Source organism: Streptomyces sp. MCA2, assembly GCF_023544705.1.
Lineage (GTDB): Bacteria > Actinomycetota > Actinomycetes > Streptomycetales > Streptomycetaceae > Streptomyces > Streptomyces decoyicus.
The window spans coordinates 1-113501 of the sequence record NZ_JAMJFM010000027.1; the positions used below are offsets into that span (position 1 = coordinate 1).

Here is a 113501-nt window from a genome sequence, read left to right on the forward strand (position 1 = left end):
CAGCGGACCCGCCCGCCGCAGGCGCAACGGCGAACAACCACCACGGCGGGCCAGACAAAAACGTGGGCTCAAATCCTCTCAAGGCTGCGGCCCGTACTGCGTGGCCCCAACAGCGCCACGTCCAGGCACAGCAGCAGCATCAGCGCCGCCGAGCCGGTGAAGACCGCGGGCGCTCCGAGGTCGTTCAGCACGGTCAGTGCGACGAACGGCAGCAGGACCGAGGTGAGCCGGGACAGCGAGTAGGCGATGCCGATCGCGCTGCTGCGCAGGCCGGTCGGGAAGATCTCGGTCTGGTAGACGTGGAACGCGTTGGAGAAGACATTGCTGCACACCGTCAGCAGGAAGCCGAAGGTGACGACGGCCCAGGTGGCGTCGGCGAACCCGAAGGCCAGACCGCAGCCGGCGATACCGAGCGCCGAGGCGATGATCAGCGTCCGGCGCTCGATCCGGTCGATGAGCGGGACGGACAGCGCGGAGCCGATCGGATAGCCGCAGAAGCTCAGCGCCGCGTACAGCAGCGACTCGGTGACGGTGTGGCCCTTCGCGGTGAGCACCACCGGCGCCAGCGACCCGAAGCCGTAGTAGCCGACGGTCTGGAGCACCTGGAAGATCCACCACATGACGGTGCGCCGCCGCTGGTCGCCCCGGAACATGTCGGCCAGCGGCACCTTCCGCTCCGGGACGGTCTCCGCCTCCGGTACGGACGGCAGGCTGCCGCCGCTCTCCCGGGCCACCCGCTCCTCCAGCCCGGCCACGATCCGTTCGGCCTCCTCACCGCGCCCCCGTACCGTCAACCACCGTGGTGATTCCGGCAGTTGGCGGCGCATGAGCTGGATGAACGCGGCACCCAGCGCACCGGCCACCAGCAGCCAGCGCCAGCCCTCGATGCCCAGCAGCCGCTGCTCGGCCACCAGCCGGGCGCCGAGCAGCGCGGCGACCGGAACGCCGAGGAACCCGAAGGTGTAGGCATAGGCGATATAGCGACCGCGCACCGCCCGGGGCAGGAACTCCGCGAGATAGGTGTCCACCAGCACGAGTTCGGCGCCGAGCCCGAGGCCGGACAGAAAGCGCAGTACCAGGAGCCAGGACAGGTCCGGGGCGAACGCGCACAGCAGCGAGAAGAACGAGTACGCCGCCAGGTTGATCATGAACATCCGGCGCCGTCCGAAGCGGTCGGCGAGCACCGACAGCACATTCGCCCCGACGAACATCCCGAGGAACCCGGCGGCGATCACCCAGGATTTCGCGGTGTGCCCGAGGTGCCACTGCTCGGCGAGGACCGCAGCCAGCACCCCGCCGAGGAAGATCTCGTAGAGGTCGAAGAAGGCGCCGAGGCCGACGATGAGGGTGATCCGGCGGTGCCACCGGGACGGCGGCAGCCGGTCCAGCCGCGCGGCGGCCCGGTGGCCGATGGGGGGTCCCCCGCGCCGTTCAGGCGTGGAGGAGGTGGTGTCCGTCATGGCGGTCCTCCCCTGAGCAGGTCCCGGCGCACAGGGCGGAGCCAGGTCCGCACCGCGTGGTCGGGCGTACGGCCAGGACCGTACTCCTTCAAGATCAGCAAGCGGAAGACCGCCTGCCCGCCCGCCCCGGACGGTGGACGGAACCTGCGGATTCGGTACGGGTGCGGGGCCGGTGGATACCATGCCGGGGTCAACCGAACGGTCCGGGAGGGGCTCCGCGTGACGGCGAAGCAGGACGCGCCACGGCTGTCCGATCTCATGCCGTGGTCCGTGGCGCCGCTGCGGCTCGGCCGTTCCTGGGTACTGGCGCCCGATCCGGCCACGCTGCGCGCCCGCTGGGCGGCGCTGGTGGACGCCGAGGACGCGGCGGCCCGCGAGCGGCTGTTCCGGCCGTCCCGCGCCCGGACCCTGCACTCCGCCGTCGGCCAGCTGCCGGGCCAGGCCACCCCCACCGAGCGGCTCCACCGGGCGAGCGGGCCGTGCCCCGAGCCGGTGCGGGTGGCGCACGGCCCCTTCGACCAGCAGTGGCTGCTGCCCGACCACCGGCTGATCGACGGGGCGCGGCCGGAGCTGTGGCGGGTGGCGGACGCACGGCAGCTGTTCGTCGTCGAGTGGGGGCAGGTGCCGCAGGTGCCCGGCCCCGCGGTGGTGTGCTCCACGCTGCTGCCCGACGGGCGTTCGCCGGCCGGCCGCCCCGGACGGATCCATCCGCTCTACCGGCGGCCCGGCGGACAGGAACCGAATCTCGCCCCGGGCCTGCTCGATCTGCTCGCCCGGCGCCTGGACCGCCCGGCAGGCCCGACGGATCTGCTCGCCTGGCTCGCCGTGAGCGCCCAGCACTCCCCCGACGGCTGCACGGTGCCGCTCACCGCCGCCCCGGAGTTCTGGGACCGCGGCGTCGCGCTCGGCGAGCGGCTGCTGTGGCTCGGCACCCGTGGCGCCTGCGCGCACGGGGCGGCGGGCGCCGGCGGCGGCGAACGGCCCCGGATGCCGGGCGGCCGCCGCCCGTACGTACGTTCCGCGCTCCCCGCCCGCGGGCTGCCCCAGGACTTCGGTTACGACCCGGAGGAGGAGGCGCTGCTGCTCGGCGGCGGCCGGATCTCACCGGTGCCGCGGGGCGCCTGGGACTTCCACGCGGGCGGCGTACGCGTCCTGGAGGCCTGGCTGGCCGAGCGCACCGGCGCCGCCGCGGCGGGGACGGAGGCGCCCGAGGCCGGTTCGCTGGCGGCGCTGCGCCCCGCGAACTGGCCGCAGGAGTGGACGTCGGAGCTGCTGGAGCTGATCACCGTACTGGCGCTGCTGGACGAACTGCGGCCGGAGTGCGAGGAGTTGCGGGAGCGGACGACGGACGGTCCGCAGCTGACGGCGGGCGAACTGCGCGCGGCCGGCATCCTCCCGGCGCCGGTCTCCGCGCACCGCCCGGCCTCCGTGCTCGACCATCACGAGGAGGGCCCGGAGGGGCAGTTCGCGCTGTTGTGAGGGCCCCGGTCCGTGCCGCGGCCCGTGTCCGCCCGGCGTCGTGCTCTCCACCGCTCAGGGCCGGCGGCGCGGCATCACGGACAAAAAAACCCACCCGTCGCGGAGCAACGGGTGGTGGGGAGTGGTGCACCGGCCGGGCGGGGACGAGGCCGGGCGAAGAGCGGGCGCCGCACGGCACCTCAGGGGCGAGGAACTCCGCCCCGGCGAGCACACCGACGAGCTGCCGGCGCCCTGGGCCTGACGAGCGATCGGACCGCAGTGCCGCGCCGGGACGGTGTGATCGCCCGAGATGCCGCTTCAGAAGCGGCTCAGCCGTGACCCCCGAACAGCGAGCGCCGCAGCCTGCGCAGCGGCGCGAACAGCGACACCCTGGCGCCGCGGCCGTTCCTCGTACGCGAATGATCACGCTTGGTGAGCTCACGCATCAGCAATGTCGCCCCCTCCGCCTCACGCTGTGGGATGGCGGGGCCACCCAGCACCGCGAGATGGCGGTCGAGACGCGCACTGGACGCACTGCTCCCGCAGTTGATGGCAGGGACTCGCGCCCTGCTACGCACTGTTATCTGTTCCATGACTCTCCCCACCCTACGAGGGCACCCGGCCCGGGCAGGGTAACCCTATCTCTCTTGGAGGACACGCGTGCAGACCGGTCAACGGATTCACCTGCCTCGCCTTGACGTTGACGAACACCATACGGAATGTCACGTACACCGCATGGACCAGGGCGAGTTGAGCGTCATCGGGCTTCGATGGAAGCCCTGCGGGACGTCTGACGGGCCGCCAGAGCCGCCGGGAAGAGAGCGGGATCTCACCGTCTCTCCCCGGTGCCCGGCGGGCGGATGATTACGCAGCGGAGGCGAACACCGGCAGATAGCCGCCGGACTGCCCGGTGGCGGTGGGGTGGTAGGACTCCAGGACGGGGAAGGTCACGCTGTGCAGCCAGGCGCTGCCGGAGCACAGCTCATGGCCGGTAAAGGTGGCATTGACATCGGCGAAGCGGAAGCCGTGGTCGGCCGCCCGCTTGGCGGTGACGCCGTTGATGTCGTCGGCCGCGGCGTTGATCGCGGCGCGGGACTTCTCGGAGAGGCCGGCGATACAGCTGCCGCCGAGCTTGTAGAAGTGGGGGTAGCCGACGACCACCACATGCGCGGCCGGGGCCTTCTGGGAGATGGCGTTGTACACCCCGTCGAGCTGACCGGGCAGGGTGTTGTCGATGTAGCTCCTGGCCTGGGCCACCCGGGACAGACAGGCGCTCTCGCCCTGGAGCGCACAGGTCGTCATGGTGTCGGCGAATCCTGCGTCGTTGCCGCCGATGGTGATGCTGACCAGGCCGGTGGAGCTGTTGAGGGGGGCGAGCTGACCGCTCAGGACGTCACCCGTTCGGGCGCCGGAGCAGGCGGTGAACTGGAAGGAGGAGGGGGAGTGCGCGGCCGCCCAGAGGGCCGGGTAGGCCTTGGAGCTGCGCTTGCAGGAGCCGCTGGCGCTGTCGTAGCTGCCGGCTCCGACACCGGAGGAGTAGGAGTCGCCGAGGGCCACATAGCCCGTGGCGGTGGGGAGTTGGGCGGACGCGGCGGCGCTCGCGCCGGCGAGCGCGAGCGCCGTGGTGACGAAGAAGGCGGACGTCAAGGCCGCAAACCGGGACAGTCTCATGGAACCTCCCTTAGCAGGATCTCTGCCACTTTTGTCGTACCAAAACTCGTCGGTAGCCGGAAGTGTCCATGCCAAAAGTTATGGGCGAGCCACGGTAAATGTGCCGTTCCGGGGGGTTGCTCACCGCGCGTTCCTGCTCCGGTGTGCAGGGCGGCGACGGCTGTCACGGCCGAAGCGGGGCGGCCTGATCGGGCCCCTGCGGTGGGGCGCGATCTTGACACCTGCGGGCAGTCGGCCGACACGTCAGCCCTCGGTGGTGCGCCGGCGGCGGGCGAGGCCGGGCACGAGGAAGGCGGTGGCCGCGATGAACGCGGCCACCAGCAGGAGCACCAGTGCCGGACGGGTCCCCAGGCCGAGCAGCCCGGCACCGAGGAGACCGCCGGCGAACAGCCCGGCGACCGAGAACAGCCGGCGGCCCCCGGCGTGACTGCCGTACCCCAGTCTCTTGTCGCGCCCCAGTGGTGACCCGCTCACCAGGGCCGTCATCGCCCGGGTCTCCACCGTCGTCGTGAGGTCGGGCACGGCGGCCCGTATGGCGGTGACATTGCGCATGCCCATCGCCACCGCCATCAGCCCGATGGCGGCACAGCGCCGGCCCGGCGGCAGGCCGCGGGACGGCCCCGACTCCCAGGCGGCCGCCGCGGCGGCGACCAACAGCGCCGCCTCCGTGGTCAGCGCGACCGGGAACCACTGGTGGTGCCGTGCGGCCAGCGCCGATTCCAGCCGGGCCCCCAGCGCCGCGCCCACCGCAAAGGCGCCGAGCGACACCGCCGTCGCCAGGACCGGCCGCCCGCCCTGCCCGGCGATCCCGAAGCCGAGGAAGAGCAGATTGCCGGTCTGGTTGGCGGTGAAGACCTGACCGAGCGCCAGAAAGCTGACGGCGTCGAGCACTCCGGTGGCCACGGTCAGACCTACCATGATCACCGTCAGGGCAGTTCCGCTCGGCGGCTCCACGGACGCGGCTCCTTCCAGCGCTGTCACCCCGCCTCCCGGCACGTCCTCCCAGTCTCCGGACGGCCGGCCCGCACAGCCGCCATTGCGCCGTCCGAGGGCGGCCCGCCAGAGCCCCGCCCCGTGCCCGGTTGCGTAGGTTTCCGGTCTTCTTCGTGTCTTGACGGTGCTCCGAGCGTTGCGCGACATTGAGGCCCGGCATCCGGCGCTTATGGGGGGCAAAGCTGCCAATGCACACCAAGACCATCGCTCACGACGGCTCGTACGATCAGCCACCACCCGACGAACGGCCGACGAGCGCCACCGTGTCGCTGGTCGCGGGGGTGGCGGCCGGCATCGGTGCCATGGGAGCCGTCCTCGCGCTCGCCGGCATCGGCTCGCCGCTCCGTGCGCCGTTCACCCTCTTCTTCCTTCTGATGGCGCCGGCCGGTGCGCTCGCCGTGGTGCTCGGCCGGATGGATCCGCTCGGCCGCGCGGTCGCCGCCGGGGCCGGCGCGCTGGCCGTCGATCTGCTGGTGGCACAGACCATGCTCGCGCTGCATCTGTGGTCGCTGCGCGGCGGTGTTCTCGCCGTGGCGGCGCTCAGCGGCGCCCTGTTGCTGGTCGGTGCGGTGCGGCGGCGGGCCCGCCGGGCGCCGGGAAGCCGGGCGGACTGATATGGACGTGGCGGTGTACCGCCCCGGTGAACTGACCGGGGCCGACCGGAGCGCCTGGACCGCCCTCCAGTCCCGGGCACGCTCCCTGGGGGCGCCGCAGCTGGCGAACCCCTTCCTCTCCCCCGAGTTCACGCTGGCCGTCGGCCACTGCCGCGGCGGGGTACGCATCGCGGTGCTCCACCAGGACGGCGGTCCTGCCGCGTTTCTGCCCTTCCAGCGCTCGGCGCTCGGCACCGGCCGGGCGATCGGTCTGGGCGTCTCGGATGCCCAGGGGCTGGTGCACCGGCCCGGGTTCCGGTGGGACGCCCAGGATCTGCTGCGGGCCTGCGGGCTGTCGGTGCTGGAGTTCGACCACCTGGTGGCCGGCCAGAGCCCCTTCGAGGCGGCCTCGTTCAGCGGTCACGCCTCGCCCGTCATCGAGGTGGACCAGGGCTTCGAGGCCTATCTGACGGGGCTGCGGGCGCGGTCGCCGAAGTTCACCCGGTCCACCCTCGCCAAGGAACGCAAGCTCGGCCGGGACGTCGGGCCGCTGCGCTATGTCCATGACGAGCGCGATCCGGCGGCGCTGCGGGAGCTCATGCGGTGGAAGTCCGCGCAGTACCGCAGGACGGGTCGCAGCGACCGCTTTGCCCAGCCCTGGATCGTCCGGCTCGCACAGCGGCTCTTCCACACCCGTACCGATTCCTTCGCGGGGCTGCTGTCGGTGCTGTACGCGGGCGAGCGGCCGGTCGCGGCGCACTTCGGGCTGCGTTCACCGTCCGTCCTCGCCTGCTGGTTCCCGGCCTACGACCCGCAGTTCGCGAAGTTCTCCCCCGGGCTGGTGCTGCATCTGCGGATGGCGCAGGCGGCGGCCGCGGACTCCCTGGACTATCTCGACCTGGGGCGCGGTGCGAAGGACTACAAGGACTCCCTCAAGACCCGTGAGCTCGTGGTGTCCGAGGGGTGGGTGATGCGGCGGCATCCCGTGGCGCTGGGGCATCGCGCGCGGCGTGCGCCGGTCCGTGCGCTGCGCAACGCGGTGCTGGCCAGGCCGGAGCTGTTCGCGCCCGCCGACCGCCTGCTCAAGCGGGTGGGCCGGATCCGGTCGGGGGGATGACTCATAACCGTCGCAAGCCCCCGGCGCCCGGGTTTTCGCAGCCTTCAAGACGGCGCAACGGGGCGTGCGCCGGTGCATCAATACGGGCGTGCCCCCATGTGCACCTGTCGGTTGCCGCAAAGGGTATTTGACGCCGGATGTCGTGCCCTACAGTCCCAGTCATCAATACCGACGCACATCCACCCGCACCGGACGATCATCGCAAGACGGCTCTTGGGGAGAGCGCGAGCGACACGATGAAGCGACCGGTGCGGTGCGCGGTGGGGGGGTCCCGTGCGCTCGGTCGTCGCCTGCTGATCACAGCTTGCCGATGACCGGAGCACGAGCCGCGCAGCCGGAAACCCGCATGCCTGCTCGCCCTGTTCGGACGGTGATCCCTGCCGTGCCGACCGGGGTGTGAACCCCCCTTTCGACCCGGATAACCACACGGACCGCCCGGGGGTGGGCGGTCCACCGGACGAGAGGGCAAGAAACCCGATGAGCTCGTTCCTTCGCCAGGCCGATGCGGAAGAACCGCCGCTGACGCTGCCGCCGGACCACTCCGTCTACCGTCCCGTCTCCTCGCATCTGGCCATCGCTCCGCCGGTCAGTGTCGTCATCCCGGCGATGAACGAGGCGGAGAATCTCCCGTACGTCTTCAAGACCCTGCCGGACTGGATCCATGAAGTGATCCTGGTCGACGGGAACTCCACCGATGACACGGTCCGGGTCGCCCGTGACCTGTGGCCGGGCGTCACGGTCGTACCGCAGCGCGGCAAGGGCAAGGGCGACGCCCTGATCAGCGGATTCGCGGCCTGCACCGGCGAGATCATCGTGATGATCGACGCGGACGGGTCGGCCGACGGCGGCGAGATCGTCAGCTATGTCTCGGCACTGGTGTCCGGGGCCGACTTCGCCAAGGGCTCGCGGTTCGCCAACGGCGGTGGCACGGACGATATGACGCCCGTCCGCAAGCTCGGCAACCGCGTACTGACCGCCGTCGTGAACACCAAGTTCGGCGCCCGCTACACCGACCTGTGCTACGGATACAACGCCTTCTGGCGGCACTGCCTGGACGAAATAGCCCTGGACTGCGCCGGGTTCGAGGTCGAGACGCTGATGAACATCCGGGTGGTCAAGGCCGGGCTGCGGGTGCAGGAGATCCCCAGCCACGAGTACAACCGCATCCACGGCGTCAGCAATCTGCGGGCGGTCCGGGACGGGCTGCGGGTGCTGAAGGTGATCCTGCGCGAGCGCGGCTCCAGAAGGAACCGGGCGGCGCGGCCCGCGCTGATCACCGGGAACGCCCGGTGAGCGCGGCGGGACCGGCGGCCGGCCCGGCGCCGCGGATCTCCGTCGTCATCTGTGTCCACACCGAGGACCGGTGGGACGACATCCTCGCCGCGGTGGCGTCGGTGGGCGACCAGTCCCATCCGGCCCATGAGCTGCTGCTCGTGGTGGACCATCACCCCGCGCTGCTCACCCGGCTCAGGGAGCACTTCAGGGGCGCTCACGCGGGCGCATCCGCTCCCGGTGCTCCCACAACTCCCCTGCTGATCATGGCCAATTCAGGACCCCGCGGACTGTCCGCGGGCCGCAACACCGGTATCGCGAGGGCCGACGGCGAGATCATCGCCTTTCTCGACGACGACGCGGTGGCCGAGCGGGACTGGCTGCGGCACTTCGCCGCGGCGTACGCGGACCCGGCGGTGATGGCGGTCGGCGGGCGCACCGAGCCGGTCTGGGCGTCCGGCCGCCGTCCGGTGTGGTTCCCCGAGGAGTTCGACTGGGTGGTGGGCTGTACGTACCGCGGTCTGCCGGCGGGGACGGTGCGGGTGCGCAATGTCCTGGGCGGCAATGCCTCCTTCCGCAGGGTGGCGTTCGACCTCGTCGGCGGGTTCGCCGTCGGCATCGGCCGGGATGCCGGCCGGCGCCCGCTGGGCTGCGAGGAGACCGAGCTGTGCATCCGGATCAGCCGTTCCCTGCCGGAGGCGGTCCTGCTGATCGACGACCGGTCGGTCATCCATCACCGGGTCCCGTACGAGCGGCAGCGGTTCGGCTACTTCCGCAGCCGGGCGTATGCCGAAGGCCTGTCCAAGGCGCTGGTGGCCCGCAGCGTCGGCGCGCGGGACGGGCTGGCGACCGAGCGGCGTTACACGACCCGGGTGCTGCCCGTGGGGGTGCTGCGCGGGGTACGGGACGCGCTGCTGCGCAGGCCGGGCGGCGCGGGCCGGGCGGGCGCGATCGTCGCCGGGGTGGCGGCCGCGGCGGGCGGTTATGTGTGGGGAACGGTACGGGCCCGCGGGAAGCGCACCCCCTTCGAGCCCCCGGTGGGCGGGGACCGCGCGGAGAGCGGGGCCGTGGGGGCGGTCCCGGCGCGCGAGGGGGCGGCGGCATGAGCGAACACCCGCCCGTGGTGCCGATTTTGATGTACCACGCGGTGACCGTGGCCCCCACACCCGCCGTACGGGAGCTGTCCGTGCCGCCCGAGGCCTTCGCCGCGCAGCTCGCGGTGCTGGCCGACGGCGGCTTCACCCCGCTGACCACCGCCGCGCTCGCGGCGGCCTGGCGGGGCGGCCGTCCGCTGCCGGCCAAGCCGGTGCTGATCACCTTCGACGACGGCTATGAAGGCGTGTACCGGCATGCGCTGCCCGCGCTCGCCCGGCACGGCTTCCCCGCCACCCTCTTCGTGTCGACCGGGTGGCTGCGCGGCCCGTACGACACCGGGGGCGCCCTGGACACCATGCTCGACTGGGACCAGGTACGGAAACTGGCCGCGGCCGGTGTGGAGATCGGCGGGCACAGCCACAGCCATCCGCAGCTGGACGGCCTCGGTGACGCACGGCTGCGGCACGAGGTGCTGCGCTGCAAGGAGATCATCACCGAGCAGGTCGGGGCGCCGCCGGAGTCCTTCGCCTACCCCTACGGCTACTCCAGCCGGCGGGTGCGGCAGACGGTGCGCGGTCTGGGGTTCCGGCAGGCACTCGCGGTGGGCAACGCGCTCGCGGCCCGCTGTCAGGGGCCCTATGCCCTGGCGCGGCTGACGGTGCGGCGCCGTACGGACACCGAGGAGTTCGCCCGGATCGTCGAGGGCCGCAGTCTGGTCCGCGCCTTCGCCCGGGACCGGGTGCTCACCAAGGGATACGCCGTGGTCCGCAGAGCGCGGCAGGCGGTACGGCTGTGCACACCGGGCCGCTGAGCACACCGCGGCACGCCCGCGGCACAAGAAAGGGCAACCGAGCCGGTGTCTGACACCACCACCAGGACCGAGGAGCACACCGAACCGGAGCCACGGGGAGGCGGCGGCCCGGGACCGCGCCTCCCGGGGCGGGGCGGCGGAAGTCCGCTGTTCCGCAACGCCTATGCGCTGATGCTCAACACCGGCGTCTCCGGGCTGCTCGGCCTGGGGTTCTGGCTGGTCGCGGCCCGTTACTACACGGAGTCCGCGGTCGGCCAGGGCTCGGCGGCCATCGCCGCGATGAAGCTGCTGGCCGGACTGACCGCGGTGACCCTGACCGGTGCGCTGGCCCGCTTCATCCCGGTCGCCGGGCGGAACACCGGCCGGCTGGTGCTGCGGACCTACGCGGGCAGTTCGGTCGTGGTGGCCGTCGCCGCGGCCGTCTTTCTGCTCACCCTCGACCTCTGGGGGCCCTCCTACCGCTTTCTGCACGGCACGCTGAACGGCCTGGGCTTTCTGCTGGCCGTGGTCGCCTGGTCGTTGCTCACCCTTCAGGACGGGGTGCTGACCGGGCTGCGCAGTGCGCTGTGGGTGCCGGTGGGCAACCTCGCCTTCTCCGCGGTGAAGCTGGGGCTGCTGGGGGTGTTCGCCGTCGCGGTCCCCACGGCCGGGGTCTTCGTCTCCTGGGCCGCGGCGATCGCGGTGTCGGTGATTCCGCTGGGCTGGCTGGTGTTCCGGCGGCTGGTCCCCCGGCACGTCCGGGCCACGCAGCGGGCCGCCCGGCCGCCGTCGCTCAAGGAGATGGGCCGGTTCCTGGCCGGGGACTACACCGGGTCGCTGTTCTCGCTGGCCGTGGTCTACCTCGTCCCCGTACTGGTCGCCTCGCAGGTCAGCGCGGCGGACAACGCGTACTTCTACATCACCACCACCATCGGCGGCACGGTCAATCTGCTCGCCCTCAACATGGGCGCCTCGCTGACCGTCGAGGGGGCGCACGATCCGGCCCAGCTGGCGCACCACACCCGGGCCGCGCTCCTGCGGATGGCCCGCATCATGCTCCCGGTCTGTCTCGTCCTGTTCCTCGGCGCGCCCTACCTCCTGGAGATCTTCGGCCCGGGGTACGCGGAGGCGGCGACGCCGCTGCTGCGCTGGTTCGCGGTGGGGGCCGTGCTGCGGGTCGTGATGGAGGTCCACTTCGCGGTGCTGCGCGCCCAGAGCCGTACGTCCGGACTGGCCGCCCTCCAGGGCCTGTTGTGTGTGCTGGTGCTCGGGCTGACACTGGTGCTGCTGCCGCGGATGGGGCTGACCGGAGCCGGCGTCGCCGAGATCTCCAGCCTGGCGGTGATCGTCGCGATCGCGGGCGTCCGGCTGAGCCGGGTGCTGCGCGGGGCGGTGTCCGGGCCGCGCCCGCGGACACCGGCGGGCGGGAGCGCGCCCGACGGGGATCTGGCGGATCTGGCCGTCCACGGTGACCTGGGGGATGCGGTGCGGGTGTACGCGACGGAGCGTGAGCCGGCCACCGCGGCGGAGCCCCGTTCCCTGCTCCGGCGCGGATCGCCGCTCCTCACGCGGCTGCGGAGCCGCCCCGACCTCGCCGTCTGGGCGCTGCTGGCCACCGCGCTCGCCCTGTTCTGGCTGCCGCTGCGCGGCATGGGCGACACCGCCCTGGACCGGATGAGCGGGCTCGGGCTGATCTCGGTGCTGCCCGCGGCGACGCTCGTCGGGGTCGTCCTGCTGGTGGCGGCGTTCGGCGCGGCGCTGTGGCTCTCCCGGCCGCGGCGGGTGCTGCTCACCGCCGTGCTGCTGCTGACAGTCGTGGCGCTGCATGCGCTGCCGGCCGTACTGGAGACCGAGCCGCGCTTCCCGACGGCCTGGCAGCATCTGGGTTTCCTGGAGTACCTCGGCAGAACCGGCACCGCGGTACCGGACCTGGACGCCCGCTGGAGCTGGCCGGGCTTCTTCGCCGGGGTGCAGTTCGTGGCCGGGGCCTGCGGGGTCACCGACCTCACCGAGGTGCTCCGCTGGTGGCCGACGGCCGTACAACTCCTCGCTCTGGCACCGCTCTTCCTGCTGCTGAAGGCGGTGCGGGCGAGCTGGCGGGCGAAGTGGTGCGCGGCCTGGCTGTTCGCGCTGTGCGGCTGGGTCGGCCAGGACTACTTCTCCCCGCAGGGGTTCACCTACCTCCTCTACCTCGCGTTCGTGGCGATCCTGCTGGTGTGGTTCCGCGACCCCCGGCCGACGTGGGGTCTTCGCAGGCCCGGCGAGGCGGAGGTACGGCCGGCCGGCCGCGGCCAGCTGGTGACGCTGCTCGGCGTGCTGATCGCACTGTTCGTGGCGTCGGTGGCGGGCCATCAGCTCACCCCGTTCGTGATGCTCGGGGTGCTGACCGTTCTGGTGCTCGCCCGCCGCACCAGCCTCTACGGCCTGCCGCTGCTGTGCGGCGTGCTGGTCGCGGCCTGGGTGGGGTTCCTGGCCGAGCCGTACTGGTCCGGCCACTTCGACGAGCTCTTCGGCGGGCTCGGCGGCATCGGCGGCAATGTCTCCTCGTCCGTCACGGACCGGATCGGCGGCGACCCCACGCACCGGCTGGTGCTCTACACCCGGGTCGCGCTGGCGGGCGGGGTGCTGGCGCTGGCCTGCTGGGGCGTGCTGCGGCGGCGGGCGGCGGGCTTCACGGAACGCGCCCTGCCGGTGCTGGCCTTCGTCCCCTTCCTGGCGTTCGGTATGCAGTCCTACGGCGGCGAAATGGGGCTGCGGGTCTTTCTGTTCGCGCTGCCGGGTGCCGGTGTGCTGGCGGCGCTGGCCTTGTTCCCGCGCGATACGGGAGCCCGGCGCGGTCTCGGCCCGCTCGCCGCGCTGCTGACCGGTCTGATCCTGGCCGTCGGGTTCCTGGTGGCCCGCTGGGGCAACGAGCCGTTCGAGCGGATCAGACCGGGCGAGGTCGCGGCGATGGAGTACGTCTACGCGCACGACCGGCCGACGGTGCGGCTGCTGTGGCTGAGCAGCGACCCCGTCAACAACGTCACCCCGGCGATGCCCTGGGGCGCGAAGGACATGGAGCGGGTGCAGTACGAACCGGCCCTGGCGCCGCGCGATCCGGACCGGGTCGGCCCGGTCGTCACCGCCCTGCGGGACGCGGGGCCGCAGTCGTACCTCATCGTCAACCACGACCAGTCGGAGTCGCTGCGGCTGGACTCCGGATACCGCAAGGACTGGGAAGCGCGGCTGCGCACCGCCCTGGACGGGCGCCCCGAGCTGCGGCGGGTGCTGTCCAACCGGCATGCGGCGGTCTACGAGCTGACGCGGCGCCCGGCGGGCGAGGTCCCGCAGCCCCGGCCCGGCCGGCCCGGTCCGCAGGTGACCTGGACCCCGTGGTCGGTGCTCGGTGCGCTGGCCGCGCTCGCGCTGGTCGTGGTGCTGGCGGCGCGCGAGGTGCTCCGGGTCGCGGTCGCACCGAGCGTGCGCCAACTGCACTGGATCCAAGGGCTGTTCTGGTTCTCACTGCCGCTGCTGCTGGTGTTCCTGGCGGCGCTGGTGCAGCGGTTCATGACGATGTCGTGAGGGACGGCCGGCGGGACGGGGCGTCCTCGGGGAGCGTTCCGGCCTTCAGAAGCGGCGCCGAAGCGCCACCGAACCGGTGCACAACGACTCAGAGGTGGTTCCCGCACGCCTCACCTGCGGTCGATCCACCGCACCGCGTACCCGTCGAGCGTGACCTCCTTCCCGTCCACCGTCACCACGGCCCGACGGTCCCTGGTGTTGACCAGCAGCGCGGTCCGGTCGTCGGCCAGCCCCCGGACCTTCGTCCCGCCGGTGTCGAGGTCATGCGGCCGGTCCCCGGGCGGAAAGGCACCGGAGAACCGGGACAGCAGGTCCATCATCGGCAGCTGCCGTCCGCCGTCGTCGAGTTCGGTGCTGGTCCACAGGCATCCGGGGCAGTCGGCCCCCTCGTTCTCCGGGTTCCAGTAGAACCCGCTGGTGGCGCCGCCGGCCGCCATCTCGATCAGGGCGGTGGCCTGCGCGGCGGTGCGCCGGCGCTCGCTCCAGCCGGCCCGGTCGTCGTTCCCGTCCGCGATCTCGACGTACCACTCCGCCCACCACAGCGGCAGCCCGGTCTCCTTGCGCAGCCACCGCCCCACATCGGCGAACTTCCGGGCGGCGGCGAACGGGTCGGGAGCGTAGCGGTCGTCCTTGCTGTAGCTGGAGCCGTCGACGACCAGGAAATCCGCGCCCGTCTTGTGCCGGTTCCAGTACGTGAGGGCGTCGAGGGTGCGCCGGTCGATGCTCCCCCAGGGGCCCTTGAGGTCGGAGGCGTAGGTGTCGTCGCCCGGGACGTAACTGTCCATCACCAGATAGGGCCCGCCCACCTGATTGGCGCTGTTCACCTTCTTCAGCGCACGGCGGACGAGGTTGTACAGGCGGGTGTATCCCTCGTAATTCCAGCGGCCTTTGGCATCGTCGAAGAATCCCTTGAATTCATTCCAGACGACGAAGTGCCGGACGTCCGGATAGCGCTCGGCGACCTTTGCGGCGAGGGCGGCGAAGTCCGCGTAATGCGCCGGGTCGGGCGCCTTTTCCAGTGTGCTCCAGTCGGTGTGGCCGGCCTTGCCGCCCTTCATCCAGTCCGGTGCGCCGCACAGGGTCAGGACGGGCGTGCCGCCGGTCCGCCGGATCAGTGCGAGGCGGCGGTCCAGGTCGGCGAAGTCATAGCGGCCCGGACTCGGTTCGGGGTTGTCCGCGCCCCAGCCCATCAGATGCTGGTTCTGCGGCATCGGGTGGGCGGCCAGCAGCCGGGCGGCCCGTGCGGTGGACGTGTCGGTGCCGCGGTCCGCGCTGAACTGGGTGTGGGTGAACCCCCAGCCGACGGCCGGACCCGCGGTACGCGGCCGCGCCGGCCGCTTCGCGTCCCCGCCCTCGTCGCCCGGAAGGGAGCACAGCGCCAGCACTATCGCCAGCACCGCCACCCCGGCCGCAATCGCAAGGACCCGGCCCTGACGTTCCCCACCATGACGTCGCACATTGGGCAGATTAGCGAGCGAAGGAACCGTTACGCCCGGCTTTCTGGGTAACAGTTCTGTTCTGGTACAGGGAAAACGCCGGGATAATCCGTGTACGCGACGGGCCACTGTGACAGATCATGGCGGCATGTGTGCCGATCACGTCCAGCCGACCGCCGCCGAGGAGTCCCTTCCGCTCCGGCTGACCATGGACGACAGCGATTCGCCCTCCGATGTCGTCGATGCGCTCTTCCTGGGGCGGTTCGCCAAGGGCGAGCAGCCGTACGCCCGCAGCCGGTCCCTGGACCGGGTGAAGTCGGGTCTGACGCTGCTGCCGGCGGGCGCACGGATCCTGCGCTCGGCGAAGGACGAGGACCGCAGCGCCACGCTCGCCGAGGGCGACGGTTTCACCGTGCTGGTCTCGCGCTGGAACCGCGGCGCCGATGTGACGGTCACCGCCGTCACCGACGCCCTCGCCGAGAAGGTGCTGGCACAGGCCGCGGACGGGGCGCAGGACGAACCGGAGCCGCAGCCGGAGAACGTCCCGATGGGCTTTTGGTACTTCTCCCCGCGCCGCGGACCGCACCGTACGTCCCGCCAGATCTCGGCCGGCACCTGGGAGGAGATCCGGCCCAACTACACCGCTCCGGTGGCCGATGCGATGGACCGGCTGATGAAGGTGGCGCCCGAGGAGATCGCCGGCCGGCTGCTGTTGCTGCACGGCCCGCCCGGTACGGGCAAGACCTCCGCGCTGCGCACGCTCGCCCGCTCCTGGCGCGACTGGTGCCAGGTGGACTGTGTGCTGGACCCGGAGCGGCTGTTCAACGACGTCGGCTATCTGATGGACATCGCGATCGGCGAGGACGACAGCACCGGCAAGGGCCGCTGGCGGCTGCTGCTCCTGGAGGACTGCGACGAACTGATCCGCGGCGAGGCCAAGCACGCCGCGGGCCAGGCGCTGTCACGGCTGCTCAATCTGACGGACGGGCTGCTGGGCCAGGGCCGTAACGTCCTGGTCGGCGTGACCACCAACGAGGATCTGGAGCGGATGCATCCGGCGGTGATCCGCCCCGGGCGCTGTCTGGCCCGTATCGAGGTCGGCCCGCTGAGCCGCGCGGAGGCCGTGCGGTGGCTCGGCACGGAAGCGGGCATCGGACGCGAGGGCGCCTCGCTCGCCGAACTGTATGCGCTGCGCCGCGGTATCCGGCCCACGTCGGTCCCGGCCCAGGACGCGGGAGCCGATGCCGGGCTGTACCTCTGACCGCGCCCCCGTGCCCCCGTGCCTCCGTGCCTCCGTGCCTCCGTGCCTCCGGCGATCCTGCGATCCTGCGAAGGGTGACCGCGCCATTGCCGCGTACCGCTGCCGCACCGCCGCACCGCGGTGCGGCGGCGGCTGCCCTCCGGCCGCGACGGGCGGCATGGCGTATCCCCCCGCGATCCGCGATCGTATGCGGCATGGAGTCCGATGAAACCGAGATGCGCGAAACGGTCCGCGAGCTGGCCGAGGCACTGGAGACGATGCTCAACCTGATCAGAGCCGATGCGCTTCCCACCACTCCCGAGGCGCACCGCCTCATGCGGAAGGCGATGACCTTCCTCGAGGAGTCGTCCCCCCGGATCACCGCCCCGAGCGGGCCCGGCGAGATCCTCCCCCTGGCCGCCGCCCTCAACAGGCTGATCATCTCGGGGCGGGAGCAGATCCTCGACGACGCCGTCGCCGCCTCCCCCGTACCCGACCATCCGGACCTGTGAACGGTCCGCGCAGCTCAACGGTCCGCACCGGCCCCGGAACGAACGGATGCCGCCCTGGATCCCCGGGGTCACCGGGGTCACCGGGGTCACCGGGTCACCGGTCTCTCCGCAGGTCAGCGCGCCCTTCCCCGCGCCTTCAGCGGCACCGGAGGCAGTTCCGGAGCGGGCAGCGGTCCCCCGTCGTACCCCTTCACCTGGCCGAAGCGCTCCCCCGCCGTCCAGTCCGCACGCGCCTCCTCGATCTCCTCCTGTGACCGCCCCACGAAGTTCCACCACATGACGATCTTCTCCTCGAAGGGCTCGCCGCCGAGCAGCATCAGGCTGCTGTCGGAATCGGCGCGCAGGGGCAGTTCGCTGCGTCCGCAGCCGAGGTAGAGGAGAGCGCCGGGGGCCAGGCGCACCCCGTCGACCTCGCTCTCGCCGGAGATGGTCAGCGCCGCGTACTCGAAGTCGGGGTCGACCGGCAGACGGGCGTCCGTACCGGCGGCGAGGGTGAGGTCGGCGCCGGCCAGCGGGGAGTAGGTGGTGCCGGGCGAGGTGGCACCGTCCAGTTCGCCGAGGATGACGGTGGCGGAGAGTCCGCCGCCGCCGGTGATCACCGGCAGGTCGGTGTGGTGCTCGAAGGCCGGGGCGGTGTCGCGGTGTTCTCCCGGGAGCGCCACCCACAGCTGGGCACCGTGCAGGAGCGGGCCATGGCCGGGCGGCGACTCCTCGGAGTGCGCGATCGCCCGGCCCGAGGTCATCAGGCCCAGCTCCCGCGGCCGTACGGACTGGAGGCTGCCGAGGCTGTCGCGGTGCAGCACCTCGCCCTCGCGCAGCCAGCTGACGGTCTGAAGGCCCATGTGCGGATGCGGCGGCACCTGCATCCCGGGCTCACTGGCGATGTCGTCGGGGCCGTAGTGGTCGACGAAACACCAGGCGCCGACCATCCGCCGGCCGAGGTTCGGCAGCAGTCTGCGGACGACGGTGCTCTCGCCGAGCGGTACCTGTTTGCCGGGCTGTACATCGCGGACCGGGCCCGTACGGCCGTTACCGCCGCACGGATGGGGCGCGGGTCTGAGTTCGAGGTTGCTCATGGCGCCACGATAGGCACGGCCGGGGTACGGTCCGGGCAGGCACACGAGGTGCCCGGGGATGATGCCCCGTCATGCATACAGCTCACGCAGCCGTACGGACAGGCAGGTCACACAGCCCTCCAGCTTCTCGAACTCGCTGATGTCCACGCCGACCGGCTGATATCCCAGGTCGGCGAAGAGCTCGGCGCTCCGGGGCGCGGAGGCGGCCATCAGCAGCTTGCCGCCGCCGAGCAGCACGACATGGGAGCCGGACTCCTCGGCGACCGGCAGGAAGCGGGGGAACGCGGCCGGGTCGTCGACCAGGGGCGGGTGGCCGATGACGGTGCCGTCCGGGAGTGCGGTCACCGCGGACTTCAGATGCAGCACCCGGCTCACCGGTACGGCGACCACACGGGCGCCCAACGGCTCGAAGACGGCGCGGAGTTGGCGTACCCCGTCGGCATTGGTGCGGCCGCCGCGGCCGACGTAGAGGGTGTCGCCGACCTTCAGGACGTCGCCGCCGTCCAGGGTGCCGGGCGCCCGGATCTCGTTGACGGAGCAGCCGAGCGCCTCCACGGCCGCGCGGGCGGCGGGCACCTCGGCGCGTCGGGGGCCGGCGCCGGGGCGGGCGAGCAGTGCGACATTGCGGAACACCACCATGGAGTCCTCGACGAAGACCGCGTCGGGGCAGTCGTCGGCGGGGTCGACCTCGGTGGTGTGCCAGCCGTGGTCGCGCAGCACCTGGACGTAGGCCTCCCACTGGCGCAGGGCGAGCACGGGGTCGACCGGGCGCCGTTCGATATGGGTGACCAGGCCCTCGGCGAGGCGGGGGCCGGGACGGCGGACGAGCGCCTGCTTGCTGGGCATGCGGCTCCTTTCGGGCGTGGGCGCGGTGGCTGCGCTCAGGCGTCGGTGCGGTAGGTGGCGCGCAGGGCGTCCTCGACGGCGGCGAGGGCGGCACGGTGGTCCAGGCCGAGGCGCCGGGCGCGGCGGGCGTAGCTCTCGGCGGCTGCGGCGGCTTCCTTGTCCGCGGCCTCGCCGGCCGCGGCGATGAAACTGCCGTTGCGGCCGCGGGTCTCGATCACGCCGTCGGTCTCCAGGGCGCGGTAGGCCTTGGCGACGGTGTTGGCGGCCAGGCCGAGGTCTTCGGCCAGACCGCGGACGGTGGGGAGTTTGTAGCCGACCGGCAGACCGCCGTCCCTGGCCTGGTCCGCGATCTGGGTGCGTACCTGCTCGAACGGCGCGGCGTCCGCGGCCGGATCGATGGTGATGGTCAAGGTCTGCGGGGACACGGTGGCGCTCCTGGTGCTGGTGGTGGTGCGGGCGGATGCACGACGACCCGCTCCCGGGGAATCGTCCCCGGGGATGCGTGGCGTACTCGTACCCGTCGGTGCGCGGTTTTGTCGCACCCATTGTGCGTCAGGAGCACCTGCGCTGCCGGGAGGTCTCACTCTTCGGCGGCTCACCCCTCGGGGCCCACCGTGGCGTTGCCGACGGCGAACCGTCGGCAGACACCGCGCTACTCTCCCCCTCCCCTCCCCTCCGCTCACCCGCTCCTCCTCTCCCCCGCTCACGCGAAAAGGAGCGGCACAACGGCCTACCGGCGCGTACCGTCCGCCGTCATGACGCTTACCGTGCGCGACTTCCGCCCCGCCGATGCCAAGGCCGTCGCCGACCTGAGACGGGCCGTGATGCCGTACCGGCTCGCCACCCCGCAGGGCATCGCCTGGGAGGTCTCCACCGCCCCCGCGGCGCAGTGTCTGCGGCTGTTCGTCGCCGAGCTGGACGGCCGGGTCGTCGGCGCGGTCCAGGCCTCGGTGCTGCACGACGCGGACGTCCCCGGCCAGGCCGCGGCCACTCCTGAGGTCCGTCCCGGGCACCGCGGCCGGGGTGTCGGCCATGCCCTGCTGATGGCGGCCGAGGAGCACCTCGTCGCGGCCGGCGCCGAACGGCTCTTCGCCTGGGCGGTGGACGAGCCCGGCGTCCCGGCCTTCGCGGAACGCCACGGCTACCGCCGCACCCGCCGGGCCCGCTATCTGCGCCTCGATCTCACGGCCGCCGGCCTGCCGCCGCTCCCCTCCGTCCTCCCCTCCGGCGTCCGGCTGCACACCGGCGCGGACTTCGAGGCCGACCCGCACCTGCTGTACGCGGCGGACGCGGAGGTGACCGCGGACGAGCCGGGCGATGTCACCTGCGACGCCATGGCCTACGACGACTGGCTGCTGCACACCTGGGAACACCCCCACATCGACCTGGACCTGACCTCGGTGGTGACCGTCGACGGGGAGATCGCCGCCTTCGCCCTGGCCGCCACCGACGGCCGCGCCCGCTACTCCTCCGCCATGACCGGCACCCGCCGCGCCTTCCGCGGCCAGGGCCTGGCCCGGCTGGCCAAGACCGCCTCCCTCCGCCGTGCCCGCGACGCGGGCTGCACCGAGGCCTTCACCCACAACGACGCCGACAACGTCCCGATGCTCGCCGTCAACCACGCCTTCGGCTACCGGCCGTTCGCCGAGGCATGGCGGTATGTGCGGGAGGCGGCGCGGGACTGACACGCCGCCCGCGCCACCCGCGCCGGCCCGTTCACCCGCTCGGCCACGCCCCGTCCAGGGCGACCGCGCGCGAGGGGGCCGACGGGTCGTGGGCGACGGCGTCGCCGGGCCGGTGCCAGTGGAGCAGGAAGCGGTGTCCCGCCCGCAGTCCGTCCAGGCCGGCCCGGCAGTACGCGACCATGTCGTCCGGCAGCGCGTCCAGCCGGAACCACGCCAACTCGGCGCACTTGTCCGGCTCGCGGTTCCACGGCTCGCCGCCCGCCCCGTACGCCGCCTCGAAGAACCAGCCGATCCGGGGCTTCGCCGGGGGCGGGGCGCAGTGCTGCATGACGAGCGCGACCTTCAGGTCCTCGGGCGCCAGCCGCAGCCCGATCTCCTCCGCGGCCTCCCGGATCATGGCCTCCCTGACGTCCTCACCGTCCTCCGCATGGCCCGAAGGGGCGTGCAGCAGACCGTCCGCATAGCCCGTACCGGCCCGGCGGGCGAGCAGCACCTCCTCGCCGCGGCGCAGGACGAGGTGGACGTCGACCACTTCGGTGTGCCGGCGCGGGAGCTCGGCGATCAGGACATACCGCTCGTCGGTCACCTCCTTGCCCCACAGCGCCGGATCGCCGGAGAGGCTCTCCACGTACGTCCGCGCCGCCAACGGCTCGACCAGGCCGGTGAGTTCGGCGGCCGGGATGCCGACCGGCTCGGCCTCCCCCCAGCGGCCCTCGACCAGCACCAGCCGGCCGCCGGGCGTGAGCAGCCCGGCCCAGCGGCGCAGCGCGGCCACCGGGTCGGGCAGCGCCCACAGGACATGGCGCACCAGGACGACATCGAACCGCTGCTCCCCCACGGGCGGTTCGGCGGCGTCACCGACCGCGAACGCGGCGTCCCGGCCGGCGAGCTTGGCGCGGGCCCGCGCGATCATGCCCGGGGAACGGTCGACGCCCGTGACCCGATGGCCCAGCTCGGCGGCGAGCAGGGCCAGGCTTCCCGTGCCGCAGCCCAGGTCGAGGACGGTGGCGGGCCCGGCCGGGAGCCAGCCGCGCAGCCGGGCGGCCCAGGCGGAGCGGACCGCGGGGTCGCGCAGGCCGTGATCGGGCTCGTCGTCGAAGGAGGCGGCGGCCGCTTCCCAGTAGGCGGCGTCGGCGGTCGGCAGGGCCGATTCCCCTTGGGCGGCAGGGGGGTTGAAAGGTCCGGTGGAGGGCTGAGAGGCCGGGTCGGCGGGCGCATCGGTGCTCATGTGCCGATGGTGCCAGCGGCCACTGACAATGGCGGGTGGAGGCGTTGCGGACGCGTGCCGAGCGGTCCGCCACGGGCCGCCGCGAAGGGCGCCCGGACAGGGTGAGGGAGTACCGTTGTAGGGCCGGTCAGGAGCGATGGCGCCGCCGCGAGAAGAGCGCGTGCCCGCATGGTGGACCGGCACGGAACCGGTCAGATGAGTGCCTCACAGAGCAGCCGTTTCTCCGGAGACGGGGTCTTCGACCTCACACGGACGGCCGTGGTGATGGCCGATCGTGCGGGGGTGGCGCAGGGCTGGACCCGGGGCGCGGAGCGGCTCCTCGGCTATCCGGTCTCGGAGGCCGTCGGCAGGCCCCTGGCGGACCTTTTCGCCGGGGTGGGCGCCGGGTCCGAGCAGGACGGCAGGTGGCAGACCCGGCTGGCGTCGGCGGACGGCTGGAGCGGGCTGGAGGCCGTACGGCACAAGGACGGCCACCGCCTCGACCTGGAGTTCCGTGTCCTGCCCCTCCTGGATGCCCGGAAGGACTCCGTACGTCTCGTGCTCGCCGCGGAGATGGCGCAGACGCCCTGGTCGGGGGCGAGCCGCTCGTTCCTGGAGGGCATTCTCGGCATGTCGCCGATCGGTGTGGCCATGGTGAACGCCGATCTCCAGTTCGTGTGGCTGAACGACGCGCTGGAGGAGATGGGCGGTACCACCCGTGCGCAGCGCCTCGGGAAGCGCCTGGCGGACATCCAGCCGGGCCTGGACGGGGAGGCCATCGAGGCGGAGATGCGCCGGGTGCTGGGCACCGGCATCCCCTCGGTCGGCTACGAATACCTGGGGCGCCCGCAGTCCGATCCGCAACGGGAGCACGCCTACTCCACGTCGTTCTTCCGTCTGGAGGACGAGGCCGGTCAGGTGCTCGGCGTCTGCTACATGGTCCTCGACGTCACCGAAAGTTACCGGGCCCGGCAGCGGATGGCGCTGCTGAACAAGGCCGGCGAGCGCATCGGCAGCTCGCTGGACGTCTGGCGGACCGCGCAGGAGCTCGCCGACGCGGCGGTTCCGGACCTCGCCGACTTCGTCACCGTCGATCTGCTCGATGCGCTGCTCACCAGGGAGGACGCGGCGCCCGGGCCGCTCGATGCGGCGGACCTGCTCACCATGCGCCGGGCCGGAGCGCAGTCCGTGCGCGAGGGCTGCCCCGAGGCGGTGGTCGCCATCGGGGAGGCGGCCGCCTATCCCCCGTCGGCGCCCGTCGTGCGGAGCCTGACCGAGGGCGACTCCACGCTGCTCCAGACGCTGGATCTTGCCGACGGTGGCCGGTCGGCCGACGACCCGTTCCGGGCGGCGCATCTGCGGGGACTGGGCTTTCATTCGCTGATGGTGGTGCCGCTCCGGGCGCGGGGCGTCTTCCTGGGAGCGGCCGCGTTCGCCCGCCGGCAGCCCGTCGGACCGTTCCAGCCCGACGACCTGGTGCTCGCCGAGGAATTCGTCGCCCGCGCCGCGATCTCCATCGACAACGCCCGCCGGTACACCCGCGAGCACACCGCGGCCCTCACCCTCCAGCACAGCCTGCTGCCGCGCGATCTGCCCGAGCAGTGCGCGGTGGAAGCCGCCTACCGCTATCTGCCGGCCGACTCCCTCAGCGGGGTCGGCGGTGACTGGTTCGACGTGATCCCGCTGTCCGGAGCACGGGTCGCGCTGGTGGTCGGCGATGTGGTCGGCCACGGCGTGCATGCGGCGGCCACGATGGGGCGGCTGCGCGCCGCGGTACAGGCGCTCGCGGACCTGGACCTGTCCCCGGAGGAGGTGCTGGCGCATCTGGACGACATGCTCAACCGCGTCGCTAACGACACGAACACCGACGACGGATCCATCGGCGCCACCTGCCTCTACGCCGTCTACGACCCCGTCAGCTGCTCCTGCGCCCTGGCCCGCGCCGGTCACCCCGCTCCGCTGCTCGTCAGCCCCGAGGGCACCGGCCGGCTTCTGGAACTGCCGACCGGCCCACCGCTGGGGCTGGGCGGGATGCCCTTCGAATCCGTCGAACTGCCGTTGCCGGAAGGGAGTCTGCTGGCCCTGTACACCAACGGGCTGCTTCTGGGGAAGGCCCTCGATCTCGACGGGGGGATCAGCAGGCTGCGCGACGCGCTGGCCGATCCGCAGGCTCCGCTGGAGGACCTCTGCGAGACGGTGATCGGCGGTCTGCCGGGCGGGCGGCCGGTCGACGATGTGGCGCTGCTGCTGGCACGTACCCGGGCCCTGCCCCGGACCCGGCTGGCCACTTGGGAGATCCCCGCCGACCCGTCCGCGGTCGGCGAGGCCCGCCGGACCGCCGCCGGACAGCTGAGGGAGTGGGGCCTGGAGGAACTCGCCTTCTCCACCGAGCTGATCGTCAGCGAACTGGTCACCAACGCCCTCCGGCACGCCTCCGCACCGATCGGCCTGCGGATGATCCGGGCCCGCGAGCTGATCTGCGAGGTCTCGGACGCCAGCAGCACCACCCCGCACCTCCGCCACGCCCGGACCACCGACGAGGGAGGCCGCGGCCTGTTCCTCATCGCCCGCTACGCCCAGCGCTGGGGCACCCGCTACACCGCCGAGGGCAAAATCATCTGGGCCGAACTCCCCCTGGGCACCACCCCCGACCCCGAACCGGCCAACGACCTGGACACCCTCCTCGAACACCTGGAGGACCAGGGGGACTTCACGGGGGCCTAGGGGCGGTGAGGGCAGGGGCAGGGAAGGGCCCGGGAGTTGGCGGCTACGAGACCTGGCCCCACCCCGATGCCCCTTTCCTCCCCGCCTGCCTGTGCCCCCGCTTAGCCGTTCCTTAAGGCCGCCATAAAGATCCTCCGGAACGGCCTTCGAGCGTCAAATGCGCTGTTCAGCGGGGCTAGCGTGCTTCTCGTCAGGCGGCGCTGCGGGCCGTTGGCGCCGCTCACCGGGGGACGGCGCCGTGGTCTGCGTCCGACCCCCCACCACTGTGCTGCCTCGTGCCCTCGCTCGACGCAAATGATGAAGGAGACCCCCACGATGACCGTTCGTCGCAAAGTCACCGGGATCGCGCTGACCGGCATCGCGCCGCTCGCGCTCACCGTGCTCACCGCGAGCCCGGCCGCCGCGCACGGTTCGATGACGGACCCGGTCAGCCGGGTCTCGGCCTGCTTCGCCGAGGGGCCGGAGAGCCCGAAGTCCGCGGCGTGCAAGGCGGCCGTGCAGGCCGGCGGCACCCAGGCGCTCTACGACTGGAACGGCGTACGGGACGGCAATGCGGGCGGGCAGTCCCGGACGCGCATCCCGGACGGCAAGCTGTGCAGTGCCAACAGCGCGGAGTACAAGGGCCTGGACCTGCCCCGTGCCGACTGGCCCTCGTCCACGATGCGGGCGGGCAGCCACACCTTCCACTACAAGGCCACGGCGCCCCACAAGGGGTCCTTCGAGCTGTACCTCACCAAGAGCAGCTACAACCCGGCGAAGCCGCTGAAGTGGTCCGACCTGGAGTCGAAGCCGTTCGCGAAGGTCACCGACCCGAAGCTGACCAACGGGGAGTACGTCTTCGACGGGAAGGTACCGGCACGGTCCGGGCGCCATCTGATCTACAGCATCTGGCAGCGGTCGGACAGCCCGGAGGCGTTCTACACCTGCTCGGACGTCGTCTTCGGAAAGGGCAGCGGCGGGTCCGCGGCGAAGCCCGCGCCCACCGCCTCCGCGCCGAGCGCCACCCAGCTCTCGGCGGCCGCCGGCAAGTCGTCGATCGGTACGGGCCAACACGACCACAAGGGGGGCGGGACGGGCGCGCACACCGATGCGGTGACGCCGGCGGAGGCCGACGCCCCTGCACCGGGCGGCAGTTCGAAGGCCGAGGGCAACGCCGCCCAGGCCGAGGGCAACGCCGCGCAGGCCCAGGGCGGCGGCACGCCCGTCGGCGGTCAGCGGCTGGCGGAGACCGGTGGGGACAGCTCCACCGCCCCGCTGGCCATCGGCGGCGCCGCCGTCCTGGCCGTGGGTGCCGGGGTGCTGTTCGCCACCACCCGCCGCAAGGCCGCCCGGCACCACGGCTGAGTCCTGGTCCTGCGCCCCGGTCGTCCGGGAAGCGACGCCGCCCCCTTTCTTCATCTCGGGGGCGGCGTCGCCCTGTTACGGGCCGTTGTCACGGCCCGTTCGGCGGCAGTGGCTCGATGATGTCGTTGGCGACGTGCTGGTAGATGACCGAGCTGCGGCAGTCGACGACCTCGCGGCGCTTGAAGACCTGATCCATGAGGAGCGCATGCAGCCGGTCGACGTCCGGGACGGCGACATGGACCAGGAAGTCGTCGCCGCCCGCGACGACATAGACGTTGAGCACCTCGGGCAGCGAGGTCAAAAACGCCTTGAACCGCTCGATGACCTCGCGGTTCATCGGGCGGATCCGGATCGTGAGCAACGCCTGTACGGGGCGGTTGAGGGCGCGCAGATCGACCGTGGCCCGGAAGCCGGTGAGCACGCCGCGGGCGCGCAGCGCGCGGACCCGCTCCAGACAGGTGGAGGGCGCGATGTTGAGTCTGCCGGCCAGCTCGCGATTGGTCTGCCGTGCATCGCGCTGTAGTTCGCGGACAATCGCCGAATCAATGTCGTCCATGGACTCCATGGTGCCCCGCCCACCGAATTTTGTTCGGCCGGAGCCCCATTTGATCATTTGCACGATTACCTTCTGCGACTGTGACCGTACAAGAAACATCCCTTCCCGCTTCCGAACGTCCGGATGTACGGCGGCTGGGTATCGGCAGTGGTACCGCACTGTGCGCCGGCGCGGTGCTCGGCCCCGGTGTCCTGGCCCTGCCGTCCCTGGCCGCCGACGCGGCCGGGCCCGCCTCGCTCGTGGCCTGGGTGGTGCTGCTGGCCCTGTGCGTGCCGGTGGCCACCGCCTTCGCGGCGCTCGGTGCGCGGTTCCCCGACGGCGGGGGCGTGGCCACGTATGTGCACCGGGCGATCGGGCCGCGGGCAGCGGCCGTGGTGGGGTGGTGGTTCTACGGAGCGGTGCCGATCGGCGTGGTCTCGGCGGCCTGGATCGGCGGGAAGTACGCGGCCGATGCGGCCGGTTGGGGCGGCACGGGCGCGGCCGTGGTGGCCGGGGCGGTGGTGGCGGTGGCGCTGGTCTCCAACGCGGTGGGGCTGCGGCTGTCGGGCCGGGTGCAGCTGCTGCTCGGCGGGCTGCTGGCGGTGGTGCTGCTGGGCACGGTGCTGGCCGCCGCCCCACAGGTGTCCGCCCGCCACTTCACGCCGTTCCTGCCCGGCGGCTGGTCCTCGGTGGGGTCGGCGGCCTCGGTGCTGTTCTTCGCGTTCGCGGGCTGGGAGGCGGCCAGCCATCTGTCGGGCGAGTTCGCCGATCCCGGACGGGACCTGCCGCGGGTGACGCGCCGTACGCTCGCCGTCATCACCGTGCTCTACCTGGGGCTCGCGGTGGTCACGATCGGCGCCCTGGGGCCGGCCGCGGCCGCCACCGAGACGCCGCTGACCGAGCTGCTCGCCCGGAGCGTGGGCGCCGCGGCCCGCCCCGTGGCCGCCGCGGCGGCGCTCTTCCTCACCTTCGGCGCGGTCAACTCGTATCTGGCCGGGGCGTCCCGGCTCGGTGCGGCGCTCGGCCGGGACGGGGCGGCGCCGCGGCTGCTGGCCAAGGGCGGCGCGCCGGGCGAGGTGCCGCGGCGGTCGCTGGCGGTGCTGGGCGGGGCGGCCGTCCTCGTGGGCGCGGCGGCCGGCTTCGGCGGCGCCGATCTGGATGCCCTGATGAGGGCCACCGCCACCTGTCTGGCGGCGGTGACCCTCGCCGGTCTCGCCGCCGCACTGGTGCTGCTGCCGCGCCGCACTCCCCTGTGGTGCGGCGTGTGCGCAAGCACGCTGCTGACGGCGGCGGTGCTGGCCTTCTCCGGATGGCTACTGCTGATCCCCGCGGGTCTGGCGGGCGCCGCGTTCTGCTTTCTGACGCTGCGCCGGGTGATCCGCCGGGACCGCGTCAGCCGGTGAGGCGGTGCAACCACCCGGACGTACGGGACCGGGTCAGGCGGTGAGGCGGTGCGGCAGCCGGACGGAGTGGCTCCAGCGTGCGGGCCGGGCGATGGCGCCCGTACAGGAGAGCCGGTCGGTGTCGCCGGTCGGTGTCGCCGGGCAGGCCGTCGAGCAGCCGGCCCACCTCGGCCCGAGGCACCGGCAGCACCCTCTCGCGCACGCCACAGACACCCATCGCGCCCCTTTCCGCACCTGGTCCCACCTGGCCCTACCTGGTCCGCACCTCTTCCAGGAAGGTTCTAGAGGCGCTTCTCCAATATAGTGGAGAGTACCCTCTAGAACATGGCCAGGCCATCCCGTTTCGATACGCCGCAGCTCCTCGACGCCGCCGTCCGGCTGGCAGCCGAGTCCGGTCCCTCGGGCGTCACCATGTCCGCGGTCGCGGCGGCCGTCGGCGCCCCCAGCGGCTCGCTCTACCACCGCTTCACGGGCCGTTCGGCACTGCTCGCCGAGGTGTGGCTGCGGACCGTCGAGGGCTTCCAGGAGGGCTACTTCGAGGCCCTTGAGTCATCGGACGACCCTCGCGCCGGGGGCCGGGCGGCCGCCCGGCACATCGTGGCGTGGAGCCGCACCCACCCGGCGGAGGCCGCGCTGCTCCTGTACGGGGCGCAGGAGTTCGGGCGGGACGACTGGTCCGACGCGCATCTGCTCCGCGCGGAGGAGGGGAACATGCAGGTCCGGGCGGCCGTGGCGGCGCTCGCGGGGGCCCTGGGGATGCACGGCAGGCCGGGCCTGGACCGGGTGACACTCGCCGTCATCGATCTTCCGCTGTCCGTGGTGCGCCGCCATCTGCGCGGCGGAACACCGCTGCCCGCACACGCCGAGGACCTGGCGGAGCGGTGCACCGACGCACTGCTGGCCGGCGACTGACGGGGACGACGGAGACGACACCCGCGGACGGCGCGCGGCCAGGATCCGTACGGGAGGACCCGGCCCCGCACGGAGCGCGGCCCGACGTCCACGCAGGACCGGCCCCACACGGAGCGCGGCCCGGCCCCCGCACGGGTGGTGGGCCGGACCGGCTCCCGGTCAGCGCGACGCGCAGGTGGTCGGGGTGGCGTGGGCCGGGTCGAGGGCGTTGGCCGTCTCGTGGAAGGCGATGCGGTCGACGAGGCCGATGGCCACATGCTCGGAGAAGTCGGCGGAACACAGGTCCTGGAGCACGACGTTGCGCACATCGGGACCGTCGAGGAAGGTGGTCCGGTAGGGGGTGACGACCTCGTCGTACTTGGTCGCGATCACGGTGTAGTGCACCCCGGGGACGGTGTCGCCGCCCTCGTTGAGGCGGTTGAGGACCTCCGAGCCGGCGATCTGGTCGGACAGTCCCGGGGTCAGCTTGTCGAGGTACTGCTTGGCGCCGGGGAAGTAGGGCAGCAGACGGGTCAGACCGTTCAGATCGGTACCGTGATTGTCGGGGGCCAGCCCGACCAGCGCGTTCACCTTGCCCGCGCCGCCGTGGAACTTCATGTACACCCGCGGCATCATGCCGCCCTGCGAGTGGCCGACGAGATCGACCTTCGAGGTGCCGGTGGCGGCCAGCACCCGGTCGACGTAGGCGGCGAGCTGCTGGGCGGAGGCGTCGACCGGCCCCAGCCCGTGGAAGAACGGGACGCCGGGCAACTGCCCGTAGTCCAGGGAGAAGACGCAGTAGCCGCGGGCCACCAGGTAGGGCGCGAGGCCCAGCCAGTTGTCGATGGCGTTGCCCAGGGTGCCGTGCACCAGGACCACCGGCCGCGGGTGGTCGGCGGAGGGCTTGCAGGAGTAGTTGTTCCAGCCGCTGCGGACGGTGGAATGAGAGGGGAGGCGCGCAGCGTCTCCGGCCGGGGTGGTGGCGGGCGACGGGTGGGCGGCAGCGGCGGGCGCGGTGGTGGTGACACCGAGGGCCAGGGCGAGGGCGGGAAGCAGGGTGAGCGTTCTTGACCAGCGCAGCTTCATACGATGCTCCTTGCGGGGTGAGGGGGACTCCGAAGTGCTCGGTGAGCCGTTCACCTGCGATCCGGATCGCAAGGGCCAACGCAGTTGACTGGCAAGTAAGTTACGGCTGGGTAAGCAAGGTGTACCAGCGGTGTGACGGTGAAGGAAACCGCACATGACCCTCACCGGACGTCCGGGGTGCAGAGCGCCGCTTGTGTGCCTGCGGCCTGTTCCGGACGTCGTGACCGCCTCGGATGCCGGAGCGGTCCCGTATCGTCGATAACGCCTTGACCAGTGGCGTAAGACATCAGACATAACAGGAGGGGGACACCGATGGAGACGGCAGCGGCAGCGGATCCGGCCGGCATCGTGGAGGTCTCGTCGGAGGCGGAGCTGCGCGAGCTGATCGGCGAGCCCAGCTCCCATGCGGCGAACAAGACCCGCCACCGGCTGCACGACCTCGACCGGCAGTGGCTGGCCCACTCGCCGTTCTGCGTGATCGCCACCGCGGACGCACAGGGCCGGTGCGATGTCTCACCCAAGGGCGACCCCGCGGGCTTCACCCATGTCCTGGACGACACCACCCTCGTGATCCCGGACCGTCCCGGGAACAAGCGCCTGGACGGCATGGTGAACCTCCTCGGCAACCCCCATGTCGGGCTGAACTACTTCCTGCCGGGGCGCGGTGACACCCTGCGGATCAACGGCCGCGCCCGGCTGCTGCGTGATGCCCCGTTCTTCGACGAGCTGATCGTCAAGGGCAACCGCCCGCGGCTGGCGCTGCTGGTGGAGGTCGAGGAGGTCTTCTACCACTGCTCCAAGGCGTTCCTGCGTTCGCAGCTGTGGAATCCGGAGACCTGGCAGCCGGACGCACTGCCCTCGCGGGCCCGGATCGTCAAGGGCGTCGAGGCCCAGGAGATGCCGCTGGCGGAGCTGGAGCAGCACTACGGCCCGCGGTATGCGGAGAAGCTCTACGGCTGAGGCGCCACGGCCGGGCGCTACGGCCGCGCGGCCCCGGGGCCGGGCGGCTTGGCGCCCGGGGGCGGGGGCGGGCGCATACGGCCGGTGTGGCCGAGGGTCGCCGCGGGCCGTACGCTCCCGGACCCGAAGCGTGCCCTCGCCCGGTCGACGGCCGCCTCGATACGGTGCGCCTTGTCGTCGGACGGGTCGAAGGTCAGCTGGCGCACGGCGAGTTCGGCGCGGCACAGATCCTCCGCGCGCAGTGCCACGGACCGCACCCGCGCCCGCTGCAATCCGAGCGCGGCATGCAGCGCATAGGCCGTCTCGGTCAGTGCGGGCCCGTGCGCGGTCGGCCCGTCCAGCCGCCGGGTGCGGGTCGTGGTGGAGCGGTCGGCGTAGCGGACGGTGAGGGTGAGCGCACGGGCCACCTGCCCGCTCGCACGCATCCGGGCGCCGAGGCCGTCGGCGAGCGAGAGCAGCGCCCGGCGGCGCCTGGCCGGGTCCAGCTCGTCGTGGACGAAGCGGTGTTCCGCGCCCATCGAGCGGGCCGCGGCGTTGGGCGTCACCGGCGTCGGATCGATGCCGCGGGCCCGCTCGTACACGACGCGGCCGGTCTTCGCGCCGAGGATCCGTTGCAGGGTCGCGGGCGGTGCGGCGGCGATCCGGCCGACGCTGTCGAGCCCGTACGCACACAGGGCGCGCGCGGTCGCCGGGCCGACGCCGTGCAGCGCCGAGGCCGGCCGGCGGCCGAGGAACGCGGCGACGGCCTCGGCGCCCTCGGGAACGGACCGGATCTCCCCGGGCGCCGCTTCCTGGGCCGCCATCCGGGCGAGCAGCGGGTTGGCGCCGACCCCGATCGTGCACCGTACGCCGTGCCAGGCCAGCGCGCGCAGCCGTACGAGCTCGGCGATGCCCGCCGCGTCCCGGTCGAAGTAGCGCAGCGCACCGCGCACGTCCGCCAGCGCGGCGTCCGGCGGCAGCGCCTCGATCACCGGGGTGAACTGCGCCAGCAGCCGCAGCAGTTGCTCGAAGCCTCCGGCACTCACGGGGGTGTCGTCGGCGGCCCTGAAGCGTATGTGGAGCATGCCCGGCTGCCGCGGGGCACCGGGCGGCTCCGGCGGCGCGGCGGGCGGCCTCGGCGCGGGGGTCATCCCGCGCTCCCCGGGCTGGAGTGCCACAACTTGCGGCCGGTGGCGGCGCGTTCGCCCGGGGGCTGGAGGTCGGCCCACGGGTGCAGCTCGTAGCCGGTCTCCAGCCGGATGGTGCGGCCCGGCGCGGCGGCCGGCTCGGCTTCCCGGCCCGCCTCGGACCCCTCCCCCGGCAGCCCCTTGCCCGCCTTGTCCGTCCCGTCCGCTCCGTCGTCCGCCCCCTCTGCCCCCTTCGCTCCCTCCGTCCCGTCGTCCGGTGTGTCCGGTCCCGTCGCGAGCCGGGCGGCGACCGCCTCCAGCCCGCCCTCGCGCCGGAGTTCGGCCAGCTCGGCGAGGTTCCAGGCGGCGGCGCCGACCACGCTGAAGCTGCGCGGACCGCGCCGCTGGACCGTACCGCGCACCAGCAGCAGCCAGGAGTGGAAGACCGTGTGCGCACAGGCCGCGTGACTGTCGTCGAAGAAGGCGCAGTCGACCAGTCCCGTGCTGTCGTCCAGGGTGGTGAAGATGACCCGGCGGCCGGAGCGGATCGGCGGTGTCTGGGTGGCCGCCTTGGCTCCGGCGACCAGCACCGTCTCGCCGTGCCTGGCGCCGCGCAGCAGCCGGGCCGGCAGCGCGCCCAGCTCCGCGAGGAACTCCCGGTGATCGGCCATCAGATGGCGGGAGGCGTCCATGCCGAGGACGCCCAGCTCGGCGCTGAGCCGTTCGACATCGCTGAGGTCGGGCAGCCCCACCGGCTCGACCAGATCGGCCGGAGCCGTCCGTTCCGCGCCCGCACTGTCGAGGGCCCCGGCCGGCAGCGTCAGCTGACCACCGGACGTCTGCCGCCCGTGGTGGTGCAGCTCGGCGAGGTACAGCAGCAGATCCCGCCGGTTCGCGCCGAAGGCGTCCAACGCGCCCACCCGGGCGAGGCGTTCGGCCACCGGGCGGCTCGGCCTGGCCCGCTGCCACAGGTCCTGGAGCGAGCGGTAGGGCTGCCCGGCCTCGATCCGCCGCGCCTCGGCCTCGCTCATGCCGTGCACATCGCAGAGCGCGAGCCGCAGCCCCCAGACCGCGCCGGAGCGGGGCCCGCCACCCCCACCGGAACCGGACACCAGTTCGATCCGGTGAGCGACCGCCGACCGGTTCACATCCAGCGGCAGCACCGGCACCCCGCGCCGCCGCGCATCCGCGAGCAGCAGCCGCTTCGGGTACATCCCGGGGTCGTGGGTGAGCAGCCCGGCGTAGAAGGCCGCGGGGTGGTGCGCCTTGAGCCAGGCGGACTGGTAGGTGGGCACCGCGAAGGCCACCGCATGCGCCTTGCAGAAGCCGTACGAGCCGAAGGCCTCGACGATCTCCCAGGTGCGCGCGATCACTTCGGACGTATAGCCGCGCCGCTCGGCGCGCTGGGCGAACCAGGCGCGGAGCCTGCCCTGGAACTCCGGATGCGACAGCGCGCGCCGCTTCTCGTCCGCCTCGTCCCGTGCGCAGCCCGTCATGATCCGCAGCAGCTCGATGATCTGCTCGTGGAACACCACCACCCCGTAGGTCTCGCGCAGCGGTTCCTCCAGGTCGGGGTGCGGATAGCGGACCGGCTTCCGGCCGTGCCGGGCCTCGATGAAGGGCCGCACCATATCGGCGGCGACCGGCCCCGGCCGGAAGAGGGAGATGTCGACGACCAGATCGTGGAAGGTGGCGGGCTGAAGCCTGCCGACCAGGTCGCGCTGGCCCGGCGACTCGATCTGGAAGCAGCCGAGCGTCTCGGTCGAGCGGATCAGGCCGTAGGTCGCGTCGTCGCCGGGCGGCACCTGCGCGGGGTCGTCGAGGTCGATCCGGCGCCCGGTGGCCCGGCCGATCTCGGCGACCGCATGCGCCATCGCGGACTGCATCCGTACGCCCAGCACATCGAGCTTGAGCAGCCCCAGGTCCTCCACGTCCTCCTTGTCGAACTGGGACATCGCGATGGGGGCACCTCCCATGCCCTTAAGGCTATGGGGGACCTCACCGCTGGTCGGGACGACCGGCGTACGGTCCAGCAGGGTGGCGTCCGAGAGCAGCACCCCGCACGGGTGCATGGCGATCCCGCGCGGCAGCGCGTCCAGCGCCTCGACCAGCGGCCACAGCCGCTCGCCGCCGGCCTCCCGCACCCCGCGCAGCTCCGGCAGCTCGGCCAGCGCCGCCCGCGCGTCCCGGGCGCGGATGTGCGGGAAGGCCTTGGCGAGGCGGTCCACCTGCGCCGGGTCCATGCCCAGGGCGGCGCCCACGTCCCGTACGGCGTGCCGTACGCGGTAGGTCTCGGGCATCGAGACCGTGGCGACCCGCTCCGCGCCGAAGCGGTCGAAGATCGCGCGGTAGACCTCCAGCCGACGGGCGGACTCGACGTCGATGTCGATGTCCGGCAGTGCCGCCCGCCGCTCGGACAGGAAGCGCTCCATCAGCAGGCCGTGCTCGACCGGGTCGGCGTGCGCGATGCCGAGGAGGTGGTTGACCAGGGAGCCGGCGCCGGACCCGCGGGCCGCGACCCGGATACCCATCTCCCGTATGTCGTCCACTACTTGAGAGACCGTCAGGAAGTACGAGGGGTAGCCGAGCCGTTCGATCGTGCGCAGTTCGTCGTGCAGCCGGTCCCAGCGCGTGCGGTCGCGGTCGTAGCCGCGCAGCACCATCCCGGCGGCGCAGCGCGAGCGCAGCACCCGGGCGGCGGTGCGGTGGCCCGCGCCGACCAGCCGCGGTTCGGGGAAGTGGACATGGCCGAGCCCGATGTCGTCCTGCGGGTCGACCAGGCACGCGCCGGCGGTCTCCTCGGTCATGGCGAGCAGCCGGTGGGCCAGGTCGCGCCGGAATCCGGCCGCCTCGGCGATCCGCTCGGCGGTGTGGCTCATCGTGGCGGTGTCCTTGAGCCAGCGCTCGCCGCTGTCCCAGGCCTCGGGCCGGCGCCGGTCCACCGGCACCAGACGGCGGGCGGAATCCAGGACGTCGGCGACCGGGCCCTGGCCGGGGTCGGCATAGCGGACCGCGTTGGTCAGGACGGCGTGGACGCCCTGGTCGACGGCGAAGCCGAGGGTGCGGGCGGCCAGCCGCGGGGAGCCGGGGCCGCTGCCGGGCCGCCCGTGGTCGACGACCTCCAGGCGCAGCGCCTCGCCGTACAGCTCGCGCCAGGGGGCGAGGAGCCGGGCGGCGCGGTCCGGGCGGCCGGCGGCCAGCGCCCGGCCGACCTCGGAGTCCGGTCCGAGCAGCACGGTCAGTCCGTCCGTGACGGATTCCAGGGAGCTCCACGGGAGGACGGGCTGCTCGGCCCGGCCGGCGTGGGCGGCCGAGACCAGCCGGCACAGGGCGGCCCAGCCGGCCGCTCCGTCGCGGGCCAGGAAGACGGCGCGGGCGGCGGACTCGTCGAGGAAGGCGCCGCCGCGCACGGGGGTACGCCGCCGCGCGGTGGCCGTGCCGGCCACGGGTCCCGACGCGTGTTCCGCCACGGCGAGTTCGGTACCGAACAGCGGGCGGACACCGGCCTCGGCGGCGGCCTTGGCGAAGCGTACGGCTCCGGAGAGCCCGTCCCGGTCGGTCAGCGCGAGGGCGTCCATCCCGCGTTCGGCGGCGCGCTCGGCGAGCCGCTCCGGATGGGAGGCGCCGTAGCGCAGGGAGAACCCCGAAGCGGTGTGCAGATGCGTGAACCCGGGCATCCGCACCTCCTGCGCCTCATCCGCCCCCCAGCTGACCTTGTGTCTCTCGCTCCTCCCCTCCACCATAACCCGCCCATCGAACATTCGTACGAACACCTGTCGAGGGGTACCGCCCGCCCCTCCGCCGATCAGCCCCACCCGATCTGCGCACCCCCACCACCGACCGGAAGATGGCGGAACAAAAGCACCGACAGCACCGGACCGGCAGCCGGAAGTGCGGCGAGGAGCGACGCATGGCCACGACGGACGACGGCGCCCGCACCACCTTCCTCAAGGAGGTGAAGAGCGCGGTGACGCCCCGTGCCTCGCTGCTGGTGCTCGGCGTGCTGGGGCTGATGATCGCGTTCATCACCTCGTACACCGGCGCCTTCCACCACCCCAAACCGGCCGATGTGCCGTTCGGCGTCGTCGCCCCTGCCCAGGTCAGCGGGCAGCTGGTGGGCAAACTGGACCGGCTGTCCGGCTCCCCCCTGGACCCCCGTGCGGTGCCCTCCGAGCGGGCCGCGCGACAGCAGCTCGCGGACCGGACGATCGACGGCGCACTGATCGTCGGCCCGCGCGGCCGCCCCGACCGGCTGCTGGTGGCCGGCGGTGGCGGCGCCTCCCTGGCCCAGGCGGTCGAACTGGTCGTCCGCGCGGCGGAGAAGGCCGAGCACCGCACCGTCCGCACGGTGGATGTGACCCCGGCGGCCCGGGGCGACAGCCGCAGCCTGTCGTCCTTCTACCTGGTCGTCGGCTGGTGCGTCGGCGGCTATCTGTGCGCCGCGATCCTCGCGATCAGCGCCGGGGCGCGGCCCTCCAACGGACACCGGGCGGTCATCCGGCTGGCCGCGCTCGCCCTGTACGCGATCGTCGCCGGACTGGCCGGCGCGATCATCGTCGGCCCGGTCCTCGGCGCCCTGCCCGGCACCTTCTTCGGGCTCTGGGGGCTGGGCGCCCTGATCGTGTTCGCGGTGGGCGCCACCACCCTGGCCTGCCAGGCCCTGCTGGGCATCGTCGGCATCGGTCTGGCCATCCTGCTGATCGTCATCCTCGGCAACCCGAGCGCGGGCGGCGCCTACCCCTACCCGCTGCTGCCCCCGTTCTGGCGTGCCATCGGCCCCGCCCTCCCCCCGGGGGCGGGCACCTGGGCCGCACGCTCCCTCGCCTACTTCCACGGCCGCGCGGTCACCGGCCCGCTCCTGGTGCTGTCGGCCTGGGCGGTGGGCGGCACCCTGATCACCCTGGCACTGTCGATCTTCCGCAAGAAGGGCGAGACCCCCTCATGACCATCTCCGCCAACCGGCTGTCCGACCCCGCGGTACGTGCCCTGGTCACGGCCCTCAACAGCAACGACGAGCAGGCGTTCTTCGCCGCCCTCACCCCCGACGCCACCATGTCCGACGACGGGTCCGACCGGGACCTGCGCGAGTGGTGCGAGCGGGAAATCTTCACCACCCGCGGCCACATGGACGTGCAGTCCGAGTCCCACCAGGGCCTGTCCCTCGTAGCGGACTACCGCAACGACACCTGGGGCGAGATGCGCACACGCTGGCGGTTCACGGTGGCAGACGGCAAGGTAAGCCGCTTCGAAACGGGGCAGGCTTGAGGTCGGGGGGCGGGGGCCTCGGCGCCCTATAGGACGTGGGGACCTCGGTACGGGGAGGGCGCGGCGCCTCGCTTTAGGGGCACCGCTCCCCTGAAGCGGGTGTCGCGGGTTCGAATCCTGCTGGGGGCACCATGCGCCGCGTATGCAGCGGGCACGACGAAGGCCCAGGCAAACCGGCTTCACACCGGGAGCCTGGGCCTCAGTCTTTGCCGGGCGATGATCACGCGACGCAAGCCGCCCTGCCAGACCCGTGCCAGATCCATTGATCTCGCCGCAGGCAGGGGAGCCTGGCCGCATTGCAGCTTCTCGCACTTGCGAACTCCCCCGCAGTCCGGTACCCCATGCGGCTCAACTCACCAATCGCAGCCGCAGCATGCCGAGAAGGACTTCAAACTTTCTCTACGTCTTCAAAGCGGCTCGCTCCGCTCGCTGTGCGCGGCGCGGCCCCCGCCGGGCGTGCACTCCTGCCTCCGTCCCGCTCCAGCCCCGCCGACGCCCGTGCCGCGTAGACAGCAATCAGCCACCGGAAGCCGGAGGGGAACCTCGTGGCCGGGGCCGCTCCTCCCCTTAACGCGTCTCTATCCTGGCGGCTCCTGACTCCGCCCCGCACCCGAGCTAAGGGCATTTCGCGCATCTTGTAGCAGGCGGGGGGAATCGGATGTATCTTCACGGAAGCGTCGTGCTCGCACCGGCCATGGGGGGACCATGGGGTCGAATAGTTCCGAACATTTCACCACAGACCCAAAGAAGCAATTTGAGAGCTTCCTCTTGGCCGATCTAAGCGACGAACGGATAGTTAATTCAAAGCTTCTCCACGGAGCATGCTACGCGCTCACGGATGACCAGCATTTCGCCCTTAAAGAGGCCATTTCCGAGAAGTTCTCCATTGCACCACATCAAGACATTTTCCTTGTGGGGTCAGCAAGGCTTGGTTTCAGCATTGCCCCACATAAGAGGTATCGCCGCTTTGGAGACACATCAGATATCGATGTCGCAATTGTAAGTCATGCCTTATACGAAAAGGTCTGGCATGAAGCTCACGCATACGCGGACTCAGGGGCTGACTGGTCAAGGCGAAATCGCTTCGAGCAGTACATCTCGTGGGGGTGGATTCGTCCAGACATGCTACCAAGATCCCCCTCATTTAAATTCTCTGAGGAGTGGCGACAGTCCTTCAGGGAACTCCAGCAAAGTCGGAAGTTCGGCCCGTATAAGATCGCTGGAGCGCTGTATCACGACATGAACTTCCTGACTCAATACCAACGGCGAGCAGTTAAATCCTGTCGCGAGGCCATGGAGGATTCTTAATGCAGACTTCAGCGACGAACAAAAGGCTGCGAATGCTACTCACAGGAATCCGCGACGAGACACTCATCCCCAACCCTCACTTCCAGCGCCGTCTAGTCTGGTCGAACGACCACAAAGTCGCCTTCATCGCCACTGTGCTAGATGGGCTTCCGTTCCCTGAAATCTTCATTTCTGCCGGTGACGTAAATCCGGACACAGGCGACGGAACCGAACTGATCGTGGATGGGCAGCAAAGGATCACCACGCTTTATCAGTACTTCACAGCCTCGACTGAATTGCGCATCACAAACAATACGATCCCAGCATACAGGGGGCTCACAGACGAAAAGAAGCGAGAGTTTCTAGAATATGAAGTGGTGGTTAGGGACCTCGGCCCTCTCACCGAAGAAGAGACACGGCAGATCTTCCATCGAATCAATTCAACCAATTACTCACTCAATGCTATGGAGGTAAATAACTCCCGCTTCGATGGGGCCTTTAAAAGGTTTGCCGAGGAGATCGCAAATCACTCATTCTTCCAGAGAAGGAAGATCTTCACGTCGCTCGACGGTCGACGCATGAACGATATTAGGTTTGCACTCACTCTGACCATTACCGTCATGAGTGGTTACTTTAGGCGCGACGACGAGAACGAACGGTATCTTGATCAGTACAACGACGACTTCCCTATGGGCGGGGAAGTAAGGGACGGGTTCGAAGCCGTATTCACCTTCATCGACGAGTGTAAATTCCCAGCCAAGAGTCGAGTGTGGCAGAAAGCTGATCTATTTACGTTGATCGTTGAACTGTATCGCACGCTTGTGTACGATAAGAGAACACTTCCCCCTGCCGACACCGCAGCCAAACTAATCTCCTTCTATGAAGAAGTTGAGGGTGTCACGCACGCACCAATCCCCTCGCCTGGAGCAGCTGAGTACTATCGCCGTGTGAGGTCTGGAATCAACGATAGGAACAGCAGAATCAATCGGGGAGAAGTTATTCAAGGGCTTCTTACTGCAACCTCTTCCTGACTGCGCCTCGGGATCTGAGGCCCGCCGAACCACCACGCCCTGGCCGTCGCGGCTTGCTCTAGTCGACGAAACCGGCAACGTGGCTGAGACCGGGGGGAGTGCAGCGAGGCATACGCATGCGTGACCGGTCTGCGTCATCGGCATCGTGGCTAACTGTCGTCAGGCAGGGCGCATCGAAGGTGCCTACCGCTACCGAGCGAGGCCCTGCATGCGAGAAAGCTGCGCCGCCTCTGGGCCGTCCGAGGCCGCTTGACAGTGGCCAAATGCGACCAATGACGACCACCAGAGGCACGAACCCACTGGCCCTGAACAGGGAAAACGCAGGTCACCAAGATCCCAGACAAGACCCAAGGCAAGAAGTACTCCGACCGGTGAGCTGCAAGGCCCACGGGCTTTCCCAATAGTCTTCGGTTTCGTCGGGCTGCGGCGCTGAGGCGCCGGTCCCGGCCGGCCGGCCGCAGACCAGCATGCGGCATTACGCAACCAGCGCCTCGAGAGGAGGGGGCTGGCTGTGGCTATCGGCCTGGTCCGCCAACTCCATCGCCAAGCCCATGACGAGCAGGCGCGCCAGTACGCCCACTGCCTCCGGCTGTACGGGGCCCAGACACACCAAGCCGTCGCCGAAGACCGTCACATCGGCCCTGAGACTGAGGAAGTCCAGCCCCAGCCCCAGCCCCAGCCCCAGCCCCGCAGCTTGCAGTTGTTCGGCCAGCGCGTCAGCACCGCTTAGCCTCGGCCCAACCCCGCACGTACGGCAATGCCGGCGAAAGGTTCTCGGCCCGTTCGGCAACTACACGACGCGGGTCGGTCACATCCTCCACCTTCGCCTTGCTGTTGGTCAGTCCGTCCTGCGAGTGCACGAGTCATCTGCCTCTTCGGAACCACAGGAGCACAGCAACGCCCGCCGCAGCAGCTCCGCCAACCGCTCCGCCGTCTCCGGTGAGACTCGGCCGAGTTCGATGAGGCCGTGGCCGAAGGCGTTCAGGTCGGCATGGAGGTAGGGGAGGTCGCGTGCCATGCCGGCTGCGGTCAGTACTTCCCGCAGCGCGGTGGTGGCGTTGCGGGCCGCGTACCACTCGTCGGTCTCCAGCGGTGACCAGCGGGCGGCGTCCTCTGGATGTTCCTCACTGGGCACGGTCGCTCACCCGCTCAAGCTCCTCGGGCCCGGCCGCTTCGGGGCTCGGGTACTGATCGCCGTAGCGGTCTGCTCGTTCGATCAAGGCTGAGGCGGCCGCGAACATCACCGCTAACGACGCCGTGCGCAGCGGGGATGCCTCGGGGCGGCGAATGGGCGCGCGTAGCCACTGGTGGCGGTCATCGGCCATCGGCATCGGCCCGGGTACGACGACGAAGGAGCCGGCGTCGAGGTAGCGGTACTCGGGAGGGGTGGCCGTTTCCAGGGACAGGAGGCGCGTGAAGCGGCCGCGCGACTTGGATGACAGAAGAAAGCCGATCTGTTTTGCGCGACGGTCCATCATGACCGGGCCGAGCGGCATTTCGCGGCGTACCAACTGGTCGAAGGTCTCCATGCCCAACCGCTGGCTCATGACCACCACATCGAAGAGGCGCCCGGTCGGCAGCGCGTACGGGCGTCTGGGGTCATCCGCCCAATGAGCCCGGCACATCACTGGATCGTCAGCAACAGCGGACAGCCACTGAATGCCTCGCCTCGTCATCCTCTGCAAGTCATCCCACCTCGGTCGGCAACTGCGGCGGCTCGTCTGCCGCGGTGCAACCAGACTCCTGCGTGAGGCCCTGAGCTGGGCAGATGACGAGAGGTGACGGGGGATGACAAGCATTGCACGGTCGCGTCATCCCCCATCAGGGTCCGAACCGCGGGCAATCCGCCGGAGTCGACACGCGACGCGTGTCAGTTCCCTAGATTCAGGAGCAGGAACGGGCATCACCCACATCGTCCGGGGAGGCGATCACCACGGAATCGACGCCGATGATGTCGTTCGGGCCTCTCCTGCTGCACGCCCGGAAGAGTCGCGGTTGGAGTCAGGCCCGGCTGGTCCATGAAATACGCCAAGTCGCCACTCGTCATGGCCAGTCGCTCCCAGTCGATGCGAGCGTGAAACGGCGCATCGCCAGTTGGGAGAACGGCCACAGCGCTCCGGATGAGTTCTACGGCCCGGTGGTGTGCGAAACCCTGGGGATGTCCTCTGCTGAACTGGGGCTGGGCCACCTCACCGGCCAAGACTCCGCCCTCCTGGACGCCGGCTACCCCGCCAGCCCCGACGCTGCCATTGCGAACGTGGATCGCCTCTGGCGGGCAGACCTGAACGGCTATGACCCCCTGCTTCAGGCGCAGACATCCGAGCCCGCGTGGAGTGAAGCGTCGTTACGGTGGCTTGTTGCACCGGAGGCAGCATTCCCCAAGGCGATGGGTGATCGAGGGCCGCGTGTGGGCCTCGCCGACGTCGCGGTGATCAAGTCGACCTGCGACATGTTCGCCCAGCTCGATGACCGGTTCGGCGGAGACCATGCTCGACAGTCCGTGATCCAGTACCTCAGCCGGGACGTAGCGCCTCTACTCTCCGGCCGGTACACCGAGTTGGTGGGGCGCGTCCTGTTTTCAACCGTCGCCGAAGCCACCCTGCTGGCAGGTTGGATGACATACGACGCATGCCGCCACGGACTTGCGCAGCGGTACTTTCTCCAGGCGCTCAGGCTCGCTCAGGACGGCAATGACCGGCGCCTGGCCGGCAGCATCCTGTCCGCGATGAGCCACCAGGCCACGTTCCTGGGCCAGTTCACCCACGCTGCCACTCTCGCTCGCGCGGCCCTGATGGGTATCTCCGCTGTTGCCACTCCGACCCTGCGAGCGCAGTTCCACGCGATGGAGGCTCGGGCGCTGGCACGCACAGGTGACCGGCACGCGTGCGAAAGTGCGCTCGCCGCAGCCGCCGAGGCGCTGGAGAGCTGCAACACGGACGACGAACCCGAGTGGATCACCTACTTCGACGCTGCCGAACTGGCAGCGGAAGCCGCCCACTGTTTCCGTGACGTGCGCAGCGCTCGTCAGGCCGTCTCCCACGCGGAAAACGCCATGAGCGGCAGCCACGTCCGCAGCGACTTCTTCGCCACCATGGTCCTGGCCGACGCCCACCTCCACGCCGGCGACGCCGAGGAAGGTTGCAACGTCGCCCTGGACGCCCTTGATCTCGGAGAACAGCTCAGGTCCGCCCGATGCGTCTCCTACCTCGCCGAGTTCCGCCAACACCTCGCGGTGTCAGGGCCTACCACCGCCGTCCGCGAATTCCACGAGCAGGCCGCGGAGCACCGTTTGTGGATCGCAAGCGGGCAAGCGCTGACAACTTCGTAGCCGTCAAGTCAGAAGGGGCTCCAGTCCCGGCGGCTGCCCCCGGTACGGAGCGCATGCATCCGACGGCTGAACTCGGCGGCAGACTTCTCGCTGCTGCCGACCTGCTGGCCCATCCACAGCACCATCATCAGCTCACGGACATCGGCCAGCACCGAGTAGCCGGGCCAGTTCATGATGTCGAAGCCGTAGTGGTGGACGAAGCCCTCGTAATCACTCCGGCCATGCCAGCCGAAACGGTCGTAGTAGATCGCCGTGAGGATCAGATCCCACTCTCGCGGTGCTAAGCAGAAGCCGTCCAGGTCGATCACGATGGCCCGGCCGCTGCGGTCCCGCAGCACGTTGCCGATGTTGGCGTCGCCGTGAATCAGTCCGTACGGCAGCACGAAGTCCAGCCGGTCGTACTCCTTGCCCAGTCGCCGAGCCCGCTGCTCCAGGAACGCCGCGTCGTCTGCCGACACGCCATCGAGTGCCTCGAACGAGGACCACACCTTGGCGAATGGATCGAAGTACGGCAGACGCAACGACTCCGGCTCCTCAAGCCAATGCAGCCGCCGCAGCAGGTCTGCCAGCTCGGTCACCGTCGCGTACTCCTCGCGGTCCTGGGCGCTTTCCCAGAACGTGACGACTCTGCCGCTGGCCGACAGCGGCTGAGGCACGCCGGGCAGCACTCTCGTTGCCGGGTAGTCCTGCGACTCAAGCCAGCGGGCTACCTGGAGAGCCCGCTCCATCTCGGTTGCCGCATCGAGATCACGCGCGATGCGAACGATCACTGGAGCAGCCGACAGCCGGTACACCGCGTTCGAGCCGAGCCGCAGCAGTTCCGCCCCGGTCGCGTCGATCCGGGCCTCTTCGCACGCCTCGCGGAGCACGGCCTCCACGCCCTCTGCTGTGAACTCCCGGAGTGTGTCTGGACTCTTGCCGGGGTCCGAGATCATGCGATCGACTGTACCGGGCTGTGCCAGATCCGTGCCAGATGGCAGGGGCACGGGGGACAGCGGCGGACTTCGGCGGGCGGTCGGCGTGGTGACCCCGCAGGCTGGGCCCAGCCCAGGTCAGCACCGTGATCACCGGAGCACCCTCCTAAAGCGGATGCCGCAGGTTCGAATCCTGCCGGGGCACCAATTCAGAAGGGCATCACCTCCGGATTTTCGGAGGTGATGCCCTTCCAACATTCAGGTCTGACATCAACGGCGACGGTCACTTACGGCAGGAGCGTCTCTTGAGCAGCCTGTCATGTGGCCGATTCCGTGCTCCCGCACGTCACCGGAGTCGATCTGCGAGACTGGGAGAAACATGCCAGCGCAAGCAGCGGTTGACATCACCGTCAGGCTGGACGGTTAACCGGGCGAACCGGAGCGGCATGACGGCCGGATCTCACCATCACGTGGGAGGCATCCGATGCCCTTCATCGACATCAAGGTGATCGCAGGGGTATTCACCCCCGAAGAGAAGCAGAAGATGGTCGAAGATGTCTCCGAGGCGTTGATCGCCATCGAAGGTGAGGCGCTGCGACCGGTGACTCATGTCGTGGTCACCGAGACGCCCAGTGGCGAATGGGCAATCGGTGGTAAGGCCGTGACAGCCGAAGACGTTCAGGCCAAGAGGGCCGGCTAGGGCCTGTCGTTTGGATCAGGCTGGGTGACCAGGTCGGACAGGTAGAGCGTGAGGTCGTCGATGCGGTGACCGAGCTGTTCGACGGGGAGTGCGGCCGGCTCACATATGCGTTCCGCCGTCGATACGGATCTCCGTGCCGGTGATGAACGCACCGTCCTGCGAGGCGAGCATCGCGATGACCCCCGCGACCGTCTCCGGGCTCGCGAAGCCCTCACCGATCGCCGGGATGAGCTTGCTGAACAGGCTCATATCAGCGTCCTCGGGCAGCCCCGGCACGCCGCCGCTGGTCATGCCGCTGGCGATGGAGCCCGGCGCCACGCACACCGCGCGCAGCCCCTGCTTGCCGTACTCGCTCGCGATGGCATGCGTCATGGACTGGATGCCGCCCTTGCTCGCCGCGTACGCCGACATGTACGGGTGCGCGAACGAGGCGGAGGTGGAGCTGAAGTTGACCACGACCGGCGCCCGGCCCTCCAGGAGCGCGGGCAGCGACTCACGGATCATCAGGAACGTGCCGGTCAGGTTGATCGAGATGATCTCGTTGAAGTCGTCCAGGCCGGTCTCGTGGGTGTGCGAGGCGCGCAGGATCCCGGCCGCGTTGATCAGGACGTCCAGACCGCCGAGGCCGGCCACCGCGGTGGCGACGGCGGTGCGGACCGCCGTCTCGTCGGCTATGTCCAGCACCGTGGTCTCCAGCCGCCCGGCCGTACCGTCCGCCGCGGCACGGTCGGCGGTGACCCGCAGACCCGCCGCGTCGATGTCCGCCGCCACCACCCGGCCGCCCTCGGCGAGGATCCGGTGGACGGTGGCCTGGCCGATGCCCGAACCGGCTCCGGTGATCAGGGTGCGGCGGCCGTCAAAGCGGTTCATGGTCCAGCTCCGTTCTTGAGGTACCCGAGCACCGAGCACGGTACGTTGCGCATGGCACATCGTGCCAACTTTGCCATACATGCCACTTCGGCATGATGCTCCGTACACTGACGCCATGCCGACCCCGCCACCCCGCTCCGCCGCGCTCCCCCGCCCCTCGCTCACCGAGCGGCGCAAGGCCGAGACCCAGCTGGAGATCGCCCGTACCGCGGCGGCCCTGTTCGCGGAGCGCGGCACCGCCGTCACCGCCGACGACATCGCACGCGCCTCGGGGGTCGCGCTGCGCACCTTCTACCGCTACTTCCGCACCAAGGAGGACGCGGTGGCGCCGCTGCTCGCCGACGGGGTGCGGCAGTGGATCGACGAGCTGGGCGCCGCACCGGCGGGCCCGGACGCACCCCCCGTACGCGAGACCCTGGAGCGGACGGCCCGACGGTCACTGACCCCCGCCGACGGGCCGGCCGCGGAGGCGCTGAACTGGACCCGGGGGCTGCTGCGGGTGATGCCGGACGATCCCGCGCTGCGCGCGGTCTGGCATCGGGTGCACCACGACAGCGAGCAGGCTCTGATGCCGGTCCTGGCCCGGCTGACCGGCACGGGACCGCTGGAGACACGGCTGGCCGCGGCCGCCGCGAACACCGCGATGCGGGTCGCGGTGGAGGAGTGGGCGGCGGGAGACGGGCCGCCGGAGGGGCCGCAGGGCCCCGCCGGGCTGGTGACGCGGTACATGCGGGCGCTCACGGCCGGGCTGCCGCAGCTCGACGGGACGAAGGGGGCTGCGGGCAGGACGGCGGGCGGGGAGAACGCGGGCCGGGGCGGCACGCACCCGGGCCGGTAGCGCTGCACGGGGAGCACCTCAACGAGGGCCCAGGACCGGCAGAACGGCGGGGCACCGGGCCGGCGTAACCGCGGGCATCGCCCCGGCGAGCCAACGGACGCCAGGCCGGTAAGGCGACCCGCCGGTGGCCGGTTCTTACCTCGTCGGAGGCATCGGGCAGCACGGAGGGACCCTCCGGCCCCTCTCTTCAGCCAATCGCCGGAGATCGAAACCCGCCCGAACGGCCGGTCGGCGGCCGGATTTCTTCGTTCCGGGTCCGGATGTCCCTTGCCAGGAGCATGACCGGAGCGACATCCGCGCTGGCCGCACACCCCGCTTCACCCGGTCGCCGCGCACCGCCTCCGGCTCGTTCGCGCCATTACTCTCAGCTTTCGCGCAATGACTCAAAGCGATCGCCTTGTGCCCGCTCAGGATGCTTTCGGGATGCGGTTGGGCCAGACTCCCGACCGGTATCTGCACCTTCGAGCAAGGGAGTGTTCGTCATGCGGTACATCACTGGGGCGGTCGCGCTCGGCGCGGCACTGGTCCTGGGCACGCTGGCCACCACCGCACAGGCCGCCGCACCGGCGCAGCCGACGCGGACCGGCGGCCTGTACGCCCCGACGGAACTGGTGCTGACGGTGGGCCAGGGCGAAAGCCGTGCGACCGCCACGGTGCAGCGCGCCGTGACGCTCAGCTGTATGCCGGGGGCCAGGGGCAGCCACCCGTACGCGAAAGCCGCCTGCACCCAACTGCGTGCGGTGGCCGGTGACTTCAACGCGATAACCGGCGCCACCTCGGACCGGCTGTGCACCAAGGAGTGGAACCCCCTCGTGGTCACCGCCGACGGTGTGTGGCAGGGCAAGCGGGTCTCGTACAGCTACACCTTCGCCAACCCCTGCGCGATGAACAACGACAGCGACTCGGTCTTCAACTTCTGACCGGTCCGGCTTGAGATCCCCGGGCACCGGAGGGCGGTGCCCGGGGATCGTCGCGTGCGGCGGCCACCGGGCCGGTGCCGCCCCCGGACGCCGAGTACGTCCGGGAGCCGGCGCCGTACGCCGAGCGGTGCGGTCCGCCGCGCGGGTCAGCCGATCGCCGCGCGCGTCAGCCGATCTCCGCGCCGTAGGCCTTCAGGGCCTCCGGGACCGGCTGGAAGAAGGTTTCGCCGCCCTGGGAGCAGTCGCCGCTGCCGCCGGAGGTGAGACCGAGCGCGGTGTCGCCGTCGAAGAGCGCGCCGCCGCTGTCACCGGGCTCGGCGCAGACGTCGGTCTGGATCAGACCCTCGACCGTGCCCTCCTGGTAGTTGACGCTGGCGTTCAGCGCCTTGACGGTGCCGTCGTGCACCTGGGTGGTGCTGCCGCTGCGCTGCACCTTCTCACCGACGGTGGCCTCCGCGGCCTTGGTGATCTTCTGCGTGCTGCCGTTGTAGAGGTTCACCTCGCTCGGGTGCGCGGTGTCGCCCGTGTACTTGGCGAGGGAGAAGTCGTCGCCCGGGAACTTGGAGTCCTCGGTGGTCGCGATCGCCGAGCCGCCCTGCTTGTCGGACCAGCTCTTGATGTCGTTGCCGCAGTGGCCGGCCGTCAGGAAGTACGGCTGGCCGTCCTTGACGACGTTGAAGCCGAGCGAGCAACGGGCGCCGCTCCCCCAGATCGCGTCGCCGCCGCCGATGAAGGGTTTGAACTCACCCTTGCTGTGGCGCACCTCGACCTTGCTGCCGAGGCTCTTGGCGACCTTGGTGAGCCGGTCCAGCTTGGTGCCCTTGACCGTACGGTCGGCGGTGACCACGACCTTGTTGCTCTGCGGGTCGATGCCCCAGGACGTACCGGGGATGGTCGCCTTCGACTTCAGCGTCTGCCGGGCCGAGTCCAGCTGGGCAAAGGTATGGGCGACAAGTCTGGCTTCCGCCCCCTTTGCCCGTACGGCGCGGGCCGCCGCCTTGTTCACGACGTTGACCACCAGCTTCTTGGCCTTGGCGTCGTAGAAGGCACCGGCGGTGTCCGTCTTGAGGTGGGAGGCGAGGGTGGTCGCCGCGGCGGACGTCAGCTTGGCGAGCGCGGGGGTGGGCGCGGGGGCCTGGGACGCGTTGGCGTTGGCGAGGGTGACAGTGGCGGTGGCGGCGAGCGCAAGGGCTCCCGCACCTGCGACGATGACGCGCCGGTTGGGTATGCGACGGTGCTTCAAGCCGGAGCCTCCGTGGGGGGAAGAGCCCGGAAACTGTGGGGAGTTGCCCGGGCCCGGAGAGTGAGGAGTCAGGGCACGAACGGGTCCGCCCCGACGTCCCGGGGGAGGCGCGTCCATGCCAATGCGCGGAGCAGAGTATTCCCATCCGCCTCACTCGCGCACAAGACCGAGTTCCGGTCCCCCATGCGGGAGTTCACATTTTCGCCACACGACGGTCACACCCATGTCCGCACACCTCGGTCCCGGGCACGGACATCAGCAGGCACGCGAGGCGCTCGGCGGACGGCAACGTGTGAGGACTATAGCTGGCCGGAAAGCACCGGCCGGGAACCGGCCCCCGCACAGCAGAGATCGCCGTAAGTACCCACATCAACAGGCATTTACGGCGATCAGAGGGACATCACGGACTTATCAGCACTCCGGCTGCTACGGCAGCTCCTCCGCCTCCGGAAGGTCCTCCAGCTCGGGCGTCAGGGCGCCCTCCTCGACGGCCCCGTGCGAGGCCTCGGGCGCCGCGGCGGCCGGCCGCTGCGCGACGTCCCGCTCCGCTTCGGCCGCCGCGGTCTGCGCCTGGGCCTGGAGTCCGGAGCGCTCCAGGAACCGCAGCAGCTCCACGGGGAAGGGCAGGACGAGGGTGGAGTTCTTCTCGGCGGCCACCGCCACCACGGTCTGCAACAGTCGCAGTTGCAGCGCCGCGGGCTGGTCGGACATCGCCGCGGCCGCCTCGGCCAGCTTCTTCGAGGCCTGGAGCTCGGCATCGGCGTTGATCACCCGGGCCCGCCGGTCCCGGGTCGCCTCCGCCTGGCGGGCCATCGACCGCTTCATCGTCTCCGGCAGCGAGACGTCCTTGATCTCCACCCGGTCGACGGTCACCCCCCAGCCGATGGCCGGGCTGTCCATCATCAGCTCCAGGCCCTGGTTGAGTTTCTCCCGGTTCGACAGCAGATCGTCCAGTTCGCTCTTGCCGATGATCGACCGGAGCGAGGTCTGCGCCATCTGCGAGACCGCGAAGCGGTAGTCCTCGACCCGGATGACGGCGTCGGCGGCGTCCACGACCTTGAAATAGACGACCGCGTCGACCCGGACGGTCACGTTGTCCCGGGTGATGCCCTCCTGGGCGGGCACCGGCATCGTGACGATCTGCATATTGACCTTGCGCATCCGGTCGACGCCCGGAACGATCATGGTGAATCCCGGCCCGCGCACCTCGGAGGCCAGTCGGCCCAGCCGGAGCACCACACCGCGTTCGTACTGCTTGACCACGCGCGCCGCGGCCACGAGATACACGGCACCGACGGAGGCCAGCGCCACCCCGGCCGTCACCAGTTCTTCGACCATCACGGCTCCTGACATGTGCCGTACGCCGTCCGAATCACGTCATTTACCATGGTATGCCCGCCCCGGGAAGGCGGTCGAGGCTCACACCGGACGCGACCGGGCCCCCGTCCGCCGGCGGACGGGGGCCCTCGTGCTGCCGGAGCCGGGCCCGGCGGTCGGCGCGGATGTCCCTCCGTACGGGCCCCGGCGCGCGCGGGGACCGGTCCGCAGGGAAGTCAGCCGGCCGGCGTCAGTAGACGCTCACCCCATAGGCGCTCAGCGCCTCGGTGACGGGCTGGAAGAACGTGGTGCCGCCGGACGAGCAGTTGCCGCTGCCGCCCGAGGTGAGGCCGAGCGCCGTGCTCCCGGAGTAGAGCGGGCCGCCGCTGTCGCCGGGCTCGGCGCAGACGGTGGTCTGGATCAGTCCGGAGACGACGTCGCCGCCGCCGTAGTTGACGGTGGCGTTCAGCGCGGTGACCTTGCCGCTGTGGGTGCCGGTGGTGGAGCCGCGGCGGGTGACCGTCTGGCCGACGCTCGGGGTGGCGGCACTGGTGATGTCCTGGCCACCGACCGTGCCCTCATGGGAGACCGAGCCGGTGTACTTGATGATGCCGTAGTCGTTGCCGGGGAAGCTGGAGCCGGCGGTCGGGCCGATGCTCGCACCTGACCCGGTGGTCCACGGCGGGTTGCCGTCGGTGCAGTGACCGGCGGTCAGGGCGTAGTAGGTGCTGCCGCTACGGACGTTGAAGCCCAGTGAGCAGCGCCAGCTGGGGGCGTAGATGGCGTCGCCGCCGGAGATGAACTTGCGGAAGGTGCCCGCGATGCGGTCGATACGGACCGCGTCGGCATTGCTGCCGGCGGCCCGCTCGATCTTGGCTATCCCGGCCTGGGAGACCGTGCGGTCGGCGGTGACGACCAGGGTGTGGCTCTTGCTGTCGACCCGCCAGGCGGTGCCCGCGACATCCGCCGCGCGTACCGCGTTGCCGACGGCGGTGAGCTGGGTGGCGCTGAACGTCTGTGCGGGGGCGGGGTCCTGGGCGTTGGCGCTCGGGATGGCGATGGCTCCGACGGCCACCAGTCCGGACGCCACGGCGATCAGCCGGGTGCGTCTCGCAACGCCGCTGCGGGGGGTGGTGCGCTCGTTCCTCACTGATTCCTCCGAGGGGGATCGGGGGGCCGCCGGTGGGCAGCCCGTGAGGCGCAGCCGAAGGGCACGCGGGAATCCGCACGTTCATTTTCAGCGTGCCCCTGACAAGCGCTGAGCGGAGTTTCGGGCGCACCACCCCCGCAGCGCAAGAGGGCCACACGAATGTCTTGTGCCGGATACACGTTCTTCATGGCCCCACCACCCGCAGCACTCCGCCCCGGCAGCCGCGTTGACGGCTGCCGGGGCGGCGCTGACCCCCTCGGTCGGCCCTTGGACGGATCGGTGGACGATGCGGTTCCGTTCCCCGGCCGGCAGGGCGACGGGCAGTGGGTTGCCGGGCGGTGGGAAGGGACCGGGGAAGTGGTCGGCGAACGCACAGGGCGGCAGCAGGGTGCGGTGGAAGCCGGCCGTGACGGTGCCGTCCTCGGCGGCGCCGGTCAGTCGGCGCCGGTCAGTCGGCCGTCCTGGGCAGGCCGGGCGGGTTGATCCGCGAGGTCTTCAGCTGCTCGCCGGTCAGGCCCCAGCGTGCCAGCACCTTGCCGTAGCGGCCGTTGTCGATGACCTTCCGCAGTGCGGCGGCATAGGCCTTGACCAGGCCGCTGTCCTTCTTGGTGGTGGCGGCGATCTCGCCCCGGACCCGGTCGCCGCCACCGGAGAAGGTCCCGGTGATCTCCGTCTGTCCCGCCGTGTTCACGTGGTACGCGGCGGTCGGGTTCGGGCCGAAGAAGCCGTCGAGACGGCCCGATTGGAGCGCGAGATAGGTGTCGGAGGGCTTGTGGAAGTACTTGATGTCGACCGGTTTGCGGCCGGCCTTCTCGTTCTCCTTGCTCCAGTCGACCAGGATCTTCTCCTGGTTGGTGCCGGAGTCGACCGCGATGGTCCGGCCCGCCACGTCCTTGGGGCCGCGCACCTTCCATCCGCTGCCCTTCTTCGCCTCCATCGCCAGCTGGTCGAGCCGGTAGGTGGCGAAGTCGTACTTGTCCTTGCGCTCCTCGGTGACGGTGACGTTGGAGAACACCGCGTCGAGCTTGCCGCTGTCCAGGCCGACGAAGAGGTTCTCCCAGGACAGCGGCTCGAAGCGGGGCTCGAGGCCGAGGGTGTCGGCGACCAGGGTGGCGATGTCCTCCTCGACGCCGATGAGGGTCTTGTCGTCGGTGGCGTGGAAGGTCAGCGGCGGGCTGCCGTCGGCGCTCACGCCGATGCGCAGGGCGCCGGTCTCACGGACCCTGGCGGGCACCAGCGCGGCGCTCTCGGGGTCCTTGGTGCCGTGGATGCGGTGCTGGTCGGGACCGATATTGATCTTCGGTCCCCGGCCCCCGGCGGCGGCATTCACACTGTTCCCGCCCGACGCCGCGGTGCCGCCGCAGGCGGTGAGTGCTACGGAGCCGGCGGCGAGCACCAGGGCTGCGGTCAGGGTACGGCGGCGCTTCAACGGATGACTCCTCATGTTCAAAGGACCTTGGAGAGAAAGGACTTGGTGCGCTCATGGCGCGGACGGTCGAGGACCTCGCCGGGCGGGCCCTGTTCGACGATCCGTCCGTCGTCCATGAAGACGACGGTGTCGGCGACCTCACGGGCGAAGCCGATCTCATGGGTGACGACGATCATCGTGGTGCCCTGGTGCGCCAGGTCCTTGATGACGTCGAGAACCTCGCCGACCAGCTCCGGGTCGAGCGCCGAGGTCGGCTCGTCGAAGAGCAGCAGCTTGGGTTCCAGGGCGAGCGCACGGGCGATGGCGACGCGCTGCTGCTGGCCGCCGGAGAGCGTCCTGGGGTAGGCGTCCGCCTTGTCGGCGAGCCCGACCCGGGCGAGCAGCGCCCGCGCGGCCTTGCCGGCGTCCTTCTTCGGCCTGCGGAGCGCGGCGACGGGCGCCTCGGTGATGTTCTCCAGCACCGTCAGATGCGGGAAGAGGTGGAAGTTCTGGAACACGAAGCCGATCTCCGTGCGCTGCCGGAGGATCTCTCGTTCGCGCAGCTCGTAGAGCTTGTTGCCGGCCCTCCGGTAGCCGACCAGCGCACCGTCCACGCTCACCGAGCCGCTGTCGACCTTCTCCAGGTGGTTGATGGTGCGCAGCAGGGTGGACTTCCCGGAACCGGACGGGCCGAGGACGACGGTGACCTCACGGGTGCGGACCTGGAGGTCCACCCCGTTGAGCACCGCGAGCGAGCCGAAGCTCTTGTGGACCGAGCGGATTTCGACCATCGCGCCCTGCGCGCTCATCGGGTGGCTCCCTTGGAGAAGTGGCGTTCGACGTAGTACTGGAGGACGGAGAGCACGGTGGTCAGCAGGACGTACCAGGCGGTGGCGACCATCAGCAGGGGCACGACCCTGCCGTTCCGTCCGTAGATGACCTGGACCTGGTAGAAGAGTTCGCCGATCGCCATGACGGAGACGATCGAGGTGCCCTTGAAGAGGGAGATGACCTCGTTGGTGGCGTTCGGCAGGATCGAGCGTGCCGCCTGGGGCAGCACGATGCGGCGCAGCTGCCGCAGCCGGGGGATGCCGAGCGCGGCGGCCGCCTCCAGCTGTCCGCCGTCCACGGCCAGCACCCCGCCGCGCACGATCTCGGCGGCGTACGCGGCCTGGTGCAGCGCCAGCCCGAGCACCGCCGCGCCCATCGCACCGACCAGGCCCATGGTGTCGACGTGCACGAAGCCGGGGCCGAAGGGGATACCGAAGTCCAGGCGCTTGTAGAGATAGGCGAGGTTGAACCAGAACAGCAGCTGGACGATCAGCGGGATGGAGCGGAAGGCCCAGATGTAGCCGAAAGCGACCCAGCGCAGGAAGGGGCTCGCGGACAGCCGCATGAAGGCCAGCACGATGCCCAGCGCGAAGCCGAGGGCGGTGCCGTAGACGGTGAGCTGAAGGGTGACCCAGACCGCCCTGAGCACGGTCTCCGCGGTGAAGAACTGGGCGAACACCCCCCATTCCCAGGCGGGGTTGGTGACCAGACCGTGCACGAACTGCGCGATCAGCACCGCTGTCACCACGATCGCGGCCCAGCGCCAGGGGTGGCGTACGGGCACGACCTTCAGGGCCGCCGGGTCGTCCGCCGGCGACGGCCCGGCCTGCTGGGAAACGGCCTGTTCGGAAACGGCCTGTTCGACGGGTGGATCACTGGTCAGGGGCATGGGAGTCCTCGGGGATGGGAGCGGGGCGGGCGAGGGAGGCGGCGGGCCGGGGCGCGGGCGGGGCGGCCCGGTCCCGCAGGAAGGTGAGCAGCGCCCGCGCGGTGGCGTCGTTCTGCCGGAAGGCGGGTGCGTTGGTACGGGGCCGGGCGAAGGCGCCGCCGGAGCGGGCGTCGGTGTGCGGGCCGAGGGCGAAGAGGCGCGGGTGGTGGGGGCCGCTCCCTGTCCGGGCGGGGCCGAGAACCAGGGGGCGGCCGGCCCGGTCCAGGACCCGGCCGTCGGCGGGGCCCACCGCCAGGAGCCCGGTGGGGGTCGTGGCCGCGCCGTCGGCGTACAGGGCGCGCAGCAGGGCGTCGCGGGTGTGCTCGACGGTCGCCGCCGGCAGCCGCGCCTCCACCAGTGCCCGGGCCTCGACCGACTCCCCCGGCACACTGGCGCTCTCCGCGCGGAACACCCCGCGCCGCGCATCGGCGGTGACGGTGGTGCCGGCGCCGAGGAAGCGGACCACCCCGGCCCGGGAGAGCGCGAGCAGCTGCCGCAGCCGCGGTCCGGGCGGGCCGGAGGCGAGATAGCTGAAGAACCCGTGCCACCAGGGGCCGCGGTCGCCGATCCGTACCAGTTGGCCGTAGACCGACAGCAGCGCGAGGAACACCGCCAGGTCGGGGCTGTGTGCGGGGTCGTGACGGCGGGCCAGGTCGGCCTCGATATAACCGCGCAGCCCGTCTTGCAGCGCCTCGGCGTCGGGGTAGCGCAGCCCGTCCAGCGGATGGTCCAGCGCCTCCAGGTCGAGACGGTCGGCGGGGTCCGGGACCGCGGCGCCGACCAGGGCCTGGAGGGCGGCGCTGCCGGGGTCGGCGACGGCGTACTTCTCCTCGAAGTCCGGCCAGTTCATCCGGGTGCGACCGGGGTGGGCGGTGAACAGCCGGTGGTAGTGGGCGAAGCCCAGCTCCTTGTCGATCAGCGGCCAGACGTCGCGCCGGAAGTCGAACCCGTCGGGCCTGGCGAGCAGCGCATCGACCTGCTCGGGCCCGAAGAAGCGGGGCAGCGGCGGCCGTTCGCCGTCCGGTTCGTAGCCGATCTTGGAGTGGTAGGGCACTCCGCGCCGTGATCCGACGTGCAGGACGGGCTCGCGCCCCGAGGGCCGGTAGACCGGCTGCCCGTCGGCGCCGGTCGTGTAGGTGCCGCCGCGGCCCTCGGTCAGCAGCACCATGAGGTCGACGAAGGCCAGTCCGAAGCCGCGCACGAGCACCGGCTCACCGGGCCGCAGTGCGCTCAGCTCGCTGTCGGCGGTGAACGCCGGCGGCAGATACGTCAGTCCGTGCCGGGCCGCGAAGTCCGTCAACTCGCCTTCATCCGGCTTGAGTTCGGCCTCCAGATGTCCCAGCGTGAGCACCACGAGGTCGGCGGTGAGGGGTGCGGGGCGGCCCGCCAGATGCACCTGCTGCCGGCCGTCGCGCGAGCCCGAGACCCGTACCGCCCGCCGCCGGTGCTCATGGACGGTGACGGCCGGCGGCAGCGCGGCCACCGACCGCTCGTACACCCAGCTCAGATAGGCGCCCTGCAACCGCCGGCCGGCGAAGTCGCGGGGCCCGAGGGACCCGAGGGCCTCCGCCGGGCCGGGCGCGACGGGGATCTCGCCGTCGCGCACCGCGCGCGCCCACTCGGCGAGCGAGGGCCCCGGCCGCACCGGACCGTCCTGTTCGACGGTCTCGTCGGTGAACATGGTGACGTCCTCGGCGGTGGAGTTCATCCACAGCAGGGGCGACTGGCCGGCCCGCCAGATACGGCCGCCGCCGGGCGGGTGGGGATCGACGAGATGCAGGTCGAGGGGCGTGTCGCCGTACAGCTCGGGGGCGTTGGCGGCGATCCGCTCGATCAGCCCGGTGCCGCGCGGTCCGGCTCCCACGATCACGACGGACGGCCGGCCGGCCGGGCTCGTGGACCGGCTCATCGGGCACCGGCCGTACCGCGGGCGTAGTGCCGCTCCAGGTAGTACTGGCCGACGCCGAGCACGGAGGTGACCGCGATGTACCAGAGGGTGGCGACCAGCAGCAGCGGGATGACCTGGTAGGTGCGGTGGTAGACCAGCTGGACGGAGTAGAGCAGGTCCTGGACGGCGATGACGCTGACGATGGAGGTGCCCTTGAGGGTGCCGATCAGCATGTTGCCGGCCGGCGGCACGATGGAGCGCATCGCCTGGGGCAGCACGATGCGCCGCAGCCGCCGCCAGGCGCCGAGCCCCAGCGACTGGGCCGCCTCCAGCTGCCCCGTCTCGACGGAGAGGATGCCGCCGCGGACCACCTCGGCGGCGTAGGCGGCCTCGTGCAGGGTGAGGCCGATCAGGGCGATGGTGACCGGGCCGAGCAGATGGACGGTCTTGATCCCGAGGATCGTCGGGTAGAGCGCCCCGATGTTGAACCAGAACAGCAGCTGCACCAGGACCGGCATCGACCGGAAGAGCCAGACGTATCCCCAACTGACGCCGCGCAGGACCGGGTTGGCGGACAGCCGCATCGTCGCGAGCAGGGTGCCCAGCACGAAGCCCAGCGCCATGACGGCCGCGGTCAGCCAGAGGGTGAGTCCCAGGCCGCGCAGTACGGCGGTGGTCAGGAAGTAGTCGGCGACGACGTCCCACTGGAAGGCGTCGTTGCGTACGACGGAGCGGAGGGCCAGCGCCAGCAGGACCAGCACGGCGGCGGCCGCGGCCCACTGGCCGGTGCGGCGGCGCGGCACGATCCGGGGGGCGGTGCGGTCCGTGCCGTCGTCAGGCGGAACCGTGGCGGATGCGGCGCGGGCGGCGAGGGTGTCGGAAGGCATGCGAAGGCTCCGTGGGTGCCGAGAGCGAGCACGGGAGTAGAGCGCCTTCACACAGGCGGAACGGGCCGTGCCCCTCAGCACGACCGGTTCTTGAGGCTATGGGGTGAACACGCCTCGCTGTCAAGGCTGTCCGCACTGTGAGCGAGGGATCACTTCCTGGTTGACGCGGAAACGGATGCCTGTTCCACTTAGCCGCATGTATCTCTGGCAGCGGCTGGTCACCCGCGACCACATCGACTTCGGTCGTGTGTGGTCGTCGTCCTGTTGAGCTGACGCCCTGCCCTGAAGCCCGTCGCCGGTAAGGCCGGGCCGTTCCGCGGTTCCTTCTCTTCCGTCAACCGCGCGCCTTCACACCTCGCGCCGCCGTCCGGCGCACCCTCCCCTCGCCCCACCGCAATTCCCTTTCCCCGCAGCCCCTTTCACCCCGGCTGTCCCTGTCCTGTTGTTCCTTCGGCATGCTCGAAGAAGGGCGCAGTATGCGCTTCGGTGTCATGACTTTGATCGACAACGTCCCGGACGCGCTGTCCGGACGCCTCCTCACCCCGCACGACCGCCTCCAGGAGGTCGTCGAACTCGCCGTTCTGGCCGAGGAGCTGGGGTTTGACGCCTTCGGCGTCGGCGAGCGGCACGGTGCGCCGTTCCTGTCCAGCTCGCCGCCCGCGGTGCTGGGCGCGATCGCCGCCCGTACGCACCGCATCCGGCTCTTCACCACCGTCACCGTGCTGTCCGCCCTCGATCCGGTACGCGTCGCCGAGGACTACGCCACCGTCGACCAGCTCTCCGGCGGCCGGCTGGAGCTGACCATCGGCAAGGGCAACGCCCCCGAGCCCTGGCGGCTCTTCGGCCGGGACCCGGACGACCAGTACGCCTTGCAGGAGGAGAACTACGAGCTGCTGCGCCGGCTGTGGAGCGAGGAGCAGGTCACCTGGTCGGGCCGCTTCCGGCCCCCGCTCGACGGCGCGACCACGCTCCCCCGTCCGCACCAGCAGCCACCCACCGTCTGGCACGGCAGCGCCACCAGCGAACGCTCGGTGGAGCTGGCCGCCCTGTGGGGCGACCCGGTCTTCGCCGCCAATGTCATCCAGCCGGTGGCCAACTACGCCAAGCTGATCGACCATTACCGCGCCCGCTGGGCGGACTACGGTCACGATCCCTCGGCGGCGCTGGTCGCCTCGGGCGGCACGCTCTATGCCGCCGCCGATGACCGCACCGCCCGCCGGGAGTTCGCGCCGTACTACGAAGCGGCCGTCGCCGCCCGCGACGTACCGGGCAACAACACGCCCTTCCGCTCCCTGGACGACGCCGCCGACCACGGCCCGGCGCTGGTGGGCTCGCCGGAGCGGATCGCCGGCAAGATCCTCCAGCAGCATGCCGCCTACGGCCACGCGCTCCAGTTCTTCTCCGTGGACAGCGCCGGACTGCCGTTCCCCCGCAAGGCCGACGTCCTGCGGCTGACCGCCGCCGAGGTGCTGCCGCAGCTGCGCCATGAGCTGCCGGACACCCTCCCGTGGCCGTCCGCCGCCGCGGCCCCGGTGCCCCGGCCCGTCACGGAGGCGGTCCGGTGAGCGCGGCGCCCGGTCCACCGCCGACCACCCGCCTGACGATCCGGCACACCACCGTCCACGATCCGCTGGCCCGTCCCCTGCTGGAGGAACTGACCCACGAATACAGCACCCGGTACGAGAAGCCCGTCGATCTGAGCCAGGAGTACCCCGCCGAGGAGTTCGCCCCGCCCGGGGGCGCGTTCCTGCTGCTCCTGGAGGACGGCAGCCCGGTCGCCGGGGGCGCCTACCGCCGCTACGACGCACACACCGCCGAGTTCAAACGCATCTGGACGCACTCCGCGCACCGCAGGCGCGGGCTTGCCCGGCGGGTCCTGGACGCCCTGGAGCGGGAGGCCGCCGGCCGGGGCTGCACCCGCGTCTTCCTGACGACCGGCCCCCGCCAGCCGGAGGCCAAGGGCCTCTATCTCGCGGCGGGTTACCGCCCCCTGTTCGATCTGTCCGCCGCCCCGGAGTCGATCGGCCCGCTGCCGTTCGAAAAGCACCTGGAGATCCCGCAGCCATGAGCCTCACCACGCCCCGCACCACCGCCCTGCGCACCGCCGCGGTCCTGGCCGCCGCGGCCCTGGCGCTCACCGCCTGCGGCTCGGGCGGCCCGTCGGGCGCGGCCGGGGCCGCGGGCCCGTCGGCCGCCGACGACAAGATCCCCACGACGAACGTGGTCTCGGGCGTGCGCAAGGACCCGGCCGCGGCGAAACTGCTCCCCGCGGACGTCCGCGCACGCGGCAGCCTCTCCCTCGCCACCAGCGTCGGCACCCCGCCCGGCGCCACCTATCTGGCCGACGGCAAGACCCTGGCCGGCCAGGACATCGACTTCGCGGATGCCGTCGGCAAGGTCCTCGGCCTGAAGATCGACCGCGAGGTGGCGAGCTTCGAGGCGATCCTGCCGGCCCTCGGCAGCGGCAAATACGACGTGGGCACCGGCAACTTCGGCGTCACCGACGAGCGCCGCAAGGCCATCGACTTCGTGACGTACATCAACGACGGCCAGGGCTTCGCGGTCCGCAAGGACAGCCCGCTGAAGAAGGTCGGCTCGCTGCGGCAGCTGTGCGGGCTGACGGTGGCCACCGGTGCGGGCACCACCTTCGAGGCGACGCTGGAGGAGTACCGGCAGCGGTGCGCCGAGGCCGGCAAGAAGCCGTACGACGTCAAGACCTATGCCGAACAGGGCGCCCTGTGGATCTCGCTCCAGCAGGGCCGCACCGATGTGGTGATGAGCACCATCAACGGGCTGCGCTACGCCGTGCGGCAGCAGCCGGGCCTGCGGTTCCTCAATGAGTTCAAGCGGCTGGACGTCGGCTTCGCGTTCAAGAAGGGCACCCCGCTGGCGCCCGCCGTCCAGGCCGCGGTCAACCACCTGAAGAAGGACGGCACCTACGACCGGATCCTGAAGAAGTGGGGCACCGGCCCCTCGGCCCTCACGACCTCGCGGATCAGCCCGCCGGAGATCCGCTGACCGGGGGACCCGGGACAAGAGGCAAGTGCCCTGGTCCGCGCACGAACCGACCCCCGGGTTGGGTCCGCCTTCCGCTGACCGCTTGACGTCGACGCAGGGTCACGTACCGACCGTGATGTTATTCGTACTGTCAGTTTCCTTACGGGGCGCGTAAGCTGATGCCGCGCCACCCTCTTTGCACCAGATGTGTCACGAACCCCCCGTGCGGCGGCTATCCACTTGGCACACTGTCGGCCTGATGGACGACGATAGGGGTACACACACAGACACCGCGGGTGAGAGGAGGCGTCAATGGGATCGGTGCGCAAGGCGAGCGCCTGGCTTGGCCTCGTCGACGACAGTGATGACGAGCGCTACTACGACGACGACTACGCCGAGGGACCCGATGCCGGCGACTCGGGCAACAGCCCCTGGGTCACCGACCCCCGGGTCCTGGTGGCCGACGAGGCCGCCCAGGACCAGGGCACCCGCATCGCCACGGTCACTCCGGAGAGCTTCCGGGACGCCCGCGGCATCGGCGAGCTCTTCCGGGACGGCGTCCCGGTGATCGTCAACCTGACGTCCATGGAGTCCTCCGACGCCAAGCGGGTGGTGGACTTCGCGGCCGGTCTGACGTTCGGTCTGCGCGGTTCGATCGAGCGCGTCGCCACCCGGGTGTTCCTGCTGACCCCCGCCGACTACAAGGTCGTCAGCGGCGAGGCCCGCGCCCACCGCAACGGCGGCTTCTTCAACCAGAGTTGAGCGCGACCCGCGTGTTCCCGGCCGGGGGCCCCAGGGCCCGCACCGGCAGCCACCGGTGTGCGGGCCCCCGGACAGTGCGGCGACCGGCGTCAGCGGGCGAGGCCCCTCACCGGAAGGCGTCCAGACCGGTGAGCGCCTTGCCCAGCACCAGCTGGTGCATCTCGACGGTGCCCTCGTAGGTGAGCACCGATTCCAGGTTGGTCGCATGCCGCATGACGGGGTACTCCAGCGAGATCCCGTTGGCGCCGAGGATCGTCCGGGCCGTACGGCAGATCTCGATCGCCTCCCGTACGTTGTTCAGCTTGCCGAAGCTGATCTGCTCGGGGCGCAGCCGCCCCGCGTCCATCCGCCGCCCCAGATGATGGGCCAGCAGGATCCCCTTGTGCAGTTCGACGGCCATGTCGGCGAGCTTGGCCTGGGTGAGCTGGAAGCCGCCGATGGGCTTGCCGAACTGCTCCCGTGTCTTCGCGTAGTCCAGCGCCGCCTCGAAGCTGGCGCGGGCGGCCCCCATGGAGCCCCAGACGATGCCGTAGCGGGCGTGGCTGAGACAGCCGAGCGGGCCCCGCAGTCCGGTGACCTCCGGGAGCACCGCGTCGGCCGGCAGCCGTACCTCGTCCATGACGAGTTCGCTGGTCACCGAGGCCCGCAGGGACCACTTGTGCTTGATCTCGGGAGCCGAGAACCCGGGGGTGTCGGTGGGGACCACGAACCCGCGGATGCCGTCGTCGGTACGGGCCCAGACCACCGCGACCCCGGCCACCGAGCCGTTGGTGATCCACATCTTGCGCCCGTTGAGCACCCAGTCTCCCCCGCCGTCGCGCTTGGCGTAGGTCCGCATCGCGGCGGGGTCGGAGCCGATGTCCGGCTCGGTCAGACCGAAGCAGCCGATGATCTCGCCGGCCGCCATCCCCGGGAGCCACTGCTGCTTCTGCTCCTCGGAGCCGAAGCGCCAGATCGCGTACATGGCGAGCGAGCCCTGGACGGAGACCAGGGAGCGGATGCCGGAGTCGGCGGCCTCCAGCTCCAGACAGGCCAGCCCGTACTGGACGGCGGAGGCACCCGCGCAGCCGTAGCCGGTCAGGGACATCCCGAGCGCGCCGAGGGAGCCCAGCTCGCGGGCGAGCTCACGGATGCCGGGCAGTTCGCCGCGCTCGTACCAGTCGGCGATCTGCGGCAGGACACGGTCGGCGGCCCAGCTGCGGACCGTGTCACGGACCGCCCGGTCCTCGTCGGTCAGCAGGTCGTCGAGGCCCAGGGGGTCGCCGGGGTCGAAGGGCGGAACCTTCGACGGTGCTGCGGACTCTGGGGACGGCTTTGCGGACATGGCGGGGCCTCCGGCGGGTTCAGCGCGAAAAACTAGCAGTGGTAGTTATTTCGCTTCCGACGGTACGGCCCGCGGTGCCGCGCGGCAAGAGTCACCGCCGCGCGGCGGGCCGGGGACACACAAGAAGGAGAAACCCCGGGTCAGCGACCGGAGCTCGCCGGGGCGGGCTCGCCGTTGCCGCGGCCGGCGCCGGCCGGGTGGTCGCCCGGAGCAGGCTCCCCGTCGGCCTCCGCCCGCTCCGTGGAGTCCGCCGCCCGGCGCGGCAGCCGCAGCGCGATCCCCGCGCCGACCAGCAGCAGCACGGCGCTGGCGACGAGGGTGATGTGCAGCCCGCGGACGAAGGCCTCCCGGGCCGTCTCGCGCAGCGCGGCCTTGGCCCCCTCGCTCAGACCGGCGGCCACCTTGTAGGCCTCGCCTAGGGAGTGCGCGGCCGAGGCGGAGACCCGCTTGGGGACACCGTCGACATGCGTCAGGCCCGGGGCGTAGGCGGCGTTCATGACGCTGCCGAGCAGGGCGACACCGATACCGGCCCCGAGCTGGTAGGAGGTCTCCCCGATCGCGGCGGCGCCGCCCGACTGCTCGGCGGGCGCCTCGCTGAGCATCGACTCGTACGCCCCGAACAGCGTGGACTGGAAGCCGAAGCCGAGCAGCACGAAGCCCAACGACAGCAGCCAGGGGCGGTCCTGGCTGCTCATCGCCGTCAGACACAGCACCGCGACGGCGGTCAGCACGAAGCCGAGCGAGACCATCGCGCGCGGGCCGAGCGCCTGGAGCATCTTCGAGCCGGTCAGCCCGGCCGCCATCGCGGCGAAGACCAGCGGCAGCATCCGCAGCCCGGTCTCCAGCGGGCTCAGCCCGAGGACGAGCTGGAGGTACTGGACGGCGATCAGCTGGAGGCCCACCAGGGCGAGCATGGCCAGCACGATGCAGGTGACGGAGGTGCCGAAGGCGGGCCGGGCGAACAGCCGCACATCGATCAGCGGGTGCTCGCGCCGACGCTGCCGGCGTACGAAGAGGACCAGCAGCAGGATGCCGAGGACGATGGGCAGGAGCGTGGTCAGGCCCACCACGGGCTCGCCGCTGCCGATCCGCTTGACGCCGAGGACGATGCCCAGCACACCGAGCGCCGCGACGATCGCGCCGATCACGTCCCAGGGGCCGTTGCGCTCACCGCGCGACTCCGGCAGCAGCCACCGGCCTATCAGCAGCATCGCGGCCATCATCGGGATGTTGATGAGGAAGACCGACCCCCACCAGAAGTTCTCGACGAGGAAGCCGCCGAGGACCGGACCGACCGCGGCGCCGACCGCGGCCACCGCGCTCCACACACCGATGGCGACCGCGCGCTCGCGCCGGTCGGGGAAGACCTGCCGCAGGATCGACAGCGTCGCCGGCATGATCATGGCGCCGCCGATGCCGAGCAGGGCGCGGGCCACCATGAGGATCTGCGGGTTGGGCGCGAGCGCGGCGGCGGCCGAGGCCAGGCCGAAGAGGCCGTAGCCGAGAAGGAGGATGCGCCGGCGGCCGACACGGTCGCCGAGGGTGCCGAAGAGGATCAGCAGCGATGCCGCGATCAGCGGGTAGACGTCGACGATCCAGAGCAGCTCCACCGGGCCCGGCCGCAGATCTTCGGTGACGGAGGGCACGGCGACGTAGAGGATCGTGGTGTCCAGCGCGACGAAGAGCAGGCTGACGCAGAGCACGATCAGCACGGTCCAGCGATTCGCACCGCCGCCTGTGAGCCGGGGAACACCAGCCGTCCGTCCACTGCCGGACGCGGTCGTCCCGGACATGCAGCACCTCCAGTCATGCTCTCGCGGCCACGGATCAGGGCGCGAAAACGCCCCGGGAAGAACCGGCGGCACAAGCGAGTAGGGACGTCAGACTACGCGAGTCCCCCACGGTGCCGCGTGGCTCACCTCACGATGAGACGCGCATCGCAGCACTGTGCGTTCCCCACCGCCGTCACCGATCGTTCCTCGGCCACCTGGATAATCGTCCCGATGAACGATCTTGCCTCCGCCGGCGTTCCCGGCCGGCCGCTCTGCGACGCGCCCGCGGTACGGGCCGCGTTGCGCGCGGCCGCGCCCGCGCTGGCGGCCTTCGCGGCGATCCGGCTGCTGGGGCTCGTCGTCCTCGCGGTCTGGTCCACGGTCAACGGCAAGGACTGGCACACGCTGCTGACCGCCCGCTGGGACGCGCTCTGGTACACCCGGGTCGCCGAGCAGGGCTACGGCTACACCGTCCAGCTGCCCAACGGCGATGTGCACTCCAACCTGGCCTTCTTCCCGCTGCTGCCGTGGCTGGAGCGGGGACTGTCGGCCGTTTCGCCGCTGTCGCCGGCCGACGCGGGGATGGTGGTGGCCTGGCTGGCGTCGCTGGCCGCGGCCTGGGCGCTGTACGCGACCGGTGAGCGGCTGCACGGGCCGCGGGCCGGAATCGCCCTGGCCGCGCTGTGGGCCGCGCTGCCGGTCGGGATCGTGCAGTCGATGGCGTACTCGGAGTCGCTCTTCACCGCGCTCGCGGCCTGGGGCATGTACGCCGTACTGAGCGGGCGGTGGATATGGGCGGGGGTGCTGGCCTCGCTGGCCGGGCTGACCCGGCCGGTGGGTGCCGCGGTGGTCGCGGCCGTCTGGCTGACCGCGGCGGTGACGCTGTGGCGGCAGCGGGCCGGCGGCGTACGGCTGCGCGCGGCGCTGCGGGCCCACCCCGGCATGCTGCCCGGCGTGCTGCTGGCACCGCTCGGCTGGTGCGGCTTCTTCCTGTGGGTGGGGGCGCAACAGGGCTCGTTCACCGGCTATCTCGACGTCCAGGGGGGCTGGGGCAACGGCTTCGACGGGGGCATCGCCTTCGCCGTCTTCATCTGGCACCAGCTCTCGGGGCCCACGTTCGCGGCCGGACTCGGACTGCTCGTCGGCGTCGCGCTGGTGATCTGGCTGTACCTGCACGGCGTACGGCAGGGCCAGCCACTGCCGCTGGCGGTCTACGGCGGGACGGTGCTGCTGCTCGCACTGACCGCCAAGGGCTACTTCGGCTCCAAGCCGCGGCTGATACTGCCGGCCTACCCGCTGCTGCTGCCGCCGGCGGTCGCCCTCGCCCGAGCGCGGCCGGTACGGGCCTGGCTGGCCATCGGCCTGGTGACGGCGGGCTCCGCGGCGTACGGGGCGTTCTGGCTGAACGGGTCGGGGCCGCCGTGACGCGGCATGACCCGAAGCCCCGTGTGACCGAATGATCCCGTTCCGTCACCACCCCTCCCGGGAAACTTCGCGCCACCTCCGAGCAAAGGGCCGATAAACTCTGCCGGGGAAAAGCAGATAAGGCGCTCGGGGGCACGACACGCGGATCCCCGGGAGCTCATTGGGAATCGCCGGGAATTCGCTTCCAAATCCCCGCGCCGAAGCCCCGATTGAGACACATTCCACATCACATCGTCATTACAAAGCGCACAGTTTGACCAAGCACCTACATCACACGCGGTAACGTCGATTGAGTGCGTACCGATGACAAGCTCGACCAGATGGAGGATCAGCGCCCGACCGATCGCGTCCGACCGCCCCGTATGACCCGGACCCGCCTGTGGCTGTTCTGGGGAACCATGGCGGTGTACCTCGCGATCGTGGCCGGGGTGCTGGCCACTTCATGGCTGGTCACGTTCGACTGGCAAGTCATGTTCTTCAGGCCCTACAAGCAGTGGCCTGAGATCCATGCCTTCCTCGACTACTTCGTTGTACTGGGGCAGCGCGGACCGACCGCGGTGGCGGTGGCGGCGTGGCTGGGCTGGCGCTGCTGGCGCCAGCGCAACCTCCACCCGCTGCTGGTGCTCGGCGCCTCGCTGCTGCTGCTGAACATCACCGTGGGCGCCGCCAAGCTCGGCATGGGCCGGCTCGGCCCGCACTACGCGACCGTGGTCGGCGCCAACGAGATGGGACTCGGCGGCGACATATTCCCCTCGGGTCACACCGCGAACGCCGTGGTGACCTGGGGCGTGCTGGCCTACCTGGCGACCACCTCGCTGCGCCGCCGCTCGCTGTCGGTGATCGCCGCGCTGGGCGCGCTGGGCGTCGGCATGACCACGGTCTACCTCGGCACCCACTGGGTCAGCGATGTGCTGCTCGGCTGGGCCGCGGGGCTGCTGGTGCTGCTGGCGATGCCGTGGCTGGAGCCCGGGATCACCTGGTTCGAGGACCGCCTCATGGGCGTGCTGCTGCGTCTGTGGCTGCGCCTGCGCCCCGACTCGCTGCGCGGCCCGCTGCCGGTCGGCTCGCTGGCCCCGGGGGTGTCCCGGCAGCGCATCGCCTCCGACGGGGAGGTGCTCGTCCGCGAGACGATCTCCGCCGGCACGGGCGGCCGGTCCGCCCACGCCCCGGACGGCTGGCCGCACCACGCGCCACGCCCGTACACCATCCGCTCGGAGCGCGCTCCGGTCACCCCGGCGGGCAGCCGGCGACCGCCGCACGCGGACCGCGTCCCGCGCACCACGCCGCTGAGCCCGACGACCGGGCGCGGCCGCAACGGGAACGGCTGACCGTCCCACGAGCCGCGGGGCCGGTACGCACACCCCCACCCCGCAGCGAAGGCCCTGGCCGCTCCCCACGGAGCGGCCAGGGCCTTCGTCGTATGTGCGGCGCTCAGCCCTGCCAGGTGCGGTGCACCGTGCCGTCCTTGACCTCGAAGTTGAGCCGGCCGGCCAGGAACTCCATGGTGATGATCGCGCCCGGGGGCAGCGAGCGGACGGTGGTCCAGCCACGCGCCCTGGCCTGCTCTTCGGCGTCCTGCCGAGCGAGGCCGACATACGCCTCCATGTCGTCCTGAGGGTTGTCGGGAAGGTTCGGTACGTCAGCCATGACAGCCACCGTAGGCGCCCGCGACGGCCCATGGAAGGCCGGGCCGTCGCACGCCCCGGTGACTTTCCGGTCCGGCATTGGTCACACTTGTGTCACAGCGCACGTTCGTACGTTTGCCGGAACTTCCGTCACCCTTACGCGCCGTGTGATGGCGCAACCGGGTGGAAAATTAAACAGCCGAAATTCCACCTTGATCGAATGTGAAACGGGCGCGGTCACTCGGCACAGCGCAACACGACGTCCGAAAACAATCCCCCGGCGGCGTCGGATTCCCTTTACCCGACGCCCTTTATCGGCCGTCCCGAAATTGCCCGACGACACACACTCCGCACACATTTCCCGCACATCGCCCCGCTTGCCGGTCCCGTACCCTCCCGGCCCGTTCGCCGGCCCCTCCGTACGCCCGCCCAACGGCCCGCCCGATCCCACCGGAACGGACCGGAGCGCCCACTCGCTCTGCGCTCCCGGCGCGAGCATCATGTCCCGGGCCCAGTACACCTTCGACGAACGAGGTGCAGCGGATGGTTACGGACACCGACCGGGCGCGCGTCCGGCCTCCCGGGGCGCGGCGCCGCGGGGCGGTGCTGGTCGACTGGCTGACGACCACCGACCACAAGAAGATCGGGCATCTCTACCTGATCACGGCGTTCGGATTCTTCTTGGTGGGCGGTCTGCTGGCGCTGGTGATGCGCGCCGAACTGGCCCGCCCCGGGCTCCAGATCATCGACGCTGAGCAGTTCAACCAGGCGCTGACCATGCATGGCACGATCATGCTGCTGCTCTTCGCCACCCCCGCCTTCGCCGGCTTCGCGAACGAGATCATGCCGCTTCAGATCGGCTCGCCCGACGTGGCCTTCCCGCGGCTGAACATGTTCTCGTACTGGCTCTTCCTCTTCGGCGGCCTGATCGTGCTGGGCAGCTTCCTCACACCGTTCGGCGGCCCGGCCTTCGGGTGGACGGCCTACGCCCCGCTCAACTCGATGGTCCGCTCCCCCGGCATCGGCGCCGACATGTGGATCATGGGGCTGGCGCTGGCCGGCTTCGGCACGATCCTCGGCGCCGTCAACTTCATCACCACGATCATCACGCTCCGGGCGCCCGGCATGACGATGTTCCGGATGCCGGTGTTCACCTGGAACATCCTCTTCACCTCGATCCTGGTGCTGATGGCGTTCCCCGTGCTGGCGGCGGCGCTGCTGGTGCTGGAGTCGGACCGGCAGTTCGGATCGGTGGTGTTCGAGGCGCAGTGGGGCGGTGCGCTGCTGTGGCAGCACATGTTCTGGTTCTTCGGCCATCCCGAGGTCTACATCATCGCGCTGCCGTTCTTCGGCATCATCACGGAGATCATCCCGGTCTTCTCCCGGAAGCCGATCTTCGGCTACGTCATGCTGATCGGCGCGACGATGGCCATCACGGCCCTGTCGGTGATGGTCTGGGCGCACCACATGTTCGTGACGGGGGCGGTGCTGCTGCCGTTCTTCTCGATCATGTCGTTCCTGATCGCGGCGCCGACCGGGGTGAAGTTCTTCAACTGGATCGGCACCATGTGGCACGGCTCGGTGTCCTTCGAGACGCCGATGCTGTGGTCGATCGGGTTCCTGGTGAGCTTTCTGTTCGGCGGGCTGACCGGCGTCATCCTCGCCTCACCGCCGATGGACTTCCACGTCACCGACTCGTACTTCGTCGTCGGCCACTTCCACTACGTCGTCTTCGGGACGGTCGTCTTCGCCACGTACGCGGGCTTCTACTTCTGGTGGCCGAAATTCACCGGCAAGATGCTCGACGAACGACTGGGAAAGATCCACTTCTGGACACTGTTCATCGGCTTCCACACCACTTTCCTGGTCCAGCACTGGCTGGGCGTGGAAGGAATGCCGCGGCGCTATGCCGACTATCTGGCCGCCGACGGCTTCACCGCCCTGAACACCCTCTCCACCGTCGGCTCCTTCCTGCTCGGCCTGTCCACACTGCCCTTCCTCTACAACGTCTGGACGACCACCCGCCACGGCGCACGGATCACCATGGACGACCCCTGGGGCTTCGGCCGCTCCCTGGAGTGGGCGACCTCCTCGCCGCCGCCCCGGCACAACTTCACGACTCTTCCGAAGATCCGCTCCGAGTCCCCCGCGTTCGATCTGCACCATCCCGAGGTGGGGAAGCAGCCGACGGCGATGCCGCCAGTGCCCGGGACAGCCGGTCCCTGATCGCCTGAATGTGACCGATCAGCTCCGGCGGTTCACGGACCTCGAAGTCAAAACCCGTCATCACGATGTGGAACACCATCACTTCCAGGCTGTGCGCACCGGTCCGCAGCAGACAGCGCCGCTCGTCGACCGCTTCCAGCGTCCCGGCGGCGGGACCGATGCGTTCCGCCGCCTGCTCCAGCGAGGCGTGCAGCAGCACGGTGGCCTGCCGGGCGTAGGCGTGGGTGGAGATGCCCCGGGAGACATACCCGGCGAGATCCTCGGCCGGCGGCGGGCGGGGGGTGAAGCGCGGGCCGTGCGGCGGGGTGGGGGTGAGGCGGTCGGCCCGGTAGGTGCGCCAGTCGGCGCGGCCCGTGTCCCAGGCGACGAGGTACCAGCGGCGCCGGGCGAAGACCAGGCGGTGCGGTTCCACGGTGCGCCGGGAGACCGTGCCGTCGTGGGCGGTGTAGTCGAAGCGGAGCAGGTGGCAGTCCCGGCAGGCGTGCGCGAGCTCGGTGAGGAGGTTCGGGTCCACCCGGGGGCCGCCGCCGCCGAGCAGCGGGACGGTGAAGGCGTTCAGCGCACCGACCTGGCGCTGCAACCGGTGCGGCAGCACCTGCTCCAGCTTCGCCAGCGCCCGTACGGAGGCCTCCTCGATGCCCTCGACGCCGCCTGCCGCGGCGGTGCGCAGCCCGACCGCGACCGCCACCGCCTCCTCGTCCTCCAGCAGCAGCGGCGGGAGTTCGGCGCCGGCGCCGAGCCGGTAGCCGCCGGCCGTCCCGGGCGCGGAGTGGACGGGGTAGCCCAGCTCGCGCAGCCGGTCGATGTCCCGGCGCACCGTGCGCGGGGTGACATCGAGCCGGTCGGCGAGCTCCGCGCCGGACCACTCCCGGTGGGCCTGGAGCAGCGAGAGCAGGCGGAGCAGACGTGCCGAGGTCTCCAACATGGCCCGAGTCTCGCAGCCGTTGCGGACAGCTGCGGTCCTCGGTGCGCCGCCGGGACCGCAGCCGGCGTTCCGTCAGCTCTCGGCCGGTCCGGCGACCCGTACGGCCAGGTCGTTGTCGAGCGTGTAATACGGGCCGACCCTGAGCTCTCCCGCGTCCGTCCGCACCGGCAGCCCGGGGTAGCTGAAGACCTGCTTCTTGTCGGCGACATCGTCCAGGAGACGGGCGATGCGCACCGGCCGGGCCCCCTTTGCGGGGCGCAGCCACAGGTCCCAGGGCTCGTTGCCCTGCTCCCACCGTCCTGCCAGTTCCTCGTAGGGCAGCGTGAAGGTGAACTCCTGGCCCTCGACGGTCAGCGGGACGGTGACGGTGGCCGGTCCGGTGTCCGAGGAGGCCGGGGTGCGGCGGGCGCGGGCCTCGGCGCAGGCACCGGCGGCCGGGGCGGCACCGTAGAGCCGGCCGGCGACCGTCATGCCGTCGGGCGCCACGAGGATGTCACCGGCCTCGGCGTGCGGGCCGCGCAGCCAGCTGCGCAGCGCGAGATTGCCGAACTTCGTCGCGTACGGGATGCGCACACCGAGCCGGCCGATGCCCGCCAGCGGCCTGCGGTCCACCAGCGACCGCAGGTCGTTGACGCCCGGCAGCAGGCGCCGCGGGTCCCCGCCGTCACCGAAGTCGGCGTAGGCGTTCCAGCGGCCCTCGGCGAGGGCGACGGTGCTGGGCAGCACGGCGCGCAGCCGCCCGGCGCCGTTGGGCCCGAGCGGCAGCCGTACCTCGTCGTCGGCGCCGTCGCCGCCGCGCAGCCGCAGCACCAGCGCCGCGTTCCAGGCGGTGTGGGTGTCCTGAGGGGCGTTCAGGTCGAAGGTGAGGCCGCCGGCGGAGTCCGCGATGCAGTCGGCCCTCAGCTCCACCTCGTCGCTCCGCTCCTGGGGCCCCTCGGGGCCGTCGGTTCCCGCGCTCACCGGAACCATGGGTTCCTGGTCGATGGCAGAGGGCTCCTTCATATCGTCTCCGGTCACGGTCAGTTGGCTCGACGCCGTCATGCCGTCCGCACCCCTCTCAGCACGGCGCAGGCCGCATCCTTGGTGGCGTATGCGCCGCTGAGCAGGGCTCCACGGGCGCGATGCAGGCTGCCGCGCAGCTGGTTGCCGCGCCTGCGGGCGAGCAGCTCCCCGAAGAGCGCCTCATAGCGTCCGGCGACCTCGGCAGGGTCGAAGCGGGCCGACGAGGCCAGCGCGGCCTCGCCCATCCGCTTGCGGGCGGCGTCGTCGTTGATCAGTGTGAGCAGCGAGCCGGCCATGGCCTCCGGATCGCCGACGGGCACCAGCTTGCCGTCCACCCCGTCGTCGATGATCTCGCCGGGGCCGTGCGGGCAGTTCGTGGCGACGACCGGCAGGCCGCAGCGCATGGCCTCGACGATCGTCATCCCGAAGGACTCCAGGCTGGAGGAGACCGCCGCGATCGAGCCCTTGGCCCACTCGGGCTCCAGAGGGTTGGCCGGCCCCATCAGGAAGACGTGGTTGTACAGGCCGAGTTCGTCTATCAGGGCGCGCAGCGCGGCCTTCTCGGCGCCGCCGCCGTAGATCCGCAGCCGCCAGTCGGGGCGCTCGGCGACCACCCGGGCGAAGGCCTGGATGAGGACGTCGTAGCGCTTGACGCGGGCGAGCCGGCCGGCCGCGACGACCCACTTGCCGCTGCCGTCGGCGGGCCGGAGGGCGGGCTCCGGCACGCTGTTGGGCACCGCCTCGACGCGCACACCGGGCAGCCGCAGCGTCCGGCGGTAGGCGCGGGCGTCGGCCTCGGTGACGGTGGTGACCGCGTCGAGGCGCGGATAGGCGCCGCGCAGTGCCAGCTTGAGCGCCCGGTTGTGGGTGTCCAGGGTGAGATGCTCCTGGCCTATCCGGACCGGGCCGCGGCGTGCCTGCTTGGCGATGTGCACATTGAGTCCGGGACGGGTGCCGACCACCACGTCCGTCTCCGTCCGGCGCAGATGCTGGGCGATCCGGCGGTCGGTGAGCTCGCTGTACTGGCCGTAGCGCCCCTCGGCGGCGGGAAATACCCTGGCGGGGCGGGTGTGCTCGGGGTCCGCGCCCTCGTAGCCCGGGCTGTTCTCCCTGATGTCCACGAGATGCCGCAGTGCGACGCGCGGACCGAGGTCGAAGACCGGGTCGTCGCGGTGGCGCAGTACGGACACGATCTCGACGTCATGCCGCTCGGCCAGCGTACGCGCGAGGTTGAACGTCGTCCTGATCGTCCCCCCTATGCCGTAGGCATTGTGTATCAGGAATGAGATGTGCATCCGTCCCCGTGTCCCCTGGTCTTCGGTCGTTCCGGTCCCCGTGGGATGCGTCGCGCCCCCCTCCCGACGGCGCGACGCATCCCCTGCTGAACGGTAGGACCGCGAAATGGGGTTCCTGGTTGGGCCTTTCGCCAAGTTGTTCCGCAAAAGTTAGGTCATCGGTAGCCGTGGAACGGAACCCCAACGCCCCGAATCCCCTCCGCCGTTGCCCGCGTGACCAGGCCTTCCGCCGGAGCGCGCCGGGACGCCGGACACCGTCCGGGCGCCTGCGAACTCCGGCCGTCCGCCCGTCAGTCGTCGCGCGCCGACCGGGAGTGCGACTTCGCCGCCTGCGGGAGCCGCAGCCTGGTGCCGACCGACAGCCTGCTGGGGTCCGGTCCGATGGTCGAGCGGTTGGCGCTGTACAGCGCCCGCCAGCCGCCCTTCACGCGGTACTTCTCGGCGATCTCGCCGAGCGTCTCCCCGCGCCGTACGACATGGGTCCGGGCGCGCGGGATCAGCCCGTAGCGCTGGGCGCACTCGGGCCAGGCGCCCCATCCCTGGGCGGCCTGCACCCGCTTTGCGATCTTGATCTGCTCACCGCGGCTGGCGAGGTCGGCCCGCTCCGCGAAGTCGAGGCCGCCGAAGGCCTCCCAGGTGGGCTGCCAGAACTGGAGCCCGCCGTAGAAGGTGTTGCCGGTGTTGATGTGCCAGTCGCCGCTGCTCTCGCACTCGGCGAGGCAGCCCCATGGCCACTGGTCGGCGGAGCAGGCGTGCGCGCTCTTGCCGCCGTTACCGCCGCCGTCCGGCCCGTCGGCAGCAGCGGCGCCGGGCAGGCACAGCACCAGGGCAGCGGCCGCCGCGGTGAGCAGCCCGACGGATCCCACGAGGCGCCGGGGCGCCGAAGAGTTGTCCGACATAGCCGGTGACGGTAAGCAGCCGTCCACCGCTGACCAGGGCGCCACGCCCGCGGACCCGCACTCCCACCCGGTCCGGTGTACGGAACGCCGCCGACTGCACCAGGTTCTGCGCAAGAGTTGGCGTTATGTGACCGCTTCTGTGGCGGCTTTCCATGGATTTCCACTGTGCGGCGATTGGTTCGATTCCGTTCCCTTCCTCGCGTGACTCCTGCCGCAGGTCACCCGTTGTCCTTGTACGAGCCGGGAGACCACCCGGCAGACGCACAGAGATCGAGGAGCCACCCGTGCCGCGCATGCTCGACGTCAGCGACGACGTTCGCGCCGAGATCGGCGACGAAGAAGCCGACCGCCTGCTGGCCGGTGGCGACGCCCCCGGCAGCTATGACTGCACCTCCTGCCGGACCCCCGGAGACAGCGAGCAGGAGCGCACCAGCACCGTCCTGTTCGTGGGCGAGGAGACCGCGGTGCTCGCGTTCGCCCACGCCACCTGCATCCCCTCGCAGGTCGTCCCGGTGTCGGAGGAGCAGCTCCAGGGAGCCGTACGCTCCATCACCGGAGAGGACGCCGCCGCCCCCGCCCCCGGATCGCAGCCGTCCCCGGCCGCCCCGGCCCCCACCACCCCGCGCCAGGCGACCCTCGGGATCACCTGCGGTCTGGTGCTGATCGACGGCGACCTGCGCCCGGCCCTGGTGGTCGAGCCCGACGGCCCGATCGCCCGTCCCGGCTCGGTCGGCCCCGACGACGACTTCCTTCCGCTGCTCCTGGAGCAGGGGTTCCACCCCGTGACGGACATGAACCAGCTCCCGCGCCCGAACCCGGGCTGGTCCGCCCTGCTGGCCATGGGCAAGCTGCACGCCGTCCTCCAGCCGGGCAACACCGGCCAGCAGGCCGCCTGGTGGCAGGCCCATCAGCCGCTCGCCGTCTCCGACGGCTGGCGCACCGCGGCCAACAAGGCGCAGTCGGTGGTGATGTACGCGGCGCCCGCCGGCTCCATCGGCCACCAGCCCCGCGAGGACCTGATGCGGGAGGCGCTGGAGAACGCCGCGGCGAGGGGCGCCCTGGTCGCCGCGGAGATGCCGCTGGCCGGCACCTGACAGCCCCTCGGCACCCGATCGCGGGGGCAGGACCGCCATTCCGGACGGTCATGCCCTCGCGATCAGCCATTTCCGCACGAAAGCCGCATCCCGCGGGCATCGGGGTCGTTGGCACATACGTGCACGCATACGACCCCTCCTCCCGCGCCCCGTACACCCACCCGATCCCCGGCATGCGCCCGTCCTACGAACCCGCGACGACGCACCTCACGGACCATGGTTCGGCCACGCCGATCTACGACGCGCTGTACGCCGAGTACCGCCGCTCCTTCCGTGCCCTGCCCGGGGACCGTACGGACGAGCCGGAGATCTCGGAGGCGCTGCATGCCAGCGGGAACTGGAGCCGTACGACGGAGTCCGCGGCGCACTGGGAGGTCGTGAGCCGGCAGCCCTACCACCCGCGGGGCCATGCCCCGGCGGCGCTGCCACCGGCGCAGCGGGACTCCCGGCCGCACGGCCGCTGAGCGGTCCGTACGGCCCGGGAGCTGCCGCTACTTCTTCTTGCTGCGCTTCTCGCGCACCCGCACGGAGATGTGGATCGGCGTCCCGTCGAAGCTGAACTCCTCACGCAGCCGCCGCTCGACGAAGCGGCGGTAGCCCGCCTCCAGGAAGCCGGAGGCGAAGAGGACGAAGCGCGGCGGCTTGGTGCCCGCCTGGGTGCCGAACAGGATGCGGGGCTGCTTGCCGCCGCGGATCGGGTGCGGGTGGGAGGCGACGATCTCACCGAGGAAGGCGTTCAGCCGCCCGGTGGGGATACGGGTCTCCCAGCCGGCCAGCGCGGTCTCGATCGCCGGGACCAGCTTCTCCATGTGACGGCCGGTGCGCGCGGAGACGTTCACCCGCATCGCCCACGGGATCTGTACGAGGTCCCGCTCGATCTCCCGCTCCAGGTAGAAGCGGCGCTCCTCGTCGAGGGTGTCCCACTTGTTGTAGGCGATGACCAGGGCGCGCCCGGCCTCCACGGCCATCGTGATGATGCGCTGGTCCTGGACGCTGATGGATTCGGACGCGTCGATCAGGACGACGGCGACCTCGGCCTTCTCGACGGCCGCCGCGGTGCGCAGCGAGGCGTAGTAGTCGGCGCCTTCCTGGAGGTGCACCCGGCGGCGGATACCGGCGGTGTCCACGAACTTCCAGGTCTTGCCGCCCAGTTCGATCATCTCGTCGACCGGGTCGCGGGTGGTGCCGGCCACCTCGTTGACGACCACCCGCTCCTCGCCGGCGACCTTGTTCAGCAGCGACGACTTGCCGACGTTCGGGCGGCCGATCAGCGCGATCCGGCGGGGGCCGCCGAGGGCCGTGCCGAAGGTCTGCGCGGGGGCCTCGGGCAGCGCCTCCAGCGCGGCGTCGAGCATGTCGCCGGTGCCCCGGCCGTGCAGCGCGGAGATCGGGTGCGGCTCGCCGAGGCCCAGCGACCACAGCATCGCGGCGTCGGCCTCGCCCGACGGGCCGTCGACCTTGTTGGCGACCAGGACCACGGGCTTGCCGGCGCGGCGCAGCAGCTTGACGACGGCCTCGTCGGTATCGGTCGCGCCGACCTTGGCGTCGACGACGAAGACGACCGCGTCCGCGGCCTCGATGGCGAACTCGGCCTGGAGCGCCACGGAGGCGTCGATGCCGAGGACGTCCTGCTCCCAGCCGCCGGTGTCGACGACCTTGAAGCGGCGGCCGTTCCAGTCGGCCTCGTAGGTGACACGGTCGCGGGTGACGCCCGGCTTGTCCTCGACGACCGCCTCACGGCGGCCGATGATGCGGTTCACCAGCGTCGACTTGCCGACATTGGGGCGGCCGATGACGGCGAGGACGGGCAGCGGGCCGTGGCCGGCCGCGGCGATGTCGCCCCCGACCTCCTCGAGGTCGAAGCCCTCCTCCGCGGCGAGCTCCATGAACTCCGCGTACTCGGCGTCGCCAAGCGCACCGTGCTCGTCGCCGGTAGGGATCTGGTCGTTCATGAAGTCCGTTCCTCGTTCATCATCGTGATCGGTGGGCCACTCGTCCGCGGCCCACTACTCAAGTGTGGGGTCAGCGCCCGGTCAGGCGCCTGGCCTCCGCCAGGTGGGCGGTCAGCCGCTCCTGGATCCGTACGGTCGCCTCGTCGAGCGCCTTACGGGTGCGCCGCCCGCTGCTGTCGCCCGCCTCGAAGGCGTCACCGAAGACGACATCGACGCGGGACCGCAGCGGTGGCACGGCCGGTGTCAGCCGGCTGTGGCGCTCCTTGCTGCCGAGCACCGCCACCGGCACGACCGGGGCGCCGGAGCGCACCGCGAAGTAGGCCAGGCCCGCCCGCAGGGAGGCGAAGTCGCCCTCGCCGCGGGTGCCTTCCGGGAAGATCCCCAGCGCTCCGCCCTGCTCCAGTACCCCGAGGGCGTCGGTGATCGCCTTGCGGTCGACGGTGTGGCGGTCCACCTTCAGCTGCCCGATGCCCCGCAGGAACGGGTCCAACGGGCCGACGAAGGCTTCCTTCTTGATCAGAAAGTGCACGGGCCGCGGCGAGGTGCCCATCAGCATCGGGCCGTCGATGCCGTGTGAGTGGTTGACGGCGAGGATCACCGGGCCCGCCGACGGCACCCGCCAGGAGCCCAGCACCCGCGGTCGCCACAGCCCGTACATCAGGCCGATGCCGATCCGCCGGCCGACCGCGGCGCCCGCCGCGCTCGGGGCCCCGCCGCTGTCGGTCACCGGGCGGCCCGCCCTGCCTTTTCGGCGCCGGCGCCCTCGATGAGGGTGACCACACACTCGATGACCTGCTCCAGCGTCAGCTCGGTGGTGTCCACCTCGACGGCGTCGTCCGCCTTGGCCAGCGGGGAGGTCTTACGGCCGGAGTCGGCGGCGTCCCGCTTGATCAGCGCCTCGCGGGTGGCGGCCAGGTCGGAGGCCTCCTTGCCCTTGAGCTCGCCGCTGCGGCGGGCCGCCCGCGCCTCGGGGGAGGCGGTGAGGAAGACCTTGAGGTCGGCGTCGGGCAGGACGGTGATGCCGATGTCCCGGCCCTCGACGACGATGCCGTTCGGCGCCTCGGCGGCGATGCTGCGCTGGAGATCGGTGATCAGGGTCCGCACCTCGGGGACGGCGCTGACCGCGCTGACCGCGGAGGTGACCTCCTGGGTGCGGATCGGGCCCGCGGCGTCCAGGCCGTCGACCGTGATGGTCGGGGCGGACGGGTCGGTGCCGGAGACGATCACGGGCTTGACCGCGGCGTCGGCCACGGCCGTCGCGTCCTTGACGTCGATGCCGTTGGTCAGCATCCACCACGTGATCGCGCGGTACTGGGCGCCGGTGTCGAGGTAGCCGAGGCCCAGCTTGGCGGCGACGGCCTTGGACGTGCTGGACTTGCCCGTGCCTGCGGGGCCGTCGATGGCGACAATCACTGCTGCCGGGGCGGTCCGAGCGGCGGTTTCCACGGTGACGAACACCTTTCTTGTACACGGGGCGGGGGTCCAAGGCCATAAGGGCCTCGGACAAGGTTACTGGCTCACCCGCACGGTGCCGTCCACGCGGTCACTGCCGGATGGACCAGCCCCGCTCACGCAGCTCCGCGGTCAGCACCGGCACGGCCTGCGGCTCGACCATGAGCTGGATGAAACCGGCCTGCTGACCGGTGGCGTGCTCGATGCGGACGTCCTCGATATTGACCCCGGCCCGGCCTGCGTCGGCGAAGATCCGGGCCAGCTCACCGGGCTGGTCGCCGATGTGGACGGCGACGATCTCGTAGGCGGCCGGGGCGGCGCCGTGCTTGCCGGGCACCCGCTCACGGCCGGCATTGCCGCGGCGCAGCACGTCCTCGATACCGCCGGCGCCGCCGCCGCGCTTCTGCTCGTCGGCGGACTCCAGGGCGCGCAGGGACCGCACGGTCTCGTCCAGGTCGGCGGCGATCTCGCCCAGCACATCGGCGACCGGGCCGGGATTGGCCGAGAGGATGTCGATCCACATCGCGGGATCGGAGGCCGCGATCCGGGTCACATCCCGGATGCCCTGGCCGCAGAGGCGTACGGCGGTCTCGTCGGCGCCCCTGAGGCGGGCGGCGACGAGGCTGGAGACCAGCTGCGGGGTGTGCGAGACCAGGGCGACGGCGCGGTCGTGCGCGTCCGCGTCCATCACCACCGGGACGGCCCGGCACAGCGCGACCAGCTCCAGGGCGAGGTTGAGCACCTCGGTGTCGCCGTCGCGGGTCGGGGTGAGCACCCAGGGCCGGCCCTCGAAGAGGTCGGCGGTGGCGGCCAGCGGGCCGGAGCGCTCCTTGCCGGCCATCGGATGCGTGCCGAGGTAGCCGGACAGCTCGCAGCCCATCGCCTCCAGCTCACGGCGCGGGCCGCCCTTGACGCTGGCGACGTCGATGTAGCCGCGGGCCACCCGGCGGCGGATGGCATCGGCCAGGGCCGCCGCGACATGGGCCGGGGGCACGGCCACGATGGCCAGGTCGACCGGTCCCTCGGGCGCCTCGGCCGTGCCCGCGCCGAGCGCGGCGGCCGTCAGGGCCTGCGCCTGGTCGTGGTCCTCCAGGAAGACCCGGACGCCCCGCGATTGCAGCGCGAGCGCGGCCGACGTGCCGATCAGGCCCGTTCCGATGACGAGTGCGGTCCTCACTGCGCGATGTCCTTCCGCAGCTCTCCGGCCGCACCGAGGTAGACATGGGCGATCCCGGCCTTGGACAGCCCGGTCTCGACATGGGCGAGCACCCGCACCACGCGCTCCATGGCGCCGTCGATGTCCAGCTCCTGGGCACAGATCAGCGGGACGTCCGTGATGCCCAGGGCACGGGCGGCGGCGGCCGGGAAGTCGCTGTGCAGATCGGGGGTGGCGGTGAACCACACGCTGATCAGGTCGTCCGCGAGGAGGTCGTTGCGCTCGAGGATGGCGGTGAGCAGCTCGCCGACCTGCTCCTGCATGTGCTGCGCGTCGTCCCGCTCCAGCTGGACGGCCCCGCGGACCGCTCGTACCGCCACGTCACTGCTCCCCTGCGTTCTGTGCCGCGTCACGCACCTGTGCGCGCACTGATCAGCGTAACCAGCCGCACGGACAATCCGTACGCGGCGGCCGGACGCTGAGACGGCCGGAGGGGCAGGACGGCGGTCCGTGCGCGCCGCGACCGGCCGCCCACCGACAGTCAGCACGCTTCCGGAGGGCCGCATTCCGCCCTTGAAAACTGGTGACATCCGCCGTTCCACCAGCGACAATCGCCGCCATGTCCGAAGCCGCCGCAGGTCACACCCTGGTCGCCGAGCACACCGTCTACGCCTGCGTGATGGGCTCGCGCGCCTTCGGTCTGGCCACGGAGTCCAGCGACACCGACCGGCGCGGGGTGTACCTCGCACCCACCCCGCTCTTCTGGGGCTTCGAGAAGCCGCCGACCCATGTGGAGGGGCCGCGCGAGGAGGAGTTCTCCTGGGAGCTGGAGCGGTTCTGCCATCTGGCGCTGCGTGCCAACCCCACCATCCTGGAGTGCCTGCACTCCCCCTTGGTGGAGCGGATCGACGGCACCGGCCGGGAGCTGCTGGCGCTGCGCGACGCCTTCTTGTCCCGGCAGGTCCACCGCACCTTCGCGGGCTATGCCGGCGGGCAGCTCAAGCAGCTGCGGGCCGACGTACGGCAGCACGGTGCGCCCCGCTGGAAACACGCCATGCATCTGCTGCGGCTGCTGGCCTCCTCGCGCGATCTGCTCCGTACGGGCGCGCTCACGCTGGACGTCGGCGAGGACCGGGAGGAGCTGCTGGCGGTCCGGCGCGGCGAGGTGGACTGGGCGGCGGTGGAGCGCCGGATGGGGCGGCTGGCCGAGGAGGCCGAGGCCTCGGTGTCCGGCTCGCCGCTGCCGGCCGAGCCGGACCGGGGCCGGGTGGCGGACTTCCTGTTCCGGGCCCGGCGGGCCTCAGCGCTCGGCTGAGGCGCCGGCCGTCCTGGCCCGGACGATGAGGTCGTGCAGCGCCTCGCGGGCGCCGGGAGCGTCCGGCAGGGCCGTCGCGTCCTGGGCGGCGTCCAGCCGGGCGTGCAGCGCCTCGATGTCCCGGCGCAGCCGCGCCGGGTCCACCACCGCACCGGCCATGCCGTGCTCGGCCGCCTCCTTGGCCGCGATCAGCTCCGGTATGTAGGCGGGCGCGGCCGGCTCGCCCACCAGGGTGGGCAGATGGGGCTGCACCCGGCCGCTGTCCATGAGGTGGATGCCGGTGAGCAGCACCCGCAGCGTGTAAAGCAGCGGCTTCAGCTCGCCGGTCTTCTCGAAGAGCCGCCACTGGGTCGTGGCGAAGCCGCGGTAGTGGTGCGCGTGGTGGGCGGTGAGCAGGCCCGGGGCCAGCGCGATCAGCTCGTCGTGCACGGGAGTGGTGTGCACCACCAGGGGCGAGAGCAGCTGCTCCAGTACGTAGCCGTTGCGGCGCAGCAACAGCCGGGCGAATTTGCGCAGGTCGTGCGAGACGAGGTCCAGCTCGGTGCGCCCTTCGTCCCACATCCGGGTCCGGGTCTCGTCGGGCTCGTGCAGCCCGAGGAAGGCGGCGGCCGGCAGGAGGTGGGCGCCGCGCAGATCGACGTCGGAGTCCCGGGACGGGAAGCCGTACAGATGCGCGCCGGAGACCGTCGCGAAGACCAGCGGGTCGTCCTGTTCCGCGACCACAGCATTCAGGTCGACGGCAGGCAGCCCGGCCGCCCGGAGGACGGCCTCCCGTCCGGTGACCGTCTCGGTGACGGTCGGGTTCTCACGCATCCCAGGCCTCCCCCAGTGCCAGCAGCTCGTCGCGGTATTCGATACGGGCGGCCCACTCCTCGGGCCAGGCGCCGGCGCCGAGGCGGGCGCCCGCGAAGGCGCCGGTGAGGCAGGCGATCGAGTCGGAGTCGCCGGAGGTGCAGGCGGCCCGGCGCAGCGCGGTGAGCGGCTCGTCGGGGAAGAGCAGGAAGCACAGCAGGCCGGTGGCCAGCGCCTCCTCCGCGATCCAGCCGGCGCCGGTGGCCAGGCACGGGTCGGCCTCCCGGTCCGGTGCGCCGAGCGCCGCCTCCAGCCGGTCCAGCACACCGAGGCACTCGTCCCAGCCGCGGGCGGTGAAGTCCGCCGCGGAGGGGTCCTGACTCCGCCGCCACAGGTCGCCGAGCCAGTCCTCCCGGTAGACGGTGCGGTGGTCGTGGGCGTACGTGCGCAGCAGGGCGGGCAGCTCGGCGGGCGGTGTGCCGTCGGCGAGGGCGCGTACGGCGCAGGCGGTCAGATCGGCGGCGGCGAGCGCGGTGGGGTGCCCGTGGGTCAGCGCGGACTGGAGCTGTGCGGCACCGGAGCGCTGCTGCGGGCTCAGCCCCGGGACGAGCCCGATCGGCGCGACCCGCATATTGGCGCCGCAGCCCTTCGACCCCATCTGGGCGGCCTCGGCCCAGGGCCGGCCGCGGTCGCTGAGCAGTTGGCAGGCCCTGAGGCAAGTGCCGCCCGGCGCCCGGTTGTTGTCGGGCGAGCGCCACCAGGTGACGTACTCCTCGCGCACGGGTCCCACGAGGGCCTGCGCGGTGAGCGGACCGCGGCCCAGGGCCGTGCGCAGTCCGCGGCCCAGCGCCAGCGTCATCTGGGTGTCGTCGGTGACGAACGCGGGATCGGGCAGCGGCATCCGCCGCCACGGGCCGCACTTGGCCAGGATCGACGGCACATCGTTGAACTCGGTGGGAAAGCCGAGCGCATCGCCGAGAGCCAGCCCGATCAGCGAGCCGGTAGCGGCGGACCCCGTGGACACCATGAAAAAACCACCCCTTAATGTCACAGTGACATTAAGGGGTGGGGCTGCGGAGCCGCAAGGCATTTCCTGCCGTGCGGTCCCGCGGCGGTCCCTGCGGACCTAGAGCTCGACCTCACGCATCAGCATGCCGACCTCGGTGTTGGTCATCCGGCGCAGCCAGCCCGACTTCTGGTCGCCCAGCGGGATCGGGCCGAAGCTCGTGCGGACGAGCCGCTCGACGGGGAATCCGGCCTCCGCGAGCATCCGGCGCACGATGTGCTTACGGCCCTCGTGGAGCGTGACCTCGACGAGGTAGTTCTTGCCGGTGTTCTCCACCACCCGGAAGTGGTCGGCGCGGGCGTAGCCGTCCTCCAGCTGGATGCCGTCCTTGAGCTGCTTGCCCAGGTCGCGCGGGAGGGGGCCCTGGATCGCGGCCAGGTAGGTCTTCTTCACGCCGTAGCGCGGGTGCGTCAGGCGGTGCGCCAGCTCACCGTGGTTGGTGAGCAGGATGATGCCCTCGGTCTCGGTGTCCAGCCGGCCCACGTGGAACAGCCGCGTCTCGCGGTTGGTGACGTAGTCGCCCAGGCACTGGCGGCCGTCGGGGTCCTCCATCGTGGAGACCACACCGGCCGGCTTGTTCAGCGCGAAGAAGAGGTACGACTGGGTGGCGACCGTCAGGCCGTCGACCTTGATCTCGTCCTTCTCCGGGTCGACCCGGACGCCCTGCTCCATGACGACCTGGCCGTTGACCTCGACGCGCGCCTGGTCGATCAGCTCCTCGCAGGCCCGCCGCGAGCCCATACCGGCCCTGGCCAGCACCTTCTGAAGCCGCTCGCCCTCTTCGTCACCGAAGGTCTTGGGGGTCTTGACCTGCGGCTTGTTGTGCCGAGCGCGGTTGCGCTCCTCGATCTTGGCGTCCAGCTCCCGGGGCCGCGAAGGCGCCTGGCCCCGGCCGCGCTGCGGACCGCCCTTGGCACCGGGGCCGGACCCCTTGGAGGCAGCGCCCGTACGCGGGCCGCCCTTGGCGCCCCCACGGGCCGCCGCGCCCCGGCTGCCGCCGCTCTTGGGGCCGCCGCTCTTGGGGCCGCCGCTCTTGGAGCCACCGCCCTTGGAGCCGCCGCGCTCGTCCTTGCGGTCCGAGGAGCCCCCGGGACCGCCGGATCCGCCCACGTCGTAGCGGCGCTCCTCGGGACGGGGGCGGCCCGCGCGCTGCTTGTCGTCCCTCTTCCCCCCGGCCTTCGGCCGCGGGGTGCTCCCGCCGGCGCCGCGGTGGTCGGCCCGGCCGCTGTCCCTGTTGTTCCTGCCGCTGCTTCGCATCAATGATCCGTCTGAGAGTCGCCGCTGTCGTCTACGTCGAACGACGGGATACCTTCCGGTGAGTCGCCCTCGACCGCGTCCGCTTCCGGAAGGAACGGTGCGAGCTCAGGGAGCTCGTCCAGGCCTCGCAGGCCCATCCGCTCCAAAAAGTAATTCGTCGTCCTGTACAGGATCGCACCTGTTTCAGGTTCCGTCCCCGCCTCCTCCACCAGTCCGCGCTGGAGGAGCGTGCGCATCACACCGTCACAATTCACGCCGCGTACGGCCGAGACTCGGGAACGGCTGACCGGCTGACGGTACGCGACCACGGCCAGAGTCTCCAATGCGGCCTGGGTCAGCCGGGCCTGCTGCCCGTCCAGGACGAAGCTCTCCACTGCGTCCGCGTACGCGGCACGGGAGTAGAAGCGCCAGCCCCCGGCCACCAGCCGCAGGTCGAATCCGCGCCCCTGGCGGGTGTAGTCGTCGGACAGCTCGCGCAGCGCCAGCGCGACCGCGCGGCGGGGCCGCTCCAGCACCCTGGCCAGGTGTTCCTCGGTCGCGGGCTCGTCGACGACCATGAGGACCGCCTCCAGCGCGGGCTTCAGCTCCAGCCCGGCCACGCCCAGCGTCCCGGCCGGCGCACCGGACCGCTCCCCCAAGGCGCCCTCCGTACCGGTCTCCGTGACGTCGTACGCCTCGCCGTCGGCCACGCCGCTCATGCCCGCTCCTTCTCTGCGTGCTCTTTCTCTGCGTGCTCTTTCCGCTCCGCCTCGGCGGCGCGCTGCCCCGGCTCCTGGTCGAACTCGTCCGTGACCACCGGCTCGGCCCCCTCCGCGCCCGTCCAGCGGACGTTCAGCGCCCCCAGGGCCTCCTCCTGCTCCAGGACCACCACCCGCTCCCGGTAGAGCTCCAGCAGGGCCAGGAAGCGCGCCACGACGGTGAGGGTGTCCGGTGCGTCCGCGCACAGTTCCTGGAAGCTGCTCTCGCCCGCCTCCCGCAGCCGCGCCATCATCACCTCGGCCTGTTCCCGCACGCTCACCAGCGGCGCGTGAATGTGGTCGACATAGACCTGCGGCCGGGCCTTGGGCTGCATCGCCTTCACCGCGAGCTTGGCAAAACCCTCCGCTCCGGTGCTGATGACGACCTCGGGCAGCAGCTCGGCGAGGTGCGGCTCCAGCCCGACCGTACGGGGATGGCGCCGGGCCTCGTCCGCCAGCCGGCCGCTGAAGATGTCCGCGATCCGCTTGTAGGCGCGGTACTGGAGGAGCCGGGCGAAGAGCAGGTCACGAGCCTCCAGGAGCGCGAGATCCGCCTCGTCCTCCACTTCCGCCACGGGCAGCAGCCGGGCCGCCTTGAGGTCCAGCAGCGTCGCCGCGACGACCAGGAACTCCGTGGTCTGGTCCAGATCCCAGTCCGGCCCCATGGCCCGGATGTGCGCCATGAACTCGTCGGTCACCTTGGACAGGGCGACCTCGGTGACGTCCAGCTTGTGCTTGGAGATCAACTGGAGAAGGAGGTCGAAGGGTCCCTCGAAGTTGTCCAGCCGGAGGGTGAACTTGCCGTCGCCGGCCTCGGGGGGAGCCTCGGCGGGAGCGGCTTCTGGGACGGCATCGGGGACGGCCGCGGCAGGAGCGTCATCGGAAACGGCGACGGGCGCGTCCTCGGCGGCGGCGCCCCGCGGCACGTCCGGCTGCGGCCCGTCCGGCTGTGACGCGCCCAGCTGTGACGCGTCGGCATCCTCCGGCACCCCGGCCGCTCCGGACCCGTCCGGCACCGCGGCCTCGTCCGGCGTCACAGGGGCGTCCGGTGCCACCGGCCCCGCGTCCGCGCCCGCCCCCCGCCCAAGAGGTCTACGGGCGCGGGGCGCGGAGGCATCGTCGTTGGTCGTCGGCATCGCGGTCCATGGTGCTGCGGTCCCGCGCCGGGGGCGACGGGCTGGTCACGGGCGGGAGACCCCGCCGAGGAGGCAGGCTATCCCGCGGCGCCCGCGCCCTGTCCGACCCGACGCGTCAGGCTTCGCGCGGCGTGACGTTTCCGCACCGTGGCGGCCGCCGCAGGAAATCTCCGCCACCACGGCGAGCAGCCACGCCGCGGGCACCGGCGGCACCGGACCGGCCGCGCCCCCACACGGGCAGGGACGGGGCGTCAGCGCCCCCGCAGCCGCCGCACCAGGATGCTGGCGTCGCCGCGCGACTCCAGGTCGGCGAGGACCACGGCGACCGCCTCGCGGACGATCCGGCCGCGGTCGACGGCGAGGCCGTGTTCGCCGCGCAGCACCAGCCGCGCATGTTCGAGGTCCATGAGCTCCTCGGCGGAGACATAGACGGTGATCTTCTCGTCGTGCCGTTCCCGGCCGCTGGGGCGGCGGTTGGCACCGCGGGATCCCCCGCGCCGGCGGCCCTGGCCACCGGCCTGCGCGGCCGCCGCGGCCGCGTCCGAACCGGCCTGGCCACCCTGCCCCGCCTGGGCCCGGTGGCTCTTGCCGGTGTCGCCGTCCGCCTCACGGCCGCCGTGCTCGGCCGAGGGACCGACGGCGGGCACCCGCGGTGGCGTGGCCGGTCCGCCGTCACCGGCCGTCGCCGGGGTGTCCGAGCTGCCGGCCCCGGGCCGCCGCTGCCGTACCGCGGTGGCCGCCTCCGGCCCGTCCGCCGGATCGGGCTCGCCGGCCGGTGCGGGCACCCGGGGCGCCTCGCCGTTGGCCGGGGAGCCGTTCGCCGAACGGCGGGGGCTGGAGGGCTGAAGCCCCACGCCCCCGGTGGTACGGAACAGTTCGTCGGCGCCCGGCAGACTCACTCGGCGTGACACCGGGCGAGCACCTCCCTGGCGAGCTGACGATAGGCGGCGGCACCGACGGAGTTGGAGGCGTACGTGGTGATCGGCTCGCCCGCGACGGTGGTCTCCGGGAAGCGGACCGTACGGCCGATGACGGTGTGGTAGACGTGATCGTCGAAGGCCTCGACGACACGTGCCAGGACCTCACGGCTGTGCACGGTGCGGGAGTCGTACATCGTCGCCAGGATGCCGTCCAGCTCCAGTTCGGGGTTGAGCCGTTCCTGGACCTTCTCGATCGTCTCGGTGAGCAGCGCGACACCGCGCAGCGCGAAGAACTCGCACTCCAGCGGCACGATGACCTTGTGAGCCGCCGTCAGCGCGTTGACGGTGAGCAGACCGAGCGAGGGCTGGCAGTCGATGACGATGTAGTCGTAGTCGGCCAGCAGCGGCTTCAGGGCGCGCTGGAGGGTCGACTCGCGCGCGACCTCGCTGACCAACTGCACCTCTGCCGCTGACAAATCGATATTGCTGGGCAGCAGGTCCATGTTGGGGACCGCGGTCTTCAGGAGCACCTCGTCGGCCGCCATGCCCCGCTCCATGAGCAGGTTGTAGACCGTCAGGTCGAGCTCCATCGGGTTGACGCCGAGTCCGACCGACAGGGCGCCCTGGGGGTCGAAGTCGACGAGCAGCACCCGTCGTCCGTATTCGGCAAGTGCGGCACCCAGGTTGATGGTCGAGGTGGTCTTGCCGACCCCGCCCTTCTGGTTGCACATGGCGATGATTTTGGCGGGGCCGTGGTCGGACAGCGGTCCCGGGATGGGGAAATAAGGGAGCGGGCGTCCGGTCGGGCCGACGCGTTCTCGACGCTGGCGCGCGGCGTCCGGCGCGAGCGTCGCGGCGTATTCGGGGTCCGGCTCGTACTCCGCGTCCGGATCGTAGAAGTGCCCCTGGGGCAGGTCGTCGTAGTCGGCGAGACGGGCGGGTTCTCCACTGCCCCGGTCGCCGGCCATGGCGTTCACGTGATGGCCGTCCATGCTCTGGTGGGCTGTCGTGGAAATGCTCTGGTGGGCTGCGAAGGTGTGGACCGCTACGGAGCCGACAGCCTCGAGCCCCGAGGGACCCTGGCCCCGTGCAACCGCTCCTGGTTGACCACCCCCGGGAGTAAATGTCGACTCATTCACAAGTCGTCTTACCTCCTTGGATGTGACCAGGAAACTTTATCGATAGGTCAGCGTGGCACCATGCCGACGGTTGGCGACTCTATGGCGTGTCGGGCGTCCGCAGCAACACAATCCACCGGACCCGGCACGATGTGTCGGTAACCGGACCCCCGATGTCAAGGGCGCACATGGCATCGGACCGAAGTTTCAGGGGGGCGCGAATCGGCTAAAGGGTCACGTTCGCGGCGAGTTGGGACCCGGCGTTCCGGAATAGAGCGTTCCGCGGGCTGGACATGCGACCGGCCGGGCCTTGTCGACAAGGCCCGGCCGGTGATGCAGCGTTGACGCGCTTCGTTGACGCCTCAGCCGAGGAGGGTGCGCAGTTCGACGTGCTCGAGGCCGTGGGCCTCGGCGACGGGACCGTAGACCACCTTGCCGTCGTGCGTGTTCAGGCCCTTGGCCAGCGCCGGGTCACGGCGCAGCGCCTCGACCCAGCCACGGTTCGCCAGCTCCACGATGTAGGGCAGCGTGGCGTTGGTGAGCGCGTGGGTGGAGGTGTTCGGCACCGCGCCGGGCATGTTGGCGACGCAGTAGAAGACCGAGTTGTGGACCGGGAAGGTCGGCTCGGCGTGCGTGGTGGCACGCGAGTCCTCGAAGCAGCCGCCCTGGTCGATCGCGATGTCGACAAGAACACTTCCGGGCTTCATCTTGGCGACGAGCTCGTTGGTGACCAGCTTCGGCGCCTTGGCACCGGGGATCAGGACGGCACCGACGACGAGGTCGGCCTCGACGACGGCCTTCTCCAGCTCGTAGGCGTTGGAGACGATCGTCTGCACCTTGGTGCCGAAGATCTTGTCGGCCTCGCGGAGCTTGTTGATGTCCTTGTCGAGCAGGGTCACGTGGAAGCCGAGGCCCACGGCGATCTGGAGCGCGTTCCAGCCGGAGACGCCACCGCCGATGATGACGGCCTTGCCCGCGTGGACACCGGGGACGCCACCGGGCAGCACGCCGCGGCCGCCGGCCTGGCGCATGAGGTGGTAGGCGCCGACCTGCGGGGCGATACGGCCCGCGACCTCGGACATCGGGGCGAGCAGCGGCAGCTGGCGGCCGGCCGTCTCGACGGTCTCGTAGGCGATCGCGGTGGTGCCGGACTCCAGCAGCGCGTCCGTGCACTCCTTGGAGGCGGCCAGGTGCAGGTAGGTGAAGAGCGTCTGGTCCTTGCGGAGGCGGTGGTACTCCTCCGCGATCGGCTCCTTGACCTTCAGCAGCAGGTCAGCAGTGCCCCAGACCTCATCGGCGGTGTCCAGGATGGAGGCACCGGCGGAGACGTACTCCTCATTCGTGATGGACGAGCCGACACCGGCGTCCTTCTCGATGAAGACCTGGTGGCCGTGGCGGACGAGTTCGTTCACTCCGGCGGGCGTGATAGCCACGCGGAACTCGTTGTTCTTGACCTCGCGGGGGATGCCGACCTTCACGTCGATCACGGTCCTTGAAAGAGAGGGTGCAGGAGGAATTATCCCCTCATGCGCTGCATGACGGAACTGACCGCGCCGAACGCGGCCCAGCCAGTCTATTGAAGGAGCTCTCGTTGTCTAGCCTTGCAAAGCATTAATTCTTGCGAGAAGCACCACCGATTTCGCAGGTCACTTGGAGTGATCTTCGAGGAGTCGCTCCCCCACGGCCCGATGGAGCCGTGCGGCTGCTGGGTCGCCGAGCCTCTCGAGGGTGTCCGCGATCCGTAGTTGCAGTGCCGCCTCCAGTCGTCCGTCGCCCGCTTTCCGGGCGATGTCGAGGGCTTCGAGACAGGTCCGCAGCGCGTCCTCGGGCCGCCCCGCGTACTCCTGCACCCGGGCCACCTCACCGGTCGCCCGCGCCTGGCCGGCCACATCGCCGATCCTGCGGTACGTCCCGACGGCGGCCCGCCAGGCCTTGAGCGCCTCGCCCCACCGGCCCGCGTAGGTGTGCGCGCCACCGATCCGGCCGTGCAGCCGCGCCGCGTCACCGCCCTCGTCACGGGCCAGCCGCAGCTCCAGCGCCCGGCCGTACCAGTCGGCGGCCCGCTGCCAGTCGCCCAGCTCGGTGTACGTACCGCCCAGCGACTCCAGCGCCCGGCCGGTCGCCACCGGGTCCTGCACCGAGCGGGCCGCCTCCAGCGCACCCCGGTAACGGGTGAGCGCCTGAGCGGTACGTCCGGCCTGGCCGTCCAGGTCCGCGAGGTTCAGCAGGGCGGCGGCCTTCTCCCGCGGCAGCCCGCGCCGCTCGGCGACCTGGAGGACGAGTCCGTGCAGTGCGTAGAGGTCCGGCGCGGCGGCCTCGGGGCCCTGGTGCGCGAGCAGCGTCCGGGTCAGCGCGGCCATCAACCGCCGGTCCAGGGTGTCGAGTTCACCGTCGGCGACGGCGATCCGGGCGGCGTCGAGCAGCGCGCCGCGACGGCTGCGCAGCCAGTGCGCGGCGGCGCTCCGCGAGGAGAAGCGCAGCGAGCGCGGCAGCCCGGCGACCTTCTGCCGGGCGGGCGAATCGGCCGGCTCGCCCATCGCCCGGCAGGACTGGAGCAGCCGTACGGTCCGCTCCAGCATCCGGGCACGGGCCAGCTGGACGTCGGCCGGGCGCTCGTGTTCCCGGAGCAGTTCGCGCGCCAGCGGGTCGAGGCAGCCGGGCAGCCGGTACTGCGGGCGCAGGGCCGGATCGGGCGTACTCGCGACCGGAGCCCCGTCGTCCTCGGTGGCGACCGGCCGCAGCAGGCCGAGCGCGGCGAAGTCGCCCAGCGTCGTGGCGGCCGCGGCCACCGAGCAGCCGGCCAGCGCGGAGGCGATATGGGCGTCCACGAGGCCGGCCGGTGCCAGGGTGATCAGCCGCAGTATGCGGGCGGCGGGCGCCGGCAGCGCCTCATAGGCGAGCCGGAAGGCACGGAACAGCGGGCGGGCGCCGGTGGGCAGGTCCGGGGGCAGCGGGACGGCGTGCAGCGCCTGGAGCAGATCGGCGACCGAGGACTTGGGGCGGGCGGCGAGCCAGGCACCGGCCAGCACCAGCGCGGCGGGCTGGCCGCCGCACTCCTCGGCGACGCTGTCGGCGGTCCGCGGGTCGACGGTGATCCGGATCGGCCCGGCGTAGCGGCTGAGGATCTCGACACAGGCCACGCTGTCCAGGCCGCCCAGGGCACACGGCCGGACGTCCGGAATGCCGGTCAGCGGCCCCTGGGAGACCACCACGACCAGGCAGTCGGGGGCGTCGGGGAGCAGCGGTTCGACCTGTTCGGCGCCCCGCGCGTCGTCCAGGAACAGCAGGGCACGGCGCCCGGCGAGCGCACCGCGCAGCAGCTCGGTCAGCTCGTCCTCGGCGGCGCCCGGCGGGGCGTCGACGCCGAGCACGGCCAGCAGGTCGCGCGCGGCGCGGCCGAGGTCGGCCGGTTCGCCGCCCGGCCCGGTCAGTGTGGCCCTCAGCACACCGTCGGGATGGTGGTCGGCCAGCTCGCGCAGCAGCTCCTCGGCCAGGGCCGTACGTCCGGAGCCGGGGCGGCCGGCGATCAGCAGCACCCGGCTGCGGGCGCCCTTGCGGCCGGAGAGGGTGTCCAGGCCGGCCCGGGCGATATCGGCGTGCAGCGCCTTGAGCTCGCGGCGGCGGCCGGCGAACCCGGTGGCGGAGGGGGCGGTGACGGCCGCGGGGACCAGGGGACGGGCGGTTCCGCCGTCCTGGCGGAACCCCGCTGCCCGCTGTCCGGGTGCTGCCGTGGCAGGCCCGTCCGCCGTCTCCGGCGGGAGGTGCTCCCCGCCCACCGCCTGGTCCGTCACCGGTCACGCTCCCGTCCACCTGCGCGTACGCGTCCGCCGCCGGGACGGACGCTGCCGAGCGTAGTTCACGGGCCGTCACGTGCCCTGCCGAGCAGGGCGGTTGGGTCACCCGATCGGATCGGTGGATCATCCGACCGGCTCGTGCCGGAGCGGCGGCTCAGGCCTCGAAGGGGCGGGCCGGCCACGGCGCGTCGGCCGGGCGCAGCGCGTCCAGACCCTCGCCGAGCCGGGCCACGGCGAGTGCCAGCACGCCCACGACGAGGCAGTTGTTGTGCAGATCACCGGCGAGCGCTCCGCGGACCAGCTCGTCCTGCGACACCCGCGCCAGCTCCATGTCGGCCTCCTCCTCGGAGACCTCGAAGCGCTCCCCCTCGGCCTCGGACAGTCCCCGGGCGAGGAAGATCCTCACAGCCTCGTCACAACCGCCGGGCGTGGTGTACACATCGGTCAGCACCCGCCAGTCCTCGGCCTTGACGTGCGCCTCCTCGTACAGCTCGCGCTGCGCCGCGTGCAGCGGGTTCTCACCGGGGATGTCGAGCAGCCCGGCGGGGATCTCCCACAGCTTCTGGCGCACGGGGTGGCGGTACTGGCGCAGCACCAGCACCCGGCCCTCGTCGTCGAGGGCGACGACGGCCACGGAACCGGGGTGGACCTGGTAGTCGCGCGTCACGGTGGAGCCGTCCGGCATGACGACCTCGTCGGTGCGCACGCTGGTCTTGTTCCCGGTGAACGGCGTCGTGGTCGCGGTGACCGTCCACTCCTCGGGGGTGTCCTTGATCGCCATGGCGCGTCCTCCTGTGTGTTGCCGTGTACCCAACGCAGAAACCGGGGCACGACCTCGAAGAGGCCGTACCCCGGCAACCGTATCCGCCGTGCTTGCTCTTACTTCGCGGTGCCCGTCTTGCGCGCGACCGCGGCCTTCACCAGCCCGGCGAAGAGCGGGTGCGGGCGGGTCGGGCGGGAGCGCAGCTCCGGGTGCGCCTGGGTGGCGACCAGGTAGGGGTGCGTCTCGCGCGGGTACTCGACGTACTCGACGAGCTTGTTGTCCGGGGAGGTGCCGGAGAACTGGAGCCCGGCCTTCTTCTCCAGCTCGGCGCGGTAGGCGTTGTTGACCTCGTAGCGGTGGCGGTGGCGCTCCTCGACGTACGGCTGGTCGTCGTAGACCTCACGGACGATGGAGCCCTCGGCGAGCTTGGCGGGGTACATGCCCAGCCGCATCGTGCCACCCATGTCGCCCTCACCGGCGACGATGTCCATCTGCTCGGCCATCGTGGAGATGACCGGGTCGGCGGCGGCCGGGTCGAACTCGGTGGAGTTCGCGCCCGCGATACCGGCCAGGTTGCGGGCCGCCTCGATGACCACGCACTGGAGGCCCAGGCACAGGCCGAGCAGCGGGAGCTGCTTCTCCCGGGCGTAGGTGATCGCGCCGACCTTGCCGTCCACACCGCGGTCGCCGAAGCCGCCGGGGATGCAGACGGCGTCGCAGTCCGCGAGCTGCTCGGCGGCGCCGGCCGGGGTCTTGCAGTCGTCGGAGGTGACCCACTTCAGCTTCACGCGGGTCTTGTTCGCGAAGCCGCCGGCTCGCAGCGCCTCGGTGACCGAGAGGTAGGCGTCCGGCAGGTCGATGTACTTGCCGACCAGCGCGACCTTGACCTCGTGGTCGGGGTTGTGGACGCGGTCCAGCAGGTCCGCCCACTGGGTCCAGTCCACATCGCGGAACGGCAGGTCCAGCTTGCGCACGATGAAGGCGTCCAGGCCCTCGGCGTGCACGACCTTCGGGATGTCGTAGATCGACGGCGCGTCCGGGCAGGCGATGACCGCGGCCTCGTCGACGTCGCACATCAGCGAGATCTTGCGCTTGATGGCGGTCGGGACCTCGCGGTCGGCGCGCAGCACGATCGCGTCGGGCTGGATACCGATGTTGCGCAGCGCCGCGACCGAGTGCTGGGTCGGCTTGGTCTTCAGCTCACCGGACGGGCCGATGTAGGGGAGCAGCGAGATGTGCACGACGAAGACGTTGTCGCGGCCGACCTCATGGCGGACCTGGCGGACCGTCTCCAGGAACGGCAGCGACTCGATGTCGCCGACGGTGCCGCCGACCTCGGTGATGACGACGTCGACGTCCTCGGTCGCCATCCGCCGGATGCGGTGCTTGATCTCGTTGGTGATGTGCGGGATGACCTGCACGGTGTCACCGAGGTACTCGCCGCGGCGCTCCTTGGCGATCACGGTGTTGTAGACCTGGCCGGTGGTCACGTTCGCGGAGCCGTCGAGGTCGACGTCCAGGAATCGCTCGTAGTGGCCGATGTCCAGGTCGGTCTCGGCTCCGTCGTTGGTGACGAAGACCTCGCCGTGCTGGAACGGGTTCATCGTTCCCGGGTCGACGTTCAGGTACGGGTCGAGCTTCTGCATCGTGACCCGCAGGCCGCGCGCCTTGAGGAGAGCACCCAGGCTGGAGGCGGTGAGCCCCTTGCCCAGCGAGGAGGCGACGCCCCCGGTGACGAAGAGGTGCTTGGTCGTCGTGGATTTGGGCGGCATGGCCAAGAGGGAGCTCCCGTGGTCGCGAGGTGGAGAGGTGCGATGCGGCGTGGGGCCTGGTGATTCAGGGTGCCGTCGCTGCGGTTCGGGGGTGCCGTGACTTCTGCCGTGACATCTATCTGCGTCCCACCGGTCCACGGGGTACCAGGCTATCAGCGACCGGGCATGGTCGTGTCCGGCCACACATGCGAACCTGGCAGCAGCTGCCCGGGTGACGCTGTCACGTGACGGAGGCCACCCATTTGGACCGCCTCACTCGTCGCGAGGGTCGCGCGGATCACCGACGTGCGTCGTATCCTGCTCGGACACTCGCAACGAGCCGTCCGGGAAGGCACCACCCCCGCCCGATTTCCGGTCCCGCTGCTCGGCGACGTTTCATGGGCAGGACGGACAGATCACAACGTCCCATGGGGGGCGTGACTCCAGTTCGACGGGAGATGCACGTGGCCGGGCGCATCGAGGACTACGCACTTATCGGCGATATGCAAACCGCCGCTCTAGTGTGCAGGGACGGCACAGTGGACTGGCTGTGTCTGCCCCGCTTCGACTCCCCGGCGGTCTTTGCAGGGCTGCTGGGCACGGAGGAACACGGATTCTGGCGGATGGGGCCGGTCAACGGCCCCGGGGGCCGGCCCGCACCGGCCGACCGCCGGCGCTACCGGGGCGATTCGCTGGTCCTGGAATCGGAGTGGGACACCCCGCGCGGCACGGTCCGCGTGATCGACTTCATGCCGCCGCGTGATGGCGCGCCGCAGCTGATCCGCATCGTGGAAGGCGTCAGCGGCCGTGTGCCGATGCGCTCGCAGCTGCGGATGCGGTTCTCCTACGGCTGGGTCGTGCCCTGGGTGCACAAGATCGACGACCGTACGGTCGCGGTCGCGGGCCCCGATTCGGTGTGGCTGGACACCGCGGCGGAGACGTACGGCAAGGATCTGACGACGTTCTCCGACTTCACCGTCTCGCCGGGTGAGCGGATCGCGTTCACGATCAGCTGGGAGCCGTCGCACAAGCCGCCGCCGGCCGTCGCGGACCCGGAGGGCTCGCTGGAGGCCACCGAGGAGTTCTGGCGCGAGTGGGTCGAGCACTGCACGTATCACGGTCCCTACCGGGATGCGGTGGTGCGCTCGCTGATCACGCTCAAGGCGCTGACGTACGCGCCGACCGGCGGGATCGTGGCGGCGCCGACGACCTCGCTGCCGGAGTGCCTGGGCGGCGTACGCAACTGGGACTACCGCTTCACCTGGCTCCGGGACGCCGCGATCACGCTGTCCTCCCTGTTGCGCACCGGCTACCGCGAAGAGGCGCGGGCGTGGCGGGAGTGGCTGCTGCGGGCGGTGGCCGGTGATCCGGAGAACCTCCAGATCATGTACGGCATCGCCGGTGAGCGGGAACTGGGCGAGAACGAGCTCAACTGGCTCCCCGGATACGAGAATTCCCGTCCGGTGCGGGTCGGCAACGGCGCCGCCGGACAGCTCCAGCTCGATGTGTACGGCGAGGTCACCGAGGCGCTGCACCTGGCGCACATGACGGGCCTGGCCCGCAACGACTACGCCTCGCTGCTCCAGCTCAAGCTGATCCAGTGGGTGGAGAAGCACTGGGACGAGCCGGACGAGGGCATCTGGGAGGTCCGCGGCCCGCGCCGTCACTTCGTGCACTCCAAGGTCATGACCTGGGTCGCGGTCGACCGCACGGTCAAGCTGATCGAGTCCGGGGACGTCGACGGCCCGCTGGAGCGCTGGAAGGACCTGCGCGAGACGATCCACCGGGATGTCTGCGAGAACGGCTACGACAAGGAACGCAACACCTTCACCCAGTCCTACGGCTCGCAGGAGCTGGACGCCTCGCTGCTGCTGATCCCGCAGATGGGCTTTCTGCCGCCGGACGACAAGCGCGTCATCGGCACCATCGAGGCGATCCAGCGGGAGCTGTCCACCGAGGACGGCTTCGTGCTGCGCTACCCGACGTCCGGTGCGGACGATCTCGGGGTGGACGGTCTGGAGGGTGAGGAGGGCGCCTTCCTGGCGTGCTCCTTCTGGCTCGCCGACGACCTGGCGATGATCGGCCGGGTGGACGAGGCCCGCAAGCTCTTCGAGAAGCTGCTCTCGCTCCGCAACGACCTGGGGCTGCTCGCCGAGGAGTGGGACCCCAAGGCCCAGCGGCAGGTGGGCAACTTCCCGCAGGCCTTCAGCCATGTTCCGCTGATCGACACCGCGCTGCGGCTGACGGCCAGCGGGGCCTACGGAGGATAGCCCGCCCTTCGGCGGGCTATCCTCCCGGAGTTCTGTGGTGCCGCCCGTCTTTCGGGTGGCACCACATTTCTGTGTCAGAAGGGGGTCAGGGTGAGGGTGATCTCCTTCGGGGCGCCGTCCTCGATGTACGAGGCGAAGCCGGCGACGTCGTCGAAGGCGAAGCCGTACGCCTTGCCGTCCCGCGTCGCGGCGTGCATGGCCCGGGCGTAGTGGTTGGTCAGCCGCTGCTGGTAGAAGGCGGCCGGGTCGGTGGTGGGCTGGTGTGCCTGCGAGGTGAGGGTGGAGCGGTTGAGGGCGGCGCCCAGTATGGCGGCGACCGGGCCGAGGGTGCCGTCGTTGGGGGCCGCGAGGGTGCCGTCGCAGAAGAGGACATCGCGGGTGGACGGTTTGTCGAAGGAGATTGTCTTGGTGGGGGCACCTCCCTGGCCCTTAAGGCCTTGGGGGACCGTGAAGGAGAGTTTTCCGCCGCTGACCCGGCCGGTGAAGGTGCCCGCGTCGGTGGTGACGGTCAGGTCCTTGCCCGCGTAGGCGGACCAGGCCTCGTCGACGGCCGGGGCGAAGTAGTCCCTGTCGAACAGTCCGCTGTCCAGGCCGTGGCCGGGGGCGATGACCCGCTTGTCGTCGATGACCAGGCGGCCGAAGCCGTCGGCGGCCCTGACATCGGAGAAGATCTTGGCGCGGGCGCCGTCCTTGAGCGTGCCGGTGGTCTGTTCCTTGGCCCCGGTGAGCTTGATCGCGAGCGGGACGCTGAACATGTCGACCATGGTGGTGTTGCAGTACATCCCGCCGGAGTTGTACGTGAACTCGGCGCAGTCGTGCAGGACGTCGTAGTTGGGGTCGCCGGAGACCCAGCCCGCCGGGTAGGCGAGGGCGGCCTTGCCGTTGCCGTCCTGGACCGCCTTGAACTTGAGCTTGCCGCCCAGCGCGGTGTAGATCCGGCCGGACATGTACGGCAGCTGGAGGGTCGTGGTGCCGGCGGCGGCGAGCGGGATGGCGTAGTCGGTGAAACCGTCCGGGCCGTTGTCGGCCAGGGCGACGGGCTTGGGTTCGCCTTCCGGGGTGACGTGCACCTGCTGGGTGCCGTCATTGCCGACGATGTAGATCCAGACCGAGGAGTTGGCGTACGCGCCGGAGTTGTTGACGAGGTGCAGGGGCATCCCGGCGGCGGCCCGGCCGGTCCGGGCGGAGCCTGCGGCCGGGGCGGTGGCGCCGGTCGCGCGGCCGGCCAGGGCGATTCCGGAGGCGGTGGCGGCGCCGGCGGCGAGGCCGCCGAGCAGGCTGCGGCGAGTGATCATGAGGTGGCTCCTTGCGGGGCGGTGCGGTGGGAGGGCCGGGCGGTACGGGCCTGACCGGGCTGCTGGACGGAGACCGCGACATGGTCGACGAGGAGGGAGCCGCCGGGCCGGGTGGCGTCGGTGGGGGTGGCGAAGCCCGCGACCCCGTCCGGGAAGCCGCCGCCCATCGCGAGGTTGAGCAGCAGGAAGTGGCCGTGGTGGGTGGCCTTCGCCCAGGTGTCGGCGTCCGTCTCGGAGGAGTGCACGGTGTGGAACTGCTGTCCGTCGACGTACCAGTTCAGCGACTCCGCGGCGCCGTCGGTGCGGTCGAGCTCCAGCGCGTAGGTGTGGAATCCGGCCTGGCAGGCGCTGCCCGGGCACTCACGGGAACTGCCCTTGCCCTGGGTCTCGTTGCACGGCCCACCGGGGTTGACGCCGCAGTGCAGCGTGCCCCAGACCTTGTTGATGCCGTTGACGTTCTCCATGATGTCGAACTCGCCGATGCCCGGCCAGTTCCCGTAGTTGCCGCGGTACTCGGCACCCAGCGTCCAGAACGCCGGCCAGTAGCCGAGCGCGCCGTCACCGGAGACCTCGGGCATCCGGATGCTCGCCTCGATGCGGAGCCTGCCGCCGGCCGGGGCCGCGAAGTCGGTGCGCCGGGTCTCGATACGGCCCGAGGTCCAGGTGGCTCCGTCCTTCAAGGCCGTGATCTTCAGATGGCCCGCGCCGTCGAGCTGGAGGTTCTCGGGGCGGTCGGTGTAGGTCTCGCGCTCGCCGGTGCCCCAATTGGAGGGGCCTCCGGGGTAGCCGGTGCCGGTGTCGGTGATCCAGTCGTCGGCGGAGGGGCGTGATCCGGCGGCGCCGTCGAAGTCCGTACGCCAGACTTCCTGGAAGGCGGTGGGGGCGGCGTGCGGGGCGGGGGCGGCGTGCGGGGCGGGGTCCGCCTCTTCGGCCGACGCCGTCGGGAGGGTGAGCGCACAGGTGCTGACGAGTGCGGTGCTCGCGGCGAGGAGCAGGAGGCCCGCCCGCCTCTTCCGCCGTTCCTCCGGCCGTTTCGGCAGCCGCTCTTGTATCCGACTACCCGGCCGATTTCTCATGCTCATGACATTCTCTCCTCGATGCAGTGGGGGGAGTGAGGAGTTCCGTGGGGAGGTCCGTCGTGAGAGCGCTCTCATATCGTGCGCTGTGAACCCTGCCGACTCGACGGCACACCGTCAAGTCGCCGTATGGAAAAAGGAGTTGTGTGGTGTCTGAGCCGAACGGTCCACGACCGACGCTGGAGGCGGTGGCGGCGCTCGCCGGGGTCTCCCGCGCAACGGTGTCCCGCGTGGTCAACGGCGGTGCGGGCGTACGGGCCGCGGTCCAGGAACGGGTCCGCCAGGCGGTGGCCGAACTGGGCTACGTACCGAACAGTGCGGCCCGCTCCCTGGTCACCCGCCGCACGGGAGCGGTCGCCGTGGTCATCGCGGAGCCGGAGACCAGAGTCTTCAGCGATCCGTTCTTCGGACGCCAACTACGGGGCATCAGCCGCGAACTGGCCGCCGCCGACACCCAGCTCCTGCTGATGTTCGTCGAGCACCGCGACGACTACGACCGCATCGGCCGCTATCTGTCGGCCGGGCATGTCGACGGCGCGCTGATGTTCTCGCTGCACCGCGACGACCCGCTGCCCGCCATGGCCGAGCGCGCCGGACTGCCCACCGTCTACGGCGGCCGGCCCGACTGGGCGGGCGCCGGCCGGGCGCCGCGGCCGCTGTACGTCGACACCGACAACCGCGGCGGCGCCCGCCAGGCCGTACGCCATCTCCTCGGCCGCGGCCGCCGCCGGATCGCCGTGATCACCGGTCCGCTCGACCAGACCTCGGCGGTGGACCGGCTCGACGGCTACCGCGAGGCGCTGGGCACGGAGCCGGATCCGCGGCTGATCGCGGACGGCGGGTTCACCGCCGGGGGCGGCGAGCGGGCCATGGCCGAGCTTCTCGATGCCGCCCCGGACCTGGACGCCGTCTTCGCCTGCTCCGACCTGATGGCGAACGGCGCGCTGCGCACCCTGCGGGCCCGCGGGCGACGGGTGCCGGACGACGTGGCGGTGGTCGGCTACGACGATCTGGAGCCGGCGGCCTGGGCGGATCCCCCGCTGACCACGGTGCGGCAGGACGTGGAGGAGATGGGACGGCTGATGGCCCGGTTGCTGCTGCGGTTGCTGGATCCGCGCAAGGGCCCAGGGACAGAGGGATCGCCCGGGGCGGAGGAGGCTCGGGGCGCGGCGGGGCTTGCGCCGGTGATCACCCAGGCGCGGCTGGTGGTACGGGAGTCGGCGTAAGCGGCGGGCCGCTATCCGGACCAGACGGCTCCGGATAGCGGACTACGGGTACCGTTCCACGCCATGGGGCCGGAAGCGAAGATCGAAGCCGAGATCACGGTACGCAGGGCGCTGGAGCTGCCCGCGCTGCGACGCGGTCTGCCGGAGGTGCTGGCCGGCGGCGACCGGCTGGACCGCCCGGTGCGCTGGGTGCACGCGGGCGAGGTCCCGCATATCGCCTCGCTGCTCAAGGGCGGCGAGCTGCTGCTGACCACCGGTCTCGGGCTGGGTGCCCGGCCGTCCGAGCAGCGCGCCTTCATCCGTAAGCTCGCGGACCGCGAGATCGCAGCTCTCGTCGTGGAGCTCGGCTCCCGTTTCGAATCGCTGCCCGCCGCGTTGGTCGACGCCGCACGGGACAGCGGGCTCCCGCTGATCCAGCTGCACCGCGAGGTCCCGTACGTCACGGTCACCGAAGCGATCCACACCGAGATCATCAACAGCCACTACGCACTGCTGCGGCGCGCCGACGAGATCCTGCGGCGCTGCACCGACGTGCTGCTGCGCGGCGGCGGCGCCCCCGAGGTACTGCGGCTGCTGGCCGTTTTCACCGGCAACCCGCTCTGCCTGGAGGCCCCCGACGGCAGCCCGCTGTACGCGGCGGGGCCGGAGAGCGACGACGACGGCGGCCCCGCGGACGCCGATCCGCTGCTGGCCTGGGAGGGCCTGCGCGACACCGGCGTACGCATCGACGTCCCCGGCGGCGGCCACGGCCCCGACGCGGTCCGCGCCCGGCTCGTCCTGCTGCCCGTCAACGCCCCCCTGGCGCCGGTGCACCGGATCGCCGCCGAGCGCGCCGCCGACCTCCTCGCCGTGGTCATGCTCCAGTCCCGCCAGGAGGAGGTGCTCGCCGCCCGCGGCCGCGGCGACTTCCTCGCCGACCTGGCGGAGGGCCGGATCTCCGCGTCCGAGGCGCCCGCCCAGGCCCGCCTGCTGGGCTTCCGTCCCGGGGCGGAACCCGTGCTGCCGGTGGTGATGCGGCTGCCGGCCGGCCTCCCTTCCCCCGGCAGCTGGGCGCTGCTCGCCCAGGCCCTGCGCGAGGAACTCGCCGCCCCCGGGGTGCCCGTACTCCTCGGCGTACGCCCCGTGGAGAACCGGGTCCCGCTGCTCGTCTCGCTCCGCGCGGGCCAGGACCGCGAGGCGCTCGCCGACCGGATCGCCGAGGCGCTGCGCGCCGGAGTCGTCCGCGCGGGCCTGGACCGGCCGGCCGCGCACCGCCCGGTGGTCGTCGTCGGTACGCCGGGCGACTGGGCGGCGGCCGGGCCCGGTCTGCGGCATGCCGCGGAGGCCGCGGCCTCGGCCCAGGGACTGCCGGAACAGCTCTGGTACGACGCCCGCCGGCTGGACATCGAGCTGTTGCTGTGGCGGATGCGCGAACACGGCGACCAGGGCATGCTCACCGACTTCGTGGAACGCGCCATCGGGCCGCTGCTCGTCCACGACCGGGGCGCCCGTCAGCCGCTGCTGCCGACGCTGGAGGCCTACCTGGCCAGCGCGGGCCGCAAGGCCGAGACCGCCCGCGACCTGAACGTGAACCGGCAGACGCTGTACGACCGGCTGGCCCGCATCGCTCAGCTGCTGGGCACCGACCTGGACGATCCGCAGACGGTCCTGGGCCTGCGCCTGGCCCTGCGCGCGAGACGGCATACGGAGAAGCCTTAGCGGGGCAGGGACTGGGGGCATCTCCCAGTGTGAGCCGGGGGGAGCGTCGCAGGCCCACGGAGAGCAGGGTGAGATCCCCTAGACGGGCTGAATCGGCTGGGTCAACTCGTCGTAGACGCTGAGCACCTGGGTGACGGTGTCGTTCTCGCTGGGCCAGCCGGCCGCCTGGGCGCGGCCCGCCGCGGCGAGCGCGTCCCGTCGTGCGGGGTCGGCGAGGAGCGCACGGACTGTACGGGCCAGGGCGGCGGCGTCGCCGTAACGGACCAGTTCCGCGGCCCGGCCGACCAGTTCGCGGGTGCCTCCGGTGTCGGTGGCGACCAGCGGCACCCCGGCCCGCAGCGCCTCCTGGGCGATCAGCGAGCGCGCCTCCCACCTGCTGGGCAGTACCACCAGGTCGGCGGCGGCGAGGAGTTCGGGCACATCGTCGCGACGGCCGAGCAGCTGGACGGGCAGCTGCTCGACGTCGATCCGCCGCTGTAGCGCGGCCCGCTGCTCCCCCTCCCCCGCGATGGCGACCAGCGGCTGCGGGTCGAGCGCACACCAGGCGTGCGCGGCGTCCAGCAGCAGGTCGTGCCCCTGCGCCGGGTCGAGACGGCCGACCGCGAGCAACAACGGGCGGTCCATCGCGCCCAGTTCGGCCCGCTCCTTGTGACGCATCCGGTCATGGCTCTCCGGCTCGGCCGGTGCACCGCCCGACCGGGGGCGGGGAATCGCGACCGGCGCGAGCCGTGCGTCCCGCGCGCCCCGCTCGCGCGCCCGGTCCACGAGGTCGGAGCAGGCTCCCAGGACGACGGCGGCGGCCCGCGCCACCCGCCGCTCCGTCAGATGCACCAGCCCGGCCCGCGCGCCCTCGAGGTGTGCCTTGGTGTGCCAGGTGATGACCAGCGGAACCCGACGCCCGCCCCGGGGGCCGCGCAGTCCGCGCAATGCCATCGAGGCGCGCAGGCCGGCCCGCAGACCGTGCGCATGGACGAGGTCGGCATCCCAGCAGGCGCTGCGCAGCGAGGCCACGCTCGCCGGATCCGTCCGCGGAGGGACGGGCACGAACCGCGCGCCCGCGCCGGTGAAGTCGTAGGCCTCCTCGGTCTCCGGAGTGGCACAGACGGTCACCCGTACCCCGCGCGCGACCAGCCCCTCGGCCAGCGAGCGGACATGTGCCGCGCTGCCGGCGCTGCCGTGCCCCAGCACCTGGACCGTGCGCAGCGGCGACAACCCGTGCGCCGAGGTCGGGGTGCTGATCACGTGGTCGGGCTCCTGGGTCGGGGCGGGACGGGCCGTACCGGCGGGTCGGTCCGTTTACTACAGGGTGCTGAGACGCGCGACGGGGACCCGTCCGCTTCCCGGCGGAGGGGCGGGACGGGGCGAGCACGCCCGCGACTGCGCACCGCGCCCAGGATGCCAGCCCGGCGACGCCAATTCGGCACCGTCGGCCCGCCGTTCCGGTGGGAAGTCTCACCCCAGCGCCCGCCAGATCACCCACATGGGCGACAAACCGCCCGCGCGGGTTACCGGCTCTTTCGAGTGAGTCCGCTCCCTGGAGTGCGCCTGCGCCGCGACAGGGGGCGCGTGCGCTGCTGTCCGGAGCGCCCGGTGTTCACCCGAATCGATGGGCTATGGGGAAGGAGCGCTCGGAGGGCGTGGGAGGGGCGGCAGAGGGTGGGGAGTACGGGCATGACAGCAGAGGGCGGCGGGGCATGTGGGGAGTACGGGCATGACAGCAGAGGGCGGCGGGGCATGTGGGGAGTACGGGAGTGGCAGCAGAGGATGGCGGGCAGGTGGGGATGGAAGCGTAGGGCAGCGTGATGCGCAGGAAGGGGGGACAGCCCGCAGCCTCGGCCCCCGTTCGCGCCTCAGATCGCTGCGGCTGTCCGGCTGACGCGGTCCCCCGCTGCCGCGGCGGCGATCAGACCCGCGGCGTGCGCGGCCAGTCCGCGGCGGTCGTTTCCCGTGACGATGGCGAGGCCGAGCGCCGCGCCGAGGGCGTGCGCCCCGGCGTCCCCGATCATCGTGCGCTCCCCGAGGTCGTCGCCGAGGACGGCTGCCGCAGCCCCTATGGGTGCGGCGGACAGCGGTCCCGCCGGACCACGGCGCAGCAGGCCGGGAGCACCGAGGGCCAGTACGGCGCCTACCGCCCGGCCCGGCCGGACGTCCAGGAGGTTCACCAGATGGGCCGAGCCCGCGATCACCACACCGGCCAGCAGCTTGTCGGCCGGGCGCTCCTTGAGGAGGGCACCGGCCGCGAGCCCGGCGGCACCGATCCCGAACAGCTTCACGGCTCCGGTGGTGACTTCTCCGTCCTTGAGTGCCGAGAGGTGCGCCCGGAATCCGCGGCGGGGGTCGTCGGCCCCGAAGACGTCGTCGTACGCCCCGCAGCCCCCGGCGGCCAGCACCGCCAGCGCCGCGGCCGTACGGGTCCGGGCGGGCAGCCGTGGTGCGGTGGCGGCGGCGAGCGCGGTACCGGCGGCCGTCGCGAGTCCTGCGTGGAGGTGCACGGTCCGGCCGGCATAGTTCTTCCGCTCCCACCGGACGGCACCACCTGGCGGCCGCTTCCTCAGCGCCGTGTAGGTGGCCCTGGTCGCCCCTGCCGCCCCCAAGAGCGCCGAGATCCGCCCCAGCACCTTGTTGCCCGCCACCGCCACCATGTCGCTCCCCTCGCCCGGCGCCCTGCCGCGCTCAACTCCCGTCACCCTAGGGGCGAGAACCACCCGGTCACGCGGCGGCCCGGACACGGCCTCCGCCCGCGCGTACCCCATGGCCGGCCACCGGCCTCCCCCGCACGCCGTAGCCCCAGCCACAGCCCCCAGTCCCAGGCCCAGGCCCAGCCACAGCCGACTCACAGCACCTCACAGCACCTCACAGCACCTCACAGCACCTCACGGCACTTCCCGCCGAGCGCTCAGCTGCCCGTACGCGCCGTCTCCAGCAGCTCCTCGGCGTGCGCGCGGGCCGTTTCGGAGTCCTCCTGGCCGGCCAGCATCCGGGAGAGTTCGCGGACCCGCTCCTCGCCCTCCAGCACCTTGACACCGCTCCTGGTGACCGATCCGTCGTTCGTCTTCGCCACGAGGAGCTGACGGTCCGCGAACGCCGCGACCTGCGGGAGGTGCGTGACGACCACGACCTGCGCCGACTTCGCGAGCCTGGCCAGCCGCCTGCCGACCTCGACGGCCGCCTTGCCGCCCACCCCCGCGTCGACCTCGTCGAACAGGTAGGTCGGTACGGGGTCGGAACCGGCGAAGACCACCTCGACGGCGAGCATCACCCGGGAGAGCTCACCGCCGGACGCCCCCTTGGCGATCGGCCGGGGCGGCGCGCCCGGATGCGGGGCCAGCAGAAGCTCGACCTCGTCGGCACCGGCCGGTCCGTAGGCCACGGTGCGGCCGCCGACCTCGATGCCGTCGGCGTCCTCCGCGACCTCGGTCTGGCGGATCTCGACGGTCACACGGGCGTGCGGCATAGCCAGCTCGGCCAGTTCGGCGGTGACCGCATCGGCGAAACGCTTCGCGGACGCCGTGCGGGCATCGGTCAACGTTTGTGCCAGTTCGCCCAGTTCGGCACGGAGCGCGTCGCGCTCGGCGGCCAGTTCACCGATCCGGTCGTCGTCGCCGTCCAGTTCGGCGAGCCGGCCGGCGCTCTCCTCGGACCAGGCCAGCACCGCCGCGATGTCCTGTCCGTATTTGCGGGTCAGATGGTTCAGCGCGGCACGGCGCTCCTCGACCGCGGCGAGCCGCAACGGGTCGGCGTCCAGACCGTCCGCGTAGCTGGCCAGCTCACCTGCGACGTCCGCCATCAGGATGCCGATCTCGCCGAGCCGCTCGGCGAGCGCGGACAGCTCCTGATCGTGGCTGCGTACGGCCTCCAGCGCGCGGTGTGCGCCGGCGACCAGGGTGGTGGCCTCGATGCCCTCGGGGTCCTCTGGATTGCCGGCCAGCGCGGCATGCGCGGCGGTCGCCGCGGAGGCCAGTGCCTCGGCGTGACCGAGCCGCTCGGCTTCGGCGGCGAGTTCGGTGTCCTCGCCGGGCTGCGGCTCGGCCTCCGCGATCTCGTCGAGGCCAAAACGCAGCAGATCGGCCTCTTGTGAACGCTCGCGGGCCCGGGTCGTCAGCTCGTCCAGCTCGGTGGCGACGGCGCGCAGTCTGCGGTGGGCGGCGGTGTACTTGGCGAGCGGTACGGCGACCGTGTCCCCGGCGTAGCGGTCCAGGGCCTGGCGCTGCCGGGCCGGGCGCAGGAGGCCCTGCTGGTCGGTCTGTCCGTGTACGGCGACCAGGTCGTCGGCCAACTCCGCCAGCAGGCCGACCGGTACGGAGCGGCCGCCGACGTGGGCGCGCGAACGGCCCTCGGCGGAGAGCGTGCGACTGATCAGCAGCGCGCCGTCGTCCAGCTCCGCGCCGGCCTCCTCGGCCCGTACGGCAGCGGGGGTCTGGGGGCCGACGCTGATCCTGCCCTCCACGACCGCCGACTTGGCGCCGATCCGCACCAGGGCGGGGTCGGCGCGCCCGCCGAGCAGCAGGCCGAGGCTGGTGACGACCATGGTCTTGCCCGCGCCCGTCTCGCCGGTCACCGCCGTGAAGCCCGGGGAAAGCTCGACAACGGCGTCGTCAATGACACCCAGGGACCGGATCCGCATCTCCTCCAACACGGATACGACCTTACGAGGTCCGGGGGCCGCCCCGCGACGGCCTCCCTCACTCCTGCCCCCGACCCTGCGGAAAACCGCAGCGGAAAACGGGCGGATTGCCTCATGGCGCGCGATCACGCTCTGCCGTCCGGCCGATCACAGTCCGGGACGAGAGGTGAGCTCCCGTCGAGTGGACCGGCGCCTTCGGTACCGCGTGGCCGTCGTCCGGGCCGGAACCGGAACACCACTCGCATTTGCCCAGGCAGGGGCGGTGACGCGGGGTGCGGCGACCGCTGCCCGTGCTTCGATGGCGATGCTCCTTGCGACCGCGGCGGACGGCGTTCAGACGGCGTTCCCGGCCACCGCGCGGCGGGCCGGACCGGCAGGCCACAGCATCGGGGCACGGCCGCCGCCCCGCTCCCCGGCGCGATCTACTCGATCCATATGTCGATATGCAAAGTCGCCTCGACGAGGAGAACGGTCACGCCCCGCCCCCTGAAGGCCCCACCCAAACCCTGAAAGCCCCGCCCAGGAGGCACGTACAGGGGCAGGAGGCACATCCAGGGAACTGTCCGGCCATGACCTGCCGGGGCAGGTCCTAGTGCGGCGCCCCCCGCCACCCCGCTACCGGGAGGGCGAACTTGGCCACCAGGCGGTCCGTGAAGGAGGCATGGTGCAGACGGGCAAGGCGTACGGGGACGGCGCCGCGGCGGACCTCTACGCGGGCGCCCGCGGGGAGTTCCACGGTGCGGCGGCCGTCGCACCACAGGACACCGTGCGGGGTCTTGGGCTGGACCTCCACCGCCAGGACGGAACGCGGCGAGGTGATCAGCGGCTTGGCGAACAGGGCGTGGGCGCTGATCGGAACCATCAGCAGGGCCTCGACCTCGGGCCAGACCACGGGACCGCCGGCCGAGAACGCGTACGCGGTCGAGCCGGTCGGTGTCGCGCAGACCACCCCGTCGCCGCCGAAGCGCGAGACGGGCCGGCCGTCGACCTCGGTCACGACCTCCAGCATCCGCTCCCGCGCGGCCTTCTCCACCGACGCCTCGTTCAGGGCCCAGTCGGTGTGCACGACATTGCCGTTGTTGCGTACGAGGACGTCGATCGTCATCCGCTCCTCGACCTCGTAGGCGCGGGTGACGACCCGGTCGACGACCTTGTCGAGGTCGTCGCGTTCGGCCTCCGCGAGGAAGCCGACCCGGCCGAGGTTGACGCCGAGCATCGGGACGCCGGACGTCCTGGCGAAGTCCGCGCCGCGCAGCAGCGTGCCGTCCCCGCCCAGGACCACCAGCAGTTCGCAGCCCTCGGCCGCGCACTGTTCCGACTCGACGCGCTCGACCGACGGTGGCAGCGGCAGGTCCGCCGCCTCCTCCGCCAGCACCCGCACCCCGATGCCGCTGCGCAGCAGCCCCTGGACGACGCGTTCGGCGCTGCGGATGGCCGCGGGGCGGCCGGTGTGCGCGAGCAGGAACACCGTCCGCGCGGTTCCGGTGTTCTCGTGTGCTGCGTTGCCTTCAACTGCCTGGGTAGTGGTCAACGAGGCCCCTCCGCCACTGCACGGTCGACGTCCGCCGGGTCGAGTGCAGGCGCCCCGGCGCGCAGCCACAGAAAGTACTCGACATTCCCGGAAGGTCCAGGCAGTGGGCTCGCAGTTACGCCAAGTACGCCAAATTCCAGTTCTGCCGCCCGCCGCGCGACAGCGCGTACCGCCTCGGCCCGCAGCTCCGCGCTGCGCACCACCCCGCCGCTGCCCAGCCGCTCCTTGCCGACCTCGAACTGCGGCTTGACCATCAGCACCAGGTCCGCGTCGGGCGCCGCGCACCGCGCCAGCGCGGGCAGCACGAGCCCCAGCGGAATGAACGAGAGATCGCCGACGATGAGATCGACGGGCTGGGAGTCGATCTGTTCGAGGGTCAGCTCGCGCACGTTGGTGCGGTCCTTCACGGTGACCCGCTCATCGCTCTGCAACGACCAGGCGAGCTGTCCGTATCCGACGTCGACGGCGACGACATGATCCGCACCGGCGCGCAGCAGGACATCGGTGAAACCACCGGTCGAGGCGCCCGCGTCCAGCGCCCGCCGGCCCTCGGTCTTCAGACCGAGCGGCACGAAGGCGGCAAGGGCACCGGCGAGCTTGTGCCCGCCGCGCGAGACATAGTCGGGGTCGCCCTCGTCCTCGCGTACGACCACCGCCGCGCTGGTCTCCACCTGGGTGGCCGGTTTGGTCGCGGTCGCACCGCCGACGGTCACCCGGCCCGCGGCGATCAGCTGGCTCGCGTGCTCGCGCGAACGGGCCAGCTTGCGGCGCACCAGCTCCGCGTCGAGTCGGCGTCGTGCCACTCCTGCCACCTGTGGTTCAGCTCCTGTTGTCGTGCGGCGTCGAGAAAGTCGGGGAAGGTGCGGGCGGCCCGGGGTGCTGGTCGAGACCGGCCAGCACATCGCGCAGCCCACGATGCACATCCTCGTACACCCGCAGGTGTCCGCTCGCGGGGAGGTGGTCCGCATCGGCGAGACGGCGCAGCGCGGTGTCGACCGCGGCCTCACCGGTCGGTGTCGTCCCCACTCCGATCGGCTGCGGCCCGGCGGGTCCGCCCGGCTCCGCCGCGGCGTCCGGCCGGGTGTGACCGTCCGGCTCCGGCGCGGCTTCCGCGGGCGCCTCCGGCTCCGGGCCGGACATCGGCTGTTCCATGCCTCCGACGCTACCTTGGCGAAGGCTGACAAGGACGAACGAGCCGTCCCCGACCTGGCGTATCGTCGATCACGATGGCAACCCTCGACCAGTGCCGTGCCGCTCTCGACCGGCTGGCCCAGAATCTTTCCTCGGCGGACGGCAACGTCCGCAGCGCAGCCGCGTTCGACCGTTCGCTCAGCTGCCGCATCACGGACCTCGACGTGACCTTCCTCGGGCGGCTGTCCCACGGCGCCATCCAGGATGTGGCCAGCGTCCCCGGCCCGCCTCCGCACAAGGCCGAGATCCGCCTGTCCATGGCCGGTGACGACCTCGTCGACCTGGTCGACGGCAAGCTGAACTTCGCCAAGGCCTGGGGCAGCGGTCGCGTCAAGCTGGAGGCCGGCCTGCGCGACCTGCTGCGGCTCAGGACACTGCTGTAGTTGCAGCCTCGCCCTTCGCGGTGTCCCCGGCCCGCTCCGGCTTCTCCGCCGACGCCCGGCCGCTTCCGGTGCCGCCCTTACGGGGCTTGCGGGCGGCCGGGACGACCAGCGGGGTGCCGCTCTCCGGGTCCTCGATGATCTGGCAGCTGAGCCCGAAGACCCGTTCCACCAGCTCCGCCGTGACGATGTCGGAGGGCGCGCCCTCGGCGACGACGGCGCCGTCCTTCATGGCGATCAGATGGGTCGCGTAACGGGCCGCGTGGTTGAGGTCGTGCAGCACCGCGACCAGCGTCCGGCCCTGCTCCTCGTGCAGCTCGGCGCACAGGTCCAGCACCTCGATCTGGTGCTGGATGTCCAGATACGTCGTCGGCTCGTCGAGCAGGAACAGCGGTGTCTGCTGGGCGAGCGCCATCGCGATCCACACCCGCTGCCGCTGCCCGCCGGAGAGCTCGTCGACATAGCGGTCGGCCAGCTCGGCGATCCCGGTGGCCGCCATCGACTCCTGGACGATCCGCTCGTCATCGGCCGACCACTGCCGCAGCAGCCCCTGGTGCGGGTAGCGGCCGCGCGCCACCAGGTCGGCGACGGTGATGCCGTCCGGTGCGATCGAGGACTGCGGCAGCAGCCCGAGCGTCCTGGCGACCTTCTTGGCCGGCAGCGAGGAGATGGCGGAGCCGTCCAGCAGCACCGACCCCGTGGCCGGCTTGAGCATCCGCGAGAGCGCGCGCAGCAGCGTGGACTTGCCGCAGGCGTTCGGGCCGACGATGACCGTGAAGGACTGGTCGGGGATGGCGACCGAGAGGTTCTCGGCGATGACCCGCTGGTCGTAGGCGAGGGTGACATGCTCGGCCGTGAGACGGCTCACTTCGGAACTCCTGGGGTTGTCGTAACTCTGCTGTTGCGCGGCTGCCGGCCGTTGCGCGGCGTGCACCGCTGTGGCGTCGCCCGGCCCACGGGTCGCCCCCGGCCGCTCATATCCGTCCCGACTTGCGCTCCGTGGCCAGCAGCCACAGCAGATAGCCGCCGCCGAGGACACCGGTCAGCACGCCCACCGGCAGCTGGTCGGCGCCGAAGAGCCGTTGTGCGGTCCAGTCCGCGCCGACCAGCAGCACGGCACCCATGAGGGCGGACAGCAGCAGATTGGGGCCGGGCAGGGGCGCACCCCGGCCCGTGCCCTTGAGGAAGCGCGGGAGCGACAGCCGCCGGGCCAGCTGCGGTGCGGTGAGTGCCACGAAGGAGATCGGCCCGGCCGCGGCGGTGGCGGCGGCGACGAGCACGACCGCCGCCAGCAGAACGACGATGCGGACCCGGTCGACCCGTACGCCCAGCGCGCTCGCGGCGTCGTCGCCCATCTCCAGCATGCGCAGCGGACGCCCGTAGCACAGCAGCAGCGGGACGAGGACGACGCAGACGGCGGCGAGCGGCCGGAGCTGGTCCCAGTCACGGCCGTTGAGGGAACCGGTCATCCAGGTGGTGGCCCGGGTCGCCTCGACGATGTTCGCCTTGGTCAGCAGGAAGAGCACCATCGCGTAGAGCATCGCGCCGGCGCCGATGCCGACGAGGACGAAGCGGTAGCCGTGGATCCCGCGCTTCCATGCGAGCAGGAAGATCGCGATGCCGGTGAGCACGCCGCCGACGACCGCTCCGGCGGCGACCGCGAAGGTCCCCGCCTGGAAGTAGACGATGGCGACCAGCGCGCCGACGGACGAACCCTGCGCGAATCCGAGGACGTCCGGGCTGCCCAGCGGGTTGCGCGAGACGGTCTGGAAGACCGCCCCGGCGATCCCGAACGCGGCGCCGACCAGCAGCCCCACCAGCACGCGCGGCAGCCGCAGATCCTGCACGATGAACACCTGGCCGGCGTTGCCGCCGCCGGTCAGCGTGCTGATCACCTCGGCCGGGGTCATCGGGTAGTCACCGGAGCCGATCAGTGCGATACCGGCGGCCAGCGCGACGGCCAGCAGCACCGCTCCGACCACCACGGCGGGCACGTCCAGGCGCACGGACAGCCCGCCCCTGGTACGCAGCACCGTGACCCGCCGGGCCGTCCCCGCCCGCCGTCCGCGCCCGGCCTTCGCGGCCGCCCCGGTCTCCTCCTCGGTGCCCTTCCGGGACTTCACAGTCGCGCTCACAGCTGGGCCATCCTCCGACGCCGTACGAGATAGATGAAGACGGGGCCGCCGACGACGGCCGTGACGATGCCGACCTGTAGTTCGCCGGGCCGGGCCACCACCCGGCCGAGGACATCCGCGCCGAGCAGCAGGACCGGCGAGAGCACCGCGGAGTACGGCAGGATCCAGCGCATGTCGGGCCCGGTGATGGCCCGTACGGCATGCGGAACCATCAGGCCCACATAGACGATCGGGCCGCAGGCGGCGGTCGCCCCGCCGCACAGCAGGGTGACGGCGAGCATCGCCAGCACCCGGGTGCGGGTCAGCCGGGCACCCAGCGCCCGCGCCTGGTCGTCGCCGAGCGCGAGGGCGTTCAGCGGCCGGGCGATCAGCAGCGCGAGGAGGCCGCCCACCGCGAGAAATGGCGCGATATGGCTGACCGTCGGCATGGTGGCCGCGGCCAGCGAACCCACCGTCCAGAAGCGCATCTTGTCCAGCGCCGCGGTGTCCATCAGGTTGACGGCGTTGATGTAGCCGACGAGGACGGCGGTCAGCGCGGTACCGGCGAGGGCGAGCCGTACGGGGGTGGCGCTGCGGGTGCCGCCGAGGACGTACACCGCGACGGAGACCACCGCGGCGCCGGCGAACGCGAACCACACATAGCCGCTCAGCGAGGTGACGCCGAAGAAGCTGATGGCGGAGACGACCGCGGCCGAGGCGCCGGCGTTGATGCCGAGAACTCCGGGGTCCGCGAGGGGGTTTCGGGTCAGCGCCTGCATGACCGTGCCGGCCAGACCGAGCGCGGCGCCGACGATCAGGCCGAGCAGGGTGCGGGGAAAGCGGACATCGCGGATGACCACGTCGGTGTCGGAGCCGGAGTAGTGGAACACCCCGTGCCACACCTGGTCGAGGGGGATCTGTTTCGCGCCGACGGCGATACCGAGGACGGTGATCACGGCCAGTACGGCCACGGCGGCCACCAGCCCCGCGGAGCGCAGGAGATGCCGCCTCCGGGGGGTCACGGGGACCGGGGCCGTTGTTGCTTCGGGGGGACTGTCAACCAACACGATGGTTAGGTTAGCCTACCCTCACATTCGATTGACCCGCCCCTCCCAGAGAGAAGCACAACCATCATGAGCACCTCCCGTAGCGTCACCCCGTCCCGTCGCGGCATCCTGGCCGCGGGCGGTGCCCTCGGCATCGGCGCCCTGCTTGCCGCATGCGGCGGAGACAAGGGCTCGGGGGGCGCCAACAGCAACGCCAAGACGGGCCCGTGGTCGTTCACCGACGACCGTAAGCAGAAAGTGTCCCTCAAGAACACCCCGCAGCGCATCGTCGCCTTCACCGGCACCGCCGCCGCACTGCACGACTTCGGGATCGACGACCAGATCGTCGGCGTCTTCGGCCCCACCAAGCTCAAGAACGGCAAGCCCGACCCGCAGGCCGGTGACCTGGATGTCGACAAGGTCACCATCATCGGCAACGCCTACAACCAGTTCAACGTCGAGAAGTACGCGGCCCTGCGGCCCGACCTGCTGGTCACGAACATGTACGAGCCGGACGCGCTGTGGTTCGTACCGGACGACAGCAAGGACAAGATCACCCCGCTGGCGAAGACCGTCGCCATCACCTCGTCCCGGGTCCCGCTCGTCAAGATCATCGAGCGCTACGCCGACCTGGCGAAGTCGCTCGGCGCCGACCTGAACGCCAAGAAGGTCACCGACGCCAAGGCCCGCTTCGAGAAGGCCTCCGCGGCGCTGCGCAAGGCCGCCAAGTCCCACCCGGTCAAGGTGCTCGCCTGCTCCGGCAGCCCCGACCTCTTCTACGCCTCCAACCCCGGCATCAACGCCGACCTCATGTACTACAAGTCCCTCGGCGTCGACCTGATCGTCCCCGACCACCTGGACAAGGGCGGCTACTTCGAGAGCCTGAGCTGGGAGAACGCCGACAAGTACAAGGCCGATGTCCTGCTGCTGGACAACCGGACCGCCACCCTCCAGCCCAAGGAACTGGCTGCCAAGCCCTCCTGGGCGAAGCTGCCCGCCGTCAAGGCCGGCCAGATCACCCCCTGGTCGAGCGAGCCGCGCTTCTCCTACGCGGGCGCCGCACCGCTCATCGAGTCGCTCGCCAAGGCGATCGAGGGCGCCAAGAAGGCCAACTGACGTACGGCCGCGGCCGATCCGCCGCCCCCCGGCCGCAGCGGTCCGCCGCGGCCCCGCCCACCCCTGCCACCGTCCCGGGAGGTTCCCCGCATGACCACGACCGCCGCCCCCTCCACCGCACCGTTCCGCTTCTTCGATGTGCACGTCGTGCGGTCCCGGCGGCTGAGCCCCTCCATGGTGCGGATCACTTTCGGCGGCGAACGGCTCGCGGAGCTGGCCTCCGGCGGCCGGGACCAGCGCTTCAAGCTCTTCCTCCCGCAGCCCCACCAGGACTCGCCGGTCTTCCACGACACCGGCGACGGCTGGTACACCGCCTGGCGGGCGCAGGATCCGGCCGAGCGCGCGGTGATGCGCTCGTACACGATCCGCGAACAGCGCCCCGATTCAGGGGAGTTCGACGTCGACTTCGCGCTGCACGGCGCCGGGCCGGGGGCCGCTGCCACGGCGGGCGGACCCGCCTCCCGCTGGGCCGCCCACGCCCGGCCCGGCGACCGGCTGACCGTCCTCGGCCCG

97 protein-coding genes and 1 pseudogene (1 of these 98 running past the window's edge) are annotated in these 113501 nt (G+C 71.5%); 38 read left to right on the forward strand and 60 right to left on the reverse strand.

The window, feature by feature from the left end:
* Positions 1-68: 68 nt before the first annotated feature.
* Positions 69-1460 (reverse strand): MFS transporter, encoded by a 1392-nt coding sequence (locus M8I34_RS22270; RefSeq protein WP_250051653.1) that lies wholly within the window; start codon positions 1458-1460, stop codon positions 69-71.
* Between the two features lie 219 nt (positions 1461-1679).
* Here M8I34_RS22270 and M8I34_RS22275 point away from each other — a divergent pair, with 219 nt between their 5' ends.
* The gene (locus M8I34_RS22275) at positions 1680-2939 is read left to right on the forward strand and encodes a type ISP restriction/modification enzyme (protein ID WP_250051654.1); all 1260 of its coding nucleotides are present in this window, start codon (positions 1680-1682) and stop codon (positions 2937-2939) included.
* A 308-nt stretch (positions 2940-3247) separates the two neighbouring features.
* Here the strand turns inward: M8I34_RS22275 and M8I34_RS22280 are convergent, their stop codons facing one another.
* From M8I34_RS22280 to M8I34_RS22290, 3 genes are all read right to left on the reverse strand, one after another.
* Entirely contained in the window at positions 3248-3511 is a 264-nt protein-coding gene (locus M8I34_RS22280; RefSeq protein WP_244415760.1) for a hypothetical protein, read from the reverse strand.
* Between the two features lie 271 nt (positions 3512-3782).
* Positions 3783-4589: an SGNH/GDSL hydrolase family protein gene (locus M8I34_RS22285; RefSeq protein WP_250051656.1), complete on the reverse strand. Its 807-nt coding sequence runs from the start codon at positions 4587-4589 to the stop codon at positions 3783-3785.
* A gap of 243 nt (positions 4590-4832) precedes the next feature.
* Positions 4833-5543, reverse strand: coding sequence for a YoaK family protein (locus tag M8I34_RS22290; RefSeq protein WP_250051658.1), 711 nt, complete (start codon positions 5541-5543; stop codon positions 4833-4835).
* A gap of 227 nt (positions 5544-5770) precedes the next feature.
* On the opposite strand from M8I34_RS22290, the gene M8I34_RS22295 reads away from it, so the two are divergent.
* From M8I34_RS22295 to M8I34_RS22320, 6 genes are all read left to right on the forward strand, one after another.
* Positions 5771-6196 (forward strand): hypothetical protein, encoded by a 426-nt coding sequence (locus M8I34_RS22295; protein ID WP_250051660.1) that lies wholly within the window; start codon positions 5771-5773, stop codon positions 6194-6196.
* A 1-nt stretch (position 6197) separates the two neighbouring features.
* Positions 6198-7292 (forward strand): GNAT family N-acetyltransferase, encoded by a 1095-nt coding sequence (locus M8I34_RS22300; RefSeq protein ID WP_250051662.1) that lies wholly within the window; start codon positions 6198-6200, stop codon positions 7290-7292.
* 477 nt (positions 7293-7769) lie between these two features.
* Entirely contained in the window at positions 7770-8585 is an 816-nt protein-coding gene (locus M8I34_RS22305; RefSeq protein ID WP_250051664.1) for a glycosyltransferase family 2 protein, read from the forward strand.
* Positions 8582-9670: a glycosyltransferase family 2 protein gene (locus M8I34_RS22310; protein WP_250051666.1), complete on the forward strand. Its 1089-nt coding sequence runs from the start codon at positions 8582-8584 to the stop codon at positions 9668-9670. Before M8I34_RS22305 ends, M8I34_RS22310 begins: the two co-directional genes overlap by 4 nt.
* Positions 9667-10470, forward strand: coding sequence for a polysaccharide deacetylase family protein (locus tag M8I34_RS22315; protein WP_250051668.1), 804 nt, complete (start codon positions 9667-9669; stop codon positions 10468-10470). The genes M8I34_RS22310 and M8I34_RS22315 overlap by 4 nt, the downstream gene beginning before the upstream one ends.
* Before the next feature lie 45 nt (positions 10471-10515).
* Positions 10516-14010 (forward strand): lipopolysaccharide biosynthesis protein, encoded by a 3495-nt coding sequence (locus tag M8I34_RS22320; protein WP_374210969.1) that lies wholly within the window; start codon positions 10516-10518, stop codon positions 14008-14010.
* Between the two features lie 110 nt (positions 14011-14120).
* Here the strand turns inward: M8I34_RS22320 and M8I34_RS22325 are convergent, their stop codons facing one another.
* On the reverse strand, positions 14121-15467 hold the full coding sequence (locus M8I34_RS22325; RefSeq protein WP_250051670.1) for a xylan 1,4-beta-xylosidase: 1347 nt from the start codon (positions 15465-15467) through the stop codon (positions 14121-14123).
* A 127-nt stretch (positions 15468-15594) separates the two neighbouring features.
* Between M8I34_RS22325 and M8I34_RS22330 the strand changes: the two genes are divergently transcribed.
* Together M8I34_RS22330 and M8I34_RS22335 are read left to right on the forward strand one after the other, a co-directional pair.
* Positions 15595-16707, forward strand: a complete 1113-nt coding sequence (locus M8I34_RS22330; protein WP_250051672.1) for a DUF5925 domain-containing protein — start codon at positions 15595-15597, stop codon at positions 16705-16707.
* 194 nt (positions 16708-16901) lie between these two features.
* Positions 16902-17198, forward strand: coding sequence for a hypothetical protein (locus M8I34_RS22335; protein WP_244415750.1), 297 nt, complete (start codon positions 16902-16904; stop codon positions 17196-17198).
* Between the two features lie 113 nt (positions 17199-17311).
* Here the strand turns inward: M8I34_RS22335 and M8I34_RS22340 are convergent, their stop codons facing one another.
* The 3 genes from M8I34_RS22340 to M8I34_RS22350 all read right to left on the reverse strand — a co-directional run bounded on the left by M8I34_RS22340 (position 17312) and on the right by M8I34_RS22350 (position 19545).
* Positions 17312-18274 carry a pirin family protein gene (locus tag M8I34_RS22340; RefSeq protein ID WP_244415749.1) on the reverse strand — a complete coding sequence of 321 codons (963 nt, stop codon included), beginning with the start codon at positions 18272-18274 and terminating at the stop codon, positions 17312-17314.
* A gap of 69 nt (positions 18275-18343) precedes the next feature.
* Positions 18344-19120 carry a dimethylargininase gene (ddaH, locus tag M8I34_RS22345; protein ID WP_250051674.1) on the reverse strand — a complete coding sequence of 259 codons (777 nt, stop codon included), beginning with the start codon at positions 19118-19120 and terminating at the stop codon, positions 18344-18346.
* A gap of 35 nt (positions 19121-19155) precedes the next feature.
* Complete coding sequence (locus M8I34_RS22350; RefSeq protein WP_053208374.1) at positions 19156-19545, reverse strand: GntR family transcriptional regulator; 390 nt, start codon at positions 19543-19545, stop codon at positions 19156-19158.
* Positions 19546-19875: 330 nt separating this feature from the next.
* Here M8I34_RS22350 and M8I34_RS22355 point away from each other — a divergent pair, with 330 nt between their 5' ends.
* On the forward strand, positions 19876-20805 hold the full coding sequence (locus tag M8I34_RS22355; RefSeq protein ID WP_250051676.1) for a GNAT family N-acetyltransferase: 930 nt from the start codon (positions 19876-19878) through the stop codon (positions 20803-20805).
* 31 nt (positions 20806-20836) lie between these two features.
* On the opposite strand, the gene M8I34_RS22360 is transcribed toward M8I34_RS22355, so the two are convergent.
* Complete coding sequence (locus tag M8I34_RS22360) at positions 20837-22033, reverse strand: methyltransferase domain-containing protein (RefSeq protein WP_250051678.1); 1197 nt, start codon at positions 22031-22033, stop codon at positions 20837-20839.
* A 195-nt stretch (positions 22034-22228) separates the two neighbouring features.
* Between M8I34_RS22360 and M8I34_RS22365 the strand changes: the two genes are divergently transcribed.
* Complete coding sequence (locus tag M8I34_RS22365; RefSeq protein WP_250051680.1) at positions 22229-24736, forward strand: SpoIIE family protein phosphatase; 2508 nt, start codon at positions 22229-22231, stop codon at positions 24734-24736.
* Positions 24737-25051: 315 nt separating this feature from the next.
* Positions 25052-26080 (forward strand): lytic polysaccharide monooxygenase, encoded by a 1029-nt coding sequence (locus tag M8I34_RS22370; RefSeq protein WP_250051682.1) that lies wholly within the window; start codon positions 25052-25054, stop codon positions 26078-26080.
* Positions 26081-26168: 88 nt separating this feature from the next.
* On the opposite strand, the gene M8I34_RS22375 is transcribed toward M8I34_RS22370, so the two are convergent.
* Positions 26169-26636, reverse strand: a complete 468-nt coding sequence (locus M8I34_RS22375; RefSeq protein ID WP_030990187.1) for an Lrp/AsnC family transcriptional regulator — start codon at positions 26634-26636, stop codon at positions 26169-26171.
* Between the two features lie 80 nt (positions 26637-26716).
* On the opposite strand from M8I34_RS22375, the gene M8I34_RS22380 reads away from it, so the two are divergent.
* Positions 26717-28018 carry an amino acid permease gene (locus tag M8I34_RS22380; RefSeq protein ID WP_250051684.1) on the forward strand — a complete coding sequence of 434 codons (1302 nt, stop codon included), beginning with the start codon at positions 26717-26719 and terminating at the stop codon, positions 28016-28018.
* Between the two features lie 324 nt (positions 28019-28342).
* On the forward strand, positions 28343-28930 hold the full coding sequence (locus M8I34_RS22385) for a TetR/AcrR family transcriptional regulator (protein WP_250051686.1): 588 nt from the start codon (positions 28343-28345) through the stop codon (positions 28928-28930).
* Positions 28931-29089: 159 nt separating this feature from the next.
* On the opposite strand, the gene M8I34_RS22390 is transcribed toward M8I34_RS22385, so the two are convergent.
* The gene (locus M8I34_RS22390) at positions 29090-29995 is read right to left on the reverse strand and encodes a triacylglycerol lipase (protein WP_250051688.1); all 906 of its coding nucleotides are present in this window, start codon (positions 29993-29995) and stop codon (positions 29090-29092) included.
* Between the two features lie 312 nt (positions 29996-30307).
* Between M8I34_RS22390 and M8I34_RS22395 the strand changes: the two genes are divergently transcribed.
* Entirely contained in the window at positions 30308-30955 is a 648-nt protein-coding gene (locus M8I34_RS22395) for a pyridoxamine 5'-phosphate oxidase family protein (protein ID WP_250051690.1), read from the forward strand.
* 17 nt (positions 30956-30972) lie between these two features.
* On the opposite strand, the gene M8I34_RS22400 is transcribed toward M8I34_RS22395, so the two are convergent.
* Complete coding sequence (locus tag M8I34_RS22400; protein ID WP_250051699.1) at positions 30973-32085, reverse strand: helix-hairpin-helix domain-containing protein; 1113 nt, start codon at positions 32083-32085, stop codon at positions 30973-30975.
* The gene (locus tag M8I34_RS22405) at positions 32082-35738 is read right to left on the reverse strand and encodes a DNA polymerase III subunit alpha (RefSeq protein ID WP_250051701.1); all 3657 of its coding nucleotides are present in this window, start codon (positions 35736-35738) and stop codon (positions 32082-32084) included. The genes M8I34_RS22400 and M8I34_RS22405 overlap by 4 nt, the downstream gene beginning before the upstream one ends.
* Before the next feature lie 233 nt (positions 35739-35971).
* Here M8I34_RS22405 and M8I34_RS22410 point away from each other — a divergent pair, with 233 nt between their 5' ends.
* The 3 genes from M8I34_RS22410 to M8I34_RS22420 all read left to right on the forward strand — a co-directional run bounded on the left by M8I34_RS22410 (position 35972) and on the right by M8I34_RS22420 (position 39644).
* A complete protein-coding gene (locus tag M8I34_RS22410) occupies positions 35972-37006 on the forward strand; it encodes a DUF3533 domain-containing protein (RefSeq protein ID WP_250051703.1) in 1035 nt (344 codons plus the stop codon).
* Positions 37003-37326, forward strand: a complete 324-nt coding sequence (locus tag M8I34_RS22415) for a nuclear transport factor 2 family protein (protein ID WP_250051705.1) — start codon at positions 37003-37005, stop codon at positions 37324-37326. The genes M8I34_RS22410 and M8I34_RS22415 overlap by 4 nt, the downstream gene beginning before the upstream one ends.
* Before the next feature lie 1307 nt (positions 37327-38633).
* Positions 38634-39644 carry a DUF262 domain-containing protein gene (locus M8I34_RS22420; protein WP_250051707.1) on the forward strand — a complete coding sequence of 337 codons (1011 nt, stop codon included), beginning with the start codon at positions 38634-38636 and terminating at the stop codon, positions 39642-39644.
* 838 nt (positions 39645-40482) lie between these two features.
* On the opposite strand, the gene M8I34_RS22425 is transcribed toward M8I34_RS22420, so the two are convergent.
* Both M8I34_RS22425 and M8I34_RS22430 read right to left on the reverse strand, forming a co-directional pair.
* Entirely contained in the window at positions 40483-40779 is a 297-nt protein-coding gene (locus tag M8I34_RS22425) for a hypothetical protein (protein ID WP_250051709.1), read from the reverse strand.
* Positions 40769-41443, reverse strand: coding sequence for a bifunctional DNA primase/polymerase (locus tag M8I34_RS22430; RefSeq protein ID WP_308372555.1), 675 nt, complete (start codon positions 41441-41443; stop codon positions 40769-40771). The genes M8I34_RS22425 and M8I34_RS22430 overlap by 11 nt, the downstream gene beginning before the upstream one ends.
* Before the next feature lie 275 nt (positions 41444-41718).
* Here M8I34_RS22430 and M8I34_RS22435 point away from each other — a divergent pair, with 275 nt between their 5' ends.
* A complete protein-coding gene (locus M8I34_RS22435) occupies positions 41719-42972 on the forward strand; it encodes a hypothetical protein (protein ID WP_250051713.1) in 1254 nt (417 codons plus the stop codon).
* Positions 42973-42980: 8 nt separating this feature from the next.
* Here M8I34_RS22435 and M8I34_RS22440 read toward each other — a convergent pair whose 3' ends face one another.
* Positions 42981-43907, reverse strand: coding sequence for a phosphotransferase family protein (locus M8I34_RS22440; RefSeq protein WP_250051714.1), 927 nt, complete (start codon positions 43905-43907; stop codon positions 42981-42983).
* Positions 43908-44370: 463 nt separating this feature from the next.
* On the opposite strand from M8I34_RS22440, the gene M8I34_RS22445 reads away from it, so the two are divergent.
* Positions 44371-44586 (forward strand): tautomerase family protein, encoded by a 216-nt coding sequence (locus M8I34_RS22445; RefSeq protein WP_030990167.1) that lies wholly within the window; start codon positions 44371-44373, stop codon positions 44584-44586.
* A gap of 99 nt (positions 44587-44685) precedes the next feature.
* Here the strand turns inward: M8I34_RS22445 and M8I34_RS22450 are convergent, their stop codons facing one another.
* A complete protein-coding gene (locus tag M8I34_RS22450; protein WP_250051716.1) occupies positions 44686-45456 on the reverse strand; it encodes an SDR family NAD(P)-dependent oxidoreductase in 771 nt (256 codons plus the stop codon).
* Positions 45457-45571: 115 nt separating this feature from the next.
* On the opposite strand from M8I34_RS22450, the gene M8I34_RS22455 reads away from it, so the two are divergent.
* Both M8I34_RS22455 and M8I34_RS22460 read left to right on the forward strand, forming a co-directional pair.
* Positions 45572-46294 carry a TetR/AcrR family transcriptional regulator gene (locus M8I34_RS22455; protein WP_250051718.1) on the forward strand — a complete coding sequence of 241 codons (723 nt, stop codon included), beginning with the start codon at positions 45572-45574 and terminating at the stop codon, positions 46292-46294.
* A 482-nt stretch (positions 46295-46776) separates the two neighbouring features.
* A complete protein-coding gene (locus tag M8I34_RS22460) occupies positions 46777-47214 on the forward strand; it encodes a subtilase-type protease inhibitor (protein WP_250051720.1) in 438 nt (145 codons plus the stop codon).
* A gap of 166 nt (positions 47215-47380) precedes the next feature.
* On the opposite strand, the gene M8I34_RS22465 is transcribed toward M8I34_RS22460, so the two are convergent.
* The 9 genes and pseudogenes from M8I34_RS22465 to M8I34_RS22505 all read right to left on the reverse strand — a co-directional run bounded on the left by M8I34_RS22465 (position 47381) and on the right by M8I34_RS22505 (position 56866).
* Positions 47381-48457, reverse strand: coding sequence for a S1 family peptidase (locus tag M8I34_RS22465; RefSeq protein WP_250051722.1), 1077 nt, complete (start codon positions 48455-48457; stop codon positions 47381-47383).
* A gap of 426 nt (positions 48458-48883) precedes the next feature.
* Entirely contained in the window at positions 48884-49795 is a 912-nt protein-coding gene (locus M8I34_RS22470; RefSeq protein ID WP_250051724.1) for a slipin family protein, read from the reverse strand.
* Positions 49796-50024: 229 nt separating this feature from the next.
* The gene (locus tag M8I34_RS22475; protein WP_250051726.1) at positions 50025-50924 is read right to left on the reverse strand and encodes a S1 family peptidase; all 900 of its coding nucleotides are present in this window, start codon (positions 50922-50924) and stop codon (positions 50025-50027) included.
* Between the two features lie 285 nt (positions 50925-51209).
* Positions 51210-51350: pseudogene (locus M8I34_RS22480) on the reverse strand (DUF1684 domain-containing protein); the annotation flags it as partial.
* Between the two features lie 22 nt (positions 51351-51372).
* Positions 51373-52353: an ABC transporter substrate-binding protein gene (locus M8I34_RS22485; protein ID WP_250051728.1), complete on the reverse strand. Its 981-nt coding sequence runs from the start codon at positions 52351-52353 to the stop codon at positions 51373-51375.
* Between the two features lie 17 nt (positions 52354-52370).
* On the reverse strand, positions 52371-53141 hold the full coding sequence (locus M8I34_RS22490; protein ID WP_284050652.1) for an amino acid ABC transporter ATP-binding protein: 771 nt from the start codon (positions 53139-53141) through the stop codon (positions 52371-52373).
* Complete coding sequence (locus tag M8I34_RS22495) at positions 53138-54052, reverse strand: amino acid ABC transporter permease (protein WP_250051730.1); 915 nt, start codon at positions 54050-54052, stop codon at positions 53138-53140. The genes M8I34_RS22490 and M8I34_RS22495 overlap by 4 nt, the downstream gene beginning before the upstream one ends.
* Positions 54036-56000 carry an FAD/NAD(P)-binding domain-containing protein gene (locus tag M8I34_RS22500; protein WP_250051732.1) on the reverse strand — a complete coding sequence of 655 codons (1965 nt, stop codon included), beginning with the start codon at positions 55998-56000 and terminating at the stop codon, positions 54036-54038. Before M8I34_RS22500 ends, M8I34_RS22495 begins: the two co-directional genes overlap by 17 nt.
* On the reverse strand, positions 55997-56866 hold the full coding sequence (locus M8I34_RS22505; protein WP_250051734.1) for an amino acid ABC transporter permease: 870 nt from the start codon (positions 56864-56866) through the stop codon (positions 55997-55999). Before M8I34_RS22505 ends, M8I34_RS22500 begins: the two co-directional genes overlap by 4 nt.
* Positions 56867-57357: 491 nt before the next feature.
* On the opposite strand from M8I34_RS22505, the gene M8I34_RS22510 reads away from it, so the two are divergent.
* The 4 genes from M8I34_RS22510 to M8I34_RS22525 all read left to right on the forward strand — a co-directional run bounded on the left by M8I34_RS22510 (position 57358) and on the right by M8I34_RS22525 (position 60625).
* A complete protein-coding gene (locus M8I34_RS22510; RefSeq protein ID WP_308372557.1) occupies positions 57358-58431 on the forward strand; it encodes an LLM class flavin-dependent oxidoreductase in 1074 nt (357 codons plus the stop codon).
* Positions 58428-58934, forward strand: coding sequence for a GNAT family N-acetyltransferase (locus tag M8I34_RS22515; RefSeq protein ID WP_250051739.1), 507 nt, complete (start codon positions 58428-58430; stop codon positions 58932-58934). The genes M8I34_RS22510 and M8I34_RS22515 overlap by 4 nt, the downstream gene beginning before the upstream one ends.
* Positions 58931-59884, forward strand: a complete 954-nt coding sequence (locus tag M8I34_RS22520; protein ID WP_250051741.1) for an ABC transporter substrate-binding protein — start codon at positions 58931-58933, stop codon at positions 59882-59884. The genes M8I34_RS22515 and M8I34_RS22520 overlap by 4 nt, the downstream gene beginning before the upstream one ends.
* A 291-nt stretch (positions 59885-60175) precedes the next feature.
* Positions 60176-60625 carry a cell division protein SepF gene (locus M8I34_RS22525; RefSeq protein ID WP_250051744.1) on the forward strand — a complete coding sequence of 150 codons (450 nt, stop codon included), beginning with the start codon at positions 60176-60178 and terminating at the stop codon, positions 60623-60625.
* Positions 60626-60731: 106 nt separating this feature from the next.
* On the opposite strand, the gene M8I34_RS22530 is transcribed toward M8I34_RS22525, so the two are convergent.
* The gene (locus M8I34_RS22530; RefSeq protein ID WP_244415717.1) at positions 60732-61949 is read right to left on the reverse strand and encodes an acyl-CoA dehydrogenase family protein; all 1218 of its coding nucleotides are present in this window, start codon (positions 61947-61949) and stop codon (positions 60732-60734) included.
* Positions 61950-62089: 140 nt separating this feature from the next.
* Complete coding sequence (locus M8I34_RS22535; RefSeq protein ID WP_250051746.1) at positions 62090-63742, reverse strand: MFS transporter; 1653 nt, start codon at positions 63740-63742, stop codon at positions 62090-62092.
* Between the two features lie 210 nt (positions 63743-63952).
* Here M8I34_RS22535 and M8I34_RS22540 point away from each other — a divergent pair, with 210 nt between their 5' ends.
* Together M8I34_RS22540 and M8I34_RS22545 are read left to right on the forward strand one after the other, a co-directional pair.
* Positions 63953-65146: a hypothetical protein gene (locus M8I34_RS22540; RefSeq protein ID WP_250051748.1), complete on the forward strand. Its 1194-nt coding sequence runs from the start codon at positions 63953-63955 to the stop codon at positions 65144-65146.
* Between the two features lie 293 nt (positions 65147-65439).
* Positions 65440-66474, forward strand: a complete 1035-nt coding sequence (locus M8I34_RS22545; protein ID WP_250051750.1) for a phosphatase PAP2 family protein — start codon at positions 65440-65442, stop codon at positions 66472-66474.
* Between the two features lie 103 nt (positions 66475-66577).
* Here M8I34_RS22545 and M8I34_RS22550 read toward each other — a convergent pair whose 3' ends face one another.
* Positions 66578-66793, reverse strand: a complete 216-nt coding sequence (locus M8I34_RS22550; protein ID WP_030990139.1) for an I78 family peptidase inhibitor — start codon at positions 66791-66793, stop codon at positions 66578-66580.
* Positions 66794-67314: 521 nt separating this feature from the next.
* Between M8I34_RS22550 and ctaD the strand changes: the two genes are divergently transcribed.
* A complete protein-coding gene (ctaD, locus tag M8I34_RS22555) occupies positions 67315-68997 on the forward strand; it encodes a cytochrome c oxidase subunit I (RefSeq protein WP_250051751.1) in 1683 nt (560 codons plus the stop codon).
* Here ctaD and M8I34_RS22560 read toward each other — a convergent pair.
* From M8I34_RS22560 to M8I34_RS22575, 4 genes are all read right to left on the reverse strand, one after another.
* Complete coding sequence (locus M8I34_RS22560) at positions 68885-69922, reverse strand: YafY family protein (protein ID WP_250051753.1); 1038 nt, start codon at positions 69920-69922, stop codon at positions 68885-68887. The genes ctaD and M8I34_RS22560 overlap by 113 nt on opposite strands.
* Positions 69923-69994: 72 nt before the next feature.
* A complete protein-coding gene (locus tag M8I34_RS22565; protein ID WP_250051755.1) occupies positions 69995-70963 on the reverse strand; it encodes a hypothetical protein in 969 nt (322 codons plus the stop codon).
* Positions 70960-72219 (reverse strand): glycosyltransferase family 4 protein, encoded by a 1260-nt coding sequence (locus tag M8I34_RS22570; protein ID WP_250051757.1) that lies wholly within the window; start codon positions 72217-72219, stop codon positions 70960-70962. Before M8I34_RS22570 ends, M8I34_RS22565 begins: the two co-directional genes overlap by 4 nt.
* 290 nt (positions 72220-72509) lie before the next feature.
* Entirely contained in the window at positions 72510-73118 is a 609-nt protein-coding gene (locus tag M8I34_RS22575) for a transglycosylase family protein (RefSeq protein WP_250051759.1), read from the reverse strand.
* Positions 73119-73402: 284 nt separating this feature from the next.
* On the opposite strand from M8I34_RS22575, the gene M8I34_RS22580 reads away from it, so the two are divergent.
* Complete coding sequence (locus M8I34_RS22580; protein WP_244415707.1) at positions 73403-74212, forward strand: hypothetical protein; 810 nt, start codon at positions 73403-73405, stop codon at positions 74210-74212.
* Between the two features lie 119 nt (positions 74213-74331).
* Positions 74332-74676, forward strand: coding sequence for a hypothetical protein (locus M8I34_RS22585; RefSeq protein ID WP_250051761.1), 345 nt, complete (start codon positions 74332-74334; stop codon positions 74674-74676).
* 27 nt (positions 74677-74703) lie between these two features.
* On the opposite strand, the gene der is transcribed toward M8I34_RS22585, so the two are convergent.
* The 5 genes from der to aroH all read right to left on the reverse strand — a co-directional run bounded on the left by der (position 74704) and on the right by aroH (position 79152).
* On the reverse strand, positions 74704-76164 hold the full coding sequence (gene der, locus M8I34_RS22590; protein ID WP_250051762.1) for a ribosome biogenesis GTPase Der: 1461 nt from the start codon (positions 76162-76164) through the stop codon (positions 74704-74706).
* Between the two features lie 70 nt (positions 76165-76234).
* Positions 76235-76891: a 1-acyl-sn-glycerol-3-phosphate acyltransferase gene (locus M8I34_RS22595; RefSeq protein WP_030990123.1), complete on the reverse strand. Its 657-nt coding sequence runs from the start codon at positions 76889-76891 to the stop codon at positions 76235-76237.
* On the reverse strand, positions 76888-77622 hold the full coding sequence (cmk, locus tag M8I34_RS22600; RefSeq protein WP_244415705.1) for a (d)CMP kinase: 735 nt from the start codon (positions 77620-77622) through the stop codon (positions 76888-76890). Before cmk ends, M8I34_RS22595 begins: the two co-directional genes overlap by 4 nt.
* Before the next feature lie 85 nt (positions 77623-77707).
* On the reverse strand, positions 77708-78793 hold the full coding sequence (locus M8I34_RS22605; RefSeq protein WP_250051765.1) for a prephenate dehydrogenase: 1086 nt from the start codon (positions 78791-78793) through the stop codon (positions 77708-77710).
* On the reverse strand, positions 78790-79152 hold the full coding sequence (gene aroH, locus M8I34_RS22610; protein WP_250051767.1) for a chorismate mutase: 363 nt from the start codon (positions 79150-79152) through the stop codon (positions 78790-78792). The genes M8I34_RS22605 and aroH overlap by 4 nt, the downstream gene beginning before the upstream one ends.
* A gap of 239 nt (positions 79153-79391) precedes the next feature.
* On the opposite strand from aroH, the gene M8I34_RS22615 reads away from it, so the two are divergent.
* Complete coding sequence (locus tag M8I34_RS22615) at positions 79392-80087, forward strand: DNA polymerase beta superfamily protein (RefSeq protein WP_250051769.1); 696 nt, start codon at positions 79392-79394, stop codon at positions 80085-80087.
* On the opposite strand, the gene M8I34_RS22620 is transcribed toward M8I34_RS22615, so the two are convergent.
* The 11 genes from M8I34_RS22620 to M8I34_RS22670 all read right to left on the reverse strand — a co-directional run bounded on the left by M8I34_RS22620 (position 80073) and on the right by M8I34_RS22670 (position 93442).
* Positions 80073-80900, reverse strand: a complete 828-nt coding sequence (locus M8I34_RS22620) for a DNA polymerase beta superfamily protein (protein WP_250051771.1) — start codon at positions 80898-80900, stop codon at positions 80073-80075. The two genes, M8I34_RS22615 and M8I34_RS22620, sit on opposite strands and share 15 nt — an antisense overlap.
* Positions 80893-81906, reverse strand: coding sequence for an ADP-ribosylglycohydrolase family protein (locus M8I34_RS22625; RefSeq protein ID WP_250051773.1), 1014 nt, complete (start codon positions 81904-81906; stop codon positions 80893-80895). The genes M8I34_RS22620 and M8I34_RS22625 overlap by 8 nt, the downstream gene beginning before the upstream one ends.
* A gap of 99 nt (positions 81907-82005) precedes the next feature.
* Positions 82006-83202 (reverse strand): pseudouridine synthase, encoded by a 1197-nt coding sequence (locus M8I34_RS22630; RefSeq protein ID WP_250051775.1) that lies wholly within the window; start codon positions 83200-83202, stop codon positions 82006-82008.
* Complete coding sequence (gene scpB / locus M8I34_RS22635; protein ID WP_250051776.1) at positions 83202-83900, reverse strand: SMC-Scp complex subunit ScpB; 699 nt, start codon at positions 83898-83900, stop codon at positions 83202-83204. The genes M8I34_RS22630 and scpB overlap by 1 nt, the downstream gene beginning before the upstream one ends.
* Positions 83897-85075 (reverse strand): ScpA family protein, encoded by a 1179-nt coding sequence (locus M8I34_RS22640; protein WP_250051778.1) that lies wholly within the window; start codon positions 85073-85075, stop codon positions 83897-83899. The genes scpB and M8I34_RS22640 overlap by 4 nt, the downstream gene beginning before the upstream one ends.
* 251 nt (positions 85076-85326) lie before the next feature.
* Positions 85327-85974, reverse strand: coding sequence for a hypothetical protein (locus M8I34_RS22645; protein WP_250051836.1), 648 nt, complete (start codon positions 85972-85974; stop codon positions 85327-85329).
* The gene (locus M8I34_RS22650; protein ID WP_078889665.1) at positions 85971-87134 is read right to left on the reverse strand and encodes a ParA family protein; all 1164 of its coding nucleotides are present in this window, start codon (positions 87132-87134) and stop codon (positions 85971-85973) included. Before M8I34_RS22650 ends, M8I34_RS22645 begins: the two co-directional genes overlap by 4 nt.
* A 341-nt stretch (positions 87135-87475) precedes the next feature.
* The gene (gene ald / locus M8I34_RS22655; RefSeq protein WP_030990104.1) at positions 87476-88591 is read right to left on the reverse strand and encodes an alanine dehydrogenase; all 1116 of its coding nucleotides are present in this window, start codon (positions 88589-88591) and stop codon (positions 87476-87478) included.
* Positions 88592-88759: 168 nt separating this feature from the next.
* The gene (locus M8I34_RS22660) at positions 88760-90904 is read right to left on the reverse strand and encodes a tetratricopeptide repeat protein (RefSeq protein ID WP_250051780.1); all 2145 of its coding nucleotides are present in this window, start codon (positions 90902-90904) and stop codon (positions 88760-88762) included.
* Positions 90905-91061: 157 nt separating this feature from the next.
* Positions 91062-91688, reverse strand: a complete 627-nt coding sequence (locus tag M8I34_RS22665; RefSeq protein WP_250051782.1) for an NUDIX hydrolase — start codon at positions 91686-91688, stop codon at positions 91062-91064.
* Between the two features lie 98 nt (positions 91689-91786).
* Positions 91787-93442, reverse strand: coding sequence for a CTP synthase (locus M8I34_RS22670; protein ID WP_250051784.1), 1656 nt, complete (start codon positions 93440-93442; stop codon positions 91787-91789).
* Positions 93443-93879: 437 nt separating this feature from the next.
* Between M8I34_RS22670 and M8I34_RS22675 the strand changes: the two genes are divergently transcribed.
* A complete protein-coding gene (locus M8I34_RS22675; RefSeq protein WP_250051838.1) occupies positions 93880-95691 on the forward strand; it encodes a glycoside hydrolase family 15 protein in 1812 nt (603 codons plus the stop codon).
* 74 nt (positions 95692-95765) lie between these two features.
* On the opposite strand, the gene M8I34_RS22680 is transcribed toward M8I34_RS22675, so the two are convergent.
* Both M8I34_RS22680 and M8I34_RS22685 read right to left on the reverse strand, forming a co-directional pair.
* Complete coding sequence (locus M8I34_RS22680; RefSeq protein WP_250051786.1) at positions 95766-96986, reverse strand: beta-1,3-glucanase family protein; 1221 nt, start codon at positions 96984-96986, stop codon at positions 95766-95768.
* Positions 96983-98068, reverse strand: a complete 1086-nt coding sequence (locus M8I34_RS22685) for a glycoside hydrolase family 16 protein (protein WP_250051789.1) — start codon at positions 98066-98068, stop codon at positions 96983-96985. The genes M8I34_RS22680 and M8I34_RS22685 overlap by 4 nt, the downstream gene beginning before the upstream one ends.
* 140 nt (positions 98069-98208) lie before the next feature.
* Between M8I34_RS22685 and M8I34_RS22690 the strand changes: the two genes are divergently transcribed.
* Positions 98209-99288: a LacI family DNA-binding transcriptional regulator gene (locus M8I34_RS22690; RefSeq protein ID WP_250051791.1), complete on the forward strand. Its 1080-nt coding sequence runs from the start codon at positions 98209-98211 to the stop codon at positions 99286-99288.
* A 63-nt stretch (positions 99289-99351) separates the two neighbouring features.
* A complete protein-coding gene (locus tag M8I34_RS22695; protein WP_250051793.1) occupies positions 99352-100986 on the forward strand; it encodes a PucR family transcriptional regulator ligand-binding domain-containing protein in 1635 nt (544 codons plus the stop codon).
* A gap of 78 nt (positions 100987-101064) precedes the next feature.
* Here M8I34_RS22695 and M8I34_RS22700 read toward each other — a convergent pair whose 3' ends face one another.
* The 6 genes from M8I34_RS22700 to M8I34_RS22725 all read right to left on the reverse strand — a co-directional run bounded on the left by M8I34_RS22700 (position 101065) and on the right by M8I34_RS22725 (position 108293).
* On the reverse strand, positions 101065-102228 hold the full coding sequence (locus M8I34_RS22700) for a glycosyltransferase family 4 protein (RefSeq protein ID WP_250051794.1): 1164 nt from the start codon (positions 102226-102228) through the stop codon (positions 101065-101067).
* A 608-nt stretch (positions 102229-102836) separates the two neighbouring features.
* Positions 102837-103628, reverse strand: a complete 792-nt coding sequence (locus M8I34_RS22705) for a hypothetical protein (protein ID WP_250051796.1) — start codon at positions 103626-103628, stop codon at positions 102837-102839.
* Positions 103629-103882: 254 nt separating this feature from the next.
* On the reverse strand, positions 103883-105610 hold the full coding sequence (gene recN / locus M8I34_RS22710; protein WP_250051840.1) for a DNA repair protein RecN: 1728 nt from the start codon (positions 105608-105610) through the stop codon (positions 103883-103885).
* 589 nt (positions 105611-106199) lie between these two features.
* Complete coding sequence (locus tag M8I34_RS22715) at positions 106200-107078, reverse strand: NAD kinase (RefSeq protein ID WP_030078527.1); 879 nt, start codon at positions 107076-107078, stop codon at positions 106200-106202.
* A 59-nt stretch (positions 107079-107137) separates the two neighbouring features.
* On the reverse strand, positions 107138-107953 hold the full coding sequence (locus M8I34_RS22720) for a TlyA family RNA methyltransferase (protein ID WP_250051800.1): 816 nt from the start codon (positions 107951-107953) through the stop codon (positions 107138-107140).
* Between the two features lie 7 nt (positions 107954-107960).
* Positions 107961-108293, reverse strand: coding sequence for a hypothetical protein (locus M8I34_RS22725; RefSeq protein ID WP_250051802.1), 333 nt, complete (start codon positions 108291-108293; stop codon positions 107961-107963).
* Positions 108294-108367: 74 nt separating this feature from the next.
* Here M8I34_RS22725 and M8I34_RS22730 point away from each other — a divergent pair, with 74 nt between their 5' ends.
* Positions 108368-108715, forward strand: a complete 348-nt coding sequence (locus M8I34_RS22730; RefSeq protein WP_030078521.1) for an SCP2 sterol-binding domain-containing protein — start codon at positions 108368-108370, stop codon at positions 108713-108715.
* Here M8I34_RS22730 and M8I34_RS22735 read toward each other — a convergent pair.
* The 3 genes from M8I34_RS22735 to M8I34_RS22745 form a co-directional block, all read right to left on the reverse strand.
* Positions 108699-109580 (reverse strand): ABC transporter ATP-binding protein, encoded by an 882-nt coding sequence (locus M8I34_RS22735; protein ID WP_250051804.1) that lies wholly within the window; start codon positions 109578-109580, stop codon positions 108699-108701. The two genes, M8I34_RS22730 and M8I34_RS22735, sit on opposite strands and share 17 nt — an antisense overlap.
* A gap of 106 nt (positions 109581-109686) precedes the next feature.
* Positions 109687-110847, reverse strand: a complete 1161-nt coding sequence (locus tag M8I34_RS22740; RefSeq protein WP_374210970.1) for a FecCD family ABC transporter permease — start codon at positions 110845-110847, stop codon at positions 109687-109689.
* Positions 110844-111848 carry an iron ABC transporter permease gene (locus M8I34_RS22745; RefSeq protein WP_250051806.1) on the reverse strand — a complete coding sequence of 335 codons (1005 nt, stop codon included), beginning with the start codon at positions 111846-111848 and terminating at the stop codon, positions 110844-110846. Before M8I34_RS22745 ends, M8I34_RS22740 begins: the two co-directional genes overlap by 4 nt.
* A 111-nt stretch (positions 111849-111959) precedes the next feature.
* Between M8I34_RS22745 and M8I34_RS22750 the strand changes: the two genes are divergently transcribed.
* Both M8I34_RS22750 and M8I34_RS22755 read left to right on the forward strand, forming a co-directional pair.
* The gene (locus M8I34_RS22750) at positions 111960-112988 is read left to right on the forward strand and encodes an ABC transporter substrate-binding protein (RefSeq protein ID WP_250051808.1); all 1029 of its coding nucleotides are present in this window, start codon (positions 111960-111962) and stop codon (positions 112986-112988) included.
* Between the two features lie 90 nt (positions 112989-113078).
* Positions 113079-113501 carry the start of a siderophore-interacting protein gene (locus M8I34_RS22755; protein ID WP_250051810.1) on the forward strand. Its footprint extends 471 nt past the window's final position, so 423 of the gene's 894 nt are visible here — the first part of the coding sequence; its start codon is at positions 113079-113081; its stop codon lies off the right edge, out of view.

What these genes read in the sequence shown, in the direction of transcription:
- M8I34_RS22270 (WP_250051653.1), bottom strand. Translation starts at nt 1,460, where the DNA reads ATGACGGACACCACCTCCTCCACGCCTGAACGGCGCGGGGGACCCCCC.
- M8I34_RS22280 (WP_244415760.1), bottom strand. Translation starts at nt 3,511, where the DNA reads ATGGAACAGATAACAGTGCGTAGCAGGGCGCGAGTCCCTGCCATCAAC.
- M8I34_RS22285 (WP_250051656.1), bottom strand. Translation starts at nt 4,589, where the DNA reads ATGAGACTGTCCCGGTTTGCGGCCTTGACGTCCGCCTTCTTCGTCACC.
- M8I34_RS22295 (WP_250051660.1), top strand. Translation starts at nt 5,771, where the DNA reads ATGCACACCAAGACCATCGCTCACGACGGCTCGTACGATCAGCCACCA.
- M8I34_RS22300 (WP_250051662.1), top strand. Translation starts at nt 6,198, where the DNA reads ATGGACGTGGCGGTGTACCGCCCCGGTGAACTGACCGGGGCCGACCGG.
- M8I34_RS22305 (WP_250051664.1), top strand. Translation starts at nt 7,770, where the DNA reads ATGAGCTCGTTCCTTCGCCAGGCCGATGCGGAAGAACCGCCGCTGACG.
- M8I34_RS22315 (WP_250051668.1), top strand. Translation starts at nt 9,667, where the DNA reads ATGAGCGAACACCCGCCCGTGGTGCCGATTTTGATGTACCACGCGGTG.
- M8I34_RS22330 (WP_250051672.1), top strand. Translation starts at nt 15,595, where the DNA reads ATGTGTGCCGATCACGTCCAGCCGACCGCCGCCGAGGAGTCCCTTCCG.
- M8I34_RS22335 (WP_244415750.1), top strand. Translation starts at nt 16,902, where the DNA reads ATGGAGTCCGATGAAACCGAGATGCGCGAAACGGTCCGCGAGCTGGCC.
- M8I34_RS22340 (WP_244415749.1), bottom strand. Translation starts at nt 18,274, where the DNA reads ATGAGCAACCTCGAACTCAGACCCGCGCCCCATCCGTGCGGCGGTAAC.
- ddaH (WP_250051674.1), bottom strand. Translation starts at nt 19,120, where the DNA reads ATGCCCAGCAAGCAGGCGCTCGTCCGCCGTCCCGGCCCCCGCCTCGCC.
- M8I34_RS22355 (WP_250051676.1), top strand. Translation starts at nt 19,876, where the DNA reads ATGACGCTTACCGTGCGCGACTTCCGCCCCGCCGATGCCAAGGCCGTC.
- M8I34_RS22360 (WP_250051678.1), bottom strand. Translation starts at nt 22,033, where the DNA reads ATGAGCACCGATGCGCCCGCCGACCCGGCCTCTCAGCCCTCCACCGGA.
- M8I34_RS22365 (WP_250051680.1), top strand. Translation starts at nt 22,229, where the DNA reads ATGAGTGCCTCACAGAGCAGCCGTTTCTCCGGAGACGGGGTCTTCGAC.
- M8I34_RS22370 (WP_250051682.1), top strand. Translation starts at nt 25,052, where the DNA reads ATGACCGTTCGTCGCAAAGTCACCGGGATCGCGCTGACCGGCATCGCG.
- M8I34_RS22375 (WP_030990187.1), bottom strand. Translation starts at nt 26,636, where the DNA reads ATGGACGACATTGATTCGGCGATTGTCCGCGAACTACAGCGCGATGCA.
- M8I34_RS22385 (WP_250051686.1), top strand. Translation starts at nt 28,343, where the DNA reads ATGGCCAGGCCATCCCGTTTCGATACGCCGCAGCTCCTCGACGCCGCC.
- M8I34_RS22390 (WP_250051688.1), bottom strand. Translation starts at nt 29,995, where the DNA reads ATGAAGCTGCGCTGGTCAAGAACGCTCACCCTGCTTCCCGCCCTCGCC.
- M8I34_RS22395 (WP_250051690.1), top strand. Translation starts at nt 30,308, where the DNA reads ATGGAGACGGCAGCGGCAGCGGATCCGGCCGGCATCGTGGAGGTCTCG.
- M8I34_RS22400 (WP_250051699.1), bottom strand. Translation starts at nt 32,085, where the DNA reads ATGACCCCCGCGCCGAGGCCGCCCGCCGCGCCGCCGGAGCCGCCCGGT.
- M8I34_RS22405 (WP_250051701.1), bottom strand. Translation starts at nt 35,738, where the DNA reads ATGCCCGGGTTCACGCATCTGCACACCGCTTCGGGGTTCTCCCTGCGC.
- M8I34_RS22410 (WP_250051703.1), top strand. Translation starts at nt 35,972, where the DNA reads ATGGCCACGACGGACGACGGCGCCCGCACCACCTTCCTCAAGGAGGTG.
- M8I34_RS22415 (WP_250051705.1), top strand. Translation starts at nt 37,003, where the DNA reads ATGACCATCTCCGCCAACCGGCTGTCCGACCCCGCGGTACGTGCCCTG.
- M8I34_RS22420 (WP_250051707.1), top strand. Translation starts at nt 38,634, where the DNA reads ATGCAGACTTCAGCGACGAACAAAAGGCTGCGAATGCTACTCACAGGA.
- M8I34_RS22430 (WP_308372555.1), bottom strand. Translation starts at nt 41,443, where the DNA reads ATGCTTGTCATCCCCCGTCACCTCTCGTCATCTGCCCAGCTCAGGGCC.
- M8I34_RS22440 (WP_250051714.1), bottom strand. Translation starts at nt 43,907, where the DNA reads ATGATCTCGGACCCCGGCAAGAGTCCAGACACACTCCGGGAGTTCACA.
- M8I34_RS22445 (WP_030990167.1), top strand. Translation starts at nt 44,371, where the DNA reads ATGCCCTTCATCGACATCAAGGTGATCGCAGGGGTATTCACCCCCGAA.
- M8I34_RS22450 (WP_250051716.1), bottom strand. Translation starts at nt 45,456, where the DNA reads ATGAACCGCTTTGACGGCCGCCGCACCCTGATCACCGGAGCCGGTTCG.
- M8I34_RS22455 (WP_250051718.1), top strand. Translation starts at nt 45,572, where the DNA reads ATGCCGACCCCGCCACCCCGCTCCGCCGCGCTCCCCCGCCCCTCGCTC.
- M8I34_RS22460 (WP_250051720.1), top strand. Translation starts at nt 46,777, where the DNA reads ATGCGGTACATCACTGGGGCGGTCGCGCTCGGCGCGGCACTGGTCCTG.
- M8I34_RS22470 (WP_250051724.1), bottom strand. Translation starts at nt 49,795, where the DNA reads ATGGTCGAAGAACTGGTGACGGCCGGGGTGGCGCTGGCCTCCGTCGGT.
- M8I34_RS22490 (WP_284050652.1), bottom strand. Translation starts at nt 53,141, where the DNA reads ATGAGCGCGCAGGGCGCGATGGTCGAAATCCGCTCGGTCCACAAGAGC.
- M8I34_RS22495 (WP_250051730.1), bottom strand. Translation starts at nt 54,052, where the DNA reads ATGCCCCTGACCAGTGATCCACCCGTCGAACAGGCCGTTTCCGAACAG.
- M8I34_RS22500 (WP_250051732.1), bottom strand. Translation starts at nt 56,000, where the DNA reads ATGAGCCGGTCCACGAGCCCGGCCGGCCGGCCGTCCGTCGTGATCGTG.
- M8I34_RS22505 (WP_250051734.1), bottom strand. Translation starts at nt 56,866, where the DNA reads ATGCCTTCCGACACCCTCGCCGCCCGCGCCGCATCCGCCACGGTTCCG.
- M8I34_RS22510 (WP_308372557.1), top strand. Translation starts at nt 57,358, where the DNA reads ATGACTTTGATCGACAACGTCCCGGACGCGCTGTCCGGACGCCTCCTC.
- M8I34_RS22520 (WP_250051741.1), top strand. Translation starts at nt 58,931, where the DNA reads ATGAGCCTCACCACGCCCCGCACCACCGCCCTGCGCACCGCCGCGGTC.
- M8I34_RS22525 (WP_250051744.1), top strand. Translation starts at nt 60,176, where the DNA reads ATGGGATCGGTGCGCAAGGCGAGCGCCTGGCTTGGCCTCGTCGACGAC.
- M8I34_RS22530 (WP_244415717.1), bottom strand. Translation starts at nt 61,949, where the DNA reads ATGTCCGCAAAGCCGTCCCCAGAGTCCGCAGCACCGTCGAAGGTTCCG.
- M8I34_RS22535 (WP_250051746.1), bottom strand. Translation starts at nt 63,742, where the DNA reads ATGTCCGGGACGACCGCGTCCGGCAGTGGACGGACGGCTGGTGTTCCC.
- M8I34_RS22540 (WP_250051748.1), top strand. Translation starts at nt 63,953, where the DNA reads ATGAACGATCTTGCCTCCGCCGGCGTTCCCGGCCGGCCGCTCTGCGAC.
- M8I34_RS22550 (WP_030990139.1), bottom strand. Translation starts at nt 66,793, where the DNA reads ATGGCTGACGTACCGAACCTTCCCGACAACCCTCAGGACGACATGGAG.
- ctaD (WP_250051751.1), top strand. Translation starts at nt 67,315, where the DNA reads ATGGTTACGGACACCGACCGGGCGCGCGTCCGGCCTCCCGGGGCGCGG.
- M8I34_RS22560 (WP_250051753.1), bottom strand. Translation starts at nt 69,922, where the DNA reads ATGTTGGAGACCTCGGCACGTCTGCTCCGCCTGCTCTCGCTGCTCCAG.
- M8I34_RS22565 (WP_250051755.1), bottom strand. Translation starts at nt 70,963, where the DNA reads ATGACGGCGTCGAGCCAACTGACCGTGACCGGAGACGATATGAAGGAG.
- M8I34_RS22570 (WP_250051757.1), bottom strand. Translation starts at nt 72,219, where the DNA reads ATGCACATCTCATTCCTGATACACAATGCCTACGGCATAGGGGGGACG.
- M8I34_RS22575 (WP_250051759.1), bottom strand. Translation starts at nt 73,118, where the DNA reads ATGTCGGACAACTCTTCGGCGCCCCGGCGCCTCGTGGGATCCGTCGGG.
- der (WP_250051762.1), bottom strand. Translation starts at nt 76,164, where the DNA reads ATGAACGACCAGATCCCTACCGGCGACGAGCACGGTGCGCTTGGCGAC.
- M8I34_RS22615 (WP_250051769.1), top strand. Translation starts at nt 79,392, where the DNA reads ATGTCCGAAGCCGCCGCAGGTCACACCCTGGTCGCCGAGCACACCGTC.
- M8I34_RS22620 (WP_250051771.1), bottom strand. Translation starts at nt 80,900, where the DNA reads ATGCGTGAGAACCCGACCGTCACCGAGACGGTCACCGGACGGGAGGCC.
- M8I34_RS22625 (WP_250051773.1), bottom strand. Translation starts at nt 81,906, where the DNA reads ATGGTGTCCACGGGGTCCGCCGCTACCGGCTCGCTGATCGGGCTGGCT.
- M8I34_RS22630 (WP_250051775.1), bottom strand. Translation starts at nt 83,202, where the DNA reads ATGCGAAGCAGCGGCAGGAACAACAGGGACAGCGGCCGGGCCGACCAC.
- scpB (WP_250051776.1), bottom strand. Translation starts at nt 83,900, where the DNA reads ATGAGCGGCGTGGCCGACGGCGAGGCGTACGACGTCACGGAGACCGGT.
- M8I34_RS22640 (WP_250051778.1), bottom strand. Translation starts at nt 85,075, where the DNA reads ATGCCGACGACCAACGACGATGCCTCCGCGCCCCGCGCCCGTAGACCT.
- M8I34_RS22665 (WP_250051782.1), bottom strand. Translation starts at nt 91,688, where the DNA reads ATGGCGATCAAGGACACCCCCGAGGAGTGGACGGTCACCGCGACCACG.
- M8I34_RS22670 (WP_250051784.1), bottom strand. Translation starts at nt 93,442, where the DNA reads ATGCCGCCCAAATCCACGACGACCAAGCACCTCTTCGTCACCGGGGGC.
- M8I34_RS22675 (WP_250051838.1), top strand. Translation starts at nt 93,880, where the DNA reads ATGCACGTGGCCGGGCGCATCGAGGACTACGCACTTATCGGCGATATG.
- M8I34_RS22680 (WP_250051786.1), bottom strand. Translation starts at nt 96,986, where the DNA reads ATGATCACTCGCCGCAGCCTGCTCGGCGGCCTCGCCGCCGGCGCCGCC.
- M8I34_RS22685 (WP_250051789.1), bottom strand. Translation starts at nt 98,068, where the DNA reads ATGAGCATGAGAAATCGGCCGGGTAGTCGGATACAAGAGCGGCTGCCG.
- M8I34_RS22695 (WP_250051793.1), top strand. Translation starts at nt 99,352, where the DNA reads ATGGGGCCGGAAGCGAAGATCGAAGCCGAGATCACGGTACGCAGGGCG.
- M8I34_RS22705 (WP_250051796.1), bottom strand. Translation starts at nt 103,628, where the DNA reads ATGGTGGCGGTGGCGGGCAACAAGGTGCTGGGGCGGATCTCGGCGCTC.
- recN (WP_250051840.1), bottom strand. Translation starts at nt 105,610, where the DNA reads ATGCGGATCCGGTCCCTGGGTGTCATTGACGACGCCGTTGTCGAGCTT.
- M8I34_RS22725 (WP_250051802.1), bottom strand. Translation starts at nt 108,293, where the DNA reads ATGGAACAGCCGATGTCCGGCCCGGAGCCGGAGGCGCCCGCGGAAGCC.
- M8I34_RS22730 (WP_030078521.1), top strand. Translation starts at nt 108,368, where the DNA reads ATGGCAACCCTCGACCAGTGCCGTGCCGCTCTCGACCGGCTGGCCCAG.
- M8I34_RS22750 (WP_250051808.1), top strand. Translation starts at nt 111,960, where the DNA reads ATGAGCACCTCCCGTAGCGTCACCCCGTCCCGTCGCGGCATCCTGGCC.